Annotated in this window: 124 protein-coding genes, 4 pseudogenes and 2 riboswitches (2 of these 130 running past the window's edge); of the genes and pseudogenes, 107 read left to right on the top strand and 21 right to left on the bottom strand. The window is 39.4% G+C overall.

The window, feature by feature from the left end; genetic code table 11:
- The 3 genes from xylF to NSQ71_RS11935 form a co-directional block, all read left to right on the top strand.
- Positions 1-275, top strand: the end of a protein-coding gene (gene xylF, locus NSQ71_RS11945) for a D-xylose ABC transporter substrate-binding protein (protein WP_339230421.1). 814 nt of this gene lie to the left of the window's left edge; only the last 275 of its 1,089 coding nucleotides appear in the window; its start codon lies beyond the left edge, outside the window; it ends in the stop codon at positions 273-275.
- Between the two features lie 91 nt (positions 276-366).
- Positions 367-1,866, top strand: a complete 1,500-nt coding sequence (locus NSQ71_RS11940; RefSeq protein ID WP_130157813.1) for a xylose ABC transporter ATP-binding protein — start codon at positions 367-369, stop codon at positions 1,864-1,866.
- Entirely contained in the window at positions 1,867-3,048 is a 1,182-nt protein-coding gene (locus tag NSQ71_RS11935) for a sugar ABC transporter permease (protein ID WP_339211924.1), read from the top strand.
- Between the two features lie 307 nt (positions 3,049-3,355).
- Here the strand turns inward: NSQ71_RS11935 and NSQ71_RS18565 are convergent, their stop codons facing one another.
- Entirely contained in the window at positions 3,356-3,475 is a 120-nt protein-coding gene (locus NSQ71_RS18565) for a hypothetical protein (RefSeq protein WP_445684710.1), read from the bottom strand.
- 406 nt (positions 3,476-3,881) lie between these two features.
- Here NSQ71_RS18565 and NSQ71_RS11930 point away from each other — a divergent pair, with 406 nt between their 5' ends.
- On the top strand, positions 3,882-4,154 hold the full coding sequence (locus NSQ71_RS11930; protein WP_094246179.1) for an acylphosphatase: 273 nt from the start codon (positions 3,882-3,884) through the stop codon (positions 4,152-4,154).
- Positions 4,155-4,239: 85 nt separating this feature from the next.
- Here NSQ71_RS11930 and zwf read toward each other — a convergent pair whose 3' ends face one another.
- A complete protein-coding gene (gene zwf, locus NSQ71_RS11925) occupies positions 4,240-5,715 on the bottom strand; it encodes a glucose-6-phosphate dehydrogenase (RefSeq protein ID WP_066247642.1) in 1,476 nt (491 codons plus the stop codon).
- A 177-nt stretch (positions 5,716-5,892) separates the two neighbouring features.
- Here zwf and rnz point away from each other — a divergent pair, with 177 nt between their 5' ends.
- A complete protein-coding gene (rnz, locus tag NSQ71_RS11920; protein WP_094246177.1) occupies positions 5,893-6,822 on the top strand; it encodes a ribonuclease Z in 930 nt (309 codons plus the stop codon).
- Between the two features lie 263 nt (positions 6,823-7,085).
- On the opposite strand, the gene namA is transcribed toward rnz, so the two are convergent.
- Together namA and proC are read right to left on the bottom strand one after the other, a co-directional pair.
- The gene (gene namA / locus NSQ71_RS11915) at positions 7,086-8,111 is read right to left on the bottom strand and encodes an NADPH dehydrogenase NamA (protein WP_130157790.1); all 1,026 of its coding nucleotides are present in this window, start codon (positions 8,109-8,111) and stop codon (positions 7,086-7,088) included.
- A 129-nt stretch (positions 8,112-8,240) separates the two neighbouring features.
- Positions 8,241-9,077, bottom strand: coding sequence for a pyrroline-5-carboxylate reductase (proC, locus tag NSQ71_RS11910; protein ID WP_094246174.1), 837 nt, complete (start codon positions 9,075-9,077; stop codon positions 8,241-8,243).
- 325 nt (positions 9,078-9,402) lie between these two features.
- On the opposite strand from proC, the gene NSQ71_RS11905 reads away from it, so the two are divergent.
- From NSQ71_RS11905 to NSQ71_RS11890, 4 genes are all read left to right on the top strand, one after another.
- Positions 9,403-10,371, top strand: a complete 969-nt coding sequence (locus NSQ71_RS11905; protein WP_340733983.1) for an MBL fold metallo-hydrolase — start codon at positions 9,403-9,405, stop codon at positions 10,369-10,371.
- Positions 10,372-11,166: an SDR family NAD(P)-dependent oxidoreductase gene (locus NSQ71_RS11900; protein WP_063388354.1), complete on the top strand. Its 795-nt coding sequence runs from the start codon at positions 10,372-10,374 to the stop codon at positions 11,164-11,166.
- A 339-nt stretch (positions 11,167-11,505) separates the two neighbouring features.
- On the top strand, positions 11,506-12,762 hold the full coding sequence (locus NSQ71_RS11895; protein ID WP_094246170.1) for a Y-family DNA polymerase: 1,257 nt from the start codon (positions 11,506-11,508) through the stop codon (positions 12,760-12,762).
- Between the two features lie 38 nt (positions 12,763-12,800).
- A complete protein-coding gene (locus NSQ71_RS11890; RefSeq protein ID WP_066247653.1) occupies positions 12,801-13,130 on the top strand; it encodes a YolD-like family protein in 330 nt (109 codons plus the stop codon).
- A gap of 86 nt (positions 13,131-13,216) precedes the next feature.
- On the opposite strand, the gene NSQ71_RS11885 is transcribed toward NSQ71_RS11890, so the two are convergent.
- A complete protein-coding gene (locus tag NSQ71_RS11885; RefSeq protein ID WP_340733982.1) occupies positions 13,217-14,983 on the bottom strand; it encodes an IS1182 family transposase in 1,767 nt (588 codons plus the stop codon).
- Between the two features lie 527 nt (positions 14,984-15,510).
- Between NSQ71_RS11885 and NSQ71_RS11880 the strand changes: the two are divergent.
- Positions 15,511-15,678: pseudogene (locus NSQ71_RS11880) on the top strand (hypothetical protein); the annotation flags it as partial.
- Between the two features lie 145 nt (positions 15,679-15,823).
- Here NSQ71_RS11880 and NSQ71_RS11875 read toward each other — a convergent pair.
- Together NSQ71_RS11875 and NSQ71_RS11870 are read right to left on the bottom strand one after the other, a co-directional pair.
- Positions 15,824-16,195, bottom strand: coding sequence for an iron chaperone (locus NSQ71_RS11875; RefSeq protein ID WP_340733981.1), 372 nt, complete (start codon positions 16,193-16,195; stop codon positions 15,824-15,826).
- A gap of 218 nt (positions 16,196-16,413) precedes the next feature.
- Positions 16,414-17,787, bottom strand: a complete 1,374-nt coding sequence (locus tag NSQ71_RS11870; RefSeq protein ID WP_327803572.1) for an IS1380-like element ISGsp2 family transposase — start codon at positions 17,785-17,787, stop codon at positions 16,414-16,416.
- A gap of 493 nt (positions 17,788-18,280) precedes the next feature.
- Here NSQ71_RS11870 and NSQ71_RS11865 point away from each other — a divergent pair, with 493 nt between their 5' ends.
- The 4 genes from NSQ71_RS11865 to NSQ71_RS11850 all read left to right on the top strand — a co-directional run bounded on the left by NSQ71_RS11865 (position 18,281) and on the right by NSQ71_RS11850 (position 20,095).
- A complete protein-coding gene (locus tag NSQ71_RS11865) occupies positions 18,281-19,063 on the top strand; it encodes a class I SAM-dependent methyltransferase (protein ID WP_340733980.1) in 783 nt (260 codons plus the stop codon).
- A gap of 209 nt (positions 19,064-19,272) precedes the next feature.
- The gene (locus NSQ71_RS11860; protein ID WP_066247658.1) at positions 19,273-19,596 is read left to right on the top strand and encodes an iron-sulfur cluster biosynthesis family protein; all 324 of its coding nucleotides are present in this window, start codon (positions 19,273-19,275) and stop codon (positions 19,594-19,596) included.
- A 10-nt stretch (positions 19,597-19,606) separates the two neighbouring features.
- Positions 19,607-19,849 carry a DUF2552 family protein gene (locus tag NSQ71_RS11855; protein WP_063388346.1) on the top strand — a complete coding sequence of 81 codons (243 nt, stop codon included), beginning with the start codon at positions 19,607-19,609 and terminating at the stop codon, positions 19,847-19,849.
- A 36-nt stretch (positions 19,850-19,885) separates the two neighbouring features.
- Complete coding sequence (locus NSQ71_RS11850; protein WP_130157802.1) at positions 19,886-20,095, top strand: DUF3886 domain-containing protein; 210 nt, start codon at positions 19,886-19,888, stop codon at positions 20,093-20,095.
- A 358-nt stretch (positions 20,096-20,453) separates the two neighbouring features.
- Here NSQ71_RS11850 and cyoE read toward each other — a convergent pair whose 3' ends face one another.
- Positions 20,454-21,371, bottom strand: coding sequence for a heme o synthase (gene cyoE / locus NSQ71_RS11845; RefSeq protein ID WP_340733979.1), 918 nt, complete (start codon positions 21,369-21,371; stop codon positions 20,454-20,456).
- Positions 21,372-21,541: 170 nt separating this feature from the next.
- Between cyoE and NSQ71_RS11840 the strand changes: the two genes are divergently transcribed.
- Complete coding sequence (locus NSQ71_RS11840; RefSeq protein ID WP_340733978.1) at positions 21,542-22,135, top strand: TetR/AcrR family transcriptional regulator; 594 nt, start codon at positions 21,542-21,544, stop codon at positions 22,133-22,135.
- 87 nt (positions 22,136-22,222) lie between these two features.
- On the opposite strand, the gene NSQ71_RS11835 is transcribed toward NSQ71_RS11840, so the two are convergent.
- The 3 genes from NSQ71_RS11835 to mciZ are packed head-to-tail and all read right to left on the bottom strand — an operon-like array spanning position 22,223 to position 23,518.
- Positions 22,223-22,363, bottom strand: coding sequence for a hypothetical protein (locus NSQ71_RS11835; protein ID WP_340733977.1), 141 nt, complete (start codon positions 22,361-22,363; stop codon positions 22,223-22,225).
- Positions 22,364-22,412: 49 nt separating this feature from the next.
- Positions 22,413-23,333, bottom strand: a complete 921-nt coding sequence (locus NSQ71_RS11830; protein WP_094246527.1) for an aldo/keto reductase — start codon at positions 23,331-23,333, stop codon at positions 22,413-22,415.
- Between the two features lie 5 nt (positions 23,334-23,338).
- The gene (gene mciZ, locus NSQ71_RS11825) at positions 23,339-23,518 is read right to left on the bottom strand and encodes a Z-ring formation inhibitor MciZ (protein ID WP_145976098.1); all 180 of its coding nucleotides are present in this window, start codon (positions 23,516-23,518) and stop codon (positions 23,339-23,341) included.
- A 78-nt stretch (positions 23,519-23,596) separates the two neighbouring features.
- On the opposite strand from mciZ, the gene NSQ71_RS11820 reads away from it, so the two are divergent.
- The 18 genes from NSQ71_RS11820 (at position 23,597) to lysA (ending at position 39,406) form a co-directional block, all read left to right on the top strand.
- A complete protein-coding gene (locus tag NSQ71_RS11820) occupies positions 23,597-24,151 on the top strand; it encodes an NUDIX hydrolase (RefSeq protein ID WP_063388341.1) in 555 nt (184 codons plus the stop codon).
- The gene (locus NSQ71_RS11815) at positions 24,148-25,317 is read left to right on the top strand and encodes a TIGR00375 family protein (protein ID WP_066247665.1); all 1,170 of its coding nucleotides are present in this window, start codon (positions 24,148-24,150) and stop codon (positions 25,315-25,317) included. Before NSQ71_RS11820 ends, NSQ71_RS11815 begins: the two co-directional genes overlap by 4 nt.
- 96 nt (positions 25,318-25,413) lie before the next feature.
- Positions 25,414-26,052, top strand: coding sequence for a stage II sporulation protein M (gene spoIIM, locus NSQ71_RS11810; RefSeq protein ID WP_066247667.1), 639 nt, complete (start codon positions 25,414-25,416; stop codon positions 26,050-26,052).
- A gap of 111 nt (positions 26,053-26,163) precedes the next feature.
- Entirely contained in the window at positions 26,164-26,628 is a 465-nt protein-coding gene (gene fur / locus NSQ71_RS11805; protein WP_063388338.1) for a ferric iron uptake transcriptional regulator, read from the top strand.
- A gap of 107 nt (positions 26,629-26,735) precedes the next feature.
- Positions 26,736-26,963, top strand: coding sequence for a YqzK family protein (locus NSQ71_RS11800; RefSeq protein ID WP_063388337.1), 228 nt, complete (start codon positions 26,736-26,738; stop codon positions 26,961-26,963).
- A gap of 6 nt (positions 26,964-26,969) precedes the next feature.
- Positions 26,970-27,863, top strand: a complete 894-nt coding sequence (gene xerD / locus NSQ71_RS11795) for a site-specific tyrosine recombinase XerD (RefSeq protein WP_063388336.1) — start codon at positions 26,970-26,972, stop codon at positions 27,861-27,863.
- Positions 27,864-27,962: 99 nt separating this feature from the next.
- A complete protein-coding gene (gene deoB, locus NSQ71_RS11790; RefSeq protein WP_144598189.1) occupies positions 27,963-29,153 on the top strand; it encodes a phosphopentomutase in 1,191 nt (396 codons plus the stop codon).
- Between the two features lie 3 nt (positions 29,154-29,156).
- The gene (locus tag NSQ71_RS11785) at positions 29,157-29,975 is read left to right on the top strand and encodes a purine-nucleoside phosphorylase (protein WP_094246165.1); all 819 of its coding nucleotides are present in this window, start codon (positions 29,157-29,159) and stop codon (positions 29,973-29,975) included.
- 15 nt (positions 29,976-29,990) lie between these two features.
- Complete coding sequence (locus tag NSQ71_RS11780; protein ID WP_094246164.1) at positions 29,991-31,295, top strand: pyrimidine-nucleoside phosphorylase; 1,305 nt, start codon at positions 29,991-29,993, stop codon at positions 31,293-31,295.
- Between the two features lie 181 nt (positions 31,296-31,476).
- Positions 31,477-32,643, top strand: coding sequence for a D-alanyl-D-alanine carboxypeptidase family protein (locus tag NSQ71_RS11775; protein ID WP_063388332.1), 1,167 nt, complete (start codon positions 31,477-31,479; stop codon positions 32,641-32,643).
- 97 nt (positions 32,644-32,740) lie between these two features.
- Positions 32,741-33,094 (top strand): anti-sigma F factor antagonist, encoded by a 354-nt coding sequence (gene spoIIAA, locus NSQ71_RS11770; RefSeq protein ID WP_063388331.1) that lies wholly within the window; start codon positions 32,741-32,743, stop codon positions 33,092-33,094.
- The gene (gene spoIIAB / locus NSQ71_RS11765; RefSeq protein WP_063388330.1) at positions 33,091-33,531 is read left to right on the top strand and encodes an anti-sigma F factor; all 441 of its coding nucleotides are present in this window, start codon (positions 33,091-33,093) and stop codon (positions 33,529-33,531) included. The genes spoIIAA and spoIIAB overlap by 4 nt, the downstream gene beginning before the upstream one ends.
- Before the next feature lie 12 nt (positions 33,532-33,543).
- A complete protein-coding gene (gene sigF / locus NSQ71_RS11760; RefSeq protein WP_063388329.1) occupies positions 33,544-34,302 on the top strand; it encodes an RNA polymerase sporulation sigma factor SigF in 759 nt (252 codons plus the stop codon).
- A 101-nt stretch (positions 34,303-34,403) separates the two neighbouring features.
- Positions 34,404-35,021, top strand: coding sequence for a stage V sporulation protein AA (locus tag NSQ71_RS11755; RefSeq protein ID WP_063388643.1), 618 nt, complete (start codon positions 34,404-34,406; stop codon positions 35,019-35,021).
- On the top strand, positions 35,011-35,433 hold the full coding sequence (locus NSQ71_RS11750; protein ID WP_063388663.1) for a stage V sporulation protein AB: 423 nt from the start codon (positions 35,011-35,013) through the stop codon (positions 35,431-35,433). The genes NSQ71_RS11755 and NSQ71_RS11750 overlap by 11 nt, the downstream gene beginning before the upstream one ends.
- Positions 35,434-35,470: 37 nt before the next feature.
- A complete protein-coding gene (gene spoVAD, locus NSQ71_RS11745) occupies positions 35,471-36,478 on the top strand; it encodes a stage V sporulation protein AD (protein ID WP_066247704.1) in 1,008 nt (335 codons plus the stop codon).
- 55 nt (positions 36,479-36,533) lie between these two features.
- Positions 36,534-38,009: a spore germination protein gene (locus NSQ71_RS11740; RefSeq protein WP_066247706.1), complete on the top strand. Its 1,476-nt coding sequence runs from the start codon at positions 36,534-36,536 to the stop codon at positions 38,007-38,009.
- Positions 38,010-38,083: 74 nt separating this feature from the next.
- Complete coding sequence (gene lysA, locus NSQ71_RS11735) at positions 38,084-39,406, top strand: diaminopimelate decarboxylase (protein ID WP_066247674.1); 1,323 nt, start codon at positions 38,084-38,086, stop codon at positions 39,404-39,406.
- Between the two features lie 43 nt (positions 39,407-39,449).
- On the opposite strand, the gene NSQ71_RS11730 is transcribed toward lysA, so the two are convergent.
- Positions 39,450-40,316 (bottom strand): DUF1002 domain-containing protein, encoded by an 867-nt coding sequence (locus NSQ71_RS11730; RefSeq protein ID WP_094246160.1) that lies wholly within the window; start codon positions 40,314-40,316, stop codon positions 39,450-39,452.
- Between the two features lie 163 nt (positions 40,317-40,479).
- Here NSQ71_RS11730 and NSQ71_RS11725 point away from each other — a divergent pair, with 163 nt between their 5' ends.
- The 6 genes from NSQ71_RS11725 (at position 40,480) to NSQ71_RS11700 (ending at position 45,541) form a co-directional block, all read left to right on the top strand.
- Positions 40,480-40,917, top strand: coding sequence for a peptidylprolyl isomerase (locus NSQ71_RS11725; RefSeq protein ID WP_063388640.1), 438 nt, complete (start codon positions 40,480-40,482; stop codon positions 40,915-40,917).
- A 392-nt stretch (positions 40,918-41,309) separates the two neighbouring features.
- Positions 41,310-41,461, top strand: a riboswitch (FMN riboswitch).
- A 152-nt stretch (positions 41,462-41,613) separates the two neighbouring features.
- Positions 41,614-42,729 (top strand): bifunctional diaminohydroxyphosphoribosylaminopyrimidine deaminase/5-amino-6-(5-phosphoribosylamino)uracil reductase RibD, encoded by a 1,116-nt coding sequence (gene ribD, locus NSQ71_RS11720; RefSeq protein ID WP_311066292.1) that lies wholly within the window; start codon positions 41,614-41,616, stop codon positions 42,727-42,729.
- Positions 42,702-43,346, top strand: coding sequence for a riboflavin synthase (ribE, locus tag NSQ71_RS11715; RefSeq protein ID WP_063388638.1), 645 nt, complete (start codon positions 42,702-42,704; stop codon positions 43,344-43,346). Before ribD ends, ribE begins: the two co-directional genes overlap by 28 nt.
- A 13-nt stretch (positions 43,347-43,359) precedes the next feature.
- Positions 43,360-44,553: a bifunctional 3,4-dihydroxy-2-butanone-4-phosphate synthase/GTP cyclohydrolase II gene (locus tag NSQ71_RS11710; protein ID WP_063388637.1), complete on the top strand. Its 1,194-nt coding sequence runs from the start codon at positions 43,360-43,362 to the stop codon at positions 44,551-44,553.
- 21 nt (positions 44,554-44,574) lie between these two features.
- The gene (gene ribH / locus NSQ71_RS11705; protein WP_063388660.1) at positions 44,575-45,045 is read left to right on the top strand and encodes a 6,7-dimethyl-8-ribityllumazine synthase; all 471 of its coding nucleotides are present in this window, start codon (positions 44,575-44,577) and stop codon (positions 45,043-45,045) included.
- 127 nt (positions 45,046-45,172) lie between these two features.
- A complete protein-coding gene (locus tag NSQ71_RS11700; protein ID WP_063388636.1) occupies positions 45,173-45,541 on the top strand; it encodes a GNAT family N-acetyltransferase in 369 nt (122 codons plus the stop codon).
- Here the strand turns inward: NSQ71_RS11700 and NSQ71_RS11695 are convergent, their stop codons facing one another.
- Positions 45,542-46,066 carry a DUF309 domain-containing protein gene (locus NSQ71_RS11695; RefSeq protein WP_340733976.1) on the bottom strand — a complete coding sequence of 175 codons (525 nt, stop codon included), beginning with the start codon at positions 46,064-46,066 and terminating at the stop codon, positions 45,542-45,544.
- Positions 46,067-46,250: 184 nt separating this feature from the next.
- On the opposite strand from NSQ71_RS11695, the gene NSQ71_RS11690 reads away from it, so the two are divergent.
- From NSQ71_RS11690 to NSQ71_RS11625, 14 genes are all read left to right on the top strand, one after another.
- Entirely contained in the window at positions 46,251-47,015 is a 765-nt protein-coding gene (locus NSQ71_RS11690; protein ID WP_063388634.1) for a segregation/condensation protein A, read from the top strand.
- Entirely contained in the window at positions 46,996-47,580 is a 585-nt protein-coding gene (gene scpB / locus NSQ71_RS11685) for an SMC-Scp complex subunit ScpB (RefSeq protein WP_063388633.1), read from the top strand. The genes NSQ71_RS11690 and scpB overlap by 20 nt, the downstream gene beginning before the upstream one ends.
- Positions 47,581-47,704: 124 nt before the next feature.
- Positions 47,705-48,835, top strand: coding sequence for a D-alanyl-D-alanine carboxypeptidase family protein (locus tag NSQ71_RS11680; RefSeq protein ID WP_066247679.1), 1,131 nt, complete (start codon positions 47,705-47,707; stop codon positions 48,833-48,835).
- Entirely contained in the window at positions 48,832-49,422 is a 591-nt protein-coding gene (locus NSQ71_RS11675; protein WP_063388631.1) for a nucleoside recognition domain-containing protein, read from the top strand. Before NSQ71_RS11680 ends, NSQ71_RS11675 begins: the two co-directional genes overlap by 4 nt.
- Before the next feature lie 2 nt (positions 49,423-49,424).
- Positions 49,425-49,955, top strand: a complete 531-nt coding sequence (locus NSQ71_RS11670) for a spore maturation protein (protein WP_063388630.1) — start codon at positions 49,425-49,427, stop codon at positions 49,953-49,955.
- A 99-nt stretch (positions 49,956-50,054) separates the two neighbouring features.
- A complete protein-coding gene (locus NSQ71_RS11665) occupies positions 50,055-50,792 on the top strand; it encodes a pseudouridine synthase (RefSeq protein ID WP_063388629.1) in 738 nt (245 codons plus the stop codon).
- 171 nt (positions 50,793-50,963) lie between these two features.
- Positions 50,964-51,485 carry a thiol-disulfide oxidoreductase ResA gene (resA, locus tag NSQ71_RS11660; RefSeq protein WP_063388628.1) on the top strand — a complete coding sequence of 174 codons (522 nt, stop codon included), beginning with the start codon at positions 50,964-50,966 and terminating at the stop codon, positions 51,483-51,485.
- Positions 51,486-51,501: 16 nt separating this feature from the next.
- Entirely contained in the window at positions 51,502-53,133 is a 1,632-nt protein-coding gene (gene resB / locus NSQ71_RS11655; protein WP_130157473.1) for a cytochrome c biogenesis protein ResB, read from the top strand.
- A 24-nt stretch (positions 53,134-53,157) separates the two neighbouring features.
- The gene (ccsB, locus tag NSQ71_RS11650) at positions 53,158-54,333 is read left to right on the top strand and encodes a c-type cytochrome biogenesis protein CcsB (RefSeq protein ID WP_063388626.1); all 1,176 of its coding nucleotides are present in this window, start codon (positions 53,158-53,160) and stop codon (positions 54,331-54,333) included.
- A gap of 91 nt (positions 54,334-54,424) precedes the next feature.
- Positions 54,425-55,147 (top strand): response regulator transcription factor, encoded by a 723-nt coding sequence (locus tag NSQ71_RS11645; RefSeq protein ID WP_066247683.1) that lies wholly within the window; start codon positions 54,425-54,427, stop codon positions 55,145-55,147.
- Entirely contained in the window at positions 55,144-56,910 is a 1,767-nt protein-coding gene (locus NSQ71_RS11640; RefSeq protein WP_340733975.1) for an ATP-binding protein, read from the top strand. Before NSQ71_RS11645 ends, NSQ71_RS11640 begins: the two co-directional genes overlap by 4 nt.
- 50 nt (positions 56,911-56,960) lie before the next feature.
- Positions 56,961-57,545 (top strand): cob(I)yrinic acid a,c-diamide adenosyltransferase, encoded by a 585-nt coding sequence (locus NSQ71_RS11635; RefSeq protein WP_094246153.1) that lies wholly within the window; start codon positions 56,961-56,963, stop codon positions 57,543-57,545.
- 92 nt (positions 57,546-57,637) lie between these two features.
- The gene (sigX, locus tag NSQ71_RS11630; protein ID WP_340733974.1) at positions 57,638-58,228 is read left to right on the top strand and encodes an RNA polymerase sigma factor SigX; all 591 of its coding nucleotides are present in this window, start codon (positions 57,638-57,640) and stop codon (positions 58,226-58,228) included.
- A complete protein-coding gene (locus NSQ71_RS11625; RefSeq protein ID WP_340733973.1) occupies positions 58,203-59,315 on the top strand; it encodes a GerMN domain-containing protein in 1,113 nt (370 codons plus the stop codon). Before sigX ends, NSQ71_RS11625 begins: the two co-directional genes overlap by 26 nt.
- Positions 59,316-59,524: 209 nt before the next feature.
- On the opposite strand, the gene serA is transcribed toward NSQ71_RS11625, so the two are convergent.
- Together serA and NSQ71_RS11615 are read right to left on the bottom strand one after the other, a co-directional pair.
- The gene (gene serA, locus NSQ71_RS11620; RefSeq protein WP_066247685.1) at positions 59,525-61,096 is read right to left on the bottom strand and encodes a phosphoglycerate dehydrogenase; all 1,572 of its coding nucleotides are present in this window, start codon (positions 61,094-61,096) and stop codon (positions 59,525-59,527) included.
- Between the two features lie 170 nt (positions 61,097-61,266).
- Positions 61,267-61,764, bottom strand: a complete 498-nt coding sequence (locus NSQ71_RS11615; protein WP_063388619.1) for an inorganic diphosphatase — start codon at positions 61,762-61,764, stop codon at positions 61,267-61,269.
- A 140-nt stretch (positions 61,765-61,904) separates the two neighbouring features.
- A riboswitch (FMN riboswitch) is annotated at positions 61,905-62,056 on the top strand.
- A 157-nt stretch (positions 62,057-62,213) separates the two neighbouring features.
- On the opposite strand from NSQ71_RS11615, the gene NSQ71_RS11610 reads away from it, so the two are divergent.
- A complete protein-coding gene (locus NSQ71_RS11610; RefSeq protein ID WP_094246150.1) occupies positions 62,214-62,795 on the top strand; it encodes an ECF transporter S component in 582 nt (193 codons plus the stop codon).
- A gap of 134 nt (positions 62,796-62,929) precedes the next feature.
- Here the strand turns inward: NSQ71_RS11610 and NSQ71_RS11605 are convergent, their stop codons facing one another.
- Positions 62,930-63,178, bottom strand: coding sequence for a ferredoxin (locus tag NSQ71_RS11605; RefSeq protein ID WP_063388618.1), 249 nt, complete (start codon positions 63,176-63,178; stop codon positions 62,930-62,932).
- A 274-nt stretch (positions 63,179-63,452) separates the two neighbouring features.
- Between NSQ71_RS11605 and NSQ71_RS11600 the strand changes: the two genes are divergently transcribed.
- The 9 genes from NSQ71_RS11600 (at position 63,453) to NSQ71_RS11560 (ending at position 71,047) form a co-directional block, all read left to right on the top strand.
- Positions 63,453-64,064, top strand: coding sequence for a hypothetical protein (locus NSQ71_RS11600; protein ID WP_340733972.1), 612 nt, complete (start codon positions 63,453-63,455; stop codon positions 64,062-64,064).
- Positions 64,018-64,515 carry a helix-turn-helix domain-containing protein gene (locus NSQ71_RS11595; RefSeq protein WP_340733971.1) on the top strand — a complete coding sequence of 166 codons (498 nt, stop codon included), beginning with the start codon at positions 64,018-64,020 and terminating at the stop codon, positions 64,513-64,515. The genes NSQ71_RS11600 and NSQ71_RS11595 overlap by 47 nt, the downstream gene beginning before the upstream one ends.
- Complete coding sequence (locus tag NSQ71_RS11590; protein WP_340733970.1) at positions 64,512-66,008, top strand: RecQ family ATP-dependent DNA helicase; 1,497 nt, start codon at positions 64,512-64,514, stop codon at positions 66,006-66,008. The genes NSQ71_RS11595 and NSQ71_RS11590 overlap by 4 nt, the downstream gene beginning before the upstream one ends.
- A 4-nt stretch (positions 66,009-66,012) precedes the next feature.
- Positions 66,013-66,636, top strand: a complete 624-nt coding sequence (locus NSQ71_RS11585; protein ID WP_063388615.1) for a CPBP family intramembrane glutamic endopeptidase — start codon at positions 66,013-66,015, stop codon at positions 66,634-66,636.
- Complete coding sequence (locus NSQ71_RS11580; RefSeq protein WP_340733969.1) at positions 66,611-67,261, top strand: LysM peptidoglycan-binding domain-containing protein; 651 nt, start codon at positions 66,611-66,613, stop codon at positions 67,259-67,261. Before NSQ71_RS11585 ends, NSQ71_RS11580 begins: the two co-directional genes overlap by 26 nt.
- 70 nt (positions 67,262-67,331) lie before the next feature.
- On the top strand, positions 67,332-67,784 hold the full coding sequence (locus tag NSQ71_RS11575; protein ID WP_063388613.1) for a DUF2663 family protein: 453 nt from the start codon (positions 67,332-67,334) through the stop codon (positions 67,782-67,784).
- Positions 67,785-67,914: 130 nt separating this feature from the next.
- Positions 67,915-68,496, top strand: coding sequence for a genetic competence negative regulator (locus NSQ71_RS11570; RefSeq protein ID WP_063388612.1), 582 nt, complete (start codon positions 67,915-67,917; stop codon positions 68,494-68,496).
- Positions 68,497-68,731: 235 nt separating this feature from the next.
- On the top strand, positions 68,732-69,988 hold the full coding sequence (locus tag NSQ71_RS11565; protein ID WP_063388611.1) for a Glu/Leu/Phe/Val family dehydrogenase: 1,257 nt from the start codon (positions 68,732-68,734) through the stop codon (positions 69,986-69,988).
- A gap of 90 nt (positions 69,989-70,078) precedes the next feature.
- The gene (locus tag NSQ71_RS11560) at positions 70,079-71,047 is read left to right on the top strand and encodes a YpdA family putative bacillithiol disulfide reductase (RefSeq protein WP_063388610.1); all 969 of its coding nucleotides are present in this window, start codon (positions 70,079-70,081) and stop codon (positions 71,045-71,047) included.
- A gap of 257 nt (positions 71,048-71,304) precedes the next feature.
- Here the strand turns inward: NSQ71_RS11560 and NSQ71_RS11555 are convergent, their stop codons facing one another.
- Positions 71,305-72,273 carry an asparaginase gene (locus tag NSQ71_RS11555; protein ID WP_066251979.1) on the bottom strand — a complete coding sequence of 323 codons (969 nt, stop codon included), beginning with the start codon at positions 72,271-72,273 and terminating at the stop codon, positions 71,305-71,307.
- Positions 72,274-72,496: 223 nt separating this feature from the next.
- Here NSQ71_RS11555 and prsW point away from each other — a divergent pair, with 223 nt between their 5' ends.
- The 17 genes and pseudogenes from prsW to NSQ71_RS11470 all read left to right on the top strand — a co-directional run bounded on the left by prsW (position 72,497) and on the right by NSQ71_RS11470 (position 88,680).
- The gene (gene prsW / locus NSQ71_RS11550; protein ID WP_066251976.1) at positions 72,497-73,168 is read left to right on the top strand and encodes a glutamic-type intramembrane protease PrsW; all 672 of its coding nucleotides are present in this window, start codon (positions 72,497-72,499) and stop codon (positions 73,166-73,168) included.
- A 92-nt stretch (positions 73,169-73,260) separates the two neighbouring features.
- Positions 73,261-74,214, top strand: coding sequence for a spore cortex-lytic enzyme (sleB, locus tag NSQ71_RS11545; protein WP_094246145.1), 954 nt, complete (start codon positions 73,261-73,263; stop codon positions 74,212-74,214).
- A gap of 14 nt (positions 74,215-74,228) precedes the next feature.
- Positions 74,229-75,572, top strand: a complete 1,344-nt coding sequence (gene ypeB, locus NSQ71_RS11540) for a germination protein YpeB (RefSeq protein ID WP_144598200.1) — start codon at positions 74,229-74,231, stop codon at positions 75,570-75,572.
- Between the two features lie 95 nt (positions 75,573-75,667).
- The gene (locus NSQ71_RS11535) at positions 75,668-76,315 is read left to right on the top strand and encodes a flagellar brake protein (protein ID WP_130156168.1); all 648 of its coding nucleotides are present in this window, start codon (positions 75,668-75,670) and stop codon (positions 76,313-76,315) included.
- A 44-nt stretch (positions 76,316-76,359) separates the two neighbouring features.
- Positions 76,360-76,545: a DUF5359 family protein gene (locus NSQ71_RS11530; protein ID WP_232515564.1), complete on the top strand. Its 186-nt coding sequence runs from the start codon at positions 76,360-76,362 to the stop codon at positions 76,543-76,545.
- A gap of 79 nt (positions 76,546-76,624) precedes the next feature.
- A complete protein-coding gene (gene cmk, locus NSQ71_RS11525) occupies positions 76,625-77,296 on the top strand; it encodes a (d)CMP kinase (protein WP_063388604.1) in 672 nt (223 codons plus the stop codon).
- Positions 77,297-77,299: 3 nt separating this feature from the next.
- A complete protein-coding gene (locus NSQ71_RS11520; RefSeq protein ID WP_066251969.1) occupies positions 77,300-77,884 on the top strand; it encodes a lysophospholipid acyltransferase family protein in 585 nt (194 codons plus the stop codon).
- Between the two features lie 150 nt (positions 77,885-78,034).
- Positions 78,035-79,180: a 30S ribosomal protein S1 gene (rpsA, locus tag NSQ71_RS11515; protein ID WP_340733968.1), complete on the top strand. Its 1,146-nt coding sequence runs from the start codon at positions 78,035-78,037 to the stop codon at positions 79,178-79,180.
- Between the two features lie 858 nt (positions 79,181-80,038).
- Positions 80,039-80,635 (top strand): YphA family membrane protein, encoded by a 597-nt coding sequence (locus tag NSQ71_RS11510; RefSeq protein ID WP_063388601.1) that lies wholly within the window; start codon positions 80,039-80,041, stop codon positions 80,633-80,635.
- On the top strand, positions 80,632-81,534 hold the full coding sequence (locus tag NSQ71_RS11505; RefSeq protein ID WP_063388600.1) for a YIEGIA family protein: 903 nt from the start codon (positions 80,632-80,634) through the stop codon (positions 81,532-81,534). The genes NSQ71_RS11510 and NSQ71_RS11505 overlap by 4 nt, the downstream gene beginning before the upstream one ends.
- Positions 81,525-81,713, top strand: coding sequence for a capping complex subunit for YIEGIA (locus NSQ71_RS11500; protein WP_066251964.1), 189 nt, complete (start codon positions 81,525-81,527; stop codon positions 81,711-81,713). Before NSQ71_RS11505 ends, NSQ71_RS11500 begins: the two co-directional genes overlap by 10 nt.
- A 190-nt stretch (positions 81,714-81,903) precedes the next feature.
- On the top strand, positions 81,904-83,214 hold the full coding sequence (der, locus tag NSQ71_RS11495) for a ribosome biogenesis GTPase Der (RefSeq protein ID WP_063388598.1): 1,311 nt from the start codon (positions 81,904-81,906) through the stop codon (positions 83,212-83,214).
- A gap of 19 nt (positions 83,215-83,233) precedes the next feature.
- Positions 83,234-84,277 carry an NAD(P)H-dependent glycerol-3-phosphate dehydrogenase gene (locus tag NSQ71_RS11490; RefSeq protein WP_066251961.1) on the top strand — a complete coding sequence of 348 codons (1,044 nt, stop codon included), beginning with the start codon at positions 83,234-83,236 and terminating at the stop codon, positions 84,275-84,277.
- A 114-nt stretch (positions 84,278-84,391) separates the two neighbouring features.
- The gene (locus NSQ71_RS11485; RefSeq protein WP_063388596.1) at positions 84,392-84,592 is read left to right on the top strand and encodes a DUF2768 domain-containing protein; all 201 of its coding nucleotides are present in this window, start codon (positions 84,392-84,394) and stop codon (positions 84,590-84,592) included.
- Positions 84,593-84,612: 20 nt separating this feature from the next.
- Positions 84,613-85,326: a hypothetical protein gene (locus NSQ71_RS11480; protein WP_082829632.1), complete on the top strand. Its 714-nt coding sequence runs from the start codon at positions 84,613-84,615 to the stop codon at positions 85,324-85,326.
- 170 nt (positions 85,327-85,496) lie between these two features.
- On the top strand, positions 85,497-86,975 hold the full coding sequence (spoIVA, locus tag NSQ71_RS11475) for a stage IV sporulation protein A (protein ID WP_063388595.1): 1,479 nt from the start codon (positions 85,497-85,499) through the stop codon (positions 86,973-86,975).
- Between the two features lie 376 nt (positions 86,976-87,351).
- A pseudogene (locus NSQ71_RS11470) lies at positions 87,352-88,680 on the top strand (arsenic transporter).
- Positions 88,681-88,768: 88 nt separating this feature from the next.
- Here NSQ71_RS11470 and NSQ71_RS11465 read toward each other — a convergent pair.
- From NSQ71_RS11465 to NSQ71_RS11450, 4 genes and pseudogenes are all read right to left on the bottom strand, one after another.
- Positions 88,769-89,432, bottom strand: a pseudogene (locus NSQ71_RS11465) (DUF2642 domain-containing protein).
- Positions 89,433-89,503: 71 nt separating this feature from the next.
- Positions 89,504-90,145, bottom strand: a complete 642-nt coding sequence (locus NSQ71_RS11460; protein ID WP_133309195.1) for a hypothetical protein — start codon at positions 90,143-90,145, stop codon at positions 89,504-89,506.
- Between the two features lie 467 nt (positions 90,146-90,612).
- A pseudogene (locus NSQ71_RS11455) lies at positions 90,613-91,508 on the bottom strand (CotH kinase family protein).
- Positions 91,505-91,690 carry a hypothetical protein gene (locus NSQ71_RS11450; RefSeq protein ID WP_327848142.1) on the bottom strand — a complete coding sequence of 62 codons (186 nt, stop codon included), beginning with the start codon at positions 91,688-91,690 and terminating at the stop codon, positions 91,505-91,507. Before NSQ71_RS11450 ends, NSQ71_RS11455 begins: the two are co-directional and overlap by 4 nt.
- Positions 91,691-91,846: 156 nt before the next feature.
- Between NSQ71_RS11450 and NSQ71_RS11445 the strand changes: the two genes are divergently transcribed.
- The 27 genes from NSQ71_RS11445 to qcrB all read left to right on the top strand — a co-directional run.
- Positions 91,847-92,050 (top strand): hypothetical protein, encoded by a 204-nt coding sequence (locus NSQ71_RS11445; RefSeq protein WP_340733967.1) that lies wholly within the window; start codon positions 91,847-91,849, stop codon positions 92,048-92,050.
- Positions 92,051-92,418: 368 nt separating this feature from the next.
- Complete coding sequence (hbs, locus tag NSQ71_RS11440; RefSeq protein WP_063388591.1) at positions 92,419-92,697, top strand: non-specific DNA-binding protein Hbs; 279 nt, start codon at positions 92,419-92,421, stop codon at positions 92,695-92,697.
- Positions 92,698-92,917: 220 nt separating this feature from the next.
- Complete coding sequence (gene folE / locus NSQ71_RS11435; RefSeq protein WP_063388590.1) at positions 92,918-93,484, top strand: GTP cyclohydrolase I FolE; 567 nt, start codon at positions 92,918-92,920, stop codon at positions 93,482-93,484.
- 17 nt (positions 93,485-93,501) lie between these two features.
- Complete coding sequence (mtrB, locus tag NSQ71_RS11430; protein ID WP_063388589.1) at positions 93,502-93,729, top strand: trp RNA-binding attenuation protein MtrB; 228 nt, start codon at positions 93,502-93,504, stop codon at positions 93,727-93,729.
- A 113-nt stretch (positions 93,730-93,842) separates the two neighbouring features.
- Positions 93,843-94,619, top strand: a complete 777-nt coding sequence (locus NSQ71_RS11425; protein ID WP_158640198.1) for a heptaprenyl diphosphate synthase component 1 — start codon at positions 93,843-93,845, stop codon at positions 94,617-94,619.
- 3 nt (positions 94,620-94,622) lie between these two features.
- A complete protein-coding gene (locus NSQ71_RS11420) occupies positions 94,623-95,348 on the top strand; it encodes a demethylmenaquinone methyltransferase (protein WP_063388587.1) in 726 nt (241 codons plus the stop codon).
- Positions 95,349-96,311 carry a heptaprenyl diphosphate synthase component II gene (gene hepT, locus NSQ71_RS11415; RefSeq protein ID WP_063388586.1) on the top strand — a complete coding sequence of 321 codons (963 nt, stop codon included), beginning with the start codon at positions 95,349-95,351 and terminating at the stop codon, positions 96,309-96,311. It begins immediately after the preceding gene.
- Between the two features lie 84 nt (positions 96,312-96,395).
- The gene (ndk, locus tag NSQ71_RS11410) at positions 96,396-96,842 is read left to right on the top strand and encodes a nucleoside-diphosphate kinase (RefSeq protein WP_063388585.1); all 447 of its coding nucleotides are present in this window, start codon (positions 96,396-96,398) and stop codon (positions 96,840-96,842) included.
- A 68-nt stretch (positions 96,843-96,910) separates the two neighbouring features.
- On the top strand, positions 96,911-97,687 hold the full coding sequence (locus tag NSQ71_RS11405; RefSeq protein WP_063388584.1) for a CheR family methyltransferase: 777 nt from the start codon (positions 96,911-96,913) through the stop codon (positions 97,685-97,687).
- Positions 97,688-97,792: 105 nt separating this feature from the next.
- Positions 97,793-98,965 (top strand): chorismate synthase, encoded by a 1,173-nt coding sequence (gene aroC / locus NSQ71_RS11400; RefSeq protein WP_063388583.1) that lies wholly within the window; start codon positions 97,793-97,795, stop codon positions 98,963-98,965.
- The gene (gene aroB, locus NSQ71_RS11395; RefSeq protein ID WP_063388582.1) at positions 98,965-100,059 is read left to right on the top strand and encodes a 3-dehydroquinate synthase; all 1,095 of its coding nucleotides are present in this window, start codon (positions 98,965-98,967) and stop codon (positions 100,057-100,059) included. The genes aroC and aroB overlap by 1 nt, the downstream gene beginning before the upstream one ends.
- Positions 100,056-100,421, top strand: a complete 366-nt coding sequence (gene aroH / locus NSQ71_RS11390; protein ID WP_063388656.1) for a chorismate mutase — start codon at positions 100,056-100,058, stop codon at positions 100,419-100,421. Before aroB ends, aroH begins: the two co-directional genes overlap by 4 nt.
- Positions 100,422-100,658: 237 nt before the next feature.
- Entirely contained in the window at positions 100,659-102,173 is a 1,515-nt protein-coding gene (gene trpE, locus NSQ71_RS11385; RefSeq protein WP_340733966.1) for an anthranilate synthase component I, read from the top strand.
- Positions 102,170-103,186: an anthranilate phosphoribosyltransferase gene (trpD, locus tag NSQ71_RS11380; RefSeq protein WP_340733965.1), complete on the top strand. Its 1,017-nt coding sequence runs from the start codon at positions 102,170-102,172 to the stop codon at positions 103,184-103,186. The genes trpE and trpD overlap by 4 nt, the downstream gene beginning before the upstream one ends.
- Positions 103,179-103,946: an indole-3-glycerol phosphate synthase TrpC gene (gene trpC, locus NSQ71_RS11375; RefSeq protein ID WP_340733964.1), complete on the top strand. Its 768-nt coding sequence runs from the start codon at positions 103,179-103,181 to the stop codon at positions 103,944-103,946. The genes trpD and trpC overlap by 8 nt, the downstream gene beginning before the upstream one ends.
- A complete protein-coding gene (locus NSQ71_RS11370; protein WP_327856238.1) occupies positions 103,943-104,581 on the top strand; it encodes a phosphoribosylanthranilate isomerase in 639 nt (212 codons plus the stop codon). The genes trpC and NSQ71_RS11370 overlap by 4 nt, the downstream gene beginning before the upstream one ends.
- Positions 104,578-105,777: a tryptophan synthase subunit beta gene (gene trpB / locus NSQ71_RS11365; protein ID WP_094246134.1), complete on the top strand. Its 1,200-nt coding sequence runs from the start codon at positions 104,578-104,580 to the stop codon at positions 105,775-105,777. The genes NSQ71_RS11370 and trpB overlap by 4 nt, the downstream gene beginning before the upstream one ends.
- Entirely contained in the window at positions 105,767-106,561 is a 795-nt protein-coding gene (trpA, locus tag NSQ71_RS11360) for a tryptophan synthase subunit alpha (RefSeq protein ID WP_412674445.1), read from the top strand. The genes trpB and trpA overlap by 11 nt, the downstream gene beginning before the upstream one ends.
- Positions 106,562-106,582: 21 nt before the next feature.
- On the top strand, positions 106,583-107,665 hold the full coding sequence (gene hisC, locus NSQ71_RS11355) for a histidinol-phosphate transaminase (RefSeq protein ID WP_063388576.1): 1,083 nt from the start codon (positions 106,583-106,585) through the stop codon (positions 107,663-107,665).
- Positions 107,666-107,720: 55 nt separating this feature from the next.
- Positions 107,721-108,821: a prephenate dehydrogenase gene (locus NSQ71_RS11350; RefSeq protein ID WP_144598140.1), complete on the top strand. Its 1,101-nt coding sequence runs from the start codon at positions 107,721-107,723 to the stop codon at positions 108,819-108,821.
- Positions 108,822-108,837: 16 nt separating this feature from the next.
- Positions 108,838-110,133, top strand: coding sequence for a 3-phosphoshikimate 1-carboxyvinyltransferase (gene aroA, locus NSQ71_RS11345; RefSeq protein WP_144598141.1), 1,296 nt, complete (start codon positions 108,838-108,840; stop codon positions 110,131-110,133).
- 75 nt (positions 110,134-110,208) lie between these two features.
- Entirely contained in the window at positions 110,209-111,120 is a 912-nt protein-coding gene (locus NSQ71_RS11340; RefSeq protein WP_340733963.1) for a hypothetical protein, read from the top strand.
- 21 nt (positions 111,121-111,141) lie between these two features.
- On the top strand, positions 111,142-112,407 hold the full coding sequence (locus NSQ71_RS11335) for a tetratricopeptide repeat protein (RefSeq protein WP_144598143.1): 1,266 nt from the start codon (positions 111,142-111,144) through the stop codon (positions 112,405-112,407).
- A 72-nt stretch (positions 112,408-112,479) separates the two neighbouring features.
- Complete coding sequence (locus NSQ71_RS11330; protein WP_066251907.1) at positions 112,480-113,022, top strand: ReoY family proteolytic degradation factor; 543 nt, start codon at positions 112,480-112,482, stop codon at positions 113,020-113,022.
- Positions 113,023-113,105: 83 nt separating this feature from the next.
- Positions 113,106-113,549 (top strand): YpiF family protein, encoded by a 444-nt coding sequence (locus NSQ71_RS11325; protein ID WP_066251905.1) that lies wholly within the window; start codon positions 113,106-113,108, stop codon positions 113,547-113,549.
- 140 nt (positions 113,550-113,689) lie between these two features.
- Positions 113,690-114,202 (top strand): QcrA and Rieske domain-containing protein, encoded by a 513-nt coding sequence (locus NSQ71_RS11320; RefSeq protein ID WP_063388569.1) that lies wholly within the window; start codon positions 113,690-113,692, stop codon positions 114,200-114,202.
- Positions 114,203-114,205: 3 nt separating this feature from the next.
- On the top strand, positions 114,206-114,836 hold the 5' portion of the coding sequence (qcrB, locus tag NSQ71_RS11315) for a menaquinol-cytochrome c reductase cytochrome b subunit (protein WP_063388568.1). It continues 44 nt past the right edge of the window; 631 of the gene's 675 nt are visible here — the first part of the coding sequence; its start codon is at positions 114,206-114,208; its stop codon lies beyond the right edge, outside the window.

The following is a 114,836-nucleotide window of genomic DNA, read 5'->3' as shown; positions in this document are numbered from 1 at the left end:
GCATCGTGGAAGGAACGCAAACAATGACGGTTTATAAACCAATTCATGCTATTGCCACGAAAGCGGCTGAAATAGCTGTAGCTGTTGCAAAAGGAGAAAAAATCGAAACAGATCAAAAAATACCGAACGGTAAAATCGATGTTCCATCTATCCTTCTCGATCCTATTGCTGTAACGAAAGAAAATGTTCTAGATACTGTCATTAAAGATGGATTTCACAAATTAGAAGATGTCTATCAAAATGTTCCAAAAGATCAATGGCCAAAACAGAATTAAATGTTATAAAGGCTGACTCTTCCAAAAGAGTCAGACCTTTCTCATTCTATCATGCTGCGAATGGGAGGGAAGATGGTTGTATTCGTTAGAGATGGATCAAATAACAAAAGAGTTTCCCGGAGTGAAAGCATTAGACCGTGTAACATTTAAAGTGAAAAAAGGTGAAATTCATGCGCTCTGTGGTGAAAATGGAGCGGGTAAATCGACGTTAATGAAAGTATTAAGTGGATTATATCCAACTGGAACATATTCAGGAGAGATTCGTATAAACGGAACCCCTGTACATTTCCGCAATATTAAAGATGCAGAAAAGGCAGGGATTGCAATTATTCACCAAGAACTTGCACTCGTTAAAGATTTGACAGTTGGAGAGAACATTTTTCTAGGAGCAGAACCGAAAAAATATGGCGTCATCCAATGGGATCAATTGTTTTATGAGTCATCCGAATGGTTAAATGCAGTAGGTTTAAATGTGGCTCCTCAAACGAAAATCTATTCACTTGGCATCGGGCAGCAACAACTTGTGGAAATTGCCAAAGCTTTGTCTAAAAATACGAAGATATTGATTTTAGATGAACCGACAGCTGCCTTAACAGAGAGTGAAGTCGAAATATTAATGGGAATTTTAGAGGAATTGAGAAAAAAAGGGGTAACATGTATTTACATTTCTCACAAAATGCCTGAAGTTTTTCGTTTAGCTGATTCCATAACCGTCTTACGTGATGGAAAATCCATTGCAACTCTATCCAAAGATGAAACAAGTGAAGATGAAATTATTTCTTTAATGGTCGGCAGAGAATTAACGGAACGATATCCGCAAGCTGAACGAACTCCAAAAGAAACGATTCTTGAAGTGAAAAACTATTCTGTCTGGCATCCAGACATGCCAAAAATGAAGGTAAATGATAATATTTCCTTTTCACTTAGAAAAGGAGAAATCCTTGGAATAGCTGGATTAATGGGGTCTGGTAGATCAGAGCTTGCCACAAGTCTTTTTGGAGCATATGAGGGAAAACGGGAAGGCGAGGTATGGATAGAAGGTAAAAAGGTTCACATTCGCAATGTTCAAGATGCTATTAATGAAGGGATAGCATTAGTGACAGAAGATCGAAAACGCTTTGGTCTTGTTTTAAGTATGGATGTGAAAACAAATACCACTCTTGCCAGTTTGAAAAAAATTAGCAAATGGGGCGTTATGAACCATAATGAAGAAATGAAATCAAGCCAACAGTTTGTCCAGAAGTTAAAAACTAAAACGGCATCTCTCGAAACGAAAGTTGGAGCATTATCGGGAGGGAATCAGCAAAAAGTCGTTATTGCCAAATGGTTGATGTCTAAGCCGAAAATTTTAATTTTAGATGAACCTACACGGGGAATTGATGTAGGGGCAAAATATGAGATTTATCAATTAATGAATCAGCTGGTTAATGAAGGAGTCGCAATCATTATGATCTCATCAGAGCTGCCTGAAATACTTGGTATGAGCGATCGAATTCTGGTCATGAACGAAGGCAGATTTGTGAAAGAACTGACGAAAGAAGAAGCCACACAAGAAAAAATTATGTCAGCAGCAACGGGAGGAGGGAAATAAATGGAATTAAAAGTGACGGCTCAACAAAAGACAAATGTCAAAAAAAAGTCGTTGAAAGATATAATCGGAAAAATTGACGTACGGGCTTACACGATGATTGGTGCCATAGTTGCGATTTGGCTGTTCTTTGGAATTTTGAACGATACATTCTTAACAGCGCGTAACCTTTCAAATTTATTCACTCAAATGTCTGTTACTTCTATTTTAGCGATTGGAATGGTCCTCGTTATTGTTGCCGGACACATTGACTTATCTGTCGGATCCATTGTAGGTCTTACAGGAGGTATTGCTGCCATATTTAGTAACTGGATGGGAATGCCAACGATTGTTGTCATTGTTATCACGTTAGTTGCTGGTGCAATTGTTGGCCTACTTCAGGGTTGGCTAGTTGCCTATCAGGCAATTCCTGCATTTATTGTCACTTTAGGCGGTATGATGGCATTTCGCGGTATCTTAATGGGAATAACGAAATCAACAACCATTCCTATTTTTGATGCGAATTTTATTGCCCTTGGAAGTGCCTATTTTACAAATATGTTTGGGATTGTGTTGGCCATACTAGCAGTAGTCATTTTGGTTATTTTAACAATAAGAAAACGAAAAACTCGCTTAAATTATGGATTTGAAGTAATGCCTCTTTCATTGGAAATCATGAAAATACTTTTTCTTAGCTCACTCATTGTTTTATTCGTCATCACGATGAACAGCTATAAAGGAATTCCGTTTCCCATTATATTTGTTATCGGTTTGGCAGTCATTTTTTCATTTATTGCGAATAACACAACATTTGGCCGTCATATTTATGCAATTGGCGGAAATTCAGAAGCTGCGCGTTTATCAGGAATTAATATTAAAAGTCGCACGATGCTGCTGTTTGTATTTAGCGGATTGTTATCAGCCGTTGCAGCAATTGTGTTAACAGCTCGTCTTTCTTCTGCTACCATTTCGGCTGGTCAGATGTATGAATTAGATGCTATCGCTGCATGTGTCATTGGCGGAACCTCTTTAATGGGCGGATCTGGAACGATTATTGGTGCGATTATAGGGGCCATGGTCATGACATCGCTCGATAATGGAATGTCCCTTATGGGGCTGGACACCTATTGGCAGTACATTGTGAAAGGAAGTATTCTTGTACTAGCAGTCTGGATAGATATTGCAAGCCGTAAAAAAAATAAGTAGTTAAAAATCTGCGACAAAAGGGCTGAACTTTGGATATCATTCATAGTTTCAGCCCTATTTGTATTGGTAAAAATGTACCAGTATGCTGTAAAATTTCCATATAATTATGAAGACTATATCAAACTATGGAAAGCTTGGAATAATCCTCATTTCATTTCCTATTCTTGTGGTCATTTAGGCATCGTATTTCAACGAAGGAAAATCACTAAGGACGGAATGTGATTTATTAAATATAAAATCACATAAATAAAAAAGCCTATAGGTAACTCCAGAAGCAATTAAGAAGTTCGATAACTAAACTTACCTCTTAAATAAGCCTAATTTTTTTTTTTTTTTTTTTTTTTTGCTGCTTTTTTCTTCCATTTTTTAAAATGTTGTTGACATGGTTTTTGACCGTTCGGATGGAAATGAACATTTCATCTGCAATTTCACGTATTATCTATGAACTCTAATATTTTTCATTCGGTTGGCGTTAGTTGTGATTGGATTTTTTCCATCTTATATTGATTTTCTATCTTTTTAACTTGCAAAATTCTTTGGTCAAGTCCAAATTATTGTGTAAATTCCCCCTATGAACTTTACTTTCTATAATTTGGATGGGGATGTTTAATAAGTCGTTTTTCGGCTTATAGACGCTCTTTTAATGTTTTAGAAATGTTGATAGATTGATATTTTTCAATGAGGATTTGACTTTTTAGACAGCCTCTATTGGATATATTTTTTAACTATCACTTTTTTGATTAATTCTTTCACAAACCGTTTCGTTTATATCTAAATTCGGTAAAAAATAAATTAAGATAGAAATGAAGAATATTTATGAAAGGAGTGAAAAAATGAAGCAATACCATATCATTGTTTCAGGACGTGTGCAAGGAGTGGGGTTTCGATATTTTACGCAATCAAAAGCGGTCGAGCACCAAATTTCCGGTTGGGTTCGAAACAAGATGGACGGAACGGTTGAAATCGTTGCAGAAGGAGAGGAGCAAAATTTACAGAACTTTCTTGCCTCTATTCAAAAAGGTAGTCCTTTTTCAAAAGTTGAAAATATACAATTAACGGAACATGATGAAGTGGAAGGCTTTCAAAAGTTTGATATTCGTTATTAATCATTAAAGCATCAATATGATAAAACACCCCTATTTGTACAAGGGGTGTTTTAATAAGGCAACACTTTTAAATTGAAAAATGTCATTAGATCGGCCACCAATGGAAGCCGTCTTTGGCAAGAAGTTCATCCGCTTCTTTAGGACCCATCGAGCCTGCCTCATAGTTAGGGAAGGCTGCTTTTTTACGGGACCATGCATTTGAAATCGGATCAACATATGCCCATGATAAGGCGACTTCATCCCAGTGGGTAAAATTCGTGGCATCGCCTTGCATGCAATCATATAGCAATCTTTCATATGCCTCCGGAGTGTTCATGCCGTCGATGCCGTTATTGTTGTAAGAAAGCTTAATTGGTGTAGCCTCTGAGCTTACTCCCGCTTTTTTGGCATTGAGATGAAGCGTAATCCCTTCATCAGGCTGGATATGGATGACAAGCAAGTTTGGAACGCGGTCGCTTTCCTTTTTAAAGTATAGGTTCATTGGAATATCTTTAAATTCGACAACAATTTTTGTTGATTTTTCTTTCATCCGCTTTCCTGTGCGAATGTAAAAAGGAACGCCTGCCCAACGGTAATTGTCAATCAAAATCTTTCCGGCCACAAACGTTTCTGTATTGGAATCGGGATCTACATTTGCTTCTTCTCGGTAGCCGATAACCTCTTTTCCATTAATTATTCCCTTTGTATATTGGCCTCTTACAAAATAGCTGTCGACTTCATTTTCCTGAATTGGCCGTAAAGCACGAAGCACTTTAATTTTTTCGGAACGAATTTCGTCAGTCGTTAATTTAATTGGCGGTTCCATCGCAAGCAAGGCCACCATCTGCAGCATATGGTTTTGCACCATATCTCTGAGCGCACCGGATGTTTCATAATAGTTGCCCCGGTCTTCCACGCCGAGTGATTCGCTTGAAGTAATTTGAATATTGGAAATAAAACGGTTATTCCATAAATGTTCAAAAAGCGCATTGGCAAATCGAATGACTTCAATATTTTGCACCATTTCTTTTCCTAAATAGTGGTCGATTCGGTAAATTTGCTCTTCATCGAATGCGGCGCGGATTTCATCGTTTAATTTTTGGGCGGAAGCTAGGTCATGGCCGAACGGCTTTTCAATGACAAGTCTTGTCCATCCGTTTGTATCTTTTAAACCGTGCTCTTTTAAATTGTTAGCGATGATTCCGAAAAATTCAGGCGCCATCGCCAAGTAAAAGACTCGGTTCCCTTCCGTTTGATATTTTTCATCCAAGTCGGAAAGTAAGCTTTTTAAGCTGTGATACGAAGACTGGTTCGATACATCAAACGGATGATAATAAAAATGCGAAGTAAAGGATGTTAGATCGCTGTTGACGGAAACTGCATTTTCAACGGAATCTTTAACATTTTCCCTGAACGTTTCGTTCGTCCATGGTCTTCTTGCCACGCCAACGACCGCGAATTCTTCGCTGATCTTACCGCTTTGATATAAACGGTAAATGGATGGGAATAATTTCCGTTTTGCTAAATCTCCTGTTGCTCCGAATATAATGATGATTGCTTTTGGTAACTGGATTGTATTCACTGAACGTACCTCACTTTATCGTTTTGCTATAAATTTTGCTAAAAATATGTACCCGTTCAAATATTTAATTTTAAAGGTAAACGTACTGTAACGCAAATAATATTTGCTGATTTTTCTGCTAAATATTGAATGAATGTATTATAATAACAGATAAAAAGACATTTGGAGGAGCGAACGTTGAATCTTTATTTTTTAGGAACAGGTGCTGGTCTGCCGGCCAAACATCGAAATGTGTCTTCCATTGCGCTTGAATTGCTTGAAGAACGCGGTTCTATTTGGCTGTTTGATTGCGGCGAGGCGACACAGCACCGGATTTTATATACGAACATCAAACCGGCAAAAATTGAAAAAATTTTTATTACGCATTTGCATGGTGATCATATATACGGACTTCCCGGTTTGTTAGGAACAAGATCCTTTCATGGCGCCGAGAGCCCGCTCGTAATTTACGGTCCTCCCGGCATTAAAGAATTTGTGGAACAAACTTTGAAGTTAAGCTTTACTCATCTTAAATATCCGCTTATTACAAAAGAAATATTTGACGATGAAACCGTTTTTGAGGATGATCAATTCATCGTTAAGGTAAAGAAATTGGAGCACGGCATCCCTTCATTCGGTTATCGGATTATAGAGAAGGATCTGCCCGGAACACTTTTAGCGGATCGATTAAAAGAAATTGGAGTAAAACCAGGACCTATATACAAAAAATTAAAAAATGGCGAAACAGTCCAACTTGCTGATGGAAGAGTTTTGAATGGAAAAGATTTTTTAGGTCCTGTCAAAAAAGGACGGATTGTTTCGATTTTGGGTGATACAAGATATTGCAAGCAAAGCGTCGAATTATCAAAGGATGCGGATGTTTTAGTGCATGAGGCGACATTTGCAAAGGATGAAGAGCTTTTGGCCTACAATTATTTTCATTCGACAACAGTTCAAGCAGCGCAAATTGCTTTAGAGGCAAACGCAAAAACGTTATGGCTGACGCATATTAGCTCGCGATATCAAGGCGAAAAGGATTGTCAAATGCTTCTGGCTGAAGCAAGGGCTGTATTTCCTGAAGCAAGCCTTGCCCATGATTTTTTATGTGTCCCAATTCCTAAAAAGTAGAAAATGGTATGGGGATGCCAAAAATGAAACTTTCGCCGCCTTTTTTACATAGAATAAAAGAATCGTCTACAGGTATATTTAGTCCTATAATCGGGCAAAAAAATCGTCGACATGATTCTTGCAGAATCTCTGAACTTTCAAAATTTTTTCGGTTGCGGCAATGAAAGAATTATATGTTGATTCAACACTCACTGTATGCTTTGGAAAATGCAATATGCAAACAAAAGCTGCCTCAAAAGGCTTTTTTGAGACAGCTTCTTCTTTTATACGCGCCATCCGCGTTCATATTGTGTCGGCGATTCAATTTTTGCGTTTAGTTCATTAGCTGCATGGTAAGGCCAATATGGATTTCTCAATAATTCGCGGGCGACAAAAATAAGATCCGCCCGGTTGTTTTTTAAAATCTCTTCCGCCTGCAAAGGTGAAGTAATTAAGCCGACTGCCCCTGTTTTGATGTTTGCTTCCTGTCTGATTTTTTCGCTAAATGGCACTTGGTACCCGGGATAAACATCTATATTTGCCGGGACAAGCCCTCCTGAGCTGACATCAATCAAATCGACACCATCCTCTTTCAGCCATTTAGCAATTTGTACGTAATCATTTATCGTCGATCCGCCTTCAACATAGTCACTGGCGGAAACACGAACAAACAACGGGCCTTCCCACACTTTCCTTACGGCTTGGATAACCTCTTTTAAAAACCGGTAGCGGTTCTCTAAGCTTCCTCCGTACTCATCATTGCGCTTGTTTGATAGCGGAGATAAAAATTCGTTAATGAGATAACCGTGGGCAGCATGGATTTCGATGATATCAAAGCCTGCGTCCTTAGCTCGTTTTGCTCCTAATTGAAATTTTTCAACCGTTTCTTTTATTTGTTCTTTTGTCAGTTCTTTCGGTGTACGGCTGTTTTGATCAAAAGGAATTGAAGATGGGGCGAATATGTCTCCGCTCACATTTGACTTTCTTCCTGCATGAGCAAGCTGGATACCTGTTTTCGCTCCGTATGATTTGATTTGCTGCACAAGTTCAGCCAATTTTATAATATGGTCATCTTCCCATATACCGAGGTCCAATTCAGAAATTCTGCCTTCCGGCGTAACAGCTGTTGCTTCAAGAATGATGAGGCCCACCTGTCCCACCGCTCTTGAAATGTAATGTGTGAAATGAAAATCTTCAAGAAATCCTTTTTTATTTGCGGCTGAGTACATGCACATCGGCGACATGACAATTCGATTTTTCAATGTGACATCTTTAATCGTAAATGGAGAAAATAATAATCGGTCTTTCATCTTTTATTCGCCTCCCTAAATATTTCCTTTGAAATTTTAGCAATTATGATTATTTTTGTCATATGATCTGCTTGGTAAATATAAAAAAGGGGTTCAGTATTGCTCGCTGAACCCGAGTCCGATTTCAAATTATTGTTCGTTCACCAGTTTTTCCTCCAAAGCGCTGTTTAATTCTTTTGACCGTTCGACTGCCCGTTTCACACAGCTTATAATAGCTTCATCTACGTGATGATCGTTTAAGACGCTTAAGCCGGCTTCAGTTGTGCCGCCTGGGCTCATTATTTCTTTTCTTAGAGTAGACGGCTCTTTGTCAGACGTTTTTAACATTAATGCTGCCCCATAAAGTGTTTGAACAATGAGGGAGCGCGCCATGGACTTTTCTAACCCGATTTCTTCTGCTGCTTTTTCCATTGCTTCTACTATGTAATAAATATAGGCTGGTCCGCTTCCTGCCAGTCCTGTGACGGCATCGAGCTTGTCTTCTTCAACAATTTCAACTGTTCCGATCAATTGAAACAGTTCAACAGCTGCTGACAGGTCACCATCCGTTGCATATTGTCCTTGTGCCAAGGCGGTTGCTGATTGTCTGATGGTAGCGGACGTATTCGGCATTGCTCGAATGACGGGAATACGTTTGTTGAATAATGTTTCAATTGCTTTCGTTGAAACGCCTGCGAGCATGGAAATAACAAGATGGTTTTCTGTTGCGTATTCGCGGACTGTTTTTACTGCCTCGTCAACGTCCTTCGGCTTCATCGCGAAAAAAATCGTTTTTGTGTTGTCAAACAAATGCTTTTTATCTTTTGTCATCGTGACGCCGTATGTTTTTTGCAGCTCCTCGAGCCGCTTTTCATTGGAACGGTTTGTCACAACGATCTCTTCTCTCCGGCACTTGTTCCCGTTGATCAATCCGGATATAATAGCTTCCGCCATAGATCCGGCTCCGATAAATCCAAACTTGTACATAAAAAGAGACTCCTTCCTGATTGTTTTATATGTTTCTTTTGAACTTCTTCCCTATAAACTTAGTTTAAAAGAGAAGAGATTCAGTTGGAAAGGTAGCGAGAAAACGTTTTACTATTCATCTGTTAAGCAACAGAAGCGCATGCTTTGGATAGGCTTGTATGATGAAATGTTTCCCTGCCTTAAATTCTAAAAGCGTTGTAGAATTAATTTTTTATCAGTTCCTACGGCTTGTCAAGTATACTTATGAATTATTTGAATAAAATGACAAATTGATTTATCATGTGTAAAATAAGTTATATTAAAAAATTAAAGGCGGTTTGCAAAAATGTTCAGCAAAGATGCAATTTATAAAATAACGATCCCTATACCTTATCCGATTAAAGATGTGAACGTGTATGTTGTAAAAGGGGACGCATTGACATTAGTGGATGCAGGGATGAAAACGGAGGAAGCGTGGAGAGTTTTTGAACATAAGCTGAAGGAAATAGGGCTTGTGCCTGAGGATATTGAGCAAGTCATTCTTACCCACCATCATCCTGACCATATCGGTTTGCTCGATTTTTTTGATGGCGATCTTCGTGTTTTGGGCCATCGTTTGCTTGCTCCTTGGCTTTCTCATGATGTGCGTTTTTTTGATCGGCAAAAGGAATTTTTTTTAGAATTGTTGAAGCAGTTTGCCGTCCCAGAGTCGTTTAAGTCACACTTAGATCATCTTGATCTTTCCTTATATCCACGCAATCATCCGCTGACCTCCTCCATTCAAGAAGGAGATGAAATAGACGGGATGCCTGGGTTTACAGTCATTGAGACTCCTGGACATGCCCAAAGCCATATCGTTTTGTACAATGAGGAAGACTGCCGAATGATCGGCGGCGATCATTTGCTGAAAACCATTTCCTCCAATCCTGTTCTTGAAATGCCGTATGAAGGAAAAGAGCGTCCAAAACCTCAGCTGCAATATAATGAATCTTTGAAAAAGCTTTTGCATATTCCGATTTCTGTTGTCTTTCCGGGTCATAAAGATGAATTTTTCGATCCTCACCTGTTGATTCGGAACCGTTTAGACAAACAGCATGAACGCGCGCTCACCGTATTAAAGCATTTAGAAAAACAGGAAATGACGGTGTTTGCTCTTTGCAAGCTTCTTTTTCCGGCTGCTTATCAACAAGAGCTTTTATTTGCTATATCAGAAACTGTTGCTCAGCTTGATTATTTAGAACAATATGGAAAAATTAACAAAAGAATAGAAAATGGCGTTTTACTTTTTTCCGCGCAACGAAGAGGTGACAAATAAATGAATTCGCGGCTTAAAGATCGATTGGTAGTTATTACGGGGGCATCGAGCGGGATCGGGGAAAAAATCGCAAGGATCGTTGCAGAAAGCGGTGGACATTTAGTTTTGCTGGCTAGGAGGAAGGATCGTCTCAAGAAACTTTCGGATGAGCTTCAAGCCTCTCACTCTATTTCTTGTACATATTACGAACTGGATGTCAGTGACCTTGACGCAGTTTCCGAAGTATTTACGGACATCACAGAGAATTTTGACCGAGTGGATGTTTTAGTCAATAATGCTGGTTTTGGTATTTTTCGAAATGCAGAGGAAGCAACATTCGAAGAGATGCAGCAAATGTTTAAAGTAAATGTGTTCGGATTAATTGCTGCGACAAAGCTGGTTCTTCCGATGATGCTGGCCCAACGGGAAGGGCATATTATTAATGTCGCCTCTCAGGCTGGCAAAATAGCTACTCCGAAATCAAGCATCTATTCTGCTACAAAACATGCTGTTTTAGGCTTTACGAACAGCTTGCGGATGGAAGTGGCGGACCGCGGGATTTTTGTAACATCTGTCAATCCGGGTCCAATTGAAACGGATTTTTTCAATCTTGCCGATACGTCAGGGGATTATGTGAAAAACGTCCAACGCTGGATGCTTAATCCGGAAGCTGTTGCACAAAAAATCGTGAGCGTGATGCTGACAAATAAACGGGAAATTAATATGCCTGTTTGGATGGAGCTTGGCGGGCTTGTTTATCGTCTCATGCCCTCCCTATTTGAAAAAGTTGCCGGAAATTTGTTTCGGCAAAAATGACCGGGAGCATGATGCAGGAAATGAACAGAAAGCTGAAGGCGGACTTTTCGCTAAAATCTCCGCTCTCACTTCTGAAAAGGCGCGTCAAGCGTCTTTTTATTTTGATAAAAAATTCAGCTCTTTCACCGATTTGTCTCCAACTTAAATCTTCTAAAAAACGCGGCTGTATTTTGAATAAGCTTTCCAAGCTTAATATCTGTTTTTCGATGCCGTACTTCGTTGTTATGCTCCTTTTGTACCGCGAAAAATGGCGCAAATTCCCATTGAAACCGAACGTATATTCCCATACAATAAAAATAAAATAAAACCGAACATACATTCTCATGAGGGGATGATGGAATGAATTATGAATCGTTTCCAAACCGGCATATATTATGCATCGATATGAAAAGCTTTTATGCGAGCTGTGCGGCGGTCATACTTGGGCTTGATCCTTTAACAGCCCACATTGCTATCGTTGGGGACAAAGAGCGGACAGGAAGCATTGTATTGGCCGCTTCACCAAAACTGAAGGAAGATTTCGGAATTCAAACCGGATCCCGCTTATTTCAAATTCCAAACGACCCCCGCATCCGCCTCATCACTCCGAAAATGGCGACGTATTTACGGATTTCTGCTGAAATTACTCGGCTGCTGAACCGCTATGTTCCGAAAGAAAACATTCATGTTTACAGCGTAGATGAATGTTTTATTACTGCGGATGGAACAGAAAGACTTTGGGGGGATGCGCATAGTCTGGCCGAAAAAATTGTGGAAGATTTACGAAATGAATTTTCTCTCCCATGCGCGGTTGGGATCGGTCCAAACATATTGATGGCGAAGCTTTGTCTAGATTTGGAGGCGAAAAAGAAAGGTATAGCGGAATGGACGTATGATGATGTCAAAACGAAGCTGTGGAGCATCAAGCCGTTGCGTAAGATGTGGGGGATTGGGACAAGACTTGAAAAAACGTTAAATCGAATGGGAATTTTTACAGTTGGTCAGCTCGCAAATTATCCGTTAGAGCTCCTTGAAAAGAAGTTCGGCGTCATGGGGAATCAGCTTTATTACCACGCATGGGGAATAGATCTTTCCGACATAGGCTCTCCGATTATGCTGGGGCAAATCAGTTTTGGAAAAAATCAAATATTGCTTCGCGACTATCCGGACCCCGAAGAGGTGAAATGCGTCATCTTAGAAATGTGCGAGGAAGTGGCAAAAAGAGCGAGGGAACACCGGATGGCGGGGAGAACAATCAGCCTTGGAATCGGCTACAGCCAAAAGGAAGGCGGAGGAGGATTTTACCGTTCCAAAACGATGGATGTCTCAACAAATATTACGATGGATCTTTATCGAGCCTGCCTTTTGCTGTTTGATCGTTTTTATGAGGGGAAGACAGTCAGAAAAATTTCCATCTCTCTTTCCAACGTGGAAAAAGACAGCGGCATGCAGCTTGATTTGTTTAGGCCGAACCGCATAAAAGAGCATCGTTTAGGATATGTAATGGATGCGATTCGGAACAAGCACGGCTCCAATGCACTGCTGCGCGCTGTTTCGTATACGAAGGCAGGAACGAGTCTTCACCGCAACAAGCTGATCGGCGGGCATTATGCGTAACGAATATGAAGAAAAGAAAGCAAAGGATGGGATAAACAATGATTCAGGATCGTGGAAGCATAAAATGGACAGCTATGATGCTGCCCGAGCATGTGAAATTACTAAGGAAATACAATGAAAGTTTAGATAAAGTCGAAAAACCGGTTTTAGATGAACAAAAATATGAAGAATTTAATGAAGTTATCTGTGAGGCTATGGAAGAGAACATTACTCTACAATTCACCTATTATCAAAAAGGTGAAATAAAGAAGCTTGTCGGCAATATTCATTATATCGATCAGCTAAAAAGAGAATTACGAATTGTTGATTACTTGACTAAAAAACATGTTTTAAAATTAGGAGATATTATTGAAATTGAGCAATACTAAGAAAACAGCATTAGAAATACAAACTTAATAGGGGTAGCGTAAGGTCAGGAAAATGCAGATTTACAACGCTTAGAAAATGACGATAATTAAAAGGGCTTGTCTAAAAAGTCCATAAAAACAGAGCGAATGGAGAAAACAATGAGTTTTTCCATTCGCTCTGTTTCCTTATTTTTGAAATTGGTTTGGGAATTTGCGGCCCATTTCAGTATGTTGTGGGCCATTGCCACAATCCCGAATTCTGTTCGGACTTTATGAAGCCCCCGTAACAGAAATCGAGTGAAACGCAAATTGCCCTTGATGTTACCGAACACACTTTCGACATCCACTTTACGCTTCGCATAAAGAGCTGCCTTTTGTTCGTCACCAAGAGCTGCTTTGGCTTTCGCTTTCATTTCTTCATAAATCGTGTTCCAATATACTCGACGATTTCCTTTGGCTTTCGTACACCCATTCTTCAACGGGCAATCCGTACAATCTTCACACTCGTACACTTTCAAATCTTGTATGTATCCAGATGCATTTTTTCTTTTTTGATAATACTTGAATACGACTTTCCGATTGTTCGGACAGATAAAGCAATCGTCTTCTTCGATGTATTTCCAGTTTTGTACTTTTGATAAATCCTTTTTAAACTTTTTACTTTGTTCCTTCAAATAGGTTTGGTATGGGGCTAATAATTCAAAACGAGGTTCTTTTTCTTCGCCAATCGCATATAAATAGTTTTCTTCACTCGCATATCCTGCATCGGCAATGACATACTTGAGTTTCTTTTCCTTCGGCATCGATTCCAATAACTTTTCCATAAATGGTTGGAAACAGCGAGTATCTCCTGGATTTTGATAAATTTCAAATCCCACGATAAATTGATGTTGTGTGGCGAGTTGAACATTATAACCCGCCTTGAGTTGGCCGTTTTTCATATGGTCCTCTTTCATTCGCATAAAAGTGGCCTCATGGTCGGTTTTCGAGTAGCTATTTCGTTCACCTAGAATCTGTTTTTGTACTTTGTATTTTCGTAATCGTGGAAGATAATCCGTTTGAATCGTTTTCAGTTGTTTGGTGAGTTGGGATTTTTTAGAGCGAAGTTCTTTTTTTCTTTCTTTGTCTTCTTCCTGTTTATAATCTTTTTCCAAAGCTTCTATTCTCTCAGAAAGTTGTGCCGATGATTTTTCTAATTCTTCTTCTAATTGTTCTTCTTTTAATTCCTCCAAGGCGATTTGGTGCGCTTCTTGTAGAAACGATTGAATTTTGGCTCGTAGTTTCTGATCATATTTTTCTACGGATTTTCGCCATACAAACGTATATTTGTTGGCATTCGCTTCTATTTTCGTACCATCCACAAAAATATGGTCGAGGTCGATAAGTCCTTGTTCTACTAGTTGAAGGACAAATTGTTCAAATACAGAATCCATCATGTTTGACATACGAACACTACGAAAATCATTTATTGTGCGATGGTCAGGGGTTTGCAATCCCGCCAACCACATCATCGGAAGATTTTCTTTCACCATTTGCGCTATTTTCCGACTTGAATAAACATTTTGAGTGTACGCATATAAAATCACTTTCAATAACATTTTAGGGTGATAGGGTGCACGACCCCCACCAACATAATGAGTATACAACACTTCATCCGGAATCGATTCCACCATTTCATCCACTAAACGGGCGACATGATTTTCAGGAATATACATTTCGATATCTAAAATGCTCATGACTTGACGATTGCAATAAGGTTGGAAAACTAGTTTTTTGCGTTTCTTATTCTTTTGAACCTCTATTTTTTGAATACCCTCTAGAGTCATTTCTAATTGCGTGTTATAATTTTCTTGAATAGTCATTTGATTATTCATAAGAAATCGTCCTTTCTGTAGAATGTTTTTTGGTCAATTTCATTCTATAAAAAAGGACGATTTTTTTGTACCCTAAAAACAGAAAAAAGGGCTGAGCCCAAGGTCGATTCAATCGACTTTTCGGACAGCCCCTTTTTGTGTGTGCGCCCGGCATGGGTGTAATCTATAGGGTGAAAGTCCCGAGCTGCGAAGGCAGAAGTAGCAGTTAGCTTAACGCAAGGGTGTCCGTGGTGACGCGGAATCTGAAGGAAGCGAGCGGCAAACTTTAAGGTCTCTCGGAACACGAACTTCATATGAGGCTAGGTATCACTGGGTGAGTTTGCACAACAAAACAAAGCCCTTTCTGCCGAAGGTGATACAGAGTAAATGAAGCAGATGGATGGAAGGAAAGATTACACTCTTACCCGGGGAGGTCTGGCTGGCACGCCAAGTAACCTTGGTAACCTATCTATTGATAGATAGCTGAATAGTCAGAAGTCAGCAGAAGTCATAGTACTCTTTCAAGCTCGAGATGGAAGAGGAAGGACTATATGATAGATGCATTAAAAGCTGTGGAAGGATCAGAAATTCGCATCAGCTTTACAGGGGCGATGAGGCCGTTTTTAATTCGTGTTCCCGAAGATGAAACAGTTTTGCAGCTGATTCTTCCTGTCCGAACATATTTCTTAGCTCCTGTAATAATTTACACTTATTAAAAAAGGACGCACCCCAAACTTTTACATTAGCTGTGTCAGGGCGTCCACAACAAGAGTGTTGGGGCATGAAAAAGTGTTTTTGTAGCTATCAACTTCTTAAAGCCTCTCAGAAGCCCTCACAGGCTTTTCTAAGGGCTATCCTATTCTATTTCCGCCAAAAAGTTGAACAGTCTGCTTTATCCTGAATATTAAATTCAATCATTTTCTCAAGCAATTCGTAATTTACCGGCTCATTCCACGGAATTCGAAACAAGCCTTTGGTAGCGCTGTAGCCAGCTTGGGCGATTTCATCGGCAAAATGCATCATTGTCTTTTCTTCGGGTGAAACGCTCAAATGATGCTTAGCTGTGGAAAAGCCGATAATAAATGTGCCGTGATCGGTAAACATTGGCGTATTCCACTTGATTTGCGGTTCTAAATTTGGAAATTTATTAGCAACCCACGCCAAAATTTCCTCTGTTCGGTCGCGGTGGTCGGGGTTATCAATACCTGCTAAATATTTTGCAAAAACTTCCATGTTATTTCCTCCCTGAATCCGTGATGAATTGAAATCGACTTTGATTTTGTTGTAATTTTGATGGATTGATAATCCATAAAACCCTTTTTATGCTTATGACCTATGTCATCTCTATTTCCGAAAATGGAACAAATCTCTTTTTTAGGTATACGAACCAAAAAAATAGACAAAAAAGCACAGGGAGTGACGTTGGACATCAGTGCTCGAACATTCGTTCGTTATCTTGCCTCTCTCCATTTCTGATAGACGTTCAGTAGGGGCTCGCTATAGCCACTCCTTCGCGTCAGTTTCATCCAGATCTGTCGTGATCGACGGACGAGTCGCCCTGCCATCGTGATCACCGTCTGAATAATCGTCTTGATGCGGCGGCGTTTCACTTTGTGGTGCAACGGATGTCTCGGATCGCTTAATAGATCTTGTCCAATCAGACGAAGAAGATTGTAAACGAAGGCTCCCATGACCAACACGAGCGCATTCGTTTTCATCTTCCCAGATGGAAGCCGCTCTAAATCTAAGTCGCTCTTCAGTTCGCTATGAAACTGTTCGCATGTCGCATGGTCATGATACAACGCGAGCACATCGCTCATTCGAACATGCTCGTATCCTTTGAGCCGCACCCAATAGCTTTCCACTTCATAATCAGGAACGAGCATCAGCTGTCCATTGCGTTCCATCGTCCGTTCCGTCACTTGGGTGACTTGAACGTACGTATACGTGTTTCCATCGATCGCTGCCTTCTGTGGAAGGCATAGCTCATAGGTTTGTACTCCTTCGCTTTGTCCATCATCGACACGTTTGCCCTTTTGCGAAGCGATCTGGAACCAAAGCGCTTTCGATTCTCGGCGTAAGTTTCGCTTGATGACAAAGTCCACGTCTTCCTTTAGGCATACGTGCCCATTCGCTTCTGCATCGTTTCCTGCATCCATGCGAACAAGCAGACGAGATGAAGTCAGTTGACGAGCTCGACGGATAGCGGTGACTAAAAACGAGGGCATGTTGTCTTGCACATGTTGTTTCCCTGGACGCAACTCGGCATGAACGAGATACCCTTCCTTCCCTGCATACGCAAACAACGGTGTAAAACCGTCAAATCCTTTATACGTTCGACTGACTCCTTCTTTTTTCGTATCGGAGTTGTCAAATGGGGAACCATCTATATCAAGGGGAAGCCATGTCGTCTTTCCTTTGGTCCAACAAGGGGACAAAGTGGCATGTCGTTGAATCAACAGACGTATGGACTCCTCCCAAAGAATCGTTTCGGTCATCGGAAGACAAGCGAGCTGATCGAGTCGTTGTCGCAAGGTTGGAGAGGAAGGCACGTGCTGAATCCCCATCGATGCCGAAAAGATATCGTCCTGACGATACGCTTCGATATGATCGAAATCCGTTTTTCCTGTGGCAAGCAAGCCAATCATCGAGCGAATGACATCGCTATGGGAAATGTGCACTTCTCGACGAACCGTTGGAAGCCGAAGTGCGTTTACCCGTTTATCCAGTTTCGTTCGATGGAGTAAGTAGCCAACGAGAGCAAGCCCAGCACTTGGGGTAATCGCTTCATCTGTCAATACAAACCGAATCGGGAAATCTTTCATCACATCACCTACTTGATGAAGAATCGTCAACGTCGTTTTCCCTTATCGTATCAACGGTTTGCGACCATTGTAAAGATGTTTTGTCACGGATTCAGGTCCTCCTAAAATAAAAATCGTTCAGAGAAGTTCCTCAAACCCATTCGTCGTTAAAACTCCTCACAGAACCGCTCAGAACACGACACCTATTTCCACTATATATTTTACAACCTGAATAGTCAAAATGGCTTAAAATGCAAATTAGTTTTGAAATTTTCCATCCGAATGTAGAGTTAAAAAAAGGTTCGACCATTTAAAGCAAAACTTGATTATTTATAATAAAGATTGATAAAACCATGATATTGTGAAACAATTTACTTAAACTGAAGGAAAGGATACAGCACCAAATTAAATGAATATTAGTTTAATTTATGCTGTATCTTTTCGCTAGTCAACTACACGAGCCGTAGCAATTCAATGACCGAATTGCTACGGTAATCAGTTTAATGATTTAAGGATGGCTGATAACTTGAAAACAAATGCTAGGTATCAAACTTGGATTCGAATGAATAAACTACTAATTTTTTTGCTTTTTTCACTTTTATTCATTTTGTTGACATTCTTACCTATTAATTTATATCTGCGAGTTTTGTCAGGTATTATAGCGTTACCATTAATTTATATTACATTTATCCTTTCTTATTCTTATTACCAATTCGCAGCATTTGGGGGAAATTATCAGTCAAAAATACATGACTTAATTGTTGCCAAGGTGAATTGGGATGGGCAAGGAAAAATACTGGATATAGGAACAGGCAGCGGTTCACTGATTATTAAACTTGCAAAGGCTTTTCCTGAGTCCCTATTAACTGGAATTGATTATTGGGGCGACGATTGGGAATATTCGAAAGATCAATGCCAACGAAACGCTGAAATTGAAGGGGTTTCTGATCGAATAAATTTTCTGAAAGCAAGTGCCACAAAACTGCCTTTTAAAAATGATGAATTCGATATAATTGTAAGTTGTCTAACATTTCATGAAGTTAAAGATGAAAGAAATAAAACAGAAGTAATGAAAGAGGCATTAAGAGTGTTAAAACCTGGTGGTGGATTTGTCTTTTTAGATTTGTTTATGGATGAAAAAATATTTGGGGATGAAAAAGAGCTCTTAAATTCCTTAAAGAAACATGGTGTATCTGAATTGAAAAACTACAAACTCGCTAAAGTAATGAAACTGCCAAAGCTTTTATTGAACAAAAAAGTATTAGGGAATGCAATGATATTGATTAGAAGAAAATAGACGTGTCATCATTTGCTTGTGAAAATAACACTGATTTCTCACAAATAAAAACAACAGCTTTATTCAACTAACCCGGCTAATAGTTTGTCAATATTTCTCTATAAATGTTTAAAAAACGTTAATCGGTTATGTTCATTCTGCTTCAATAAGCGGAGAGAGCTAAAATATGATAGAATGGAGGCAAAATTAAAAAAGGATGATTTTAGCCTATGAACATTTCGTTTACAAACGCAGCGAAAGCAAAACTTAAAGAGATATTGGAAATGAACGAAAACCGCTATATAAAGCTGAAATATGATACAGATGGCTGCGGCTGTGTCATGAGCGGTGTTACTGTTCTTTGGCTTGTGAAAGATCTTGATGAGGATGATATGAAAATTGATACAAATTTTGTCCCGGTGTACGTGGAGCGATCAAAGCTTGTTTTTTTAGATGATGAATTGCAAATCGATTATCACGGGCAAAAACAAATATTCATGCTCAAAAGTCCAATGCAAATTTACAATCCAAGAATGAGCTGCATTGTGAAATGAGGGAACAAAATTGAAGGAACGTCTAGCTTCTTTAAAGAACATTGCTTTAAATAAAACATGGGTGTCCTTTCTCCATGACAATCATCCGTACACCCTTCTGCATTGGTCTGTAGGAGGAATGGGATATGAAAAAAAGGATGTGTGGCTGATTCAAGATGAAATGACGTTTGAAGCGGAAGAGTTTGCCACGATCGATGAAGCAATTGCATGGATGGAAAAAAACATGCAGAATATTCACGATGTATTAGGATAAAAAAGAGCATGCATTGGTCAAAGGAAGGGAAAAAACATGAAAGATGCATGGAATCTCAAAGATCAGATCGGCGAAGAAAAAGCGAAAAAGCTTATAGATATGAAGAAGCAAATTGAAGAAGAAAAGGAGAAATTAAAAAAACTGGAATTGGAGCGTAAAAGAAAAGAGGAACAAAAGCGGGAAAAACAGAAAAGCTTTGCTGAATTGCTCGCAGAAAGCGACTTGAAATGGGAAGATTTTAAATAAAAAGCTGGAAAGGAGGCTGTCCAAAAAGTCAGGGTTCACTGACTTTTTGGAGCCCCTTCATTTTAGGGACTTATCGGATAGACCATTTTTCCTGTCTTGTTTATATCCTCCAGAAGTCTTATGAAGGACTTTTCTTCATTAGGTTCTTCAAAAGTTGTATGACGGACATTCAGCATATACAATTGCTTCTTGTTGGACTTCATTGCCTCTATGAAGGACATTTACAAATTTTATTCGATTATTTTTGTCCTTCACAGTAGTATTTTTCCCCGATCCTTCATTTTAGGAACTCATCGGACAGCCCCTTAATTCCCAACATTTATTATGCCGCCATGAATTTGTTTAGAAACACTTTCTTTTATAAATGAAAAAGAATTCCCACAAGAGAATAGATAATGACAGTTGAAAATAAGATTGTCATATGAAACAGAGAATAAAGAAACATTGATTTTGCCCATTTCTCTGAATCCATCTTTTTATAGCCGAAAATGCTTAACATAAGCCACAGAACGCTTAAAAGAAGGGCTACTAGCATAAGACCGAGGCTTAAAGGCCCAAAAAGAAAGCTTGCTGCAATTAAAATAATTAAATAAATATTCGTTTGTATATATGCTCTTTTAACACCTTTGACAACTGGGAGCATAGGGACCTTCGCAGCCTTATACTCATCGTGCTTGCGAATAGCTATAGCATAAAAATGAGGCATTTGCCAAATAATTGAAATCACAAACAGACCAAGAATGGCTGGATGTGTCACGTCCGGATGAACAGCAGCCCATCCGATGAGAGGGGGCATTGCTCCAGAAATACTGCCAATTTCCGTATTATAAATTGTTCTTCTCTTGCTCCACATCGTATATGGGACAACATAAAAAAACAAACCTAGAAACCCTAGGAATGCTGCTAGAGGAGTTGTAAATGCAAGAGCTGCAATTCCTAAAATAGACATACAGATTCCAAGCCATAATACTGTTTTAGGCTTTATTGCTCCTGTCACAGTCGGTCTGTTTTTCGTCCTTTCCATGATAGAATCTATATCTCGGTCATATAAGTTGTTAAAAGCTCCAGCTGCGCCCATTACGAAAATCGATCCAATCAAAGCAAATAACATTTCCGGCAATTTCTCAAACAGGCTGATCTGATACGTATACAATGCCAATGTCAATCCAGCCAACATCGGAACGAGATTTGATTGAATAATTCCAATTTTACAAGTTTCAGCCAAAATTTGGGGCAAAGTTGGTTTCTGTGTTGTAAGGCTTTCTTCTTTTCGCATTCTTCCCCTCTTCCTTTTTCACTCATGATCTATAAATCTAGGAGGACATTGTTGATAGTTGCGTCCAGCATAATGAGAAATTATAATTTGTATACTGATTAGAATTTATATACTATTTGGTATGTTAATGCTATATGGTATGATTGTCAAGAGAGAGGGAGGATAGCAAAATGGTCAGACGAAGATTAACCCAAGAGGAGCGAAAAAAAGAAACGCGGCAATTACTTTTAGAGTCAGCTGTTGAAATCTTTGCTCGATTCGGCTTTCACGGCGCTTCTGTTGATAAAATTGCAGAACATGCTGGATTTAGCAAAGGGGCGGTATATGCCCATTTTCGTTCCAAAGAAGAGCTCTTTTTAGCCATTTTGGAGCAACAAATGCAATTGCATGTGGACAACATTCTTCAAGTCATAGACGGACAGCATTCGCTTTCACATTTTATCGAAACGATGGATGAATATTTCCTGTCAGTTAGGCAGAAAAATCGAACGTGGAGCATGCTTAGCATGGAATTTTTTCTTTATGCGATGCGTGAAGAATCGGTACGCCGAAAATGGTCTGACATGATAACGGAAGCGGTACAACAAATTTCCAAGGCGATTGAAAAATTGAAGTCGAAAGAGAATAACGATTCTGCTCTATCTGCGGATGAAATAGCATGGACTATTCTTTCGTTAGAAAACGGTTTAGCGATATTTTATTATATTAGCGAAGACTGTGTTCCCCTTCATTTATATGGAAAAGCACTGCAAAATTTGCTTTGATCCCCTCATTAGAAAATATTCAAGCTTAAACGGATTTCAAAATATATTAGTCCAAAAATTTTTCAAGATAGGAATGGGCGGCGCTGTTCAATGAACCGATACATATAGTTGTAAATCCGGTTTATGTGCTATGAACAATCGTTTAGCCATTGAGATTTGCAACACGAACATGCGAATCCCATCCGTTTCGGCAGGAACATCAACTGGATAGCTAAATTGAATTTTCAACAGTCATGTGAATCCGAAAATAAATAAGCGGGGATCGTCCCCGCCTGTTTTAATCGCGATGGATTGTATAAAGAGACTGTTTTGTTGCGTTTATAAGCGCTTCGTACTCTTCTTCCAGCAGATCTTTTGCTTTCGCTGCTTGGACATTTTCAAGCAGCTGCTCTTGCTTGCTCGCTCCGGCAATGCAGGAGGCTACAACACGCTGATGAAGAACATATTTTACGGCTGTTTCCGTCCGAGTGCGATCCGGGCATGCTGAATCGATGCTGTGCAAAGCTTCTTTTAGTTCATCGAACGTGTAGTCTAAATATCCATTGTTCTTGACGCGCTCAGAGGCTTTTTCAAGCGGGCGCTCTGTCAAGAGGCCTTGAGCCAACGGCCCTCTGGCAATAACAGAAACGTTATGCTCCTGAATCAAAGGAAACCATTCTTCTGGGCGCCGGTCAAGAAGGCTGTATTGCATCATGATTGAAACGATATTGGAGCGTTTCAACCATTCTTTCATAACGTTCGGCCGAATCGAAGAAATGCCGTAGTAGCGGATGACGCCTTCCTGCTTTAACTCTTCGAACGCTTCAATCGTTTCATCGATCGGGTCGTCGATTGTTCCTCCGTGAAGCTGATATAAGTCGATATAATCTGTACCCAGCCGTCTGAGGCTTTCTTTCACTTCTTCCTTTATGTATTTCTTGGATGGATCCCACCACCATCCGTCTTTGCCAACTTCAAACCGATTTCCTACTTTTGTTGCTAAAATGATATCGTTTCGACGCGATTTAAGAGCCCTTCCGACAAATTCTTCATTCAGGCCTTGATCATAAAGATCTGCTGTATCAAAAAAATTAATCCCCAATTCAAGAGCTTGGTCAATCAGCGAACGCGCATGCTTTTCGTCACGGCCAAGCGACATGCATCCAAGACCGATTTCGCTCACATACAGCTCGGATGTTCCTAATCTGCGCTTTTTCAAAAAGATCACCTCTCTTTTTCTCTTCTAATTTGAAAGTAGTATAAACTTTTTGAAAAAGCAAATGTTTCATATTCATGATGAAGCCATTCATAGACTGTTTTATATCGTTTTGCGGCTTCCTTTAAGCTGTAAGCAATTTCCTTCGGCTTTCCGATCATCACGACCCGGTTATAATTCCGATACATGAGCAATCGCTCCGCCTCCTTTTTAATTATGGTAGAATGTATGAAGAATGATTGGATAATAGAACAGGAGTTGAATATATGAACCGTTTAAACGAGGAAACGATTGCGAAGGAAAAAATTTTTTCAGGGAAGATTATTGATGTATATGTGGAAGATGTCCGTCTCCCAAACGGGGAAAATGCGAAACGTGAAGTCGTGAAGCATCCGGGTGCAGTTGCCGTGATCCCTATTACAAATGAAGGGAAAATTGTCATGGTGAGACAATATCGCAAAGCTTTAGAACGTCAGCTTGTGGAAATTCCTGCCGGCAAGCTTGAAAAAGGGGAGTCACCTGAAATCACAGCAAGAAGAGAGTTGGAAGAAGAAACGGGCTATGGATGTGAATCATTAAAACATGTCATTTCGTTTTATACTTCACCGGGCTTTGCTGATGAACTCGTTCATCTTTATTTAGCTGAAGGATTGATAAAGCTGGAAAATAAAGCGAGTTTGGATGAAGACGAGTTTGTCGAGGTGCTGGAAGTAACCCTTGAGGAAGCGAGAAAATTGATAGAAGAAAAAGAAATTTACGATGCAAAAACAGCTTATGCAGTTCAATATTTAACATTAAAACAATTGAGTGAGGAGATATGAACGCTTTTTTCGCAGATTTGCACATTCATATCGGCAGAACAAATACAGGAAAACCGGTAAAGATTACGGGGGCCAAGTCGCTGACGCTTGAAAATATTTTTATTGAAGCAGTTGAGAGCAAAGGTATGGATATAATTGGCATCATTGATTGCCATGTTCCCGAAGTAATCAAGGAAATTGAAGATGGCATCAGAAGAGGAAAGTATGAGGAATTAATGGAAGGGGGAGTCCGCTATCAAAATTCGACACTTATTTTAGGTACGGAGCTTGAAATATTTGATGAACATTGCAATGGGCCGATTCATGTTCTATGCTTTATGCCGACTTTAGAAAAGATGAAGGAATTTTCCCATTGGCTCAGCTCCCATTTAAAAAATATTCATTTAAGCTCTCAACGGGTATATGTTGAAGGGAAAAGACTTCAGCATAAAGTGAAGAGCTTGGGCGGATTGTTCATTCCGGCGCATATTTTTACTCCTTTTAAAAGCTTGTACGGAAAAGGGGTTCAGCGAAGCTTGACAGAAGTTTTTGATCAAACACTCATCGATGCGGTCGAGCTCGGTTTGAGCAGCGATACTAACATGGCAAGCCGTATTCGTGAACTAGCTTCCTATCCATTTTTAACGAACTCAGACGCCCATTCATTGCCAAAAATCGGGCGGGAATATCAGAAGTTGTTGTTAAAAGCGCCGACGTTTCAGGAATTGGTGATGGCGATCAAAAAAGAAAACGACAGAAAAATTGAGGCGAATTACGGATTAAACCCGAAACTTGGAAAGTATTACGAAACGTTTTGTGAAGCGTGCCAAAAAACAGTAGGCTTGACAGATGAGGGATGCTGTCAAATATGCGGAGGAGTAAAAATTACAAAAGGTGTAAAACAGCGGGTTGAAGAACTGGGGGATAAAACAAATCATGTGGAGAAAAGGCCCCCTTATATTCATCAAGTCCCGCTAGCTTTTCTGCCTGGCATTGGCCCTAAAACATTAAAAAAATTAAAGCATTATTTTGGAACGGAAATGAATATTTTACACAAAGTTCCGTACGCCGATCTTGTCGAAGTGGTTCCGGAAAAAATCGCCGCTTCCATCATCTCGGCAAGAGAAGGCACCCTTTATGTGCAATCAGGGGGAGGAGGAAAATACGGAAAAGTGGAAGGTGCGTAAATTTTCGCGCCTTTTCTTTTTTTCTAGTAAAAATACGAATATGTACCATCCGTTCTCTCATACAATCTAGTAAAGAAAGACAGGAGAGGATAGGATATGCAGAATATTCAGCGTTTTTTACTAAAACAATTGAAAGATCAATCAACCGTCTATTTATTTGTGCTTATATTGTTCATAATGGGAGTAATTTTTGGCGCAATCATCGTAAACAGCATGAGCATTACGCAAAAAGAAGATCTGTATTATTATTTAAACCTGTTTTTTGGACAAGTATCGGACGGAAAACTTGCCAGCTCGTTTGAAATGTTCAAGCAAAGTTTTTTCCACAATACAAAATATGTAGGGCTTATGTGGCTTCTAGGCATTTCGATCATTGGTCTGCCGATTATTTTTATCATGTTATTTTTAAAAGGAATGGTCGTTGGATTTACAGTCGGATTTTTAGTAAATCAAATGAAATGGGGCGGATTTTTGCTGTCATTCGTTTCCGTTTTGCCGCAAAATTTGCTGCTGATACCTGTGTTTCTTATTATGAGCGCATCGGCAATTTCTTTTTCCTTCAAGCTCATTAGACAGCTTTTTGTAAAAAAGTTCCACGATCAGCCGTTTCGAATGTTTGCAGGCTATGCAGTCACATTTTCTTGCTTGATCGCCGTTATATTGCTCGCTGCAATGTTAGAAGCATATGTTTCCCCGATCCTGATGAGAGGGACGATTGATTTTATTTATAAATAATAATTATTATTTAATATAAATTTTATTTTTTAATTTAAAATTATTTCAGTTGGACACTTTCTTTTATTTTGTTATAATATATGAGGAATGCGGCGAGGGAGGGAAAGTGTCATGGAAAACCGCATAGAGCGTATAAAAAAGCAGTTGCATTCTTCAAGCTATAAATTAACCCCGCAAAGGGAAGCAACCGTTCGTGTTTTGCTTGAACATGAAGAGGATCATTTAAGTGCCGAAGATGTTTACCTCCTCGTTAAGGAAAAATCGCCTGAGATCGGGCTCGCAACAGTGTACAGAACGCTGGAATTGTTAACTGAGCTGAAAATTGTTGATAAAATAAACTTTGGAGACGGGGTTTCCAGATATGATTTGCGCAGGGAAGGAGCCGCTCATTTTCACCATCATCTCGTATGTATGGAATGCGGTTCCGTTGATGAGATTCAGGAAGATTTATTAGAAGATGTTGAAAAAATTGTCGAACGAGATTGGAAGTTTAAAATTAAAGATCATCGTCTAACTTTTCACGGCATATGCCACCGCTGTCAGGAAAAAGAAAAAGAAGATAACAAGAAAGAATAAAGCCTTTTCCGCGAGGGGAAAGGTTTTTTTATATTATATACGTATAAAGATTGTCCAGACGGTCATATCTTTAAATATAAGAAAATATGGCCTTGTGGAGGACGAACATGGAAAAATGGACGAAAACCGTAAAGAATATGCTTAAAATTTTTATCTTGTTTACAGGATTTACGATTTTGTTCTACTATGCTATTATATGGGTTAACTTGGAATATCAAGATTACCATCGCTATGACGAGCCTGAAGGATCTGCCGTAAAGGTGACAAGCGTTGTGGAAGAACAGAACGATAATTGGCTGAATCGCTTAATATTCTTTTATTTAAACGGGGAGTAGAGAAGATTGAACGATCATATCCAAGATTTTATTCATTATTTGACCGTTGAGAGAGGACTTGCGAACAATACGATCGTTTCATATGAGCGAGACTTGAAATCGTACAAGCAATTTTTGAACGAAAAACTGAATATTCAAGAAGTGCAAAATATTCAACGCTATCATATTTTGCAATATTTGCATTTTTTGAAAGATCAAGGGAAATCCAGCAAGACAATCGCCCGGCATATCGCCTCAATCCGCGCTTTCCATCAATTTTTGTTAAGGGAAAAAGCTGCGGATGAAGACCCGTCCGTCCATATTGAAACACCGCAGATTGAACGGAAGCTTCCGAAAGTGCTGTCTCTTGAGGAAGTGGAGCGGCTTCTTGAAACGCCTGAGCTGACCTCACCGATTGGATATAGAGATAAAGCAATGCTTGAACTTTTATATGCGACAGGTATTCGGGTGAGTGAAATGGTTCATTTGAATCTTTCAGACGTCCATTTGATCATGGGATTTATCCGATGCTACGGTAAAGGGAAAAAAGAACGGCTCGTTCCGATTGGAGAAAAAGCAACAAAAGCGCTGGAGGAATATTTGGAAAAGGGCCGGCCAAAGCTTGTAAGACAGAAGCATAAAACGGATGCCTTATTTTTAAACCATCATGGAAAAAGAATTTCCCGCCAAGGATTTTGGAAAAATTTAAAATCGATTGCGGTTAAAGCAGGAATACAAAAAGAATTGACTCCTCATACATTGCGACATTCCTTTGCCACCCATCTGCTTGAAAACGGCGCTGATCTAAGAGCGGTGCAAGAAATGCTAGGTCATGCTGATATTTCAACCACGCAAATTTATACTCATGTGACAAAAACACGTTTAAAAGATGTATATAAAATGTACCACCCCCGTGCTTAATGCCATCGTCATGCTAAAAATCAAGTTGCTCGTCTGTTTCGGCAAGCATTAGGAAAAAATATAATCATCACCGCTTTCAAATGGCAGGAGGAATTTAACATGCAGCATACATATAAACGCGTCTTTTTAATTGTAATGGATTCAGTTGGAATCGGCGAAGCACCGGATGCAGAGCTTTATAACGACAAAGGTGCTGACACGCTTGGCCATATCGCTGAACATCTCGGCGGTTTGCATTTGCCGAATTTAGCGAAGCTCGGATTGGGGAATATACGTGAAATAAAAGGTGTTCCAAAGACAGACAAGCCGCTCGCCTTCTATACAAAAATGAAAGAAGCTTCAGCAGGAAAAGATACGATGACTGGTCATTGGGAGCTGATGGGGTTAAAAATCGATTCTCCTTTTCAAGTATTTCCAGACGGCTTCCCAGAAGAACTGATAGAGGAGCTTGAAAAAAGAACCGGGCGAAAAGTGCTTGGCAATAAGCCGGCAAGCGGTACGGCAATTATAGAAGAGCTTGGAAAAGAACATATGAAAACAGGAGCCATCATTGTCTATACGTCGGCAGACTCTGTTTTACAGATTGCTGCACATGAAAAAGTCATTCCTCTGAACGAATTATATCAAATTTGTCAAATTGCCCGCGAACTGACTTTGGATGAAAAGTACATGGTTGGGCGCGTTATAGCTCGTCCGTTTGTCGGGGAGCCGGGGAATTTTGAACGGACTGCCAACCGGCATGACTATGCTTTAAAGCCTTTCGGCCGAACAGTTATGAACGAGTTGAAGGACGGAGGATTTGATGTAATTGCCCTTGGGAAAATTTCCGATATTTATGACGGCGAAGGCATTACAGATGCAATCCGGACAAAGTCGAATATGGATGGAATGGACAAATTGATCCAAACATTCGACCGGGATTTTACAGGTCTTTCCTTTTTGAACCTTGTCGATTTTGATGCAAAATTCGGCCATAGAAGAGATCCTGAAGGGTATGGACAAGCGCTTGAGGAATTCGATGCTCGTCTTCCTGAAGTGTTCGAAAAAATGAAGGAAGAAGACCTGCTCATCATCACAGCAGACCATGGAAACGACCCTCTTCACCACGGTACGGATCATACTAGAGAATATGTTCCGCTGTTAGTTTATAATTCAACCTATACAAAAGGAAAAGAACTGCCAATCAGAGAAACATTTGCAGATGTAGGAGCAACCATTGCAGAAAATTTCGGCGTGCAAATGCCAAATTACGGAACAAGCTTTTTAACAGAATTGAAGCAGGGGGATTGATCAATGTCAATTGTGGAAGAAGTTGAAAAGGCTTCTCAATTTTTAAAAGATAAATGCAAACAAACTCCAGAGATCGGTCTCGTTCTAGGATCAGGTTTAGGAGTTCTCGCTGAAGAAGTGGAGGATGCTGTAACCATTCCATACAGCGACATTCCTTATTTTCCGGTTTCCACTGTTGAAGGGCATAAAGGCCAATTCGTAATTGGGGAGCTAAATGGAAAAACAGTAGCGATCATGCAAGGCAGATTCCATTTTTACGAAGGGTATAGTGTAAAGCAAGTGACATTTCCTGTGCGAGTCATGAAGGCGCTGGGTATTCATTCCTTAATTGTGACAAATGCAGCCGGAGGGATCAATCAGTCATATCAACCAGGTGATTTAATGCTGATTACCGATCATATTAACAACATGGGACAAAACCCTTTAATTGGCGAACATAGCCCTGAGCTTGGCGACCGTTTTCCCGATATGTCGGAAGCGTACGATAGCAGACTAATCCAGCTGGCAAAAGAAGCAGCGAAAGAGCTTGGCATCGAAATAAAAGAGGGGGTTTATGTTGCCAATACTGGACCGTCCTATGAAACGCCGGCTGAAATACGGATGTTAAGAGCGATCGGGGGAGACGCAGTTGGCATGTCAACAGTTCCAGAAGTAATTGTGGCGAATCAAGTCAAAATGAAAGTGCTTGGCATTTCATGTATTACGAACATGGCGGCTGGTATTTTAAAACAGCCTTTGACGCATGAAGAAGTCATGAAAACGGCGGAAATGGTTCGGGCTGATTTTATAGCGCTAGTAAAATCCATCGTAGCCAAAATGTAGAAAAAGGTGATTTGCATGCGAATGGTCGATTTAATAGAGAAGAAGCGGGATGGGAAAGCGCTCACAAAAAAAGAAATCCGTTATATCATTGAAGGATATACGGCCGGGGAGATTCCGGACTATCAAATGAGCGCTTTCGCCATGGCCGTTTTTTTTAGAGGGATGACGGAAGAGGAAATGGCGGAGCTCACAATGGCGATGGTTGATTCTGGAGAAAAGATCGATCTTAGTGAAATTAAAGGAATAAAAGTGGATAAGCATTCGACCGGAGGAGTTGGCGATAAAACTACGTTGGTGCTTGCGCCGCTTGTGGCTTCTGCTGGTGTTCCTGTTGCCAAGATGAGCGGAAGAGGTCTTGGCCATACCGGCGGAACGATTGATAAACTAGAATCGATCCCGGGGTTTCATGTTGAAATAGACAATCAACAGTTTGTCCGTTTAGTCAATCAAAATAAAATTGCAGTCGTTGGACAAACGGGGAATTTAACTCCCGCTGATAAAAAACTGTACGCATTAAGAGATGTGACAGCGACGGTTAACAGTATTCCTCTTATTGCCAGCTCCATCATGAGCAAAAAAATCGCTGCCGGAGCGGATGCCATTGTTTTAGATGTTAAAACCGGATCGGGCGCTTTTATGAAAAATATAGAAGAATCAAAAAAACTGGCAAAAGCGATGGTGAAAATAGGGGAAAACGTCGGCAAAAAAACGATTGCCGTGATCTCCGATATGAGTCAGCCGTTAGGGTTTGCCATCGGAAACGCTCTTGAAGTCCAAGAAGCGATTGATACATTAAAAGGTGAAGGTCCTGAAGATTTAACTGAACTATGTTTAACGCTTGGCAGCTATATGGTGTATATGGCGGAAAAAGCAGACAGTTTAGAAAAAGCGCGTAAACTGCTCGAGCAATCCATTGCTTCAGGAAAAGCTTTAGAGACTTTTAAAACATTTGTCTCTGCCCAAGGGGGAGATGCCTCAATTGTGGACGATCCATCAAAATTGCCGCATTCTTCGTATACATTCGAATTAAAGGCGAAAGAAGAAGGCTATGTAAACGAAATTGCAGCTGATGCAGTCGGGACTGCCGCCATGTGGCTTGGTGCCGGAAGAGCGACGAAAGATGCTGCAATTGATTTGGCAGTCGGCCTCATCCTCCATAAAAAAATAGGCGATTACGTAAAAAAGGGAGAAACATTCGTTACAATTTACAGCAATCAACAAGATATTGAAAAGGTGAAACAAACTTTATACTACAGCATTAAAATTTCGAAAAACAAAACAAAAAAGCCTGTCCTTATTTATGAAACAATAACAAATTAGGAAAGAAAAAAAGAATCGGGTAATCCCGATTCTTTTTTTGTATAACTTTTTAATAATTGGAAAAAATGGGTTTTATACAGATAATTTTACCAGTAAAAATTCATTCTCATTTCATTTTTAGAGTCTTTTACATTTCATTAGATTAGATTGCAGTTACATATGAGGAATGGAGGATGTGGAGATGAAACAATTACTACTGTCTGTCATGGCAACATTTGTTCTTTTTTTTGGGGTTTCAACGGCTGCGTGGGCAGAAGAAAAAAATGTCAAACTAGTAGATGGAGTGAAATCGGCTATATTGATTGAGCGGGATACAGGTCAAGTACTATATGAAGAAAATTCAGATACACCGCTGCCGCCCGCCAGTATGACGAAAATCATGACGCTTCTTCTTATTATGGAAGCTCTTGATAAAGGAAAGATTCAAATGGATGAAAAAGTAAGAGCGAGCGAATATGCAGCATCCATGGGGGGATCGCAAATCTTTTTGGAGCCTGGGGAAGAAATGACAGTGGAAGATTTATTAAAAGGAATTGCGATTGCTTCCGGCAATGATGCGTCTGTCGCGATGGCGGAGAGAATTGCAGGATCAGAAGAACAGTTTGTATCCATGATGAATCAAAAAGCGAAAGAGCTCGGACTGAAAAATACGCATTTTAAAAATTCGACCGGATTACCTGCAAAAGGACATTATTCGTCGGCAAAGGACATGGCGGTTATTGCCAAAGAGCTATTAAAATATGAAGAAATTACGAAATTTACGGGAACATATGAGGATTATTTACGAGAAGGAACAGACAAAAAATTTTGGTTGGTCAATACAAATCGGCTTGTGAAATTTTACGACGGAGTTGACGGTGTAAAAACAGGTTATACAAACGAAGCGAAATACTGTTTAACGGCAACAGCCAAAAAAGGGAATATGCGGGTGATTGCTGTTGTATTTGGAGCTAAAACGCCAAAAGATCGAAATGCTCAAATCACGAAGCTGTTAGACTATGCCTTTTCCCAGTATGAAACCCATCCTCTGTTTAAACGAAACGAAGTGGTGACAAAAGCAAAACTGAGCAAAGGAAGCGATAAAGATGTACAGCTGATTACTTCGGAGCCTGTTTCCATTATAACCAAAAAGGGCGAAAGCATTGATGATATTAAACAAGAAATTATGTTTAAAAACCACCTGGTAGCGCCAGTGAAAAAAGGAGATGAGCTTGGAACCCTCGTGCTGAAAAAGAATGGAAAGGTTTTTGCTGAAAGCAAGCTTGTGGCTAAACAAGATGTTCGCGTTGCGAGCTGGTGGAAGCTGTTCAAAAGGGTTCTAGGCGAATGGACGAAGGCCGAAAAATGATATTTTTGGCGAAATTCCACTAGTTTTGTCTTCAGGCAGGAAATATGAAAGGTCAACTCGAAAGATTCAATATCATAGTTGAAGGAGGAATATGATCTTGAGTCTAGCGGTTGACCTTGAAGTAAAAGAAAACGTGTTATTGATACGTCTGTCAGGGGAGCTCGACCACCATACAGCAGAGGAACTTCGGCAAAAAGTCAATGATGCCATCGAAAATAACTCTATTCAACATATTTTATTAAATTTAGAACAATTAACTTTTATGGATAGCTCTGGACTTGGAGTGATTCTCGGGCGTTATAAGCAAATAAAACATCTCGGCGGTGAAATGATTGTTTGCGCCATCTCCCCGAGTGTAAAGCGTCTTTTTGACATGTCAGGTTTATTTAAAATTATTCATCTGGCCGAGACAGAGAAAGCGGCTTTGCAAACGTTGGGGGTGGCGTCATGAAAAACGAAATGAAGCTTCAATTTTCCGCTGTAAGTCAAAATGAATCATTTGCAAGAGTAGCTGTAGCTTCCTTTATCGCACAGCTGGATCCGACGATCGATGAACTAACCGAAATCAAAACAGTAGTTTCCGAAGCTGTGACAAATGCGATCATTCACGGTTATGAAAATAATCCTGACGGTATTGTGTATATTTCCTGCACGCTAGAGGACCATATCGTTCATTTGACGATTCGAGATGAAGGGGTAGGAATTGACAACATTGAAGAAGCTAGACAGCCGCTTTTTACAACAAAGCCTGAGCTGGAGCGTTCAGGAATGGGATTTACCATCATGGAAAATTTTATGGATGAAGTGAAAATAGAATCGGAAAAAAATAAAGGCACAATCATTCGATTAACAAAACATCTTACAAAAAGCAAAGCTTTATGTAATTAAGGAGATTAGCTTATGGATGTGGAGGTCAAGAACGAACATTCGAATGGACAATTGAAGGATCAGGAAGTCAGGGATTTGATTAAAAGAAGCCAGCAAGGCGATCAGGCAGCCCGCGATTTGCTTATCCAAAAAAACATGCGGCTCGTTTGGTCAGTTGTGCAGCGATTTTTAAACCGAGGCTATGAGGCGGATGATCTATTTCAAATCGGCTGCATTGGCTTAGTGAAATCGGTCGATAAGTTTGATTTGTCGTATGATGTTAAATTTTCCACTTATGCTGTTCCGATGATTATAGGAGAAATTCAACGATTCATCCGGGATGACGGAACAGTAAAAGTGAGCCGTTCATTAAAAGAGCTCGGAAATAAAATTAGACGGGCTAGAGAGGAACTGTCCAAAACACTTGGCAAGGTGCCAACAGTAGGGGAGATCGCTGACTACTTAGATATTTCACCTGAAGATATCGTTCTTGCACAAGAAGCTGTACGTGCACCTTCCTCCATCCATGAAACGGTTTATGAAAATGATGGCGATCCGATTACATTGCTGGATCAAATTGCAGATCAAAATGAGCAAAAATGGTTTGATCAAATAGCATTAAAAGATGCTATGAACGATTTAGGCGAGCGGGAGCGGCTGATCGTTTATTTGCGGTATTATAAAGATCAAACACAGTCGGAAGTCGCAAAACGGTTAGGAATCTCACAAGTTCAGGTGTCCAGACTGGAAAAGAAAATATTAAAGCAAATGAAAGACCGAATGAGCGGATAGCTCTTTGGTCTTTTTTTGTGGAAATAAATGGTCTTGATCATTTTGCATGAGGGAGTGGCGAACGTTTCATACTATTAGAAAAAAGTAGGATGTGACAGGGCGTGAATAAAACGGTTTATGTGCGTCTAAAGCATCGTATTCAGGCAAAACCGAACGAAAGGATCACGCTTAACAAAATCGCGAAAATAATTGCAGACGAAGCGTTAATCAGCAAAATGGGGGATCAAATCATTCATCAAATTCAATCAAAAGATAAAACATATGTTGTCATTGATGTCATCAACGTCATAGAAAAAATCCAATCCATTGATCCTTCCCTTGATGTCCAACCTGTTGGGCCGACGCAAACAATTGTTGAAATTCAAAATCATCGAAAAAAATTTGCTCCCGTCCTTTTTTTTCTTGTATGGCTGTTATTATTTGTCGGATCGGCTTTAACGATTATGAACTTTCATGAAGATGTCAGCATGCAGCGGATGCATCGCAATTTGTATCAGTTTTTCACTGGCAATAAGATCGATAAGCCGTTAATTTTGCAAATCCCCTACTCCATCGGTTTGGGGCTGGGAATGGTTCTGTTTTTTAATCACGTTTTTAAAAAGAAATTTAATGAAGAGCCGAGTCCGTTGGAAGTCGAGATTTTTAATTATCAAATGGATCTCGACCAATACATCGCCATAAACGAAAACAAAGAAAGCGTGAAAAATGATGATGATTAAATGGTTCATGCTTTTGTTTACGGGGTTTGCAGGGGGCTTGGCTGTCGGGTGTGGATTTGTTGCGTTTTTATCTGTTCTCGGAATCATTCCAAGACTCATGCAGCTGACGAAGACAATAAAATGGATTCGTTTGTATGAATGGGCTGTTATTCTTGGCGCCGTGTCCGGCGGTTGGTTCAGCCTCTCTCCCGTCTATTTGCATGCTTCGCATTATTGGTTTATCCCGATCGGTCTCCTTTACGGAATATTTGTCGGAATGCTTGCAGCAGCATTAACAGAAGTGCTGAATGTATTTCCGATATTAGCGAAAAGGATCGGCATTGATGACAAAATCGTTATGTTGATGATGGCGATCGTTTTAGGAAAAATTTGCGGCTCTTTGTTTCATTGGCTTTATTTTGCTGGTCTGTAAAGGCAATTTGTCATATGATCGGAGGAAACATAGCATGATGCGGTTAACGGGAAAGCAAACATGGGTGTTTCAGCATAAATTGTTTGTCAATAAAACGGCAACTGTCGTTGGGCCGAAGGAAGCGAAAGGACCGCTTAAGGAAACATTTGATGCTCATTTTGATGATATGTACTGCGGTGCGCCGTCTTGGGAATTGGCCGAGCGGAATTTAATGGAGCAGGCGATCAGCCGCTGTTTAAAAAAAGCTGAATTAAAGGAAGAGGATATTGATTTGTTTTTGGCGGGGGATTTATTGAACCAAAATGCTACATCGAACTATACAGCTAGAATGCTCAATATTCCGCTGTTATGTATGTACGGGGCCTGTTCGACTTCAATGGAAACAGTCGCTACGGCATGCGCGCTGATCGATGGGGGGTTCGCGAACAAAATTATCGCTGCCACAAGCAGCCATTATGGCGCAGCTGAAAAGCAGTTTCGGCATCCAACGAATTTCGGCGGACAAAAACCAGAAACAGCGACGACAACCGTAACAGGGGCAGGTGCTGTATTAATCAGCAAAGACGAAAGTGAGATTGCCATAACGGCTGCAACGATCGGCAAGGTGATCGATGTTGGCAGGAAAAACCCTTATGATATGGGGTCCGCAATGGCGCCGGCAGCTGCAGATACAATTAAGCAGCACTTTCGTGATTTAAATCGGACTCCTTCTGACTACGATTTAATTCTTACCGGCGATCTTTCGGGAGTCGGCAGTCCGAAGCTGAAGGAATTATTGCTTGAGGATGGGTACGACATCCGAGGCAACCATTCAGATTGCGGGCTGTTAATTTTTCATCCAGCACAAAGAGCATTTGCCGGCGGGAGCGGATGTGCTTGTTCAGCAGTTGTAACTTACGGTCACATATTCCAAGAAATGAAAAAAGGAAATTTAAAACGAGTATTGATGGTGGCAACCGGGGCTCTGTTAAGTAAAACGATGATCAAGCTGAACGAATCGATCCCGGCCATAGCTCACGGAGTAGTTTTTGAAAGACAGAGATAGAAAGGCGGGAAAAGGTGAGCTGAACATGAATGATGAAGAGAAAGGATTCGATAGCATGACGAAATTAACCGATCAAGAAAAAAGTCAAATCTCTCCCAAGCTGCAAGATACCGAAAAATTTTTTCGAGATCATATTGGCTTAGGAACAAGCTTTGATTTAGGCGTGCGCAAATTTACGCTTCTCGGAAAACAAGTGCATTTATATTATGTGACAGGACTTTGCGATTCACTTTATGTCATCGAACTGATCAAGGAGCTTTTGAAAATCAATGATCATGAAACGGAAGCCAATCGTTTAAAGGAAATTGTCAAAAACCGTCTCGTTCATCAGCAAGTAACATTGGTTCAAACGCTTGATGAAGCAGTCGATCAAGTGTTGTCAGGCTTAGTCGTTTTTTTTGTCGAAGACAGCGATTTTGCTTTTGTTGTCGATGTCCGCAACTATCCTGGAAGACAGCCGGAAGAGCCGGATACGGAAAAAGTGATCCGCGGCGCACGTGACGGTTTTGTGGAAAATATCGTTGTCAACACGGGACTGATTCGGAGAAGAATAAGGGACGAACGTCTGAGATATGAAATCATGAAAATCGGCGAGCGATCAAAAACCGACATTGCGATCGCGTATTTGGAAGATGTGGCGGATCCAGGATTAATTGAAGTGATCAAAAAGGAGTTAAAAACGATAAAGATTGACGGGCTTCCAATGGCAGATAAAACAATTGAAGAATTTTTAGTAAAGCAAGGCTTTAATCCGTTTCCGCTTGTCCGCTATACGGAAAGAGCGGATGTCGCTGCAGTTCATTTGCTGGAAGGACATGTCATTATTCTTGTTGACACGTCCCCGAGTGTCATTATTACGCCAACTACTTTTTTTCACCATGTTCAGCACGCCGAAGAATACCGTCAGGCGCCAGCGGCCGGAACGTTTGTCAGATGGGTGCGCTTTTTTGGCATGCTAGCTTCTATTTATTTGCTTCCTCTTTGGATGCTGTATGTAGTGCAGCCGTCTTTACTGCCGGAGGCTATATCTTACATTGGACCAAACAAAGAAAAAAATATTCCGATTGTTGTTCAAATTTTTCTTGCTGACATAGGGATTGAGCTTTTAAGAATGGCAGCCATTCATACACCGACAGCTCTTTCAGTGGCGATGGGTTTAATTGCAGCAGTTCTCATAGGACAAATTGCCATCGATGTCGGTTTGTTTTCGCCGGAAGTTATTTTGTACGTTTCCATTGCGGCGGTCGGTACTTTTGCAACCCCGAGCTATGAATTGAGCGTAGCCAATAAAATCGTTCGTTTTGTATTGCTGCTATTAGTAGTGATCTTTAAAGTGCCCGGATTAGTGATCGGCTGCACACTGTTCATCCTTTTCCTTGCCAGCATTCGATCGTTAAATACGCCTTATTTATGGCCGTTTATCCCTTTTAATCCTCAAGCCTTTTGGCAGATCATCGTCAGGTCGTCGGTGCCTCATATAAAAGTAAGGCCAAGCATTGTTCATCCGCAGAACGTAAAAAAGCAGCCTTAAAAAAATTTGAAAGAGAAAATGTTTTATGGTAATGTATTTTTAACTTTTACGTTCACGAAAGCGGGGGCTAGTCTTTGTATTTACAGGGAACAAGTAAAATCAACCAGTTAGGGCATTTAGAAATCGGCGGTGTCGATACAGTTGAACTTGCCAAACAGTATGGGACACCGTTATATGTATACGATGTCGCACTCATTCGCGAACGAGCCCGTTCTTTTAAAAATACATTTGAATCATTAGGAGTTCCATATCAAGTTGCTTATGCAAGCAAAGCCTTTTCTTCCATTGCAATGGTGCAGCTTGCAAATGAGGAAGGGCTTTCTCTTGATGTCGTTTCAGGCGGTGAACTGTATACGGCATTAAAAGCAGGATTTCCTCCGGAAAAAATTCATTTTCATGGAAACAATAAAAGCATCGACGAGCTTGCAATGGCTCTGGAGGCAAATATCGGTTGCATTGTGATTGATAATTTTTATGAAATTGATGTTTTATCTTCTCTTTGCCAGCAAATGAATAAAAAAGTTGCGGTGTTGCTTCGCGTTACACCAGGCGTCGAGGCACATACACATGATTACATTACAACCGGGCAGGAAGATTCGAAATTTGGATTCGACCTTCATAATGGTCAAATCGAAAAAGCGATTGAGCTTGTAAAAAATCAATCGCATTTACAGCTATTAGGAATCCATTGCCATATCGGTTCGCAAATTTTTGGCACTGAAGGATTTGTTTTAGCAGCAGGAAAGATTTTTGGGAAAATTTCTATTTGGAAAGAGAAGTTTCAGTTTGTTCCGAAAGTTGTAAACTTAGGGGGAGGATTCGGAATTCGATATACGAAAGAGGATGATCCTCTGCCAATGAATGTATATGTTGAAAAAATGGTGGAAGTTGTGAAAGGACACTCTGAGAAGCTTCAAATTCCTCTCCCTGAAATATGGATTGAGCCAGGACGCTCTCTCGTCGGGGATGCAGGAACAACCTTGTACTCGATAGGATCTCAAAAGGTCGTCCCTAACATACGCAAATATGTTGCGGTGGACGGAGGCATGAGCGACAACATCCGGCCTGCTTTGTACCAGGCAAAATACGAGGGGGCTCTTGCCAACCGGATGAATGACGAATGTTCTGAGACTGTATCGATTGCAGGAAAATGCTGCGAAAGCGGGGACATGCTCATTTGGGATTTATCCCTTCCTACCGTAAAAGCAGGCGATATATTAGCTGTTTTTTGCACGGGAGCTTACGGATATTCTATGGCAAATAATTATAACCGGATCGCTCGGCCTGCTGTTGTATTTGTTGAAAACGGCGAAGCGAGACTTGTCGTCAAAAGGGAAACATACGAGGATTTAGTCAGTCTCGATTTGCCTTTAAAAGCGGAAGTCGGTCAACCGTAAACGAAAAGCGGCGTCTCAACATTAGTTGAAGACGCCTTTTTCATTATTGGAAAAACGATGCGATGGCATCAATGATCGAAGAAAAGAATTCTTTCAATTTTTGCAAAAAGCTTTGTCCTTCTTCGGATTCGAGAAATTTAGAAATTTTGTCTTTTGCTTTGTCAAGCTGGTTTCCGACTTCATCCCAATTGATATTGACGTTAATCATATTGTTAAATAAGAGGATTAAATTGTTTATATCATCTTCGGAAAGATTTATTTGCAAATCTTTTGCTGCTTGTTCAATCATTTCTCTTAACTCTTGGTCATTTTTCGGAACGCCGTTTTCGGACATCTGTTCTTTTACTTTTGCAATTAATGCCGAAGCATTTTCGTCACCAATCTTATCTCCAAGCTTTGCTGTTTCCACCAGCTCTTGGTTGGCGACCTGTTTCACGTCTTCAGGGATCGCTTTATCAGTCGAAACTTCATAAGCTTTTATCAACCCTGTTAAAGCGGCTGTTCCGGAAACTTCAAAAGGCGCGGTGACATAAACATTTGCATCTTTGACACCAGCTGTCATGAGCGCATTTAAGTACATTTCATCCGTGACCCAGTTTATGTTGTTTGTTTGGACTTCTAAACCAGATCCCTTTTTCTCAATTTGTATTTTGGAAGAAGAAATCGCTTTTGAACCGATTTGCGCTTTCGGAATATAATCCCCTAAATATTTGTGCTCCTCTTCGTTTGTCACGGTGACCGTTTGCACGTTATCTGGTACGTCCATTTCCTTTAAGAGATCCTGCTTTTGCTGCTCCGTTAAATCGCTGCCTAACGTGACAATAACATCTCCAACAACAGAATCAGCAAAACTAGTAGTTGGTGTTGCCAATCCAATAGCAAGTAATATGGATAAAACGATTTTTTTCATCACTTAACCTCCTAAGCGAACATGACTTCGAATATATGATATAGAGTGCAAAAACTTTCATCCATTTAAGACGTATATATATACTAAAACGTTTCATCTGTATTTTATGTTTTACTCTATGATAAAATAAAGAGAAAATTTTTTCATGAAAGGGAGCTGTTTTATGAGCAAAAAAGGCTACATTTTAATGGAAAACGGAGAAAAAATTGAATTTGAGCTTTTTCCGAATGAAGCTCCAAATACAGTGAAGAACTTTGAAAAACTTGCGAATTCAGGCTTTTATGACGGTTTGACTTTTCATCGCGTTATTCCAGGGTTTGTAAGCCAAGGCGGATGTCCGAATGGCAACGGCACTGGTAATGCAGGATATACGATCAAATGCGAAACAGATGGCAATCCGCATAAACATGTAACCGGCGCCATTTCTATGGCTCACGCAGGCAGGGATACAGGCTCTTGTCAATTTTTTATCGTTCATGAACCTCAGCCTCACTTGGATGGAGTTCATACTGTTTTTGGCCAAGTAACTTCAGGCATGGAAACTGTGTTGAGCATGAAAAACGGAGATGTAATGAAAAAAGTAGAAGTGTATGAAAATTAAATTCCTCTTTCAAATAGAAAGGGATGTACAAAATGAGAATGAAAAACTGGATATTATTTATTGTTCTTGTTGTATTGAGCATTATTTGGGGACTCGTCTATTGGATGTTCATTGCTGACTAGCTGAATACCGCTCAGCTTTAGTTGATAATATAATTCTTGTAGATGCGGTCAAGTGTAGGAGAGAACTAATCGATAAAAAGGCACTTTTTCATATTGGTCAAAGATTGCTTTCTTGACAGAAGACCGTTTGAAGGGAGATAATAGTAAAATAATTGGCTGTTTTCTTCAGCTTTGTTTCTTTTTCAAAAACTCGCGAATGCTTCAAAATGGAAGGTGGGAAGCAAGAGGAAGCAGCCGTTTTTCCCATTGAAAATAACATAAAATGAATGATGCATCCTTCGGGGCAGGGTGAAATTCCCGACCGGCGGTGATAAAAGCTTTTAAGCTTTTTTAGCCCGTGACCCGCATTGGCGGAACGCCTTTGCGGTGGATCTGGTGAAAATCCAGAGCCGACAGTATAGTCTGGATGGGAGAAGGATCACTTTTGAAGGTGAGGAGTATAAACTGTTCAAAAAGAACAGATTTTATACTCTTATTTGAGTATACCTTCTTTTCGTTAAAGTGATCATCAAGCCCTGGGGGAACAAACCCGGGGCTTTTGTTTTGAAATCAACAAAAGGGAGGTGTGTCCTTTATGAATGACGAAAAATGGATGGAATTTGCCTTTCAGCTAGCGAAACAAGCAATCGGCCAAACGAGCCCTAACCCGTTGGTGGGAGCGGTCGTTGTGAAGGATGGGGAACTGATCGGGTTTGGAGCGCATTTAAAGGCTGGGGAACCCCATGCGGAAGTTCATGCTTTAAATATGGCTGGGGAAAAGGCAAAAGGTGCAACGCTGTACGTCACGCTTGAACCTTGCAGCCATTTTGGCAAAACTCCTCCCTGCTCTGAGCTTATTATCAAAAGAGGGATTAAACGGGTCGTTGTAGCTGCTTTGGATCCGAATCCTCTCGTAAGTGGACGCGGTGTGAAAGCTTTGCAAGATGCTGGAATCGATGTGGAAGCCGGGATATTGCAAAAAAATGGACATGAACTTAACAAAGTTTTCTTTCATTACATTCAAACAAACACTCCGTTTGTCACATTAAAATATGCCGCAACATTCGATGGGAAAATTGCTACAAAAACAGGTGACAGCAAGTGGATTACCGGAGAGGAAGCAAGACAGGATGTGCACCGTTACAGAGAAATACACGACGGCATTTTAGTGGGTGTTAATACAATTATAAAAGACAATCCAAGTCTGACTTGTCGGCTGCCGGATCGCAAACGAACACCGATACGGATTATTTTAGATACCCATCTGCGAATTCCGCTGGATGCCAATGTGATAACTGACAAGGAAGCAGAAACTTGGGTCATTTGCCAAGATGGGGATCTCAATAAAAAAGCGGAACTGAAAAAATTAGGAATAGAAGTGTTGACTTTACATGATCAATGGAATATCCCAAATATTTTAAAAATATTAGGCGAGCGAGGCATCACCTCCCTGTTCGTTGAAGGAGGAGCAAGAGTCCATGCTTCATTTTTAAAAGCGGAAGCGGTGAATGAATTAATCGTGTATTTTGCACCCAAAATATTGGGGGACCCTGAAGGAATATCAGCCGTCATGGGCGATGAAGCATTAAAGATGAGCATGGCACATTCATTTGAAATTCAGTCCGTTACGAAAATAGGAGAAGATGTGAAAATTGTCTCCGTTCCGAAAAGAGGTGGACAAGATTGTTTACTGGAATCATTGAAGAAATAGGGGAAATCAAATCAGTAAAAGGAACGAATCAAGCAGTAATTTTAGAAATTTATGCAAAAAACATTTTGCAAGATGTAAAAATAGGCGACAGCATTGCCGTCAACGGAGTCTGTTTAACGGTCACCGACTTTGAATCGAATTATTTTTCTGTGGATGTCATGCCTGAGACGATGGCGGCAACGACATTAGGTACATTAAAAACCGGATCAAAGGTGAATTTGGAAAGGGCAATGGCTGTTGGCGACCGATTTGGCGGCCACATCGTTTCAGGACATGTTGATGGCGTTGGCACGATCGTCAAAAAAGAAAGAAAGGAAAATGCTGTTTATTATCAAATTAAAGCTCCTAAAGATTTGCTTTATTACATGATATTAAAAGGTTCAGTTGCAGTTGACGGAACGAGTTTAACCATTTTTGGTTTAACAGAACAAACCTTTACGATTTCGATTATTCCTCACACATATTCAGAAACAATTATTGGGGAAAAGGAGATTGGCGATAAGGTCAATATTGAATGTGATTTGATCGGGAAATATTTAGAAAAGTTTGTCCGCAAAGAGGCACCAACCGGAATTACCGTTGATTTTTTGCAAAAGCACGGTTTTTACAGTGAATAGAGGTGATAGAATAATGTTTCATTCCATTGAGGATGCCATCGCAGATTTAAAACAGGGGAAAGTGATCATTGTCGTGGATGATGAGAATCGGGAAAACGAAGGAGATTTTGTCGGTCTAGCTGAGTTTTCCACCCCTGAAATGATCAATTTTATGATTTCGAAAGGAAAAGGTCTCGTCTGTGTGCCGATCACGGAATCGTTAGCGCACCGTTTGCAGCTTCACCCTATGGTAGCGGAAAATACAGATTTGCACCAAACCGCGTTTACTGTCAGCATCGATCATCAAACAACAACGACGGGAATCAGCGCATATGAGCGAGCTAAAACGATTCAGTCGCTCATTCAGCCGGATGCAAGGGCGGAGGATTTTAAAAGACCCGGACATGTTTTCCCGTTGATTGCAAAGAACGAAGGAGTATTAAAAAGAGCCGGCCACACGGAAGCAGCCGTTGATTTGGCAAAGCTGGCAGGATGCTTTCCAGCTGGCGTCATTTGCGAAATTATTAATGAAGACGGAACAATGGCTCGGGTTCCTCAATTAAAAGAAATAGCGGAACAATACAATTTAAAAATGATCACGATTCAAGATTTAATTCAATACCGCAGAAAACGGGAGGAATTAATCAAAAAAGAAGTGGAAATCGAGCTTCCGACAGGTTTTGGCCGTTTTAAAGCCATCGGTTATACCAGCTTGTATGATGGAAAAGAGCATATTGCGCTGGTGAAGGGTGAAATTAAGCCGGAGCATCCCGTTTTAGTTAGAATCCATTCAGAATGCCTGACAGGAGACGTCTTTCATTCTCACAGATGCGACTGCGGCCCGCAGCTTCATTCTGCATTGAGTGAAATTGAAAAAGAAGGAAGCGGAATTTTGCTCTATTTGCGCCAAGAAGGCAGGGGGATCGGGCTAATAAATAAATTGAAAGCATATAAGCTTCAAGAAAAAGGTTATGATACGGTCGAAGCAAATGAGGAACTCGGCTTTCAGCCGGATCAAAGAGAATATGCTGTTGCAGCACAGATGCTGAAGGATATTGGAGCCAAGTCTATTCGTTTAATGACAAACAATCCGAGAAAAATGAAAGAAATGCAAGAATACGGACTTGAAATATTGGAGCGGGTTCCAATTGAAATACCGGCAAACAAGGATAATGAAAAATATTTGAAAACAAAAAAATCGAAACTAGGACATCTACTTCATATTTAGCGGGAGGTTATACTAATGAGCATAAACAAAATTGAAGGACATTTAGTCGGAAAAGATTTGAAAATCGGAATTGTCGTATCAAGATTTAATGAATTTATTACAAGCAAGCTGTTAAGCGGAGCAATCGATGCTCTCATCCGCCACGGCGTTTCGGAAAGCGACATTGATGTTGCATGGGTTCCGGGGGCTTTTGAAATCCCGCTTGTATCCAAAAAACTGGCTGAGTCCAAAAAATACGATGCGGTCATTGCCTTAGGAACAGTTATCCGTGGATCTACTACGCATTACGATTACGTATGCAATGAAGCGGCAAAAGGGATTGCGAACGCTTCTCTGCAAACAGGAGTGCCGGTAATATTTGGCGTCGTCACGACGGAAAATATCGAGCAAGCGATTGAACGAGCAGGAACGAAAGCGGGCAATAAAGGCTGGGACGCAGCACTATCGGCAATTGAAATGGCAAATTTAATCAAATCCCTCGCCCAACTTTAAAGAAAACAGTTTAAAATTCATAAGAAAATGTATATAATGTTAAGAGCAATATGATAAATGGGATTCAACACCAGTTGCCCATAAAATCTTTCTTGAAAGAATGTTATATATTAACGAGGGATCCAGCATGTTAGTTCGATATAAGAAAGCTTTTGAAAAAATTGCGATGGGGCTTCTTTCCTTTATGCCGAGTGAAAAGGATTTAAAGCAGCTTCAGCAAACGATGAAAACGTATGAAAATGACGAAAATTGGCAGCTTTTCTTATGGAAGGAAGAAGATGTTATCGGAGTGATCGGCGTTGAATTGAAAGATAAAGGAATAGTGGAAATTCAGCATATTTGCGTAAACCCGTCCCATCGTCATGAAGGAATCGGTAAAAAAATGATCAATGCCGTAAAAGAGCTATATAAAGATAAACATGTTATTCCTAGCGAACAAATTCAATCCTTTTTTGAAAAATGCGACCATGAACAATTGGAAAAAGAAGAGAGCTGATCACTCTCTTCTTTTTCTTTTTTTATGCCAATTTTTCAATCTCTCCTCAATGATGTCCGTTCGATCCCTTGTTTTATGTTTATGTATTAAAAAAACGTTTGAAATATCGCTAGGCTTGCCGAACGTTTTTCCTCGTTCCTTTGCCGTTGTTAAGCAAATTTCGTAAAGGTTTTGATCAAAAATCGGCAGCTGAATGCTTTTATATGGTTCTCTTTTTTGAATTCGACCAAAAGTGTTTTGTAAAATATGTAAGAGCTGTTCATCATCCAAACCGAGTTTGTTAAGAGACGCCGTTTCATTTTTTAAAATGCGAATAGCATTTTTCATCATCCGCTCAGCACCATTGAAATTTTTTCTCCTGTAATGATAAAAGCTAACGGCAATTTGTATGAGCCCGACCCAGATTTGTTTTCTCTCTTCTTTAGGATCTTTTTTCCACAATTCTTCTAAAATTTCATGACATTCAAAATAATCCCGGTCACAATGAAAATGATATAAAAACTCAATATATTCAGGTGGGTACATATTGAGAAAACTCCTTTTTTCTACTATATATGTTATAGTTTATGAAAATGGCTGCAAAAAAGAAAGTATTCATGCCTGATTTAAAAATAAACAAAAATGAGCTTTGTTGAAAAAGAGTATTGGATGTATTTTTCTATTGGTCTATACTAAAAATTAGCCATTTATCGAGGGTGATGATCAGGTAATGTATCTAGTAAAGTTAGAAGCTTTTGAAGGTCCGTTAGATTTGCTTTTGCATTTAATTCATCGTTTAGAAATTGATATATATGATATCCCTGTCAGCGAAATAACAGAACAGTATATGGAATATATTCACACGATGCAGGAGCTTGAGCTGGATGTTGCCAGTGAATATTTAGTGATGGCAGCCACATTATTGTCGATTAAAAGCAAAATGCTCCTTCCAAGACAGGAGGAAGAGTGGTCAGACGAGGAAATCATCGAAGAAGAGCAGTCCGATCCGAGAGATGAGCTTGTTACCCGTTTAATTGAATACAAGAAATATAAAGAAGCGGCAGTAAAGCTGAAAGAACTGGAAAGTGAACGGGCGCTTGTCTATACGAAGCCTCCAAGCGACTTGAGCGAATATTTGGAGGAAAAAGAGCCGATTTTGCAAAAAGGAAACGTAACGGTTTATGATATGATCGCTGCCTTTCAAAAAATGCTAAAACGAAAAAAAATTGAAAAGCCAATCGAACGAACCGTAGCAAAAGAAGAAATCCCGATCGAAAAACGAATGAAGGAAATGATCATGGAGCTGAAGGCATCGAAAAAGAAAAAGGAGTTTCACGATTTCTTTCCAGCTGACAGGAAGGATTATATGGTCGTGACTTTTTTAGCTTTGCTTCAGCTGATGAAAAATGAATACGTTCATGTAGAACAAGAACATAATTTTTCAGAAATTTATATTTACGGGAGTGAAAAGCTGCATGAGTTTAGGGATTATTGAATGGAAATCCATTTTGGAAGGGCTCTTATTTGCGGCTGGAGACGAAGGCCTTTCCATCAAGCAATTAACTTCCGTTCTTGAAATTGACGAAGCAACGGTTTTAAGCATTATTGAAGATTTAAAAGAGGAATACCAAAAAAAAGAACGGGGGATCGACCTTGTAGAAGTAGCAGGGGTTTACCAGCTCACAACCAAAAAGGAGCATGCACCATATTTAAAGCGGCTGATGGAAACTCCTATGAACCAATCACTCTCTCAGGCTGCGCTTGAAACATTGGCCATTATCGCTTATAAACAGCCGATTACCCGGATTGAAATAGAAGAAATTAGAGGGGTAAAGTCAGAAAGGCCGATCCGGACCCTTTTAGCGAAAGGGCTTATTCAAGAAGTCGGCAGAGAAGAGGGAGTGGGAAGAGCTATTTTATACGGAACGACAAAAGAGTTTCTTGAATATTTCGGATTAAAAACGATCGAAGAATTGCCTTCATTGACAGAGATCGAGAATGAAGAGCATTTTATTCAAGAAGAGGCAGATTTATTCTTTGAAAAATTAAATAACTTGTAAGTCGTCTCAGGCGGCAGTCTGAGACTTATTTTTATTTCACATTCTTTCAAATTCCGTTCATACGGTTGTCTTCTTTGCATAAACTTGTACAAAACGAATCGAATAAAGGGACGTGAAAGCATTAATGAACAAATGGACATCACGTATTAATGTATTCATTCTTTTTATATTGATAGGCCATTTTTTTATCCCGACAGCTCATGCAACTCATACGATTGAAGTTAGTGCAGAAAGCGCCATATTAATGGATCAGGAGAGCGGCCGGATCCTTTTTGAAAAAAACCCACATAAAAAAATGCGCATTGCAAGCATTACGAAAATCATGACGGCGATTTTAGCAATTGAATCAGGAAAAATGGATCAAAATGTGACTGTCAGTGACCGCGCTGTCCGAACTGAAGGGTCTTCCATATATCTTAAGCAAAAGCAAAAGGTGAAGCTGGAAGATTTGGTTTATGGTCTTATGCTAAGGTCCGGAAATGACGCTGCGGTGGCGATTGCTGAATTTGTCGGAGGCAGTTTAGATGGTTTCGTATTTATGATGAACGAAAAGGCGAAGGAAATCGGCATGACAAATACTGAATTTGCCAACCCGCACGGTTTGGATGATCACGAAAACCACTATTCTACCGCATATGATATGGCTCTTTTAACGAAATACGCCATGGAGAATGAAACGTTCCGCAAAATATTTGGAACAAAAGTTTATAAAAAAGACGGATTTCAGTGGAAAAATAAAAACAAACTTTTAAATTTATATGAATATTGTACAGGCGGTAAAACCGGGTACACAAAGAGGGCAAATAGAACATTAGTCTCCACTGCGGAAAAAGATGATTTACATTTAATTGCTGTTACGCTAAATGCTCCCGATGATTGGAACGACCATATGTCCATGTTTAACAGCGCGTTCAGCGAATATGATCAAGTGACGATCAAAAAAGAAGGATACCTTGCCATTGACAACAAGTTTTACAAAGACCGCATCTTCATTAATCGCGACATTGTTTATCCGCTGATGGAGGAAGAAAAAAACAAAATAAACATCCGTTTATTCCTAGCAAAACCGAAGGCTTCGTGGAAGAACCATCCTGAAAAGGTTCCAGAAAAAGTAGGAACATTGAGAGTGTTGCTCGATGGCGAAACGATTGAAGAAGTGCCGATCTATTTTGAAAACGGTGATGTAGAGCCTCCGCATGGCTGGTTTGGAAAGATGATCGATCTATTTTTTGATATGCTGGGTGTTTCCGCATGATTCATATTATTTGGGTTGCCTTAACTTTGATCGGCGTCGTATTTGCAATGTTCAACGGAACAATGGAGGAAGTGAATAAAGCCGTCTTTTCAGGTGCAAAAGAGGGTGTCACCATTGCCTTTGGCTTCATCAGCGTGCTTGTATTTTGGTTAGGCTTAATGAATATTGCTGAGAAAAGCGGTCTGTTAGAAAAGCTAGGGAATCTGTTCAAACCGCTGATGAGGAGAATTTTTCCTGATGTTCCCCCTGAGCATCCTGCGATGGGCTACATGCTGTCAAACTTGCTCGCCAATATGTTTGGGCTAGGAAACGCAGCTACACCGTTGGGAATTAAGGCGATGGAGCAGTTGAAAAAATTAAACAAAAATAAAGACCAGGCGTCCAGAAGCATGATCACCTTTCTAGCATTAAATACAACTGGATTGACTCTTGTTCCAACAACTGTAATTTCTATACGAATGACATACGGTTCGCATAATCCGACTGATATTGTCGTGCCAACGCTTCTGTCGACTTTCTTTGCTACCATAGCCGCTATTATGATTGACCGCTATTTTTACTATTTACGAAAAAGAAAAGGAGAATAACGATGGTATTCATTAGTGCTGTTTCGATATGGCTGATCCCATTGATCATCGGTTTTATTTTGTTGTACGGGACTTTTAAACGCATTCCAACTTATGAAGCGTTTGTTGAAGGTGGAAAAGAAGGAATCGAAATTTCTTTTTCCATTATTCCGTATCTTGTCGGCATGCTCGTGGCAGTGTCTGTTTTTCGCGCTTCAGGGGCTCTCGATTTTTTTATGGACCTGTTAAAACCGATGTTTCAAGCTATCCACGTCCCGGCGGAAATTGTTCCGCTGGCGTTAATTCGGCCCATCTCTGGAACAGCTTCGTTAGGAATTATGAGCGATTTAATTTCAATGCATGGAGCGGATTCGTTGATCGGCCGACTGGCAGCCACCATGCAAGGGAGCACAGACACGACTTTGTATATCATTACAGTATATTTCGGTGCTGTTGGGATCAAGCGAATGGGCGATGCGATAAAGGTTGGGCTGCTGGCGGATTTTGCAGCCATCCTTTCTTCCATAATAATTGTTACGCTCCTTTTCGGTTAAGCTTTAATGAGCTTAGCTTTTTTATTTGCAAAAAAATAAATGCGTTCATCTTGTGTAACCAGACCGAAAGAAGGTAATATTTTTAGAGAGGTGAGATCAATGGAACGTTTGCAAAAGGTGATAGCGCGTTCGGGAATTGCTTCAAGAAGAAAAGCGGAGCAATTAATTTTGGACGGAAAAGTTACTGTAAATGGACAAGTTGTAACAGAGCTCGGAACAAAAGTATCTGACGAGGACAAGGTGGAGGTAAACGGGATTCCGGTAGAAAGGGAAGAACCGATTTATATTTTGTTTTATAAGCCTAGGGGAGTTATTTCGAGCGTGAAAGATGAAAAAGGGAGAAAAGTCGTCACCGATTACTTTCGAGATTTTGAGCAGCGCATCTTTCCGGTCGGCAGACTTGATTATGATACTTCAGGCCTTCTAATCCTGACAAACGATGGCGATTTTGCTAATTTGTTAATGCATCCACGATATGAAATTGATAAAGTGTATGTAGCGAAAGTTAAAGGAATTCCAGAAAGGAAAGAATTAAAACAACTGGAGCAAGGGATCATGCTGGAAGATGGAATGACAAAACCAGCAAAAGTCAAAATGCTTTCTTTAGATAAAAGAAAAAAAACGTGTATAATCGAAATTACCATTCATGAAGGAAGAAACCGGCAAATTAGAAGAATGTTTGATAAAATCGGCTATCCTGTGCTGAAGCTGAAAAGAGAACGGTACGCATTTTTAGATTTAAAAGGGCTCAATCCGGGTGCGTTCCGCGAAATTACTCCCCACGAGGTGAAGAGATTGCGGGCGCTGGCCCAGCACGGCAAGCATGCGAGAGTTTAGCCTAAAATCGGTTAAGCTTTCGCATTTATACCGAAAAAACGTTGCAAACAATGTACTGCTTTAGGGGCTTACACGTTTTTATGTCACATAAACGTCAAAATTATTTTTCTGAATGAACGGAAATTCAATGATATAATAACAAGCGAATGAAAAACAAAGGGAGTACACACGATGAAAAAAAGGCGACTCATTACTCGCTCGATTATTCTTGTTATTTTATTAGGTGCTCTTGGATATACACTCTATTCAAATTTTTTTATGAGCAAAGAAAAAGTGAAAGTCGGATCAGCTGCGCCTGATTTTGTTCTTACTGATTTAGAAGGAAAAAAGCATCAATTTTCCGATTATAGAGGAAAAGGTGTATTTCTCAATTTCTGGGGAACGTGGTGCAAACCTTGTGAACGTGAAATGCCTTACATTGAAAGACAATATCAGCACTATAAAAATTTAGGCGTGGAAGTTTTAGCTGTCAACGTTGGCGAATCAAAATTAGTAGTGGAAAAATTTGCGGAAAAATACGGACTCAATTTCCCGATTGTCATTGACAAAAATCAGCAGGTGCTTCATGCATATGATGTAGATCCGCTGCCTACTACGTTTCTCATCGATAAGAACGGGAAGGTTGTCAAAATCATTACTGCACCAATGACGGAACGGGAAGTTCGAGATTACATGGAAATGATAAAACCATAGTTAGGGAGTTTTCAACATGAATCATGTGAAATGTGAATGCGGTCATGTAAATCCGTTCGGTACTGTGCTGTGTGAAAATTGCGGACGGGCCTTGGCAGCAGAGGGCGAAGGCAATTCGGAAAAACTTCATGATATGCGTTATGACGGAAGCGCCAGACGTTCTCAAACATATAATAAAACGATCGTCGATAAAGTATGGAATTTTTTCTCTTCTGTTAAAGTTGGAGTCTGGCTGATTGTGATAACGCTGATCGCATCAGCAATCGGAACGATTTTTCCGCAAGAATTGTACATACCTTCCAACGTAACGCCAGAGCAATTTTATAAAGATGAATATGGAATTTTAGGCCAGCTTTATTATCAATTAGGCTTCCACCGCCTATACGGTTCTTGGTGGTATATGACCTTGATCGCATCGATTGGAATATCGCTTGTGATTTGCTCGCTTGACCGGGTTATTCCACTTTATCGTGCCTTGAAAAATCAAGGTGTGTCTCGGCACGAGTCTTTTTTGAAAAGACAGCGCCTTTTTAGCGAATCATATGTGGACAATATTGAAAAAAATGTAGAACAAGTTAAAAAAAATTTAACAGCGCGCCGTTATCGCATTCGAGAAGAAAATGGAAACATTTTGGCAGAGAAAAATCGATTTTCCAGATGGGGTCCGTATGTCAATCATATCGGATTGATTATTTTTTTAATTGGAGCCATGCTCCGCTTTTTCCCGGGGATGTATGTGGATGAGGTTCTCTGGTTAAGAGAAGGGGAAACGAAAGAAATACCCGGGACAAATGGCGAGTATTATTTGAAACATCATCAATTCATTTTGGAAACTTATCAAAAGGAAAAAGAAAAAGATGTGTTTCAGGAAGCGATTGACCGTGTCGGCGATGGAAGCGTAGCTAAAAACTTCCAATCAAATGTGACGCTTTATAAAAAGCAGGGAGACAGCCTGCCGGGTGAAGAACCAAAATTAAAAGAGGTAAAAGACTTCAGCATTCGCGTCAACGAACCGTTGAAATTTGATTCTTATGCTGTCTATCAAGTGAATTACAAGCTGAATGAATTAAATAAAATGACGTTTGATCTTATCGATAAAAAATCGGGGAAAAGCTTCGGGAAAGTTGTCATTGACCTCTTAAATCCAGAAAAGAAATATGATTTAGGAAACGGCTATGCTGTTGAAATTGCCAGCTATCTTCCAGATTTTTATTTTGATGACGAAGGCAATCCAGCCACGCGGTCGAGAGTGCCAAACAACCCGGCATTTGTTTTTAAAATGATTGCACCTGACAGACCGAAGGGAGAAACGAGTTTCGTTGCCATCCAGCAAACGATTGAACCTAACGAGAATAACAAATACAAAATGAAATTTTCAGGAATTGAAACGAAAAACTTAACGGGTCTAGTTGTAAGAAAAGATTTAACTTTATGGGTGCTCGGTGTCGGCGGAGCCATTTTTATGATAGGCTTAATTCAAGGATTGTACTGGCAGCATCGCCGCATATGGCTGAAAGCGGATAACGACAAAATCATGCTGGCGGGGCATACAAACAAAAACTGGTTTGGATTAAAAAATGAATTGGACATCATTTTGCGCGATACTGAAATTCAAAAGCCTGTTGACCAAAAACAATTAAAAGAATAGAACCTCATGAAGGAGGGGAAGTTTGTGGCTGAACTTAGCAGCACTTTATTATACATTGCGTTTATTTTGTATTTAATAGGAACATTCTTTTTTGGCGGTTCTATCCGTGACAAAAGAGGAAAGGATGAAAAACCGAATAGATGGGCGCGATTAGGCATTGCGGCGGCGATCCTCGGTTTTTTGTCTCAACTGGGATACTTCGTTACGAGATGGATCGCTGCTGGACATGCCCCGGTTTCGAACTTATTTGAATTCACGACATTCTTTGGTATGATGCTAGTAGGAGCATTTATCATTATTTATTTTATTTATAAGCTGTCTGCACTTGGCTTATTTACATTGCCAGTTGCACTTTTATTGATTGCATATGCCAGCATGTTTCCGACAGAAATCAGCCCTTTAATACCAGCTCTTCAAAGCGATTGGCTGAAAATCCATGTAACAACAGCTGCTGCCGGACAAGCTATTTTGGCGATCAGCTTTGTAGCCGGAGTCCTGTATTTAACAAAGGTTGTGGACCAATCAAAAGCAACAAAAAAGACGTTTTGGCTTGAATTTGTCATGTTTGTATTAGTCACAACACTAGCATTTGTCATTGTCACAACCGTGTTCCGAGCAATGGATTATGAATCAGTGTTTAAATGGATCGATAAAAATGGACAAGAGGCGGAAATGGAATTTCATTTGCCTGCTCTCGTTGCGCCGCACGAAGGAGAATTGTTGACAAAAGATCGGCTTGCAGGCTTTGTGGAATTGCCGGCGATTTTATCGGCCAGAAAGGTGAACACTGTTTTATGGTCCACATTTGTAGGACTGATTTTATACGGAGTGATCCGCCTAATATTGAGAAAGCGTATTTCTGCAGCGTTGCAGCCTTTAGTGAAAAATTTAAATTTGGATGTGGTGGATGAAATTGGCTACCGTTCAGTAGCGATTGGATTCCCAGTATTTACACTAGGTGCTTTAATATTTGCCATGATTTGGGCGCAGATCGCTTGGACCCGATTTTGGGGCTGGGATCCGAAAGAGGTTTGGGCATTGATCACTTGGCTGTTTTACGCGGCATATCTTCACTTACGGCTTTCGAGAGGATGGCATGGAGAAAAATCAGCATGGCTTGCGGTTATCGGATTTGCGATCATCATGTTTAATTTAATTTTTGTAAACCTTGTGATAGCTGGTTTACATTCATATGCATAAACGGATTGGCTGACTCATGATACATGCTGGAATTTGGATCATTATCATTTGAGTCAGCTCTTTTTTAACCTGATCAAGGGAGGAATAAAATATGTCAGAGAACCAGGATGTAACGATTTTAGTGGTAGATGATGAAGAAAGAATTCGCAGGCTTTTGAAAATGTACTTAGAAAGGGAAAATTATCAAATAGATGAGGCGGAAAATGGTGATGAAGCGCTTGAAAAGGCTCTTTGTGCCGATTATGATTTGATTATTCTGGATATTATGATGCCCGGAATTGACGGAATCGAAGTGTGCAAGCAGCTGAGAGAAAAGAAAGCCACTCCTGTCATTATGCTGACAGCAAAAGGAGAGGAGGTAAACCGTGTTCAAGGGTTTGAGGTCGGTGCGGACGATTATATTGTAAAACCGTTCAGCCCGAGAGAGGTTGTTTTGCGTGTGAAAGCGATTTTAAGAAGGGCGTCACAAACAAGCTATTTAAAAACCGATTCATCGGCGAAAAATGTGATCGTTTTCCCGCACTTAACAATCGATCATGATGCTCATCGCGTGACGGCCGACGGCAAGGAAGTCAACTTAACCCCGAAAGAGTACGAGCTGCTTTATTTTTTGGCAAAAACTCCTGATAAAGTATACGACCGGGAAAAGCTGCTGAAGGAAGTATGGCATTACGAATTTTTTGGAGATTTACGAACAGTTGACACTCATGTGAAAAGACTTAGGGAAAAATTAAACAAAGTTTCGCCTGAAGCCGCCAAAATGATCGTGACTGTTTGGGGTGTCGGCTATAAATTCGAGGTCGTTGAAGAATGAAATTTTGGAGAAGCGTTGTTGGCAAGCTTTGGATGACCATTTTATTTCTTGTGATAGTGGTTCTGTCGATTTTAACCATTTTGCTGCTCGAGTTTATGGAAAATTATCATATAAAAGATGCCGAGCAAAAATTGACCCAGCTTGCCAATAAAGCAGCCATTATTATGGAAAATCATCAAAATACACCATTAGCCGGCTCCATCGCAACTGAACTTTCTGATAAACTAACAAGTGTGTATATCGTTGATGGTGGAAAAACATATTGGCAAAAGCAAAATGACGGGGCGGGTGTCGCTCAATATTCATTAAATGAAATCATCAGTGAGAAAGAACTGTCAAAAGTATTGGAAGATCAAGAAAAAATCAGCCTTGTAAAAAGCTTTCCGCAAACGAATGATCACAATAAATTCAACAATGAAATGATGATCGTCGGAGTGCCTTATCAATCTGGAGCGATATTTGTCGTACAATCTTTGTCTGCCATTAATGAAACAACAAAACAAACAACTAAATATATTTTTATGGCAGCATTTATAGCTATTATATTAACTACCGTTTTTGCCTTTTTTTTATCAACCCGCATTACCTATCCGCTCCGAAAAATGAGAGAAGTCGCAATTGAAGTGGCGAATGGAAAATTTGATACGAAAGTTCCGAAGCTGACAAGCGATGAAATTGGTGAATTAGCTGTTGCCTTTAACCAAATGGGCCGGCAGGTGAAATTCCATATTAACGCTTTGCGGCAAGAAAAAGAACAGCTTTCAAACATTTTAAGCAGCATGGCCGACGGTGTCATTACGTTAAATATCGATGGAACGATTTTAGTCACAAATCCTCCTGCTGAACGTTTTTTGCAGGCATGGTATTATGAAAACGGAATGGATCCGAAAAAGGAACATGAGCTTCCGCCGGCTATTGAAGAGCTATTTAAACGAGTGACGACGACTCACCGCGAGCAGGTTACAGAGATTACTTTGCAAGGCAGAACATGGGGAGTGATCATGAGCTCTCTTTATAATCAAAATCATGTTCGAGGAGCGGTCGTTGTTTTGCGCGATATAACGGAGGAAAGACGTCTCGACAAATTAAGAATTGATTTTATTGCCAATGTGTCCCACGAGCTGCGGACGCCTATTGCCATGCTGCAAGGATACAGCGAAGCTCTTCGCGATGACATTGCAGGAAGCGAAAAGGAGCGGAAGGAGATTGTTCAGGTAATTTATGACGAATCATTGCGAATGGGCCGATTGGTGAATGATTTATTGGATTTGGCCAGAATGGAGGCAGGACATATTTCCTTAAATATACAAGATGTCAAATTGAAGCCTTTTATTGAAAAAATTATTCGCAAATTTCAAGGCATTGCAAAAGAAAAACAGATTCACCTCGAATATTTGCTGAATGTTCAAACGGATTCCTTTTCGTTTGATCCGGACCGCATTGAGCAAGTACTGACCAATTTAATTGACAATGCCATCCGCCATACGAGTGCACAAGGATTTGTAAAAGTAATTATTTCAGAAAGCAATGGTTTAAAAATAGATGTTCAGGACTCAGGAAGCGGAATCAGCGAAGAAGATCTGCCGTTTGTGTTTGAACGCTTTTATAAAGCTGACAAAGCGAGAACGCGCGGAAGAGCAGGTACGGGTCTGGGGCTTGCCATTGCGAAAAATATTGTTGATGCCCATAAAGGGGTAATACAAGTTCACAGCAAATTAAATGTTGGAACGACATTTACCGTACTATTGCCGCAAACATCGTAAAAATTTGCCGATCTTTATTGTTTCACACGTAACAGAAGGGAGGTTTGGCAATGAATTTATATACGCGTACAGGGGATCAAGGACAGACGAACGTTATTGGTGCGCGCGTCGATAAAGATGATCCAAGGGTGGAAGCTTACGGAACGATTGATGAATTGAACGCTTACATAGGCTATGCAAGGACGTTTTTAACAGATAAAGCGTTTCAAGATATTTACGAAGAGCTTGAAAAAATTCAGCATCATTTGTTTGATTGCGGATCTGACATAGCGGTTGTGTACGAAAAGCAAAAACATCCGTTTAAAACGACGGAGGATATGATCCGTTTTTTAGAGGAACGAATCGATCATTATGTGGAAGAAGCTCCTGCATTAGAAAAATTTATTTTGCCCGGAGGAACGGAGGCGGCCAGCGTTTTACATATTGCGAGAACAGTTGCCAGAAGAGCAGAGCGTTTAATCGTTTCTTTAATGAAAGAGGTTAAAATTCATCATCCGGTCCTCATTTACATGAACCGTCTGTCTGATTATTTATTTGCTGCTGCTCGGGTTGTAAATTACCGCCTAAACGTGAAGGATGTCGAATACGAACGAAGCGGGAAGGTGTTCCGGACAAATAATAGCAAAAAAAATTGACACCGAGGGTCTCTTTTATAAGACCCTTTCTTTTTTGTTTGTAACATGTCATGCGTCTCTTTCGACAAATATTTTAAACGGAGGGTATGTGCATGGATGAATCGTTTCAAAGATTATACGAAAAGTATCATCAAGATATTTTTCAGTTTTTATATTATTTGGTGAAGGATCGGGAACAAGCGGAAGATTTGGTGCATGAAGTGTATATAAAAGTTTTAAAATCATACTCGAGCTTTGAAGGACGAAGCAGTGAAAAAACATGGTTATTTTCCATTGCTCGGCATGTAGCGATTGATTTTTTTCGAAAGCAAAAAACTCTCCGTCAGCGAATAATGGAAAAATTTGATTTAGATCAAGCACAAATTGCGGATCAAGAGCCCCTCCCGGAAGAAATAGCTTTACAACGAGAAGAAATACAGATGCTATACCAAGCAATGAATGACTGTAATGTGAATCAAAGAACCGTTTTAATTTTACGGTTTATAAAAGAATTATCTGTTGCAGAAACAGCCGAGGTGTTGGGGTGGACGGAAAGCAAAGTAAAAACAACCCAGCATCGGGCTTTAAAAGTGTTAAAAAATTATATAGATAAAGCTATGAAAGAACAAGGTGTCACGAAAGATCAGGGAGCTATGACAGAACAGGAGGTAGTTTCAAGTGAAAAACTCTCGGTGGAGCGATGAACAAATCAAAAAATGGATAAGCGAGTTTCCAAAAGTAGAAGATTCCCGCAGTTCATTCGAGATTTGGAACAATATTACCGAGAAAAAAAGAAAAAGAACAATATTGAAATTCATTGTTCCATCAGCTTCGATTGTTGCTTTGACAGCAGCCGTCACTTTTGTAGTTTTTCCGCTAAGCAACAGCAAAAATGAACAAACCCAATATTCATACAACAAAAAGGCCGAAAACGCAGGAAACAGTCATTTAACCGAAAGTCAAACGATGGAGGCTTCGCCGAAGTATCGTTCCATAGTTCCAAATTCTTCAACTGAACAAATTATCACAGTAGGGCTTTTAGATGAAAGCAAACAGCATGTCGTTCCTCTAAGCTTTAAAGGAAATCAATTCGAGCCTGCCGTCAAGCAAATAAATGACGTCTTAAACAAGATCGATGTGAAACGTTTCAATCTTTCAGCTTTTGCCTTTCAAGATGCAGACATTTATGAAAGCAAAAGCCGAAGTGACGAGGTGATCATAAATTTTGAAAAATTGAATATAAAAGACCGTTTCCATAATGAACAAAATTTTAAAGAAGTATTAAAAGAAACATTTCGGTGGCAAAATTATAAAAAGGTGCGCTTATTTACAAATGAAAAGCAGCATGTTCCTTCTGAGCGTTTTGTTTCCGAATTTCAAATAAAGAAGCTGCTGAAAAAAGCCTATTTCTTGTTTTTTCCTAAAAATAGCAGCAATCCTTTGCTCGTTCCATCAAAAAATGAATATGAAACAATTGAAGAGGCAATGAATGCCATGCAAAAAAGGAAGGAAGACGGTCTTGAACCTTCCATTAATAATTCCGTTAAAATTAAGCAATTGAAAAAGGATGATGAGCTGCTTACGGTCACTTTTGAAAATGCTTCAAAAATGAAAAATACAGAGCATACTGAAGTTATGCTGGAAGCGATTTTAATGACAGCGAAAGAATTCGGCTTTAAGAAAGTGAAGTTCGAAGGCTTTGATGCGAAAAAAATCGGAAATATTGATATTTCAAAACCGGTGGAAGTGCCTTTTTCGCCTAATTTTATTGACCTGAAAGTTGATGCATAGCAAAAGGAACGGAAATAGGTCTAAACATAAAGACACCATCATAAATATTGAGAATGTATGAAAGGAGGAAAGGAGGATGAACGGATGCTGGATTTAATGCGGAGGCTGGGTATTGCCCTAATTATGGGGCTTTTCATCGGTCTTTTGTTTTTGGGAGGATTAAAAACAGAGGAGCCAGGAGAGATAAGCCCTCCCAGCACCTTTAAATATTATAAATGAATAGTTTTGGCAGAAACGATGTCATCGAACTGGACTAACGCTTCAATAAGCTGATCATCAATCAGTTTATCACAAGTTAAAACCATGATTGCTTCGCCGCCGATGTTTTTACGTCCAACCTGCATTGTTGCGATGTTTACGCCATGGTCGCCCAGTACTTTTCCGACGCGTCCAATAACACCTGGTTTATCGATGTGTTCTACATATAATACTTCCCCTGCCGGGTAAAAATCGATATCGAAACCGTTTAAATCAACAATTCGTTCACCGTAGTTTGGAATATACGTTGCTTTTACGGAAAAAGTCCGATGATCTCCATCTACTTGAACAGCGATGCAATTTGCATATCCAGAACCGTTTGAAGCAATTTTTTCGCTGAAGCTGATGCCGCGTTCTTTGGCGATGAGGCCAGCATTCACTTCGTTAACAGTTGAATCAACCCGTTCTCCTAAAAATCCAGCAAGAAATGCTTTCGTAATAAAAGATGTTTCGAGTTCAGCAACCGTTCCTTCGTAAACGATTCCGATATGTTGAACAGGTTCTTTCATGTATTGAGAAGCAAGCTGACCCAATTTTTTGGCCAATTTATAAAACGGCTGTATTTTGTCAAATATATCTTTTGTTAATGTTGGTAGATTAATAGAATTTGTAACAGGTTTTCCATTTAAAAATTTTAATACTTCTTCAGCAACTTGAGAGGCAACGTTTAATTGGGCCTCTTTCGTTGATGCTCCAAGATGCGGTGTAGCAATGACCTGTTCAAAATCAAGCAGCTTCCGATTTACTGGAGGCTCGACTTCAAATACATCAAGTGCAACGCCTTTCACATGTCCAATTTCTAAATAATGAATTAATGCTTCTTCATCGATGATGCCGCCCCGGGCGCAGTTTAATAAATAAACTCCTTTTTTCGTTTTTCCGATATTTTCTTTTCCTAATAAACCTCTTGTTTCTTTTGTCAATGGTGTATGAACAGTAATGATATCAGCTTGCGCTAAAACTTCATCGAGCTTGCAGCTGTTTACTCCCAATTTTTGCGCCCGGTCTTTTGTTAAAAATGGATCAAACACTAATACGTTCATTCCAAAAGCTTTTGCTCTTTTGGCAATTTCGCTGCCGATTCGTCCTAAACCGATGATTCCTAAGCTTTTGCCGTATAGCTCAGTACCGAGAAAGGCGGAGCGGTTCCATTCACCTGATTTAACGGAAACATTTGCTTGTGGAATATGACGAACAAGCGATGCCATCATGGCAAATGTATGCTCGGCAGTTGAAATCGTATTTCCGTCAGGTGCATTAATTACGACAACTCCGTATTTTGTCGCTGCTTCAACATCGATATTATCGACTCCGACGCCTGCTCTTGCAACAATTTTTAAATTTGTCATTTTTTGAAGCAGTTCTTCTGTTACTTTCGTTGCACTGCGGACGAGCAGAGCATCATATTTTTCCAGGTCGTCAACTTCACTTACTTTTTTCTGAACGACATTGATGTTTTCATCGTTCAATAATGGTGCTAATCCATCGCTTGATATTGAGTCAGAAACAAGAACATGAAACATTTTCTAAGATCCCCCTAGTGAACGAATTAAAAATGAAAACAAAATTTCTGATTATTTTATCTTAACTGATCTATGTTGTCAAGGTTCAAAACTTTACAGTTTGAAAACGTTTACTGTGTGTAAAAAGGGAAAAAGAGAGTTGCTTCTGAAGAAACAGCTCTCTTTTTTGTTTAATTGTTAGATTCATTGTATCGTGCGATACATTCGTCAATTAGTTTTGCCGCTGCTTCAGGTCCTTCCCAGCTGCCGATCTCTGTTCGTTTTCCTTCCAAATCTTTGTAACGTTCAAAGAAATGGGCAATTTCTTTTAATTTGTGCTCCGGCAGATCTTCAATCGATTGAACATGATCAAAACGAGGATCATCTACAGGAACGCCGATTAATTTTGCATCTTCTTCACCGCTGTCGATCATGTTTAAATAGCCAATGACACGCGATTCTATGACGCATCCAGGGAAAGTCGGATTGGTGACGATTACGAGAATGTCAAGAGGATCGCCGTCAAGTGCTAAAGTATTTTCTAAATAACCGTACTCTGCAGGGTAAAACATAGGCGAATAAAGAACCCGGTCTAGTTTAAAAACGCCTTTTTCCTTGTCATATTCATATTTGTTTTGGCTTCCTGTCGGAATTTCAATAAAAGCTTCGACAACTTTATTGTTTGCCATCGACAAAATCCTCCTTTATTATGTATGCCTTTTTATTATAGAGGATGTAAAAAATATTGGCAATTGTAGAAAAAAGACAATGAAATAAAATAAGTTTCTTTTTTTTTCGTTATTGTATATAATGAAGATAAAAAATATGGATTCATCTTCGGGGCAGGGTGAAATTCCCGACCGGCGGTGATAAAAGCTTTTAAGCTTTTTTAGCCCGTGACCCGTAAAGGTGTTTTTCCTTTACGGTGGATCTGGTGAGAATCCAGAGCCGACAGTATAGTCTGGATGGGAGAAGATGAGGGTTCAGGCGTTTCAAAAAATATGATCATTGAAACGTTTATTTTAACCTGCTTACAATTCTCCCTCTGCGTCAATGTAGAGGGTTTTTTTATTGAAGCAGGAGATGGACCCTTCCTTCTTTTCAAGATGGATCACAGAAAGAAAAGGAGAGAAGGACTGTGTTAAAAACAAAGGCATTTAAACTTGTTTTTGTAGGAATGTTAAGCGGGATTTCCTACTTGCTTATGGCTCTTAACTTTCCGCTTCCGGGACTTCCGGCATTTTTAAAAATTGATTTCAGCGAAATTCCTGCTATGCTGGCGACGATTTTATTAGGGCCGATTGCAGGATTGGCTGTAGAAGCGATTAAAAATACGCTTCATTACATCATTCAAGGAAGCGCGACAGGAGTTCCGATTGATCAGTTGGCAAATTTCTTGGCCGGATTGTTTTTCCTTTTGCCGTTTGCATTCGTGTTTCAAAAAATTCGTTCGATGAAAGGGGTTCTTTTCGGTTTAGCTGCCGGGACCATTTCGATGTCAGTAGCCATGAGCTTATTGAACTATTATTTCATTTTGCCGGCATATACACTGTTTTTAAATATGCCGCAAATGTCGATTGCAGAAGTGAAGCAAGTCATTATTGCCGGGATTTTGCCTTTTAACCTCATTAAAGGAACAATTATTGCCATTGTCTTTTTAATGATTTACGGCAGAATAAAAGAATGGCTTCAACATAAATTTAACGTGCAAAATGCATAATTTATATGCAAAAAAGCGGAGACCAGCCGCTATGATGTTTTCGCATCATAACGGTGCTCCGAATTATGATACACAAAACCCCCACAGAAATTCGTTTTTCCGTGGGGGTTGTTCTTTTAAAGCTGATGAAACAGCTATTCAAATTTTAAAGGATCGCCGTCAAAGGGTTCATCAGCAATTTTAATGGAATCTGTTGGGCAACCTTCAAAAGCATCCATTAAATCATCTTCTAAAACTTCTGGAACTTCAACCGTCCCTTGGTTATCATCTAGAATAACGTATGCGATTCCTTCGTCATCATAATCATAAATATCTGGCGCTGCTGCCCCACATGCACCGCATGCAATGCATGTTTCTTTGTCAACGATTGTATATTTTGGCATTGTCTAACCTCCTGTATAAATGAAATGAGTAGAAGTCATAAAAGAGAAAGAAACATTTATCTTCCACTTCAGAATGTTTTATATAATAATCAGAATACCACATAATTATTGTAAGATGGAATATTAAACATTTCAATAAAAAAAGATGAAATGTCATAGTATTTCGATAAACTTACTTAAATCAAATCATTCATTATATATTTTTCGACAATTATTGGATAAATTTTGATAAAATAAGGATTGAACAGAAGGTTTCAATTTTTAAGGTGATCAAATGCCTCTCTCTTATTTGGAAGGAATCATCCTTTATTGTTTTCAACAGCTCAAATGCGAGCGATCGAAAGCAGCTGTTTTTCATTTATTAAAAGGAAAAAAATCTTCTCAAACAATTCAAGATAGCATTATTTTTCATTTATCGAACTTATTTGGCATTTGCCGTGAGCTCGAGCTTGAAGAATATAATCACTTGTTAAACAGATTGGTTCAGCTGTCATATGTCAAACAAGTAAAAGGCGAGTTTTATATGGTCACAATGAACGGCGAACGGGTGCTGCAAGAATTTTTGTCAGAAAAACCGTTTCCTGATAAGCTGGATGGGGCCACCTACAATGATATAGGGAAAATTTTTTGGCAGCGTTTATCTTTATTTGTTCAAACGGTTTCCCATCTAGTTTATAACCATTCGAAATTTTTACCTATAACAAATAATGGTCAGCTGTTGCATTTTGTCAAAACATACATATTGCAGATGAAAGAGACAAAGAAAAATATCGGAAATCGAACGTTTTTGGAAATGAACCGTTTGCTTGAATGTTTAGATGAAAAGGGAGCTATCTTAGTTGTCAATCGTTTGTCCGGCTTTAAAAAAAAATGGAATCACCTTTGAACAGCTTGCAGCAGCTGCGAATGAAGATCCTTTTTATTTGAAGCTTATGTTTCAAGCTGCCGTCATTCAAATGGTGAACGAATTGCAAAAACGTTCTGATCAATATCCGATATTATTCGGTCTTTTAAGAGATTTGATAAAAAAACACCCGCTAACCGCATCGGCGGAAAAAACGTACCGCTTGTTGGCGGAGGGGTTGGGCATTGATGAAATTGCAGCAGTCCGAAAGCTTAAAAGAAATACGATTGAGGACCATATTGTTGAGATTGCTTTAAACATGCACGATTTTGCCTTCGAACCTTATGTAAGCAAAGAAGATGTGGTCAAAATCGGGCAAGCGATTGAAAAGCTGCAAACGAACAAGCTGAAAACAGTTAAAGAATATCTTCAAGATCAATACAGCTATTTTCAAATTCGGCTGGCAATGGCTGCAATAAGGAGATGGCAATGACGAAAGATCTTTTTACTTTGCTGAAGGAAAAATTCGGTTATTCAAGCTTTAAAACAGGCCAAAAGGAAATAATTGAAGATGTTATTAACGGACATGACGTAGTTGCCATGCTGCCGACAGGCGGTGGAAAATCATTGTGCTATCAGCTTTCTGGCTATTGTTTACAAGGTGCTGTATTAATAGTGTCCCCGCTATTGTCGCTCATGCAAGACCAGGAACAGCAGATGAAAATGTTTGGAGAAAAAAGAGTCATTGCATTAAACAGCTTTTTAACCCGATATGAAAAAGAAAAAGCTTTCCGGCAATTGCACCGTTACAAATTTATATTTTTATCGCCTGAAATGTTTAAATCAAAAAGGCTATTGGATGCATTGGCGCAAATCCAAATATCTTTATTTGTCGTCGATGAAGCGCATTGCATTTCACAGTGGGGACATGATTTTCGGCCTGACTATTTAAAGCTCGGAAAGGTAAGGGAGATGATCGGTTCTCCCCCTTGTTTGGCGATGACCGCCACAGCCACTAAAGAAGTGCTGAACGATATCGCGAAATGCTTGCATTTAACCGATGCAACATTTCATATTCATTCTATTGACAGGCAAAACGTTGCCATTAATGTTGAAGCCGTAAGCAGCCAAGAGGAAAAATTGGAGCGATTAGCCGAATGGCTGAAAATGTTAGAAGGGCCCGGTATCATTTATTGCTCCACAAGAAAGTGGGCGGAAGAGCTTGCCAGATGGATTGAACAAAAGGGAATGACAAATGCGGCTTATTATCATGGCGGAATGGAATATGAAGATAGAATGTTGATTCAACAGCAATTTTTAAATGACGAACTTTCGGTTATAACGGCGACAAATGCTTTTGGAATGGGAATAAACAAAAAAGACGTTCGATTTGTCATCCATTTCCATTATCCTGCTGACATGGAATCATACGTACAAGAAATAGGCCGGGCAGGAAGAGATGGAAACCAAAGCATTGCAATTGCACTTGTAGCAAAGGGTGACGAGGAGTTTCCCCGGTCGATAATACGTTCTGAATTTCCTGAAAAAAAAGAGATTGAGTTGATTGTAAAAACGATTCGGTTAAAGGGAAGCTTTGATTTAACAGAAGAAGAGTGGAGCAGCTTCGGCTTGTCTGATGTACAGAGGAGATTTTTACAATATAATTTCCAAATGTTGGATGAAAACATGTATCATTGGACGACTGATCAGATCGTAAATTATGTATGGAGCAAGATTGAAGATCGAATGAAAATGAAATTTAAAAAATTAGCCGACATGGAAGCATTTTTACGAGCAAAAGCATGCAGGCGGAACATGATTTTAAGCTATTTTCAGGAAAAACCTTCAACAAAGGTTTCGATTTGCTGCGACAATTGCGGAATAAACGATCGTTTTTTTATCCGAAAAAAAATTCATTCATCCCAGCCAATGATAAAGTGGGATTGGAAGCAAGAATTAAAAAGGCTGTTTCGTCAAAGTGGGTGAAGGCGTGATTAAAAGACAAGAAGAATTGATAAAGAACATGACCGATCGAGAGCTTTTATTTCATCTCATGGTCACTCAGTCGCTATTTCTTCTTATATCGATTATTTTAGGGTTCATTTTTTTTGACCGTGCGGAGGATTTTTTTCAATTATGGGAATTGAGTTGGGAAACGATAGCTGTTGGCTTGCTTGCAACAGTTATCGTTCTGCTCATTGATTTGGTAATTATGAAATGGGCGCCAAAAAGCTGGTACGATGATGGAGGAATCAATGAAAAACTGTTTCAAAACAGAAGCTTGCCGGAAATTTTTTGGATGACCCTTATCGTTGCTTTTGCGGAAGAAATATTGTTTCGCGGGGTTCTGCAAACCCATTTTGGACTGTTTATCGCCAGTTTGATCTTTGCCTTCATGCATTTTCGTTATCTTTCAAAATGGCTGTTATTTGCAACGGTTTTGTTCGTCAGTTTTTTTCTCGGAGTGATATTTGAACTGACTGAGAATATTTTAACAACAATTTTCGCTCATTTTCTTATCGACTTTGTATCGGCAGTGCAAATTCGCTTTCAATATTTGAAAAATAGTAAAGGCGATGGGAGGGACGATGAAGAAGATGACAAGTCCGTATGAACATGACCAAGCTGAGCGTTTAAGGGAAAAAATGATTGATGAAATAAAAGAGAGAACGGGGACATATCCGTCTCGGAGTGAAGTGCATAAAAAAATGCGGAAGAAAAAAAAGAAAATGAACTATCCGCTTTTGCGTATTCTCGTCTTTCTTTTTATATTAGTGCCAGTCGTTGTTTTATTTTTAACTTCTTATTTGGAACGAAATCAATCAAACCGCAGCGGGGAAAATCTTTCAGATTTTGACTCTGTAATTATTAAAAATAATAGCGGGAAGTCTGTTCAAGAAGAGAGAGTGGAAGAAAATAATTCCTCTAACTCAGACAAAGAAGAAGGAAATCAGAATGAACAGGAAGCTTCTCCAACGACTGAAGAACAATCCTCTTCCAACAGCACAAGAGACGAAACCCGAAAAGAAATTTCTGGAAATGAAAGCGATGGAAACATGGAAGAGAACAGACGCATCATTACTCATGTTGTCCAGCCGAACGAAACGCTGTATAAAATCTCAATGAAGTATTATAAAAGCCGAAATGGCGAAGAGCTTATTCGAGAATGGAATCATCTTCAAGATTCCAACATTTATGTCGGACAAGTTTTAAAAATCCCTTTAGATAATCCCCAATAACTAAAAATTTTTCATATTTGAAAAAGATCATGCATAACTTGTACAAAAAACTTTGGGGGATTTTAAACGAATGGAAAGGCAAATTAAAGATCTGCCCTATACAGATCAACCTACCAAGCATATGCTGCAAGGGCTCATTGAGCGTAAAAGAGAATTCGAAACATATAAACAGAAATGTTTGGTTTGGCAAATAATTACATTTGTGGAAGTGATTATTTTTATAGTGTTTATTTATTTCAACGTATATCAACGATTGGAAACAGATCTTTTGTTTGTTTTATTCTATTTTTTTCAATCATCACACTTATTCGCCGTTTTGCTGATTGCATTCAGCTATTCAACAGCCGTTTATTTTAAAAAGAAAGAAGAAAAAGCGGAAAAAGAATATCATGAGCTTAGATGGGAAATTATTGATAAAAGCACTGATTTTTGGAAAAGCGAAGAAGAGTGGATGAATCGCGACAAGGTTTTTTCTGTTATGAAAAAAGAATTCGATATTAATCTCTATTATAAAACGAAATAAAAATGTGATTTGTGAGTAAAAATGCTTGTCTTCACCCCCTCGTAATTGTAAACTGTTTACTAACTAAAGAACCATCTTTTAGAATCAACATACAATATCGTATGATGTATTGACGGCAGGAGGGAAGAAGATGCGGCTCGAGCGTCTTAATCATAATAAAATTAAAATTTTCCTGACTCTAGATGATTTGTCGGATCGCGGCTTAACAAAAGAAGATCTATGGAACAACTCTTTAAAAGTTCATCAGCTTTTCCGGGAAATGATCAATGAGGCAAGTGAAGAACTCGATTTTCATGCAAACGGTTCGATTGCGGTCGAGGTTTATTCACTAAAAGCACAGGGAATGGTGATCATTGTTTCCAAAAATAATGATGAAGAACTTGAAGATGAATTTTTAGATGATTATATTGAAATGCAAGTAAAAGTGGATGAACATCAAGATATATTGTATGAGTTTTTGAATTTCGAAGATGTCCTCGATCTTGCAAAAGTTCTTCAACGTTTCGAAATAACAGAAGGCGCGCTATATTCATATCAGGGACGATACTACCTGCTGTTTGATGACATCTCTAAGATTGAAACGGAGCATCTTGTTGCAATTTTAGCGGAATATGGAACGCCGACACATATGACAACTCATAGACTGCATGAATATGGAAAATTATTGATAAAGGATCACGCTGTTCGTCTTTTGAATGACTATTTTTCCTGAGGCTGACAAAACATCGCCTTTCAGCGATGTTTTATCAGCTTTTTTTGCGTAGATTTAGTATTTTATTTGATAAAAAACAAGCGGTTTGCCGCTTTCTTTTTTTAACAAGAAATTCAGTATCCCTTTATTTTCTATGAATTAATGATTGAATTAATTTATAGAAGGTGTATACTAAGTCATGAAAGGTGGACTTTTCCTTTTCATTATTAAAGAACATATAGGAGGTTTACTTATTATGGTAGCCGAAGGCAATGACAAGCATGATGTGCTAAAAGCTACGCAAAAGGTAATACATAAAGCGTTAGGAAAACTAGGTTATCCAGAAGAGGTGTATGAATTATTAAAAGAGCCGATTCGCATGCTGACAGTGAAAATACCTGTTCGCATGGATGACGGTTCTGTTAAAATATTTACTGGCTACCGGGCGCAGCATAATGATTCTGTAGGACCTACAAAAGGAGGCGTTCGCTTCCATCCAAATGTAACTGAAAACGAGGTAAAAGCGCTTTCAATTTGGATGAGTCTAAAATGCGGAATTATTGATTTGCCTTACGGTGGTGGAAAAGGTGGAATTGTTTGTGATCCAAGAGATATGTCGTTCAGGGAATTAGAAAGATTAAGCAGAGGATACGTTCGGGCAATTAGTCAAATTGTGGGCCCTACAAAAGATATACCTGCACCTGATGTATTTACGAACTCGCAAATCATGGCTTGGATGATGGATGAATACAGCCGGATTGATGAATTTAATTCGCCAGGATTTATTACCGGCAAGCCTCTCGTTCTCGGCGGTTCACATGGCCGTGAATCGGCAACGGCAAAAGGCGTGACCATTTGCATTCGCGAAGCAGCGAAGAAGCGTGGAATTTCTTTACAAGGGGCTAGGGTCGTTGTCCAAGGATTTGGAAATGCAGGCGGTTATTTAGCAAAATTTATGCATGATGCCGGAGCAAAAGTTGTAGGTATTTCCGATGCATACGGCGGTCTGTACGATCCAGACGGACTAGACATCGATTATTTATTAGACCGGCGCGACAGCTTCGGAACTGTTACGAAATTGTTTAATGATACGATCACTAATAAAGAATTGTTAGAACTTGATTGCGAAATTTTAGTTCCTGCGGCGATTGAAAACCAAATTACAGAAGAAAATGCCCATAATATTCGGGCTCAAATTGTCGTAGAAGCAGCCAACGGTCCGACAACTGTTGAAGCCACTCAAATCTTAACGGACCGGGGAATTTTACTCGTGCCTGACGTATTGGCAAGCGCGGGAGGAGTAACGGTTTCTTATTTCGAATGGGTTCAAAATAATCAGGGCTACTATTGGTCTGAAGAAGAAGTGGAAGAAAAATTGGAAAAAATGATGGTGAAAGCATTTAACACTGTATATGAAACGGCGCAAAACAGAAGAGTAGATATGCGGCTTGCTGCATATATGGTAGGCGTAAGAAAAATGGCAGAAGCATGCAGATATCGCGGATGGGTATAATATTTGCATCGTTTTGCAGTTTCCCCTATGATAATGTAGGGGAAATTTTTCTTTTGTCACCAGCCGCTTAATGCTATAGGAGTGATCATGATGCAAGAAGAAAAAGTGATCATTGTCGGCGGAGGTCCATGTGGACTATCGGCTGCGATCGAATTGAAGGAAAAAGGAATAAATCCTTTAGTTTTTGAAAAAGGAAATATTGTTGATTCCATTTATCGCTTTCCAACACATCAAACCTTTTTCAGCACAGCAGACAGGCTTGAAATTGGCGGAGTCCCATTTATCACAGAAAACCGAAAGCCTGTCCGCAATCAAGCGCTTGCTTACTACCGGGAAGTTGTGAAGCGAAAAAATTTGCGCATTCATACATATGAAAAAGTAGAGAAGGTAGAAAAGCAGCAGGACGGAACGTTCATGGTAACGACGGAAAAAGGAAAATATCGTGCGTCATTTGTTGTGATTGCTACAGGTTATTATGATAATCCAAATTACATGAATGTTCCAGGCGAAAATCTGCCCCACGTTTTCCATTATTTTAAAGAAGCTCATCCATATTTTGATAAAGATGTCGTTGTGATCGGCGGGAAAAACTCAAGTGTTGATGCCGCGCTTGAGCTTTATAAAGCCGGGGCTAGAGTAACTGTATTGTACCGAGGAAGCGGGTATTCTTCAAGCATTAAGCCTTGGATATTGCCGGAATTTGATTCTCTTATCAAAAAAGGCTATATAAAAATGGAATTTCGGGCAGATGTAAAAGAAATTAAAAATGACTCTATTAGTTATATTGTGAACGGAACAGAAGAAAAAACTATTCCTTGTGATTTTGTCTTTGCCATGACTGGCTACCATCCAGATCATAACTTTTTAAAAAAAATGGGTGTACTTATTGATGAGCAGACAGGCAGACCTTACTACAATCCCGATACAATGGAAACGAATGTAAACGGGATTTTTATAGCCGGTGTCATCGCAGCTGGAAATGATGCGAATGAGATTTTTATCGAAAACGGCAGATTTCACGGGGAATTGATCGCAGAAGAAATTATCAAAAGAGTATAAAAAATAGGGGATGTCCCGAAAATAATCAAGTAGAGAAAAACAATCCGTTTTTCTCTACTTGATTTTGTTGCTTTCATAAGTTGTGGGGCCGTCCAGAAATCAAATCGCCATTGAAAACAAAAAATTATAAACACCGATATATCAACGTTTCTAACACATTAATGGGGCCGTCAATAAGCCGTAAAACGGCTTATTAGACACCCCCTTTACTTGTAACATTTTTTAGTAAAATTTGTGTTGATCATCACAACAGCTTATTATTTCGAAAACATTTCTTCTATTTCAGTTAAATCGCTCGTTTTTTCTAAAGCCACTAAAAGCTTTATTCTAGCTTTTTGCCCGTTTAATCCGTTCGAAAATATAACGCCAAGCTGTTTTAAATGTTTTCCTCCGCCCTGATAATCATAGACATCCTGCACAATGCCGTTAAAACATCGTGAGACAATGACGATCGGCACTTTCTTCTCAATAAGCCGTTTCATGCCGGGGACTAAAGCCGGCGGCAAATTTCCTTGCCCTAAAGCTTCAATGACGATTCCATCCGGATTCAGTCCTTCAACTGCTTCCATTATTTTTTCATCCATGCCTGCATACGCCTTTAAAAGGAGCACATGTTTAGTGATTTTCGTTATACTATATGTTTCTTTTCTTAACGGATAGTGATGAAATGCCAGAATTTTTTTGTTCACAATACCGATCGGTCCGTATTGCGGACTTTGGAATGTAGCGATATTGCTTGTATGCGTTTTTGTGACGTTTTTTGCTGTATGAATCTCGTCATTCATGACAACTAACACACCAAGGTTTTTCGCTTCGTCGGAAGCAGCAACTTTTATGGACATCAATAAATTATATAATCCGTCTGATCCGAGTTCATTATTTGACCTCATCGCACCTGTTACAACAACCGGGATGGGAAGGTCAAGAGTCAAATCTAAAAAATAAGCTGTTTCTTCTAAAGTATCCGTTCCATGAGTGACGACGACACCGTCGATGCTTCCATTTTTGGCATGATGTTCGATTTCTTTTTTAATTTCCAGCATTTCCTTAGGAGTTATATGCGGGGAAGGCAAGTTAAAAAGCTCTTTTACGATTGTTTGTACATTGTTTACATTCAATGAAAAATTTGTTAGAGGATTGGACCCTTCTGGTCTCACTGCACCGCTTTGCTCATCTTCCAGCATTGAAATTGTACCGCCTGTATGTAAAATCAATACTTTCTTCATCTTTTTATCCCTTTCATTAAAGTTTCATTTTTTCATGCTTATTTTTGATTTTCATTTTGTCATATACATGTTACCATTTTATCAAAAGGATGTTTTTAACAACTTACTGCTGCTCTACATGAATCATCATTTCTCATTCTTTTATTTTGTTTTATTTTAAAAGGAACATTCTAATAAATCTATACATAAATAAGGAGATACTAGAAGAAAAGAGGCTGTCATTATGATTGCGATTATTACAGCAGGCATTGCACCAGGGCTGGCAATACTTTCATATTTTTATTTGAAGGATCAATATGAAATGGAACCCCTTTACATGGTTGTTCGGACGTTTATTTTCGGTGCGCTGCTTGTTTTTCCAATTATGTTTATTGAATACGTTCTGGAAACAGAAAATGTATTTCCCTCTTCTTTTTTACAAGCTTTCTTTGCTTCGAGTTTATTGGAAGAGTTTTTTAAATGGTTTATTTTTTATTTTACAATTTACTCCCATTTTCATTTTGATGAACATTACGATGGAATCGTTTATGGTGTGTCGATCTCTCTCGGCTTTGCGACATTGGAAAATATTTTATATTTAATTGCGAACGGTGTGGAGTTTGCATTCGGGCGCGCAATTTTTCCAGTCCCAAGCCATGCATTGTTCGGTGTCATCATGGGGTATTATTTAGGAAAAAGCAAATTTTCGAATGATAGGCTTAAAAAAAGATGGCTCTTTTATTCTCTAGTTATTCCGTTTCTTTTGCACGGAACGTACAATTATATCTTGCTTTCCAATGAAGACTGGAAGTTTTGGGTCACTCCGTTTATGGTGTTTTTATGGTGGTTTGGGCTTCATAAAGCAAAAAAAGCGCGCATGGTATACAAGCAAAATATCGAAACAATATCAGGATAAAAAAATTTTTGAACCGGCATGAGCCGGTTTTTTTGTTGTATAAAATGACATCTACTACAGAAAATACATGTAACGATATAAAGTGAGGAGGCATGATGATGGGAAAAAACATGAAATATCTGCTCGCAAACGCTTTTGTTTTAATCGTTTTTCTTATTCTTTCTAACAATCAGCTGCATGTTCATGCTTTTAGCGAACAAGTGATTCAGAGAGGTGCGACAGGTGATGATGTCATTGAACTGCAGGCAAGACTTCAATATAACGGATATTATCATGGGAAAATTGATGGGGTATATGGATGGAATACTTATTGGGCAGTTAGAAAATTTCAAAATAATTTCGGACTTAAAGAAGTAGATGGTTTAGTTGGTCCTGAAACAAAACAAAAGCTTATCAATACGACAAAATATTATAAATCTTTTGTCCACGAACAAATTCGAAAAGGCAGAGACTTTACCCATTATGGCGGAGTGCCGCTAAAAATCCAAACAGCGCCTTCTGAGGAGCTGCGCGCAAAATGGCGGAAGCAAACCGAAAAAAATCTCGCAAAAAATGTACCGCCAAAAAAACAACAAGCTGGTCAGGCTGGACAAGGGCAAAAGCAGGCTGCTCCTAAACAGCAAGCAGCCCAAAATAAACAACAAACAGGGAAATCGGTACAGCCGATGGCGGTGAATATGCCTGGAGGCTTTTCACAAAATGACTTAAATCTTTTAGCCAATGCCGTTTACGGAGAAGCCCGCGGCGAGCCTTATATTGGTCAAGTAGCAATTGCGGCAGTAATTTTAAACCGACTGAACAGCCCGACATTTCCAAATACGGTTGCTGGTGTTATTTTTGAACCGGGTGCTTTTACAGCTGTCAGCGATGGACAAATATATTTGACACCAAATGAAACAGCGAGAAAAGCGGTGATGGACGCCATTAACGGGTGGGATCCGACAGAAGAAGCTCTCTATTATTTCAATCCTGATACAGCAACAAGCCCATGGATATGGACGCGGCCGCAAATCAAGAAAATCGGAAAACACATATTCTGTGAATAGTGAGGTGATTCAGTATGCTTCGAGGATTATTAATCGGGCTGCTTACAGTGGCCTTAATCGGAACAGGCTACTGGGGATATAAAGAGCATCAGGAAAAAAACGCCGTATTAATTCATGCAGAAAACAATTACCAGCGGGCTTTTCACGATCTAACCTATCAAGTGGATCTGCTTCATGACAAAATTGGCGAGACACTCGCCATGAATTCAAGAAAATCATTGTCACCGGCGCTGGCGGAAGTTTGGAGAATTACATCGGAAGCGCACAATGATGTCGGCCAGCTTCCGTTAACTCTTTTACCTTTCAATAAAACAGAGGAATTTTTGTCAAATATTGGTAAATTTAGTTATCAAACAGCAGTGAGAGATTTAAACAAAGATCCGTTAACGGATCAAGAATATGAAACGTTAAAAAAATTGTATAAAAATGCAAAAGACATACAAGACGAATTGAGAAACGTCCAGCATTTAATCTTAAAAAACAATCTGCGCTGGATGGATGTTGAACTCGCACTAGCATCAGGGCAAAAACAAATGGACAATACGATCATTGATGGATTTAAAACGGTAGAAAAAAATGTTGAAGGCTATTCCGAAACTAATTTCGGTCCAACGGCAACAGCGCTGCAAAAGCCTAAAAAAGGATTTGAACAATTAACTGGAAAGGAAATATCAGAGCAAGAAGCAAAACAAATCGCAAAACGATTTGCCCCTAAAAATGTAGAACGAGTAGATGTAACAACAAATGGTAAAGGATCAAACATTCAGTTTTACAGCATTACTATGCATGATAAAGGAAATAAACATGATGTTTATATGGATATCACGAAAAAAGGCGGTCATTTAATTTATTTATTGCACAACAGAGATATTAAACAACAAAAAATCAGCTTAAATGAAGCATCCAACCGAGCAACGGAATTTTTGAAAAAGCTAAAATTTAAGGATTTAGAGCTTTATGAGAGTGCACAATATGACAACATTGGTGTTTTCACATTTGTTTCTAATTACAAAGGTGTACGTCTATATCCTGATGCAGTTCGTTTAAAGGTAGCGTTGGACAACGGAGAAATTATAGGTTATTCTGGACGTGATTATTTAGCAGCGCACAAAAAAAGAAATTTGCCGAAACCGGCTATTACAAAAGAAGAAGCGAAAAAATCAGTCCATTCTAACGTTGAAATTCAGGAGGATCGATTAGCTGTTGTGACAAATGATGCCGGCGAAGAAGTGCTGTGCTATGAATTTTTAGGAACGATTGACCAAGACACGTACCGCATTTTCATCAACGCAATGGACGGAACGGAAGAAAAAGTGGAAAAATTGCAAAGTGCTGAACCGTTATTCAGAGAAATTTAATCACAAAAAGGGGAGTCGATTTTTAGGCTTTCCCTTTTTTTCATTTCATGCTTTAATAAATGTAGAGCGCTTATTACATTGAAAGAGTGGTAACGTTGATAAAAATTGGTACGATGATCACATTGGAACTTTCTGGCCAAGATCAAATACTAAAATGCAAACTTGTGGACCAAGAAGAAAACATTCTTTATATTGATTTTCCTATAAATAGCAAGACAGGAAAAACTGTTTTCTTACCAGACGGCACCGAGCTCGTTGCAACATTTGTGAACAGCGAAAAAAAACCGTATAAATTTCGTACTAAAGTTCTTGGCAAGAAAAAAGATAACCTCCCGATGATCATGCTTCAGGCACCTGAGTATATGGAGGAGATCCAAAGGCGGCAATTTGTCAGAATCGAGACAGCCGTTGATGTAGCCATACACGCCATTAATCAGGAATTCGCCCCATTTACAACAGTTACAAACGACATAAGTGCTGGCGGCATTTCAATCATTATTCCAAACGGTGTGGACGTACCGCTAAATGAAAATATACATATTTATATGGTGCTCACGTTTATGGACGGAACGATTGAATATTATAAGGTAACAGGGAAGGCGCTCAGAGTTGTGGAAGCGGAACATCATAAGCTCGCTTCCATAGCATTTATCAATATTGATGAAAAGACACAGCAAAAATTGATTCGCTTTTGCTTTGAACAGCAGCTGCAAATGAAAAAGAAAGGAATTTTGAATGAATAATACCGGCAAGGCTGTCCATACTATTTATAAAAAATGGCAAAAGGATGTTTTTTGTGAAGCGCTTTGAACAAATATTGATCAAATTGATCATTATACAATTCATTATGTTAATTGCCGCTCAGCTTTTTTTGCGCCATTCTGAATTGAAGCCATATTTATCAAAAGCCGTGCAATATGAAGGTGTTGGAAACATGTCCATCTCCGAATGGGTGGAAACTATCAGCCGCTAAAAGAGCAGGAAACCCCTGCTTTTCTTTCTGTATTCCAAAAAAATAGATACATATTTTTTGAAACTAGCTAGGAGGTATTATGAGTAAAAAAATTTCCATTGCAATCGACGGTCCGGCAGCTGCCGGGAAAAGCACAGTTGCCAAAAAAATCGCAAAAGATTTAGGCTATACATACATTGATACGGGTGCGATGTACAGAGCTCTCACTTTGAAAGCTTTACAGAATGGCATTTCTTTGGAGGATGAAAAAGCGCTCACCAAGCTTTTGAATGAAATGACGATTGAACTGAAGCCGGTAAATGAAGGTCAGCAAGTGCTAGTAAACGGTGAAGACGTAACGGCGATTATCCGTTCCAATGAAGTAACAAAGCATGTTTCCACTGTTTCCAAACATCCTAATGTGCGGGAGGAAATGGTGAAAAGGCAAAAACAGCTTGCAGGAAACGGCGGCGTTGTCATGGATGGCAGGGATATCGGCACTCATGTGCTGCCGAATGCGGAGTTGAAAATATTTTTAAAGGCTTCTGTAGAGGAAAGAGCAAAAAGAAGGTATGAGGAGAATTTAAGAAAAGGTTTTACATCCGATTTAACACAATTAAAGAAAGAAATTGAAGAAAGAGATAAGCTTGATTCCACGAGGGCAACTGCCCCATTAAAAAAAGCGCCGGATGCCGTCGAAATCGATACAACTTCATTGACGATTGAAGAGGTGGCGGAATTAATTAAAGAATTGGTAAAAGAAAGGCTGTAAGAAATGGGTAAATTTTATCAATTTGCAAAGGCAATTGTTTACTGCTTTATTAAACCGCTCTTTCGGGTCGAAGTGATCGGAAAGGAACATTTTCCAATGGATGGTGCCGTGCTGCTTTGTTCCAATCATATTAATAATTTGGACCCTCCGACGATTGGTATCGTTTCACCAAGACAGCTCCGTTTTATGGCTAAAGAGGAGCTGTTTAAAATTCCGGTTTTCAGCCTGATCGTCCGGGCATTGGGGGCGTTTCCGGTCAAAAGGGGCTTTTCCGATCGAGAGGCGTTAAGAACAGGCTTGAAAATATTAAAAGAAAGAGAAGTTTTAGCCATTTTTCCGGAAGGAACGAGAAGCAAAACAGGTGAACTCGGAAAAGGTTTAGCTGGTGCAGGTTTTTTTGCCTTAAGATCAGATTGTGTCGTCTTGCCATGCGCCGTCGTCAGTTCTTACAAACCGTTTCGGAAAACGAAAGTCATTTTCGGCCCAGCCATTGATTTTACATCTTATCGAAACAAAAAAATTTCAGCTGAAGAAGCGACCGATAAAATCATGACAGAAATTAGAAATTTGCTCGAAAAATATAGGTAATCAATGGATTTAACTTGACAAACGGAATTTTTTGTTAGAACTTATAGAAAAGAGGTATTTTTCATTCTATTTAGAGTAGCTTGTGACATACTAAATAGAATGGTACATATTTTGTTGAGTTGCTATGGCTTGACCAAGGAGGTAAATGGTATGGTAGAGGACATCAATCAAGGTGAAGTTTTTGTGCCTGAAGTGGGAGACGTTGTAGAGGGAATTGTAACAAAAGTGGAAGATAAGCAGGTGATTGTTGATATTAAAAATTGCAAACAAATGGGCATCATTCCGATTAGTGAACTGTCTAGTTTGCATATTGAAAAAGCTTCAGATGTTGTAGAGGAAAATGACAAGCTTGAACTAGCGGTCATTAAAGTTGAGGAAGAAGCAGTCATTTTATCGAAAAGCAAAGTGGCTGCGGATAAAGCTTGGGTGGAATTAGAGAGAAAATTTGAAAATAAAGAAGTATTTGAGGCAGAAGTGAAGGATGTCGTAAAAGGCGGTTTAGTGGTAGACCTGGGCGTCCGCGGATTTATTCCTGCTTCATTGGTTGAACCTCACTATGTTGAGGATTTTTCAGATTATAAAGGAAAAACATTGACATTGATGGTTGTGGAGCTAAACCGTGAAAAAAATCGAGTGATTTTGTCTCATCGTGCTGTAGTGGAAAAGGAGCAGGAAGAGAAAAAACAGCAAGTGCTTCAGTCGATTCAGCCTGGTGATGTATTGGAAGGAACAGTCCAACGTTTAGCCGATTTCGGAGCCTTTGTTGACATCGGCGGGATTGACGGTCTTGTACATATTTCTCAGATCTCTCATGCTCATGTAGATAAACCGTCAGATGTGCTTCAAGAAGGCGAAAAGGTAAAAGTGAAAGTTTTGTCTGTCGATCGGGATAATGGACGGGTTTCACTATCGATTAAAGAAACATTGCCTGGTCCATGGGAAAACATTTCTGAAAAAATCAAATCCGGTGATGTTGTCGAAGGAACTGTACAACGCCTCGTCTCATTCGGAGCTTTTGTTGAAGTTTTACCTGGAGTAGAAGGTCTTGTCCATATATCGCAAATTTCTAAAAAACATATAGGCACTCCTCAAGAAGTATTAGAAGAAGGACAAAAGGTAAAAGTAAAAGTGCTTGATGTAAACGAAGAAGAGAAACGGATTTCCTTAAGCATAAAGGAATTGGAAGAGGATGGGACCGGTAGTGAAGAAGATTTTCGCAAATATCGTCCGAAAGAGGAATCGACAGGATTTCAACTAAGCGAAATGATCGGAGAGCAATTAAATAAATTAAAATAAAGACAAAGGCGATCATCACGAGCTGCCCCTTGTCAAGGTGACAGCGGAATAAAAAATGTTCTAAGCGGCTTTATCTCTATATTCCATAGGGCTGAGGCCGTTTAGTCGTTTTATGAGGGTAATTTGTATCGATTGCCAATCCTCAAACGAAATCTACGTTTCGCATTTGAGCGTTCTCCATAAAGACTCCATAAGCACCGCCCAGCATATAACGAGCTGTTTTATCATCTTCTCCACTGCTGTTCTTTTCATAAATCCTTGAGAATGATACGATGCATCCTCGCTGTAATAAGCTGTTATTGTTCGAAGCCTCGCCTAGTATATAGCTTCCATATCACTTCAATAAGCTGTATTTTGAGTTCTGCAGTATCGGTTCGATTTTTGCTAAGCTGCTCTATATCGTGATTATATGTGCGAACAAAATTCTTCGCTGCTTTTAATAAGCAAGCGATACGTCCGTTTTGCGTTCGTATCTCCATTAAAAATCAAAACTTGTGCAATTCCCATTTTGATAAACAAGTGATACATCCAGCCTGTATTCATTAGCCCACAATTTTTTTGCAGAAAAACTCCCTCCTAAAAAAACAAATAATGATTTAGAAGCCTTTTTTTATGAAAAGAAATTATACGGACATTCTGCCATTAAACAGATCGGCTTATGAGTTCTAAAAAAATAGCGAAAATTCATTTCTTGACGGGCAGTGAAATGTTTACATTTTCCTCTCACAGCAATCCATCAGCAATCAATTCTCCCACAGCCCTTTAACTGCTTTTTATACGCTTTTAGCTTTGGTTTCAAAATTTGTACGGTTAGCATCCATAAATTTTTCACATAATGGAAATAGTAGGAGGTTGGAGATGGAAGGAATATATTATTATTGGTTCATGTGGATGATTTGGGTAATTGTAACATTTTGGCTTCCAAAAACGGATGCTCGTTTTTGGCTCTCCTTTTTTATATTGTTAAATATTTTAGGAAGTGCAACGTTTATACACTTTACACAAATACATGTTGGTTTTTCGTATATCTTATTTGCTTTGCTTAGTTTTTTCATCTTGTATAGAACTAAGCGTTTATTTTATTCATTATTTTCCGTTTTGATCATTACGGTTGCCTATGCAGGAGTCAAGCTGTTTTATTTATTTGATCCTGTCTGGTTTTTACTTGACGTTCAGATGTATTTATCTATATTAGGAGTCATTTTATCCAATATGCTGAGCAAAGATTTTTTTGAAGGAATGGCATTTTTTATATTGGGGTCTTGTTACGGAGAAGCTCTTTTTTCGTCTGCAGTTTATTCTTATTATCGGCCGATTGTAATAGGCGACTTTCCTTTTCTTGATATGCTGTCAATCGGAATCTTTTCATTGCTCATATGGGCGTCATTCAAAACATTCGCTGCTTCTTTAGAACATATATTCAAAAAACATGCAAGGGAGAGGCAAGGGTCATGAATGAATACACGCTTCCTATTTTTTATGGTGTCTTCGTAGGTGTGTTAGCCCGTCTTTTTATGCTAAAAACCGATTATCGCCAATATCCAACATATTTGCACGGAAAAATTATTCATATCGCACTTGGATTTATAGCGGCGGGACTCGGCACGATTGCTGTTCCGGCCATAATGGAAAAGGAGTTTACTGCCATTACTTTTTTAACGTTGGCTGCATCGCAGTTTCGCGAAGTCCGCAACATGGAAAGAAATACACTGTCAGAGCTCGATCAATATGAGCTTGTTCCTCGGGGAAGTACATATATTGAAGGAATTGCAATCGCCTTTGAAAGCAGAAATTATTTAGTGATTTTCACATCTTTATTTGTTACGCTTGCTTATTTAATCTTTGGCTTTTGGATGGCTCTTGTGATGACGGTCGTTTGCTTTATCATTTCTAAAGTGTTAATGTCTGGAGGCACATTGAAAGATATTGTTGACATTCAATATGTAAAGCCGCATTTTGACGGTGCAGGCTTGTATGTCGATGACATTTATATTATGAATATCGGCATCCCGGAAAAACGTGAACTAGTTTTAAAATATGGCATGGGGTTTATTTTGACACCAAAATCATTTGATGCGAGAACAACGATTGCCAACATCGGACAACGTCAGGCGATTCTCCATGATGTCTCAACTGCGCTGGGCGTAAACCGCGATGCGGGTGAACCATCTTTAGTCCCATTGGCAAAACGAGATCTTGAGGATGGAAGAGTCGGCGTGTTTGTGCTTCCTCAAAAACATGATTTGGATATCGCCATTCGAGTGATCAGCAACGTGCCAACGCTTGAAAATGCCATTCGCATGCCGACGGAGTCGAAGGCAAATAGGAAAGGTGAGAAAAAACGATGGTTTTAGAGAAAGCGGTTTTAGCGGTCGTTACGACAAATGAGAAAAAAATAAAAGGCGGTGCACCTGTTTTTATTTGTGATAACCAAAAAGAAATGGATTCGATTGCAAAAAATTTAGAAGCGATTCTAGATGGAATTGCTCATGCCATAAGCGAGGAAATATATATCATTGTGAAACATTTTTAAGGCAGTTGTTCAATTTCATAAACTGCTATATAATAGGGTAGTTGGAAAAAAGCTTGGTAAAAAACTTCCGGGGCATGCCGAAAAAGGAGTTAGGCGAAAACATGCTGCGATTTCTTGAAGGCGTAGCCCCTTTAACATTATACATAGTGAAAAAATGCGATGAGTTTTAAATTAGGAAGGAAGTTTTAGTATGCCGAAACCTGTTGTGGCTATTGTCGGTCGACCAAATGTCGGCAAATCGACGATTTTTAATCGAATTGTCGGTGAACGTATTTCAATTGTAGAAGATATACCTGGTGTTACCCGTGACCGTATTTATGCACCTTGTGAATGGCTGAATTTCCAATTTAACTTGATCGATACAGGTGGAATTGAAATTGGGGATGAACCGTTTCTAGCACAAATTCGTCATCAGGCGGAAATTGCGATTGAAGAAGCAGATGTAATTATTTTCATTACAAACGGTCGAGAAGGCGTAACTCCCGCTGATGAAGAAGTTGCAAAAATATTGTACCGCTCAAACAAACCCGTTGTCCTTGCCGTTAATAAAATGGACAACCCGGATATGAGGGAAAATATATATGAATTTTATTCTCTTGGCTTTGGAGAACCGTACCCGATATCAGGAGCGCATGGGCTCGGACTGGGAGATCTTTTGGATGCAGTATGCAAACATTTTCCAAAACCCCAATCAGAAAATGATGATGAAGGCATCATTAAATTTTCTTTGATTGGCCGACCAAATGTCGGCAAATCTTCCTTAGTAAATGCTATTTTAGGAGAAGAAAGAGTGATCGTCAGCGAAATTGCTGGAACAACACGAGACGCCATTGACACTAAGTTTACGTATAACAAGCAGGAGTTTGTCATCATTGATACAGCTGGCATGAGAAAAAAAGGAAAAATTTATGAGACAACAGAAAAATACAGTGTTTTGCGGGCGCTTAAAGCGATTGAACGCTCTGACGTAGTGTTAGTTGTTTTAAATGCAGAGGAAGGAATTATTGAACAAGACAAGCGAATTGCTGGCTACGCCCATGAAGCCGGGAAAGCCGTTGTCATTGTAGTAAACAAATGGGATGCAGTGGAAAAAGATGAAAGAACGATGAGAGAGTTTGAAAAAGATATTCGCGATCAATTTTTATTTTTAGACTATGCGCCAATCGTCTTTTTGTCCGCAAAAACGAAGAAGAGATTGCACACATTAATGCCTCAAATTATTCTTGCCAGCGAGAATCATGCGATGCGTGTCCAAACAAACGTATTGAATGATGTGATCATGGATGCCGTTGCTATGAATCCGACTCCAACGGACCACGGTACGAGATTAAAAATCTATTATGCAACACAAGTTTCTGTTAAACCGCCTACATTTGTCATATTTGTAAATGATCCGGAGCTTCTTCATTTTTCATATGAACGTTTTTTGGAAAATCGTATTCGCGATGCATTCGGGTTTGAAGGAACCCCTATTAAAATCATTGCGAGAAAAAGAAGATAAATAAAAGGAAGTGAGTAATTTGGCGAAGGTGGCAATATTGGGAGCTGGAAGCTGGGGAACAGCGCTTGCAATTGTTCTTTGCGACAATGGTCATGAAGTGCATCTTTGGGGACATCGGAAAGAACATATAGAAGCGATCAATCGTACAAAAAAAAATGAGAAATATTTGCCAAATGTCCCATTGCCGGACAATTTAACCGGATTTTATTTCTTAAAGGATGCGGTTGAAAATGTGGAAACGATTGTCTTGGCAGTCCCGACAAAAGCGATAAGAGAAGTGCTGAGTCAATTAAGAGAAGCCATTGATCGGCCGGTTTTAATTGTCCATGTTTCAAAAGGGATTGAGCCGGGTTCATTAAAAAGAATTTCCGAAATTATTGAAGAAGAAATGCCTCCTCACCTTTTGAAGGACGTAGTTGTATTATCAGGTCCAAGCCATGCGGAAGAAGTGTCTTTGAGACAGCCGACAACAGTGACTTCTGCGAGCAAAAATATTCAAGCAGCAAAATTTGTTCAAGATTTATTTATTAACCGTTATTTTCGTGTGTATACGAATCCGGATATAATCGGGGTTGAAATTGGAGGAGCGCTGAAAAACATTATTGCTTTAGCTGCCGGAATCAGCGACGGCCTTGGATACGGGGACAATGCGAAGGCTGCTTTAATAACTAGAGGATTGGCGGAAATTTCAAGATTAGGCTGTAAAATGGGTGCCAATCCATTAACATTTTCTGGTCTTGCCGGAATCGGCGACTTAATTGTCACTTGCACAAGTGTGCATTCCCGCAATTGGCGTGCCGGCCATTTGCTAGGAAAGGGCAAAAAACTAGATGAAGTTTTAGAAAGCATGGGAATGGTTGTCGAAGGAGTAAGAACAACAAAAGCAGCTAAACAGCTTTCTGAAAAATATTCAGTAAAAATGCCGATTACCAATGTCCTTTATGAAGTGCTGTTTCACGAAAAAGATCCGAAAGAAGCAGTCGAAGAGCTTATGGCGAGAGTTAAAACGCATGAAATGGAAGATCTTGTGAACATATTAGAAAATCGAAATGAAGAACTGTAGCACATTTCCCAGCTGCTTCAGTTTTTTTTTGAATTCGATTCTTATATGGAAAACAATTGCGTGAAAAAGAGCATATGTTAAAATGATTGGTAGGAATAGAAGGAGTGGATCACAATGTCAGAAGGTCTAATGAAAATGTGGATTGCCCTCACAGCGATGGCCTTTATGTTTATCGCGGTCTTTTCCATATACTTGAGCCGTTTTAAACTAAAAGGATTTTTGAAATCTATCACAGCAGTGATTGCTTATTTTTTTATGATTTTAGCAGGAATTATCATTTTTTTCGTAGTCTTTTCCGGACCGACAAGCGAGTAGGCAAAGTGAGGAAGACGAGGATGAACAAGAAAAGCATAATGAAATCTTTCATCTCTATCATGTTTGTTTTGCTTTTATCTGGATGTTTATACCCAGAAGAACGATTACATAAAAATGAAATACCTTATGAAGCGCAAATACAATCCGTGCAAAAAGCAGTAGAACAATATAAAGCTGATACGGAAGGGCTTTTGCCGATTAAAACGAGAGACAAATCAACGCCTATTTATGAAAAATACCCTATTGATTTCAATCTGTTGATTCCTGAATATTTGCCTGAGCCCCCTGGCACCGCGTTTGAAAATGGAGGCATTTACTTATATGTTTTAGTCGATGTGGAAAAAAATCCAACCGTAAAGCTGATCGATTTACGAATAGCAGAGGCGATCCGTGAACTAAAGATGAGGATCAATGCTCATGAATATCCTCCTTATGAAAAGCAAATAGCGAAAAATGTATTTACACTGAACTATAAAAAGCTAGGATTAAAAGAGCCTCCTCATGTGAAGAGTCCGTACTCAGGGGAAAATCTTCCGCTTGTGATCGACAACAATCGAGAAGTTTACGTTGATTACAGCTTAGATTTATACCGTGCCATTAAGGAATCAAAAAGATCATTCAAAGAGGGGGAAGATATCCGTCATTTGCTAGTAGAAAACTCCCCGTTCGTCCCTGCATTTTCCCTTCCATATACTGTGAATGAAAAAAATGAACCGGTATTTTTAATAAAATAAGTCATGAACCTTTTTCTTAAGAATACAATTTAAGAGAAAGGTTCTTTTCTTTTTGGAAGAAATTCTTTTTTTACAGTCATAACTAGATAGGACAACATCATAAATATGTAATGACTAAAGAATTGTAAATGTATGGATGTTATAAGACTTGAAAGTCGGGAGGGAATCACTTGGAAAAGGTAGATATTTTCAAAGACATTGCAGAGCGAACTGGCGGCGATATTTATCTAGGGGTCGTTGGTGCAGTTAGAACCGGTAAATCAACATTCATAAAAAAGTTTATGGAATTAGTTGTTCTTCCCAATATTGAAAATGAAGCGGATAAAGCACGTGCTCAAGATGAGCTCCCTCAGAGCGCAGCAGGCAAAACCATTATGACAACGGAGCCAAAGTTTGTCCCGAATCAAGCGGTCACCGTCCATGTTGATGAAGGCCTTGATGTCAATATAAGATTAGTAGATTGCGTAGGATATACAGTGCCTGGTGCAAAGGGATACGAAGATGAAAATGGGCCGAGAATGATCAACACTCCATGGTATGAGGAGCCGATCCCGTTTCATGAAGCAGCGGAAATTGGCACCCGCAAGGTTATTCAAGACCACTCAACAATCGGTGTAGTCGTCACAACAGACGGTTCAATCGGCGAAATTCCTAGAAAAGATTACGTAGAAGCGGAAGAACGAGTAATTGAAGAGTTAAAAGAAGTCGGAAAACCATTTATTATGATTATTAATTCTGTGCATCCTCATCATCCGGATACGGAGGCTTTAAGAAAAGAATTAAATGAAAAATATGATATTCCAGTTCTTGCTATGAGCGTGGAAAGCATGAGGGAAATTGATGTAACGAATGTATTGAGAGAAGCGCTTTTCGAATTTCCAGTCTTGGAAGTCAATGTGAATTTGCCCAGCTGGGTGATGGTGCTGAGAGAAGATCATTGGCTTCGCACGAGCTATCAAGAAACGGTGAAAGAAACAGTAAAAGATATCAAACGTCTGCGTGATGTCAATCAAGTTGTCCAGCAGTTCAGTGAGTATGATTTTATTGAGCGGGCTGGACTAGCTGGTATTCAAATGGGCCAAGGGATTGCGGAGATCGATTTGTTTGCGCCGGATGAGCTGTACGATCAAATTTTAAAAGAAGTTGTCGGTGTTGAAATACGCGGGAAGGATCATCTGCTTGAGCTCATGCAAAATTTTGCACACGCTAAGGCGGAATACGATCAAGTAGCCGATGCTTTAAAAATGGTAAAACAGACAGGTTACGGCATAGCAGCACCGGCTTTATCAGATATGAGTCTGGATGAACCGGAAATTATCCGCCAAGGATCGAGATTCGGCGTCCGGCTCAAAGCAGTCGCACCTTCCATTCATATGATTAAAGTAGATGTTGAATCTGAATTTGCGCCGATCATTGGCACAGAAAAACAAAGTGAAGAGCTTGTGCGTTATTTAATGCAAGATTTTGAAGAAAATCCTTTGTCCATATGGAATTCCGATATATTCGGAAGAAGCTTAAGCTCGATCGTCAGAGAAGGAATACAAGCAAAATTGTCGTTGATGCCTGAAAATGCCCGCTACAAATTAAAAGAAACATTGGAAAGAATCATCAACGAGGGGTCAGGCGGGCTCATAGCAATCATATTATAAAAGATCAAAAGGTCAAAAACAACGGTTTTTTGGCCGTTGTTTTTTTCACAAGGGGCAAACGAGTGAGCCCTGTTTTTTTTTTTTTTGACAAGAAGTTCTGCCCTGCGTTTTCCGGCCTTTGAAAAGACACATCATTTTTTTTAAAAGGTTAAACAACTTAGCGAAAAAACCGACAAGTGAATCGATTTCCGAGATAATAGTAGATAGTTTTTTGCGGATTTAATAGAAAATGGGTTGTTGATAGATGGCAGAGATATTGTTAGACACATATTTATATAGTACAGGTGATAAGGAGTGATAGAAACCATGGTGGATATTTAAAAAGAACCTGACGGTAAGGAAGAAGGGAAATAGTTTGCTAGTTGACCGCGATTTAGTGATTTTATTCGTGTTTTTCATAACGATGATCTTGATTTTTTGGCGCCCCCGCGGAGTAAATGAAGCATTTCCAGCAACAATTGGGGCACTTATCATATTATTCGTTGGGGGAATCAGCTTTCAAGAATTGTCGGAAATTGCTTTAAATGTAACAGAAGCTTCTGTTACGATTATCGCAACGATTGTTATGGCAATCGTTCTGGAAAGCTTTCGTTTTTTCGAATGGTGTGCTCATCAGTTGGCATTTAAAGCTAACGGATCTGGAATCCGATTGTTTTGATATACGAATCTTCTCTGTTTTTTCATGACTGTCATATTTAATAATGACGGAAGCATTTTAATTACGACTCCTATTTTACTGCTACTTCTTCATCACCTTCGTTTAAAACATCACGAAAAAATTCCGTACCTTCTAAGTGGAGCGCTGGTTGCCACCGCTTCAAGCGCGCCAATTGGTGTCAGCAACATTGTAAATCTGATCGCATTAAAGATTGTAGGAATGGATTTATACATGCATACGGCAATGATTTTCGCACCTACTGTGACCGGGTTGTTGCTAATGGTCAGTTTGCTCTTTTTCGTTTTTTATAAAGACATTCCAAAAAGGGTGATAAACGTGCCAAAAGATGAGAACTTTTTCATCCAATCGCATCATCCTTTGAAGCCTAAATTGTTGCCAAAAGTTTTTAAAGAGAAGACAAGTATGATGATGAAAATGTTGATGTTTGTGATCGTTGTTCGAATCAGTCTGTTTGTCGCTTCACTTTTCGAAATCTCGATAGGGCTTGTGGCTCTGTTTGGTTCAATCGTTTTATTAACGGTGCGATGGTATAAGCTTCGTGTAAGTCCAATCGATGTTTTAATGAAAGCACCATGGTCAGTATTTCTGTTTGCTTTTTCCATGTACATCATCGTTTATGGCTTGAAAAATATCGGATTAGTTACTTTTTTCCTTCAGCTGTTAAAGCCGTTGATGACAGATGTAGCAAGCGGAATTTTTTGGATGGGCGGACTGATCACTGTTTTATCCAATATCTTTAATAATCACCCGGCATTAATGATCGGTTCAATGGTGCTTACAAATTTCGGATTGGACGAAATCACGTTAAAAACAGCTTATTTAGCAAGCATCATCGGCAGTGATATCGGTTCATTGCTGCTTCCGATCGGTACGTTAGCGACGCTCTTATGGATGCACATTTTAAAAGAGAACGGAATGAAAATCGGCTGGGGAAAATATGTGAAAGTAACATTTGTTGTCATTCCGCCAACATTAATATTTACGATGTTCTGTTTATACTATTGGATCAAGCTTTTGTTTGTATAATGTTAAAAAATGGGGTGTGATTCACCCCATTTTTTTCATAAATTGAAGCAACGGTTTAGGTGAAACGTATTTAAGAAGGCGGAAGCGTTTACGGAACGTGCACTGTTTTTATATGGGAAATTTTTAAAAACACCGTGTGGCTTTCAGCTGTTACCAATTCGACGAAGTTTTGCTGAACAGACTTTATCACTCCGATTTTTCCTTGTTTTTCCCCAAGATCAAATACAACTAATTTGTTGATGAATTTTTTTAATTGTTCCTCAAAGGTGCGGTTAACGGTGATCATGGCGGGCACCACTGGCAATTCATGTTCGTTTAACGAGTATGGCGTTGTTGTGTTTTGATATGGAATGAGCCATTTTAAATGCTGAAAAGACACTAAAACATATTTAAACACAGGGGAATAAAAAACAAAGTAGTCAGTTAAGACAGATGTAATATAACCGTGTAAAGCTTTATTTCCAGTTACATATATTTCAACAAACATTCCTTTAGCATTGATTAATATTTTTCGGTAGGAAATGGAATCTTCCTCAATAAACATTGGTTTAATCGTTTTGTGATCGTATTTAATCGGATTTTCGTCATCATATTTTTCCAAACTGTGTAAATGTAGAAGAGGAATATATATATTTATAACCATTATAAAGCACGATCACATCTAATCCTTCGTCAACTAAAATTCCGATAATTTCGTTTTTGCCGCTTATTTCTGCTTTTACTTGTTCGTCAATAAGTTCAGAAAATCTCAAAACTTCAATGCCTCCTTTCTTTGAAACACTGAAACAAAAACAGAGGGGGAATTTGATGGCGGAGACGCTAGCTAACCTTTCCAACGATAGTGGACAGTTTTGACTACTTTTTCAGGATGCGGCATTGATTGCAACTGTATCTCTGCTCTTTCTATATAGGCATTCGAAGCTCTTCTTCTATCATCTGGCATTGACCGTTTAGTCCTTCTATCAAGATCATCGGTTCTAACATGACGTTCTGAGTGTGAGTAAGTGTTTTTATGCTCAATCTCGTACGTGCTTTGTCCGCTTTTAGAATCTTTTTCCGTTGAAGTTCTTTTATCACGATCGGATCGATCTTTTTTTTCAGTTTGTTTGTTCTCATTTTTTTTCTGATCACGGGAACCTTCAAAAATGCTTCGAACGTGGAACGGCTGAATTCGAATGACTTCTTCTTTGTTAATTAAAATGAATGTCCCATTTCCGCTGTATGACAGAACACCTTCGAGCGCTTCCGGTCCTCCCAAATTAATGGAAACCCATTTATGAATAAAATAATTGAGTATTTCATCAAATGTTTTTACTTTCAAATAGCGGACGGTTTCCTTTTCTTCAGCGTTTTTGCTTTTGTTTAATGAGAAGCTTTTAATATGCTCCAAATTGAGATAGATCACCTGATCATCTTTGTAGAGAACAGCATAATGATTTGTTACATCTAATAACTTCCCGCTCATTGCTTCAGGGCCGCCTTGGTTAATTTGAAGGTATTCGTACTGAAATAATTTCATTAGGTGGCGGAAGCTGTCGCTTTTCGAAGCGTTTTGTCCAACATCTTCCAGTCGTAAAGGTTTGAAATTTGTCTTAGAATTTTCTGTAATGCTTTTAATGTGTTTCAATTGGTAGTAAACAACATTGTTTGATTCGAATAAATAGAGGGCCAAATAATCAGTTTTTACATCAAGCAAGCAAACCGCTTTTGCTTTCAGGACCGCCTCTATTCACCTTAATCATTTTTCCAACAAGCGACTTTACATATTGATAAAATTTTTCTCCAGCTGCAGTCATTTTCTTTAACCTCCCTTGGCATTCAACCATACAGGTCAATCATAATGTATTTATACGTTCAAAATGGGAGAAAGCAACAGAACATTTACCCAATTCATGAAAAATAAGCGATCGCCTATTTGCGTCGTTCAACTTGCTAAAACATTAAATGTGAAGCGATAAATTGATTTCTTTTCGAGATAAAATCGAGAATTTGTGAAGGCTGTTGATTAAATTCGTCAAGGGTATATTGGAAATAAGGATCTTTGCTAATAAACTTTTTCACTTGTTCATAATAACCGTATACAGCATCTATCAAATTTTTTACCGTAAATTGATGTTGTATAGTGTCATATAAAAGTTGTTGGTAAAGTTTTTTATACTTTTGGGCGTCTAGCAGCCTTGCCGTTAAAGTGTTAAATCCTTCTACCCGAACATAGTCATGTCGAATTTTTTCTCCGTTGACATCAATTCCCCATGTCGCATCGTAATCCCAGGGAATAATATGAAAACGGCTTGTTTCTCCATGTAAGTAAAGTGCGTAATTGTGAACAAAACCATCGTAATTTTGTGTGCAAATAACACCTGTCAGCCATTTTAATATTGCTCCACGTCTAAATATTGTTCAATTTCTTCAGAAAATTGGGACGAATTGCTTGTATTAACAAAATAAATAAATTGTTCGAACTTACTAAAATCGTCATTTTCCCCGTATTTTAGCTCATATCCTTGTGATAAGCTTTTTTTTACCTTTTGGTCTAAATCGCTGTATAACGAAAAATTAGCATCACCATCTATTGCATAAAAAATTGGGCCTTTAGGCAGTTTTCTTTTTGCTAAAAAATCTTCATTGACGGATTCAAGGCGTAAATAAATGCCTTGATGGATTCTATTGATCGATAAAAGGGTGAATTTTGTTTCGGGGACGTATACTCCTATACGGTCGAAAAAATAATAAGAAAGCTTATTGCGAATCAGTGAAGGATCAAAATATTCCGCATTTAAATGAAATTCCTTTTCGTTATTGTATTGTGAAGGACGGTAATATTTTATAAAAAAAGATTTTTTTTCGCTTTTCTAGTATGAGAGCCACGATACATTATATCCGCATCGATCTTCTTCTTCCCTAAATAAACCATGCCGGGAACTCCGTCTTCATCCCATTTATTTTTTTGTAAAAAAAGCAAATCTTTCGGATGAATGTATAAGGAAATTTTCTCCAAGTCTTTTTCCATTTGATCCCTCTTTTTACTGTTTTTCATTTAAATAGTATGAATGTGGATAAAACATGCCACTGTTGGTAAACGCACATTTTTTTTACGATTTAAAAGTCCAAACGAATTAATGTAAAGACACAGATGCTATACAAAATAAAAGGGGAGGGCAGAATAGTGATTTCCGAAAAAGTGATGAAAGAAGCATTTCATAGCGGGGGAGAAAAAGTGTTGAAACATTTTTATTTCCAAGAACCTGAAGGAAGAAGAAGATCGGATAAAACAAGCGGCAGCCGGAGAAGAAGCCACGACAGCAAGCATAAAAAACAAGCGGCAGCAGGGATTTTAAACATACGGAAAGAAAAAAATTCGGCGCTTTGAAAACGGAAATATGTGGGAGCTGCGTTTTTAAATGATGGAAGGGTTGACTGCTCATGCAGTCTCCATCTATTGTTTTGGCGAACTTTTTGCCAAATCGATTGAAAAATGACTGAAATTAATAGAATTGTGCTTGATTCTGCCATTATTGTTATGATAATCTTTTTACAGAAATTCTTCTCTCATAAGGATGAATCATCCTTTGCAACCAATTTGAAAATGAAAAACTGTTGAAATGAAATATTGTTTCATTTATGATAAGCTAGTCACCAACTTCTTGTTGTTGCATGTATAGAATTCTTAAAAGCTGTGAAGAAATGTATAATAGCTGGATTTTCATGAAACTTTTTTGGGAGGAGGTGAAACATTAAATGAACAAAACAGAATTAATCAACGCTGTAGCAGAAGCTAGCGAATTATCCAAAAAGGATGCAACGAAAGCTGTAGATGCTGTTTTCGATACAATTTTAGAATCTTTGAAAAAAGGTGACAAAGTTCAACTCATCGGTTTTGGAAACTTTGAAGTGCGTGAGCGTTCAGCGCGCAAAGGTCGCAATCCTCAAACTGGTGAAGAAATTGAAATTCCGGCAAGCAAAGTGCCTGCGTTTAAACCAGGCAAAGCTCTTAAAGATGCAGTTGCTGGCAAGTAATGAAATGAACGCACACAATTAAGAAATGAGTAGCGACTACATATGCTCGCTGCATTTCTTCACAGAATAAGCCCCTTTTTGGGGCTTTTCCTATTTAGGCGAGATTGTTCAGAAAAGTTTTCTGTTCTATTTGTGGGAAAGGAAGGAAGCTTCATTTTGCTTTTTTTTCATTAATTGTGCTAGAATCGGTATGAATGAATGACAATAGGAGGAGCCGAGTATGCCAAAAATTAATAAAGAGCAAATAGAACAGGCAGTACGTTTAATTATAGAAGCTATAGGGGAGGATCCTAATAGGGAAGGATTGGCTGATACACCTAAGCGGGTTGCCAATATGTATGAGGAAATTTTTTCAGGTATAGATCAGGATCCTAAAGAATATTTTCAAACCGTATTTGAAGAGGATCATGAAGAGCTTGTTTTAGTAAAGGATATTCAATTTTTTTCAATGTGCGAACACCATCTAGTTCCTTTTTTCGGTAAAGTACATATTGCATACATACCAAAAGGCGGCAAAGTGACTGGACTAAGCAAACTAGCCCGCGCTGTTGAAGCGGTTGTAAAAAAACCACAGCTGCAAGAACGGATTACGTCAACGATTGCCGACAGCATAGTCGAATCATTGGATCCTCACGGTGTGATGGTTGTTGTTGAAGCGGAGCATATGTGCATGACAATGCGCGGAGTGAAAAAGCCTGGATCAATCACTGTAACGTCAGCAGTCAGAGGATGTTTTTTGAATGATGCTGCGGCAAGAAGCGAAGTGTTGTCATTAATAAAAAAATAAACGGTAGGTGTTGATAGATGAATCCGAATCAAAATGATTATGTGGTTATTAAAGCAATTGAAGATGGCGTCAATGTGATTGGTTTGACAAGAGGTTCCGATACTAGGTTCCACCATTCCGAAAAGCTTGATAAAGGAGAAGTAATGATTGCTCAATTTACGGAACACACTTCTGCCATTAAAATTCGCGGCAAGGCGCTTATTCAAACAAGCTATGGAGAGATTGAGAGCGGCGAGAGAAAATAAGCAGGATTTCTGCTTTTACTTTTTCGACAAAGCCTAATGAAAAAATGTGGTTATGATATAATAAAGTTTGTAAATGTTAGTATAGAGATATATGGGGGACAAGGGTGATAATGATGGAAATCTATCAAAAGCTGGAGCAAATAAAACGTTCGCTAGACCAATATTTTTCACATCCTGTGCTTAAACAATATATTCAAAAGCCTGTAATTGATGAAGACAAGCTGCTATTGTTTTACGCGCTTTTTGAAGAAGCGGAAATAGCAGATGAAAAGAAGGAAAAATATGTTGTGACCGCCATGCTTGTTCAATCAGCCCTTGATACCCATGATTTAGTAACGACAACGGAATGTGAAAATAAGAAGCTTTTTGTTGAAAGACAATTAAATGTCATTGCAGGTGATTATTTCAGCGGTCTATATTATTTTATTCTTTCTGAAATTCAAGACTTGAAAATGGTTCGTGCGCTTGCAACCGCGATTAAAGAAATTAATGAGCATAAAATTCGTCTTTACGACCGAAGCTGCCAGTCGATTGAAGCAATAGTCGAAAGCATCGTCATTGTGGAAACCGCGTTATTTCAACGGATCGGAGAGCATTTTCAAATTGAGACGTGGCCGGAAATTTCCAAAACATATTTAACATATAAACGTTTATGTGAAGAAAAACATAAATACGATAAAAATAGCCAGTCCGTTTTAACACAATTTCAAAAGAAATCTAAAAGCCCGATTGATTTAGTTGGAACTTTCATAGAATGCTGCAATCATTATTTCTGGGAAATTAATAAACTGTTGGAAAAAAGTCTGAAATATTCGCCTGCCGTAAAACAATTTATTATGAACCGAATTCATGTATTACGGTTTTCGCATATGATAGTGGAGGAAGGTTAAAAAATGCAGCAATCGAAAGAAGAACGTGTGCACCGCGTATTTGAAAAAATTTATAAAAATTATGACCGGATGAATTCTGTGATCAGCTTTAATCGTCATATTGCATGGCGAAAAGAAACGATGCGGAGAATGAATGTGAAAAAAGGTTCCTACGCACTCGATGTTTGCTGCGGAACGGGGGACTGGACGCTTGCGCTCGGGGAAGCAGTCGGGCAAAACGGAAAGGTCATAGGACTTGATTTTAGCCAAAATATGTTAAGCATCGGTGAGGAAAAGGCAAAGGAAAGACAATTTTCCAATATTTCATTTATTCACGGCAATGCGATGGATTTGCCGTTTCCTGAAAACGAGTTTGATTATGTGACCATCGGGTTTGGCCTCAGAAATGTTCCTGATTATATGCAGGTTCTATCGGAAATGTACCGCGTATTGAAACCCGGAGGAATGGTAGTTTGTTTGGAGACATCACAGCCGACCTTGATTGGCTTCAAACAGCTTTACTATTTTTATTTTCGCTTTATCATGCCTTTATTCGGCAAGATATTTGCTAAAAGCTATGAAGAATATTCTTGGCTGCAGGAGTCCGCGCGTCAATTTCCTGGCATGAAAGAGCTGAAAAAAATGTTCGAGCAAACTGGTTTTATAAATGTAGAAGTGAAGCCATTTACAGGCGGTGTTGCAGCAATGCACTTAGGTTATAAACCGAAATTGGAAACAAAGGTGAAATAAATGAAGTTAAAATCATTCTATTCCTTTTTAACAAAAGACCTTGAAGTGATTGAAAATGAATTGCTGTCTTCCGTACAAACAAAAGATCCGTTAATACGTGAAGCCGGGATTCATCTTCTTCAAGCAGGGGGAAAACGGATTCGCCCTGTTTTTGTATTGTTGTCAGGAATGTTCGGAGATTATAACATTGACCGTATGAAACCGGTTGCCGTCGCTTTAGAGCTGATTCACAGCGCCTCATTGGTACACGATGACGTCATTGACAATGCTGAGCTGCGAAGAGGAAAACCAACAGTTAATGCAAAATGGGACAATCGCATTGCCATGTATGTTGGAGATTACTTATTCGCACGGGCTCTTGAAATCATAACAGAGCTGGACGAGCCGCTTATTCACCGAGTTCTTTCGAAAGCTCTTGTTGAACTCTGTTTAGGAGAAATCGAACAAATCAACGATAAATACAATTTTGATCAGTCTTATCGGACGTATGTCAAACGAATTAAAAGAAAAACAGCTTTATTAATTGCTGTCAGCTGCCAATTGGGCGCTCTTGCCTCCGGCGCTCCAGAATCCGTTTGTAAAAAGCTGTATTTGTACGGTTATTATGTTGGAATTTCGTATCAAATTATTGACGATCTTTTAGATTTTACCTCTACGGAAGAAGAGCTTGGAAAACCAGTTGGGAGCGATTTACTTCAAGGAAACATTACCCTTCCTGTTTTGTTTGCCATGCAAAATGAAGAATTAAGAAAAAAAATTGTCAAAATCAATAATCAAACAACTGCTGAAGAAATCAAGCCGATTATTTATGAAATTAAAAAATCAAGAGCAATCGAACAGTCGATGAATATTAGTGACCGCTATTTGCAGAAGAGCTTTCATCAATTGGAAGGCCTCAAGCACGGGAAAGCGCGAACTTCGCTATACAATATTGCCAAATATATTGGAAAAAGGAAATTTTAGTTTGCGTAACCGCTTTAATAATGATACTATTTTCTTGTGGATTTTGTACTTATACATAAAGAAATTTTCGAGGTGGATGTGTTGATGGAAAAGACGTTTTTAATGGTAAAGCCTGATGGTGTACAACGGCAGCTGATTGGACAAATCGTTTCAAGATTTGAGCAAAAAGGGCTGAAGCTTATCGGTGCAAAATTAATGAAAATCTCTGAAGAATTGGCCCAGCAGCATTATGGAGAACATAAAGAAAAGCCTTTTTTCAATGAACTCGTTCAATTCATCACTTCAGGACCGGTTTTTGCAATGGTTTGGGAAGGCGAAAATGCAATCGAAATTGCCCGTCAAATGATGGGAAAAACCAATCCAAAGGATGCCCTTTCTGGAACAATTCGCGGCGATTTTGGTTTAACAGTAGGGAAGAATGTAATTCACGGTTCTGATTCACCTGAAAGCGCTGAGCGGGAAATTCAATTGTTTTTTAAAGCTGAAGAGCTTGTAGAATATGACCGTGAAATTGATGCATGGATCTATTAACATCTGACCCTAATCAAACAATGGTTTGATTAGGGTTTTCTACATTACATTCGGGGGAAGATCGGAAAGTGACAGATAAGGACTATGTTGCATTTATCGAAAAGATAAAAAGAAAAAGTGGGATTGACCTGTCGTTATATAAAGAGACTCAAATGAAAAGAAGATTAAAATCATTGTATGAAAAAAAAGGCTTTCAATCCTTTCACGAGTTTTTTTTAGCGATGGAAAAGGATAAATGTTTATACAATCTGTTTTTAGATCGGATGACTATTAATGTTTCTGAATTTTTTCGCAACTATCAGCGTTGGAACATCCTTGAAAAAAAATTGCTTCCGCGTTTGCTGAATGGTAAAAAACATATAAAGGTTTGGAGCGCTGCCTGCTCAACGGGAGAAGAACCTTACACAATTGCAATGATTTTAGCACAAAATTCGCTATTGAAAGACTCATATATATTAGCCACAGATATAGATGAACAAGCGATTAAAACAGCACAAATTGGAATTTATCCGGAAAGATCGCTAAAAGAAGTACCTCTTGAATATAAAACTAATTATTTTCAGCAAGAAGGCTCTTTCTATCATGTAAAAGAAGACATTAAACGCTCGGTTACTTTTAGAAAGCATAATTTGCTGTCAGACCGCTTTGAAACAGATTTTGATTTGATCGTATGCCGAAACGTCCTCATTTATTTTACTGAGTCTGCGAAAAAAGAGCTTTATGAAAAATTCAGCAACTCGCTTAGACGAAACGGGATTTTATTTGTTGGCAGCACAGAGCAAATTTTCACTCCGGAAAAATATGGATTAAAAACGATCGAAACGTTTTTTTATACACGATTGTAGCAATAGCAAAGATCTTTCTATTCAAACAAAAAATCTTATGGTATAGTTACGTAAAAGCATAAAAGCGTAAAAGCGTTAAAGTGTTATGGGAAGGAGTTTGCTAGTATGAGATATTTGACAGCAGGGGAATCTCACGGCCCGCAATTAACGACGATTATAGAAGGAGTTCCGGCAGGACTTCCTCTAACGAAAGAAGACATCAATATTGAGCTTGCAAGAAGACAGAAAGGCTATGGCCGCGGTCGAAGAATGCAAATCGAAAAAGACCAGGTGCAAATACTAGGCGGAGTGCGCCATGGCGAAACGCTAGGATCACCAATAGCGCTAGTTGTAGAAAATAAAGACTTTGCCCATTGGACGAAAATTATGGGGGCAGAGCCGATTTCCGAATCGGAGAAAGCGGAAATGAAACGAAAAATTACGAGACCTCGCCCAGGCCATGCCGATTTAGTCGGGGCGATCAAATACGGACATCGTGATATGCGCAACGTGCTTGAACGCTCTTCTGCCCGGGAAACAACTGTCAGGGTGGCAGCAGGAGCTGTTGCGAAGAAAATTTTGTCTGAACTCGGCATTCAAGTGGCAGGACATGTCATTGAAATTGGCGGTGTCCGTGCGCAAAAATTGGACTATTCGACGCTTGCTGAGTTGAAGGAAAAGACAGAGAACTCACCTGTGCGTTGTTTAGATGAAAATGCGGCTCAGCAAATGATGAAGGCGATCGACGAAGCAAAAGAAAAGGGTGATTCCATCGGCGGCATCGTTGAGGTGATTGTTGAAGGAATGCCGCCTGGTGTCGGCAGCTATGTTCATTGGGACAAAAAGCTGGATGCCAAAATAGCGCAAGCGATCGTAAGCATCAACGCGTTTAAAGGGGTTGAATTCGGCTTGGGATTTGAAGCGGGACGGAGTTTTGGCAGCGAAGTTCATGATGAAATCCTTTGGAGCGAAGAGAAAGGATACTATCGCAAAACAAACAATCTGGGAGGCTTTGAGGGCGGCATGACGACCGGCATGCCCATCGTCGTCAGAGGAGTCATGAAGCCAATTCCAACACTGTACAAGCCTTTGCAAAGCGTTGACATTGATACGAAAGAGCCTTTTTTGGCGAGCATTGAACGATCGGACAGCTGCGCAGTCCCGGCTGCAAGTGTTGTGGCGGAGGCAGTTGTTGCATGGGAAGTAGCCAAAGCGATCGTTGAACAGTTTGGTCTTGATCGCATTGACCTTATTCGGGAAAATATCGAACGTATGAAACAATATGCGAGGGAATTTTAATGGAACAGATGATGATTCAAACGAAAAGTCGCCCGTATCCAGTTTTTTTAGGAGACGGAATTATCGATAATGTCGGAGAATGGCTTCTGTCTGTTTGCAATAATCCTTCGAAAATTTTGATCATTACTGATCAAACAGTCAAGGATCTGTATGGCGGAAAATTAGAGTCGGTATTAAAAGCATTTGATTTGGACGTATTGACATGTGTTGTTCCGAGCGGCGAACAGTCTAAATCATTTGAAACGTACTATAAATGCTTGACCTTTGCTTTAGAAAACAATCTGGACAGAGAATCCGTGATCATTGCTTTTGGCGGCGGTGTAGTGGGTGATTTAGCAGGCTTTGTAGCTGCAACATTTATGAGAGGAATTCCGTTCATTCAAGTGCCGACGACCCTTTTGGCTCATGACAGTGCTGTCGGGGGAAAGGTGGCCATTAACCATCCGCTCGGAAAAAATATGATCGGGGCTTTTCATCAGCCTCATGCCATTATTTATGATACACAGTTTTTAAAAACACTGCCTCTTCTAGAAATCCGCTCAGGATTTGCGGAAGTGGTGAAGCACGGCTTCATCAATGATCGTTCATTTGTTGAAAATTTAATGAAAACGATCCATTCGTTGAATCATGTAACAAGCGAACAACTGCAATGGTTTATACGAAAGGGAATTGAAGTGAAAGCAGAAATTGTCGCTGAAGATGAAAGAGAAACGGGAAAAAGGGCGTTTTTAAACTTCGGTCATACTCTCGGCCATGCGCTCGAAGCGGAGTTAGGTTACGGGAAGATTTCCCACGGAGATGCCGTTGCATGCGGCATGCTGTTTGCTCTATGGCTGAGTGAAAAGATATTCCGCAAAGATTTTCAATATAAATCGATCAAAAATTGGTTTAACGAAATCGGCTTTCCCGTCAAAATCGATGAAACCATTCAAACCGAATCGCTTCTCGAACGAATGAAAAAAGACAAAAAAACGGTACATAGCCAGATTCGTTTTGTACTTCTCGAGGATATCGGCAATCCGGTACTTAAGACGTTTGACACGCATACATTATATTCATTTCTTAATGAGTGGAGAACGGAGGGATGCGTTTGATAAGAGGTGTTAGAGGGGCCATCACCGTTTCGGAAAATAATGAAGAACAGATTGTTGAAAGCACGGAGAGGCTCTTAAGGGAGATGATTCGATTAAACAACATTGCCCCTGAACAAGTAGCTTCCGTGTTTATTTCGGCGACAAATGATTTAAATGCCTGCTTCCCTGCAAAAGCATTAAGAAATATTGAAGGCTGGAAATATGTTCCTGTGACATGCATGCAGGAAATAGCCGTTGAAGGCGCCCTTGAGAAATGCGTAAGGGTGATGATGCATATTAATACAGAAGCCGCCCAAAACGATATTTGCCATGTTTATTTAGAGAAGGCAAAAATTTTACGACCGGATCTTGTTGACAAATAATGCTGTATCCGATAATATGGCGAATAAGAAAGTTTTTATATGACCTGAAATGAGCTGAGTTTAGTTAAGGGTAGTTGAGAATGAGTCGAGGAAGTAATAGATGAGTGGTTTAGGAAGATAGATTGATCGACTGCCCAAAAACGTAATGTTTTTGGGCATTTTTATTATCAATTTCATCCCTCAAAAACGATCCTCTATGACTCATTCTCCAAATACTTTGGAGGAGTGAGTACTTCAATGGCAACAACCTTTCAAGATTTTTTGCAGGATTGCCGCAAATATAAGACGGTTCCCATTATCGAGCAATATCATGTCGATATGCTGACACCTATCCAAATATTTCAAACGCTGCAAACCGATGCTTGTTATATTTTAGAAAGCAATGACAGCGAGTCGAACTGGTCCAACTTCTCGTTTATCGGTCTTGAGCCGATGTATTTTATCAAGGAAGAAAATGGAACGTTCCAGCTGCAAAATCGAAAACAGATGGTCATGGACAAAGATGTTTCGTTATCAGCATTGTTTCATAGAATGACGGTAAGCTTCAATGTAAAAAAAGTGGCGATCGATGTGCCGTTTTCAGGCGGAGCTGTCGGAAAAATCGATTATGATGCGGTCAGCCTATTTGAAAAGATTCCAGCTCATCGTCATGCTGACAGAACCCATTCTGTATGTGAACTGGTCATTTGCCAAACGGTCATTGCATATAGCCACAAGGAAAAACTGCTGACATTTATTCATTATAGAGAGCTAGAAGGAAACGAAAGCGAGCAAGAGCTGAAGCAAATATTTGAGGCGGGAAAGGAACGCATTTTTCAATATCGCAATGAATTAAAAAACGTCAAGCCGGAAGGAAATATTTTCATCCCGTCAAACAAAGAACCGGTTTCTTTCGCCGGATTTGAATCGAATTATACAAAAGAACAATTTTTGCATCATGTTGAAAAAATGAAGGAATATATTCGTTCTGGCGATATATTTCAAGGAGTTCTTTCGCAGCGCTTTGAAAAACAAGTATCGGTAACCGGTCTGCAATTATATCGAATTTTAAGAATTATCAATCCTTCCCCTTATTTATTTTATATAAAACTATCAAACCAAGAGCTTATCGGCAGTTCACCGGAAAGATTGATTCATGTTCGCGACGATTATGTTGAAATTCATCCTATTGCCGGCACGAGAAAGCGGGGCAAAACAAAGGAAGAAGATAGAAGACTCGTTCGCCAATTGCTGCAGGATGAAAAAGAACTAGCGGAGCATTATATGCTTGTTGATTTAGCAAGAAATGATATCGGCCGAGTTGCTGAATACGGGACGGTCAAAACACCTGTACTTCTGGATGCAGCTTATTTTTCACATGTTATCCATCTCATTTCAAAAGTGAGAGGAAAATTGAGAAAAAGCATTCATCCGATTGATGCGTTAATTTCGGCTTTTCCTGCCGGAACCGTTTCAGGAGCCCCAAAAATACGCGCGATGGAAATTATTCATGAGCTGGAGCCGACTGCCAGGGGGAGCTATGCGGGGGCTGTTGCATACATCAGCTTCGATGGAAGCATTGATTCATGCATCACAATTCGGACAATCACGCTGAGCAATCAGAAGGCATATGTCCAGGCGGGGGCTGGGATCGTTGCCGATTCTGTTCCTTTAAAAGAATGGGAAGAAACAAGAAACAAAGCGAGTGCGCTCATTCAAACGATCGAATTAGCAGAACAATTGTTTTTAGAAAAAGGGAGGAAGAGGGCATGAAGCATATATTGGAGAAGTGCATTAATGGTGAGACTCTTTCAGCATCTGAAGCAGAAGATATTATGAAAAAAATCATGGAAGGAAAGGTTCCGGACAGTCAAATTGCCAGTCTCATCACTATTTTACGATTTCGCGGCGAAACGGTCGAAGAGATGACGGGATTTGTGAAAGCGATGAAGGAAAATATGACTCAGCTTGAAGGATTTGAAAATGCAGTTGATACTTGCGGAACGGGCGGAGACGGAGCATCAACATTTAACATTTCAACCGCATCTGCCATTGTAGCTTCATCGTTGGGAGTGAAAGTCGCAAAACACGGAAACCGCGCTGTTTCTTCAAGAAGCGGCAGCGCTGATGTGCTCGAATGTTTAAACATCCCAATCCAAACAACGCCTGAAGAAGCAAGAAGAAGCTTGGAAGAAACGAATATGAGCTTCTTGTTTGCTCCTCTCTATCATTCATCGATGAAGCATGTTGCCAAAGCAAGAAAAGAAGTGGGATTCCGAACGATTTTTAATTTGCTCGGGCCGCTGGCTAATCCGGCCAATACAAAACGACAAGTGCTTGGCGTTTCATCATTGGAGCATGCGGAGAAAATGGCTGAAACATTAAAACATTTCCGTTCAGAGCATGTGCTGTTAGTATCAGGAAGGGACGGATTAGATGAAATTTCGATCAGTGATGAAACGGATGTCGTAGAACTAAAAGATGGGAACATAACAAAATATACGATTTCTCCGGAGCAATTTGGAATGAATCGAGGGAAGCTTGAAGAAATACAAGTCTCAGATGCTAAAGAAAGTGCTGGAATGATAGAGGAAGTACTGAAAAATAAAGGAAATGAAAGCGTGAAGAACATTGTAGCATTAAATTCGGCTGCAGCTCTTTACGTAGCAGGAAAAGCAAAAAACATTTCGGAAGGGGTACAGATGGCTTTAACAGCCATAAAAGACGGGACCGCCTATCAGCAATTAAAGAGATTGGCCATCCGAAAGGAAGAGAGCTATGCTTGATACGATCATAAGAGTTAAAGAACAAGAAGTGAAAGAGCTTGATTTGACGCAATTAGACCAAAAAACATTCGAAAAAAGATCATTTTTCGCTGCTCTTCAAAACCCGAACCGTTTTCTTGGGCTCATTGCGGAAGTGAAGAAGGCATCGCCATCCAAAGGTGTCATTCGTGAAGATTTCGATCCTGTCGATATTGCAAAAAAATATGAGAGAGGGAAGGCAGACTGCTTATCTGTTTTAACCGATCAAAAGTTTTTTCAAGGATCAACCGCATTTTTGTCTGAAATTAAAGAAAAGGTGAAACTTCCTGTTTTGCGCAAAGATTTTATTATCGATAAAAAGCAAGTGTATGAATCGAAATGGATCGGAGCGGATGCCATTTTGTTAATCGGGGAGGCTCTTCCGCCAAAAAAATTAAAGGAGCTTTGGGATGAAGCGGTCAGCTTAGAGCTGGATGTGCTGGTGGAGGTCCATTCTGTCGAGACTCTTGAAAGAATACTAGATATATTTGTGCCGAATATACTGGGGGTGAACAACAGGGATTTAACAACCTTTCATACGGATATTCATCATCTGGAAACGATTCAAAAATATGTGCCGAAAGATATTTTATTGATCAGTGAAAGCGGCATAAGCACGATGGCAGATTTGCAAACGGTGTATGAATATGGAGCAAAAGGCGTGCTTGTCGGGGAGTCGCTCATGCGGAAAAAAGACCCGGAACAAGGAATTTATGAGCTGTTTAAGGAGAGTGTAAAGTGAGACTCGTCAAAATTTGCGGCAACCGCACATTTGAAGATACAGCCGTTTCCATCAATCAAGGAGCCGATTATATCGGCTTTATCTTTTCCTCTGAAAGCAGACGGCAGGTGAAGGCAAATGATGTCGGCAGGTGGATGGAAGCTTTTCAAAAAGAAATGCGTCCAAAACTAGTAGGCGTATTTGTTCATCCGACGATTCAATTTTTAGAGGATGTGCTAGCAGCGGTCGAATTAGACTGCATACAGCTGCATGGCGATGAAGATGAAGAATTTGTAAAACAGGTAAAGGAAAAGTTCGGTCTTTCTGTTTGGAAAGCTCTTCCTCATCATGAACATGTGATAGAGGAAATGGAAAAATTTTCACATTGGGTGGATGGATATGTGATTGACAGCCGTGTGAAAGGAATGTGGGGCGGAACAGGCGTTGCTTTTGACTGGTCAAATGTGTCTGATTATACAATATGGGCGAAAAATAACCGGAAGCTTTGTTTTATTGCGGGCGGCATTACACCTGAAAACATAACAGAGCTGCTTGAAAAAGGCGCTGAAAACATTGATGTTGCAAGCGGTGTTGAAACAAATGAAAAAAAAGATGTCGAAAAAATAGCAAAATTAATAGAGAAGGTGAAAGGCTGATGAAATATCCTGATGAATATGGCAGATTTGGAGAATTTGGAGGAAAATATGTACCAGAAACGTTAATGAAGCCGTTGTATGAATTAGAAGAAGCATTAAAGGATGCATTAAGTGATTCTTCTTTTCAACAGCAATATCATCAAATGCTGCAAAAATATTCCGGCAGACCGACCGCTTTAACATTTGCAGACCAATTAACAAAACATGTCGGGGGAGCAAACATTTTTTTAAAACGGGAGGATCTCAACCATACTGGTGCCCATAAGATCAATAATGCCATTGGTCAAGCGCTTCTTTCGAAAAGAATGGGAAAAAAGAAGCTTATTGCTGAAACAGGTGCCGGACAGCACGGTGTGGCATCAGCAACTGTCGCTGCGAAATTTGGCATGGACTGCAAAGTATTTATGGGAGAAGAAGACATCGATAGACAGCGCCTCAACGTTTTTCGGATGCAGCTGCTAGGTGCTGAAGTAGTGCCTGTTACAAGCGGAAATAAAACATTAAAAGACGCTGTGAATGAGGCGATCCGATATTGGGTTCAGCATTGTGAAGACCATTTTTATTTAATGGGCTCAGCTGTCGGTCCGCATCCATATCCGATGATGGTAAGAGAATTCCAGCGGATCATTGGAGATGAAGCGAAAGAGCAGTTTTTCAACGAGTTTGGCAAACTGCCGGATGTTGTCATAGCTTGTGTGGGCGGAGGAAGCAATGCGATCGGGATGTTTACACCGTTTTTAGAAGAAGATGTAAAGCTTATTGGAGTGGAAGCAGGAGGAAAAGGAGTGGAAACGGGTGAACATGCGGCAACAATTACAAAGGGGACGAAAGGCGTTATTCACGGTTCGATGACGTACTTATTGCAAAATCAATACGGTGAAATTATTGAGCCTTATTCGATTTCTGCCGGCCTCGATTATCCGGGTGTCGGTCCGGAGCATGCTTATTTAGCAAAAATAGGGCGTGTCGTTTATGAATCTGTGACAGATGAAGAGGCGATTCTAGCACTCGAAACATTGGCGAAAACAGAAGGAATATTAGCCGCAATTGAATCTGCTCATGCCGTTGCAAAAGGAATTGAAGTAGCAAAAACTTTATCAAATGAACAGTCAATTTTAATTTGTTTGTCCGGACGGGGCGATAAAGATGTTCACACTTTGATGAAAACGAAAGGGGGAGTTGAAAATGGTTTCTAACAAAAGCATGTTTCAACAGTTTGACAAGCTTTTTATTCCTTTTATTACAGCTGGAGATCCGAATGAAGAGTTGACCATTGATCTCGCCCTTACTTTAGAAAAATGCGGGGCGTCAGCCATTGAGCTTGGCGTTCCCTATTCGGACCCGCTTGCTGACGGCCCCGTTATTCAACAGGCATCCATCCGGGCAAGAAGAAATGGAATGAATATTGAAAAGGCGATGGAATTAGCATATAAAATGAAAGAAAGAGGTTTAAAAATTCCGATCATTCTCTTTACTTATTTCAATCCTGTGCTACAATTAGGAGAAAAATACTTTTTTACTTTAATGGAGAAAAATCGATTAGAAGGACTTCTCATTCCTGATCTCCCGTTCGAAGAAAGCGGATGGATGCGAAAAAAATGTGACGAGCATGGGATTTATTTTATCTCTATGGTTGCTCCTACTTCCTACAATCGAATAAAAAAAATTGCTGAAAACGCCGCAGGATTTTTATATTGTGTTTCATCTCTCGGGGTGACTGGTGAACGCCAATCATTTGATGAGCGCGTTTCTGATTTTATCTCTCATGTAAAGAAGTATGCGGAAGTTCCGGTGGCTGTCGGGTTTGGCATTTCGTCGAATGAGCATGTAAAAAAATTTTTCAAAATAAGTGACGGCGTCGTTGTGGGCAGTGCGATTGTTAAACAAATTGAAAAGCTTATTCCGCTTCTCACAAATGCGAATACAAAACAGAGCGGGTTACAGGAATTTGAAAGGTTTATTCACGGTTTGCTCCATTAGGGGATGAAAGAGGTGTTAAGGTTGGAGGTAAAAGAACAGTTAAAGTCGCTGAAACCATACGAACCTGGAAAACCAATTGAACAAGTAAAAGAACAGTTTGGTCTAACAAAGGTGATCAAGCTTGCATCAAACGAAAACCCGTACGGTTGTTCTGATAAAGTGAAACAAGCGATACAAGAAGAGCTTGAATCTCTTGCGATCTATCCTGACGGCTATAGTGCAGAGCTGCGAAAACAGGTGGCAAAGCATGTAGGCGTAAAAGAAAATCAGCTCATTTTCGGAAACGGATCAGATAATATTATACAAATTCTGTCACGTTCACTTTTGAGCGAAGGCTTCAATACCGTAATGGCGTCACCGTCATTTTCCCAATACCGGCATAATGCGGTGATCGAAAATGCCGAAATTCGCGAAATTGAACTTGTAGATGGGCGGCACAATTTGGATAAAATGGCAGACTCTATTGATTCCAAAACAAAAATTGTATGGTTATGCAATCCGAATAACCCTACAGGAGTTTACATAAGTGAAGAAGAGCTTATTAATTTTTTAAACAAAGTGCCGAAGGATGTCCTTGTCGTATCTGATGAAGCGTATTACGAATATGTGACGGCGGAAGATTATCCGAATTCAGTCGCCTTATTGGATCAATTTCCAAATCTATTAATTTTACGGACGTTCTCAAAAGCATACGGCCTAGCTGCACTCCGAGTAGGATATGGAATTGGAAATGAAGAACTCATCCGCTTAATTGAGCCGGCAAGGGAACCTTTTAATACAAATCGTCTTGGACAAAAGGCTGCTATTGCAGCGCTAAACGATCAAACTTTTATCGAAACCTGCAAAAAATTGAACCGGGAAGGGCTCAAACAATACTATGATTTTTGTGAACAATTTGGTCTTGAGTACTTCCCTTCGCAAACGAACTTTATTTTAATAGATTTTCAAAGGGATGCGGATGAGCTTTTTCAAAAGCTGCTTGAAAAAGGATTCATCGTCCGTTCAGGAAAAGCTCTCGGATTTCCGACATCGCTGAGAATTACTGTCGGAACAGAAGAGGAAAATGAAGCACTGATTCAAACTTTAAGGGAACTACTTTCCTAAAAGAGGTGAACGCTCACCTCTTTTTTTACCAAAAAGCAGAAACAGGTGGTTTTTTGTGGAAAAAGTTTTTATCATTGGTCTTGGTTTAATCGGCGGATCGATTTCACGTGCAATTAAGAAAGAGCATCCATCGGTTCAATTGGTCGGATATGATATAAATAACGATCAAGTGCAAATGGCAAAAAAATTGGGAATCATTGATCAATCAGCAGAATCTATTAAGGAAGGCGCTGAATCAGCGGACGTTATTATTATTTCAACTCCCGTTGAACAAACATTGAACGTTTTAACGTTTTTGGGAGAACTAAGCTTGAAAGAAGGAGTCATTATCACAGATGTCGGCAGCACAAAGAAAAAAATTGTCGATCATGCGAGCGTTTCTTTGCCGAAAACAGTAACATTTATTGGCGGTCACCCAATGGCGGGCTCACATAAATCAGGCGTTGCGGCAGCGAAAACTCATCTATTTGAAAATGCGTTTTATATTTTAACGCCTGGCAGCAACGAACGTCCGGAAAAAATAGAACAATTAAAAAAGCTTTTAAAGGGAACAAAAGCGCAATTTATTGTCATGACACCTGAAGAACATGATTCCATTACCGGGGTCATTAGCCATTTTCCGCATTTAATCGCGGCAAGCCTCGTCCATCAGGCAGAAAAGAAAGAAGAAATGTTTCCAATTATTAAGCGGCTTGCGGCCGGAGGATTTCGCGACATTACCCGAATTGCGTCAAGCAACCCGGTTATGTGGCGCGATATTATTGTTCACAACCATGATGTATTAATCGAGTTATTTGATGAATGGATTCAAGAAATGAAGCAAATTAAACAATTCATTGAGAAGCTCGATAAAGAACAGCTTTATACATATTTTGAAAAAGCGAAGACATATCGAGACGGATTGCCTGAAAGGGAAAAAGGAGCCATTCCGTCCTTTTATGACCTTTATGTCGATGTTCCGGATTATCCGGGTGTTATTTCTGAAATTACCGGTTATTTAGCAAAAGAGGAAATTAGCATAACAAATATTCGAATTTTAGAAACGCGTGAAGAAATTTTTGGTGTTTTGCGCATCAGCTTTCAGTCGGATGAAGACCGGATGAAGGCGAAACAATGCATTGATCGCTACACGAATTATGAAACATATATACTGTAGTTGGGGTGATACAGATATGAATCAAGGGCTTGTTTTGACAAAAAAACATTCGCTGAATGGAACTATTGAAGTTCCCGGCGATAAATCGATCTCCCATAGGGCGGTTATGTTTGGGGCAATTGCGGAAGGAAAAACAACTATTCAAAACTTTTTAACTGGAGAGGATTGCTTAAGCACCATTTCATGCTTTAAAGAGATGGGGGTGTCGATCAAACAGGAAGGAACGAATGTAACAATTGAAGGGAAAGGATTTTCCGGACTGAAAGAACCTGTTAACATTTTAAATGTTGGGAACTCAGGCACCACGACAAGATTAATGCTGGGCATTTTAGCGGGACGTCCTTTTCATGCATGCATTATTGGGGATGAGTCAATTGCGAAAAGACCGATGGATCGTGTAACAGCTCCTTTAAGACAAATGGGAGCTCATATTGATGGACGGAATAACGGATCTTTTACCCCGCTGTCTTTGCGCGGCGGGAATTTAAAAAGCATTTATTACAAATCCCCAGTAGCGAGTGCTCAAGTGAAGTCATCGATTTTGCTTGCAGGTCTTCAAGCAGATGGAACCACAACAGTTGAGGAGCCGTATCAATCAAGAGATCATACGGAACGTCTTTTGTCAGCCTTTGGCGTCCATGTGAAAAAACAAAATTTGACCGTTTCGGTAGAGGGAGGACAAACATTAAAAGGCGCCAATATTTATGTGCCTGGTGACATTTCTTCCGCTGCTTTTTTCCTTGTTGCGGGAGCCATTGTTCCGGACAGTTCAATCAAGCTGAAAAATGTCGGCATTAACCCAACAAGAACAGGGATTTTAGATGTTTTAGAAAATATGGGTGCAGAGATCGAGATTATACCTACATTAGATTCTGCCGAACCGATGGCTGATATATCGATCAGGACATCTGAGTTAAAAGGAACCGAAATTTCAGGAGAGCTGATTCCGAGACTGATTGATGAAATTCCGATCATTGCCCTTCTTGCGACACAGGCTGAAGGAACGACAGTTATTAAAGACGCCGAAGAATTAAAGGTAAAAGAAACAAATAGAATTGATACAGTTGTCGGCGAGCTGAAAAAGCTTGGAGCGGATATTGAAGCTACAAACGATGGAATGATCATTCGCGGAAAAACAAAGCTGAAAGGAGGAACGAATGTTTCCAGCCATGGAGATCACCGCATCGGCATGATGCTCGCGATTGCCAGCACTATTTGTGAAGAACCTGTGGAATTAATGCAGCACGAGGCAGTCAGTGTATCCTATCCTGCTTTTTTTGACCATTTGAATTTGCTTTCCAAAACCATCTGAGTTTGTCAGATGGTTTTTGTCATATTTTTATCAACCTTTTCATAGCTTGTCTAAAAAAGCTATTGAGGTGGGAAAATGGCATATATTATTGATCAAATTCGTTTAATGGAAGACAATCAAATTGTGACGCGCTCAATACTCGTTGACGGAAATCAGTTTCGTTTTAAAGAAAAGCAATTAGATCAGTTTCGATTTATGAAAATGGACGGATCGCCCTATTTCATGACACCTGGCTTTGTCATGCTTGACCAAAACATTCAGCATTTAGAACAAAGCCATTCGTTCAAATTATATGTGAAAAATTTGATCCAAAAAGGCTGCACCTTTTTAATAGCTGCTGTTGATTTGCCGTTTGAAAGACAATGGGATGAAAAGAAAAAACATATTCGCAAAGTGATGATGAATTCGCCGATCGATTATGCGATCGCTGCAAAAATCCCAATCGACCGGCTGACTCCTTCAATCATCAGAATGCTAAAAAGAGAAAAAATTACTGTGATTATCGTGGAAATTAAACAGATTGCTGAGCTTGATGATGTTCCATGGGAATGGATTCGTGAGACTTTATTTCCAAAGCAAACTCCAATTTTTCCCCATTTTTCTTCAGAAGATCAATCCATCTTCCATCAGTTGAAAAGCAAATGGCAGCAAATTGTAAAAAAATATAAATTGCCATCATTGGAAGAATGTCCTGAAAACGGTGTCCCACTTACGAAAGAAGCATTAATGAAAATCGGTCTTTATCCGATTCGCGGCGAAATTTTAAGCGGAAGCAATGTTGATTATAATTTATTTCGGATGATCGATTTAGTTGAAGAAAATAATTATCTAGATTATTATAATCATAACCCAGAAGTGATCGTTCACAACGGAAGCGTTTTGAAAGCAGGAGAACAAATATTTTATAAACCAGGGTTCGGAAAAGAAGTGCAGCTGAATGCACCAGGACGCTTCAATATTTATTCGCAGCCAATAAACAAGTACTGAATTTAGAAGGGGAGTTTTAGGTTGAATAAAAAAATGAGCGAAGCCGTTCAATTAGTTGAAAGCGGCCAAGTGGAAAAAGGATTGAAAAAACTTTCATCCATTGAAAAAGAGTTAAATGATGAAGAAAAGTTTGAGCTTGCGGAAAAATATTTTCAATGGGGCAGGACAGATGAAGCGTTAAAAATAGCTGAGGAGCTGTCGCAGCTATACCCTGATGAATCTGCTATCACTCTTTTTTTGGCGGAAATATACATTGAGCTTGACGATGAAGAAAAAGCGATTGATCTGCTGAATGAAATTGATCAAGAAGATGAATCATATCCGCAAGCCCTTCTTCTTATGGCTGATTTGTATCAATTGCAAGGCTTATATGAAGTCAGTGAACAAAAGTTGAAGGAAGCCAAGAGAAGATTGCCTGAAGAGAAAGTAATTGATTTCGCATTAGCCGAGCATTATTTTCATCTCGGAAAATATCGTCAAGCAATCGACTTTTATAGAGTAGTCCTAGAGGAATTTGAAAATATAATGAATGTAAATATTCATAAACGAATAGGCGAGTCTTTATCTGCTTGCGGTGATTTTGAAGAAGCCCTTGCTTATTTTGAGAAAGCGGTGGAAGAAGAGGATTTGGACACATATTTCGCTTATGGGATGACAGCTTTAAATGCAGGCCAGACAAAAACAGCGATTGCACAATTTGAACGAATAAAGGAATTGGACCCTACCTACCACTCACTATATTTATATTTGGCCAAAAGCTATGAACAGGAAGGGATGGTGGAAAAAAGTTTTCAAATTGTTCAAGAAGGTTTGCAGGAGGATCCATTTAATAAAGAGCTTTATTTATTCGGCGGGAAAATTGCCTTAAAGCTCAAAGATGTAGACAATGCAGTAAAATTGTTAAAAAAAGCGCTGGAGCTTGATCCGGGTTATATAGAAGCAATCATAACACTTTCAGGAGTGTTGTTAAACCAAGGCAAATATATGGAAACGATCGAGATGTTGACGGAAATCGTAGAAAGACATGAAGAATATGATCCTCATTTTGACTTCAATTTAGCGATCGCTTATCATCGCACCGAACAGTACGAAAAGGCATTAAAGCATTATGAAAGTGCATATAATAATTTTAAAACAGACCCGGAATTTTTGGAGAATTACGCTTATTTTCTGCTTGAAGAAGGGGAGCGGGCAAAGGCTAGGAAGCTTTTTGAAAAAGCGCTGGAGCTTGATCCAGGCAACATTGAATATGAAAATATGCTGCTCGAATTGGAGGACAATTTTTAGGCGGAATTGGAAGGAATTCAACGCAACTATGTTGAATTTTTGAATTAGATGGAAAGCAGAGGAGGGTTAAAGATGAAAGCCCCTGTTTCTGTTAACGAGAAGAAAGAATTTATTCGCTGGTTTTTAAATCATTATCAGTTGAAAAGACGGGAATGCGTATGGATATTAAATTATTTAATGAGCCATGATTCATTAATGGAAAACGTCCACTTTGTAGAGCATGCCAAATTTTGTCCGAGGGGAATGGTCATGTCCACCCACTGTGTGGATGATGTTCCGTTTAGATTTTATAAAGAAAATGTGATGACAACAGATGCAGAAAAGTCTTTTCACGATATTCGCTTGAATAAAGATGAAGACTTGTATATCCAGTTAAACTTTCGCGCTCAATACCGTTCCCCGGAATATGCTGCCGTTTTAGTTGAAAATCCATATTTGCCTAAAGATATGCAAAGAAATGAGAAAGACCGGCTGCTTGCGGAAAAAATTTTGGAGGAGTCAATTAAAAAATTTCAAAAAGAAAAACTCCTCCGCTTAATTGATGAAGCGTTGGATGCTCACGATGAAGAGGCGTTTCGAAAGCTTGTAAAACAATTGAACAATTTAGGATGTTAGGCAATGTGTACAGCATTGCTTTTTTATTTTGCTTATCAGTTTTATAATGAGTAAGGAAAAATAAAAAATAGGGGCTGAAATCAGTGAAATGGCAAATGGTTGATATCGATTCTTTTCTTCAATCAAGGGAGTACGTTGATACTGCAGTTGTTCCTCTCCTATCGGTATCTTTTGATGAGGAACTGAAAAGAAGTGCGTCAAAAGCAGATTTTATTACAATTGTTTCACAGGAGCTTGAACGGCAGTTAAAGGGGCGGATCATGCTGTTACCTCCGTTTGTTTCTTTAAAAAATGACGACATTGATTTGGATAAACTGTTAAAAAAGTGGAAAGATACGATTAAACAGCATTTTCAGCATGTCATTTTTTTAACATGTGAAGAAAGATGGCGCAAAGAAGGTGATGAATTTATATGGATTCCGTCAATCCCAATAGAACATATGGATCAGGATGTAAAGCGAAAGGTTGTTCAGGACCAAATCGAACAAATTATGAACATTTTATTACAATATTGGAATCGAACCTAAAAACCCTTTCAATCCCTTGTTTCTAACGATATGATTATATTGACCTTCTACAAAGATTGATATATCATGAGTATGTCCTAGTTTTATATGTTTCTGTATATGTCCATTATGGACTAGCTTGAGATAGAGGGGGGAAAAAGATGAGCGAGAATAAACACCGTGTTTCAAGACGTCAATTTTTAAACTATACGCTAACGGGTGTAGGCGGCTTTATGGCTGCGGGCATGCTCATGCCGATGGTTCGTTTCGCTGTAGATCCTGTATTGCAGCCGAAAGCAGCTGGAGAATTTGTTAATACAAATGTAAAGGAATCAGACATTAAAGAGGAACCGACACGCGTTGACTTTACCATTAAACAGAAGGACGCGTGGCATGAAGCTGAAGAGCCAAAATCCGCGTGGGTTTATAAAAATGAAAAAGGAGAAATTGTTGCACTTTCTCCAATCTGTAAACACCTTGGCTGCACAGTAAACTGGAACGGGGATAAATCAAACCCTAACATGTTCTTCTGTCCTTGCCACGGAGGATTGTATGAGAAAAACGGCGACAATGTCCCTGGAACACCGCCTTCTGCTCCGCTGGATGAATATGAGTACAAAATTCAAGATGGATTTTTATATTTAGGAAAAGCTAAACCAAGAGGGGGGGCGTAATAAGTGCTCAACAAATTGTATGATTGGGTTGATGAACGGTTAGATATCACCCCTTTATGGCGCGATATCGCAGACCATGAAGTTCCCGAACATGTTAACCCAGCCCATCACTTCTCAGCATTTGTATACTGCTTTGGGGGTTTGACGTTTTTTGTTACAGTGATTCAAGTGCTGTCTGGCATGTTTTTAACGATGTATTACGTGCCGGATATTAAAAATGCATGGGAGTCTGTCTATTATTTGCAAAATGAAGTGGCGTTCGGACAAATTGTTCGCGGTATGCACCATTGGGGAGCAAGCTTAGTCATCGTCATGATGTTTTTACATACTTTACGTGTATTTTTCCAAGGAGCATACAAAAAGCCACGCGAGCTTAACTGGATTGTCGGTGTACTCATTTTCTTCGTTATGCTAGGTTTAGGTTTGACAGGTTATTTATTGCCTTGGGACATGAAAGCGTTATTTGCGACAAAAGTTACCTTGCAGATTGCTGAATCGACACCGCTTATTGGTGAGTACGTCAAAATTTTGCTTGCAGGGCATTCCGAAATTGTCGGTGCGCAAACATTGACTCGCTTCTTTGCGATTCATGTATTTTTCTTGCCTGCTGCATTATTCGGATTAATGGCAGCGC

Origin of the sequence: Aeribacillus sp. FSL M8-0235 (assembly GCF_038000355.1) — a bacterium.
Lineage (GTDB): Bacteria > Bacillota > Bacilli > Bacillales > Aeribacillaceae > Aeribacillus > Aeribacillus composti.
Note: the sequence above shows the minus strand (reverse complement) of the source record. Positions and strands in the feature narration are given on the sequence as shown.

What these genes read in the sequence shown, in the direction of transcription:
- NSQ71_RS11940 (WP_130157813.1), top strand. Translation starts at nt 367, where the DNA reads ATGGATCAAATAACAAAAGAGTTTCCCGGAGTGAAAGCATTAGACCGT.
- NSQ71_RS11935 (WP_339211924.1), top strand. Translation starts at nt 1,867, where the DNA reads ATGGAATTAAAAGTGACGGCTCAACAAAAGACAAATGTCAAAAAAAAG.
- NSQ71_RS11930 (WP_094246179.1), top strand. Translation starts at nt 3,882, where the DNA reads ATGAAGCAATACCATATCATTGTTTCAGGACGTGTGCAAGGAGTGGGG.
- namA (WP_130157790.1), bottom strand. Translation starts at nt 8,111, where the DNA reads ATGAAAGACCGATTATTATTTTCTCCATTTACGATTAAAGATGTCACA.
- proC (WP_094246174.1), bottom strand. Translation starts at nt 9,077, where the DNA reads ATGTACAAGTTTGGATTTATCGGAGCCGGATCTATGGCGGAAGCTATT.
- NSQ71_RS11905 (WP_340733983.1), top strand. Translation starts at nt 9,403, where the DNA reads ATGTTCAGCAAAGATGCAATTTATAAAATAACGATCCCTATACCTTAT.
- NSQ71_RS11900 (WP_063388354.1), top strand. Translation starts at nt 10,372, where the DNA reads ATGAATTCGCGGCTTAAAGATCGATTGGTAGTTATTACGGGGGCATCG.
- NSQ71_RS11895 (WP_094246170.1), top strand. Translation starts at nt 11,506, where the DNA reads ATGAATTATGAATCGTTTCCAAACCGGCATATATTATGCATCGATATG.
- NSQ71_RS11890 (WP_066247653.1), top strand. Translation starts at nt 12,801, where the DNA reads ATGATTCAGGATCGTGGAAGCATAAAATGGACAGCTATGATGCTGCCC.
- NSQ71_RS11885 (WP_340733982.1), bottom strand. Translation starts at nt 14,983, where the DNA reads ATGAATAATCAAATGACTATTCAAGAAAATTATAACACGCAATTAGAA.
- NSQ71_RS11875 (WP_340733981.1), bottom strand. Translation starts at nt 16,195, where the DNA reads ATGGAAGTTTTTGCAAAATATTTAGCAGGTATTGATAACCCCGACCAC.
- NSQ71_RS11870 (WP_327803572.1), bottom strand. Translation starts at nt 17,787, where the DNA reads ATGAAAGATTTCCCGATTCGGTTTGTATTGACAGATGAAGCGATTACC.
- NSQ71_RS11865 (WP_340733980.1), top strand. Translation starts at nt 18,281, where the DNA reads ATGGCTGATAACTTGAAAACAAATGCTAGGTATCAAACTTGGATTCGA.
- NSQ71_RS11860 (WP_066247658.1), top strand. Translation starts at nt 19,273, where the DNA reads ATGAACATTTCGTTTACAAACGCAGCGAAAGCAAAACTTAAAGAGATA.
- NSQ71_RS11850 (WP_130157802.1), top strand. Translation starts at nt 19,886, where the DNA reads ATGAAAGATGCATGGAATCTCAAAGATCAGATCGGCGAAGAAAAAGCG.
- cyoE (WP_340733979.1), bottom strand. Translation starts at nt 21,371, where the DNA reads ATGCGAAAAGAAGAAAGCCTTACAACACAGAAACCAACTTTGCCCCAA.
- NSQ71_RS11840 (WP_340733978.1), top strand. Translation starts at nt 21,542, where the DNA reads ATGGTCAGACGAAGATTAACCCAAGAGGAGCGAAAAAAAGAAACGCGG.
- mciZ (WP_145976098.1), bottom strand. Translation starts at nt 23,518, where the DNA reads ATGTATCGGAATTATAACCGGGTCGTGATGATCGGAAAGCCGAAGGAA.
- NSQ71_RS11820 (WP_063388341.1), top strand. Translation starts at nt 23,597, where the DNA reads ATGAACCGTTTAAACGAGGAAACGATTGCGAAGGAAAAAATTTTTTCA.
- NSQ71_RS11815 (WP_066247665.1), top strand. Translation starts at nt 24,148, where the DNA reads ATGAACGCTTTTTTCGCAGATTTGCACATTCATATCGGCAGAACAAAT.
- spoIIM (WP_066247667.1), top strand. Translation starts at nt 25,414, where the DNA reads ATGCAGAATATTCAGCGTTTTTTACTAAAACAATTGAAAGATCAATCA.
- fur (WP_063388338.1), top strand. Translation starts at nt 26,164, where the DNA reads ATGGAAAACCGCATAGAGCGTATAAAAAAGCAGTTGCATTCTTCAAGC.
- NSQ71_RS11800 (WP_063388337.1), top strand. Translation starts at nt 26,736, where the DNA reads ATGGAAAAATGGACGAAAACCGTAAAGAATATGCTTAAAATTTTTATC.
- deoB (WP_144598189.1), top strand. Translation starts at nt 27,963, where the DNA reads ATGCAGCATACATATAAACGCGTCTTTTTAATTGTAATGGATTCAGTT.
- NSQ71_RS11785 (WP_094246165.1), top strand. Translation starts at nt 29,157, where the DNA reads ATGTCAATTGTGGAAGAAGTTGAAAAGGCTTCTCAATTTTTAAAAGAT.
- NSQ71_RS11780 (WP_094246164.1), top strand. Translation starts at nt 29,991, where the DNA reads ATGCGAATGGTCGATTTAATAGAGAAGAAGCGGGATGGGAAAGCGCTC.
- NSQ71_RS11775 (WP_063388332.1), top strand. Translation starts at nt 31,477, where the DNA reads ATGAAACAATTACTACTGTCTGTCATGGCAACATTTGTTCTTTTTTTT.
- spoIIAB (WP_063388330.1), top strand. Translation starts at nt 33,091, where the DNA reads ATGAAAAACGAAATGAAGCTTCAATTTTCCGCTGTAAGTCAAAATGAA.
- sigF (WP_063388329.1), top strand. Translation starts at nt 33,544, where the DNA reads ATGGATGTGGAGGTCAAGAACGAACATTCGAATGGACAATTGAAGGAT.
- NSQ71_RS11750 (WP_063388663.1), top strand. Translation starts at nt 35,011, where the DNA reads ATGATGATTAAATGGTTCATGCTTTTGTTTACGGGGTTTGCAGGGGGC.
- spoVAD (WP_066247704.1), top strand. Translation starts at nt 35,471, where the DNA reads ATGCGGTTAACGGGAAAGCAAACATGGGTGTTTCAGCATAAATTGTTT.
- NSQ71_RS11740 (WP_066247706.1), top strand. Translation starts at nt 36,534, where the DNA reads ATGACGAAATTAACCGATCAAGAAAAAAGTCAAATCTCTCCCAAGCTG.
- NSQ71_RS11730 (WP_094246160.1), bottom strand. Translation starts at nt 40,316, where the DNA reads ATGAAAAAAATCGTTTTATCCATATTACTTGCTATTGGATTGGCAACA.
- NSQ71_RS11725 (WP_063388640.1), top strand. Translation starts at nt 40,480, where the DNA reads ATGAGCAAAAAAGGCTACATTTTAATGGAAAACGGAGAAAAAATTGAA.
- ribD (WP_311066292.1), top strand. Translation starts at nt 41,614, where the DNA reads ATGAATGACGAAAAATGGATGGAATTTGCCTTTCAGCTAGCGAAACAA.
- NSQ71_RS11710 (WP_063388637.1), top strand. Translation starts at nt 43,360, where the DNA reads ATGTTTCATTCCATTGAGGATGCCATCGCAGATTTAAAACAGGGGAAA.
- NSQ71_RS11700 (WP_063388636.1), top strand. Translation starts at nt 45,173, where the DNA reads ATGTTAGTTCGATATAAGAAAGCTTTTGAAAAAATTGCGATGGGGCTT.
- NSQ71_RS11695 (WP_340733976.1), bottom strand. Translation starts at nt 46,066, where the DNA reads ATGTACCCACCTGAATATATTGAGTTTTTATATCATTTTCATTGTGAC.
- NSQ71_RS11690 (WP_063388634.1), top strand. Translation starts at nt 46,251, where the DNA reads ATGTATCTAGTAAAGTTAGAAGCTTTTGAAGGTCCGTTAGATTTGCTT.
- scpB (WP_063388633.1), top strand. Translation starts at nt 46,996, where the DNA reads ATGAGTTTAGGGATTATTGAATGGAAATCCATTTTGGAAGGGCTCTTA.
- NSQ71_RS11680 (WP_066247679.1), top strand. Translation starts at nt 47,705, where the DNA reads ATGAACAAATGGACATCACGTATTAATGTATTCATTCTTTTTATATTG.
- NSQ71_RS11675 (WP_063388631.1), top strand. Translation starts at nt 48,832, where the DNA reads ATGATTCATATTATTTGGGTTGCCTTAACTTTGATCGGCGTCGTATTT.
- NSQ71_RS11670 (WP_063388630.1), top strand. Translation starts at nt 49,425, where the DNA reads ATGGTATTCATTAGTGCTGTTTCGATATGGCTGATCCCATTGATCATC.
- NSQ71_RS11665 (WP_063388629.1), top strand. Translation starts at nt 50,055, where the DNA reads ATGGAACGTTTGCAAAAGGTGATAGCGCGTTCGGGAATTGCTTCAAGA.
- resA (WP_063388628.1), top strand. Translation starts at nt 50,964, where the DNA reads ATGAAAAAAAGGCGACTCATTACTCGCTCGATTATTCTTGTTATTTTA.
- resB (WP_130157473.1), top strand. Translation starts at nt 51,502, where the DNA reads ATGAATCATGTGAAATGTGAATGCGGTCATGTAAATCCGTTCGGTACT.
- NSQ71_RS11645 (WP_066247683.1), top strand. Translation starts at nt 54,425, where the DNA reads ATGTCAGAGAACCAGGATGTAACGATTTTAGTGGTAGATGATGAAGAA.
- NSQ71_RS11640 (WP_340733975.1), top strand. Translation starts at nt 55,144, where the DNA reads ATGAAATTTTGGAGAAGCGTTGTTGGCAAGCTTTGGATGACCATTTTA.
- NSQ71_RS11635 (WP_094246153.1), top strand. Translation starts at nt 56,961, where the DNA reads ATGAATTTATATACGCGTACAGGGGATCAAGGACAGACGAACGTTATT.
- sigX (WP_340733974.1), top strand. Translation starts at nt 57,638, where the DNA reads ATGGATGAATCGTTTCAAAGATTATACGAAAAGTATCATCAAGATATT.
- serA (WP_066247685.1), bottom strand. Translation starts at nt 61,096, where the DNA reads ATGTTTCATGTTCTTGTTTCTGACTCAATATCAAGCGATGGATTAGCA.
- NSQ71_RS11615 (WP_063388619.1), bottom strand. Translation starts at nt 61,764, where the DNA reads ATGGCAAACAATAAAGTTGTCGAAGCTTTTATTGAAATTCCGACAGGA.
- NSQ71_RS11605 (WP_063388618.1), bottom strand. Translation starts at nt 63,178, where the DNA reads ATGCCAAAATATACAATCGTTGACAAAGAAACATGCATTGCATGCGGT.
- NSQ71_RS11600 (WP_340733972.1), top strand. Translation starts at nt 63,453, where the DNA reads ATGCCTCTCTCTTATTTGGAAGGAATCATCCTTTATTGTTTTCAACAG.
- NSQ71_RS11590 (WP_340733970.1), top strand. Translation starts at nt 64,512, where the DNA reads ATGACGAAAGATCTTTTTACTTTGCTGAAGGAAAAATTCGGTTATTCA.
- NSQ71_RS11580 (WP_340733969.1), top strand. Translation starts at nt 66,611, where the DNA reads ATGAAGAAGATGACAAGTCCGTATGAACATGACCAAGCTGAGCGTTTA.
- NSQ71_RS11575 (WP_063388613.1), top strand. Translation starts at nt 67,332, where the DNA reads ATGGAAAGGCAAATTAAAGATCTGCCCTATACAGATCAACCTACCAAG.
- NSQ71_RS11570 (WP_063388612.1), top strand. Translation starts at nt 67,915, where the DNA reads ATGCGGCTCGAGCGTCTTAATCATAATAAAATTAAAATTTTCCTGACT.
- NSQ71_RS11565 (WP_063388611.1), top strand. Translation starts at nt 68,732, where the DNA reads ATGGTAGCCGAAGGCAATGACAAGCATGATGTGCTAAAAGCTACGCAA.
- NSQ71_RS11560 (WP_063388610.1), top strand. Translation starts at nt 70,079, where the DNA reads ATGCAAGAAGAAAAAGTGATCATTGTCGGCGGAGGTCCATGTGGACTA.
- NSQ71_RS11555 (WP_066251979.1), bottom strand. Translation starts at nt 72,273, where the DNA reads ATGAAGAAAGTATTGATTTTACATACAGGCGGTACAATTTCAATGCTG.
- prsW (WP_066251976.1), top strand. Translation starts at nt 72,497, where the DNA reads ATGATTGCGATTATTACAGCAGGCATTGCACCAGGGCTGGCAATACTT.
- sleB (WP_094246145.1), top strand. Translation starts at nt 73,261, where the DNA reads ATGATGATGGGAAAAAACATGAAATATCTGCTCGCAAACGCTTTTGTT.
- ypeB (WP_144598200.1), top strand. Translation starts at nt 74,229, where the DNA reads ATGCTTCGAGGATTATTAATCGGGCTGCTTACAGTGGCCTTAATCGGA.
- NSQ71_RS11530 (WP_232515564.1), top strand. Translation starts at nt 76,360, where the DNA reads ATGTTTTTTGTGAAGCGCTTTGAACAAATATTGATCAAATTGATCATT.
- cmk (WP_063388604.1), top strand. Translation starts at nt 76,625, where the DNA reads ATGAGTAAAAAAATTTCCATTGCAATCGACGGTCCGGCAGCTGCCGGG.
- NSQ71_RS11520 (WP_066251969.1), top strand. Translation starts at nt 77,300, where the DNA reads ATGGGTAAATTTTATCAATTTGCAAAGGCAATTGTTTACTGCTTTATT.
- rpsA (WP_340733968.1), top strand. Translation starts at nt 78,035, where the DNA reads ATGGTAGAGGACATCAATCAAGGTGAAGTTTTTGTGCCTGAAGTGGGA.
- NSQ71_RS11510 (WP_063388601.1), top strand. Translation starts at nt 80,039, where the DNA reads ATGGAAGGAATATATTATTATTGGTTCATGTGGATGATTTGGGTAATT.
- NSQ71_RS11505 (WP_063388600.1), top strand. Translation starts at nt 80,632, where the DNA reads ATGAATGAATACACGCTTCCTATTTTTTATGGTGTCTTCGTAGGTGTG.
- NSQ71_RS11500 (WP_066251964.1), top strand. Translation starts at nt 81,525, where the DNA reads ATGGTTTTAGAGAAAGCGGTTTTAGCGGTCGTTACGACAAATGAGAAA.
- der (WP_063388598.1), top strand. Translation starts at nt 81,904, where the DNA reads ATGCCGAAACCTGTTGTGGCTATTGTCGGTCGACCAAATGTCGGCAAA.
- NSQ71_RS11485 (WP_063388596.1), top strand. Translation starts at nt 84,392, where the DNA reads ATGTCAGAAGGTCTAATGAAAATGTGGATTGCCCTCACAGCGATGGCC.
- NSQ71_RS11480 (WP_082829632.1), top strand. Translation starts at nt 84,613, where the DNA reads ATGAACAAGAAAAGCATAATGAAATCTTTCATCTCTATCATGTTTGTT.
- NSQ71_RS11460 (WP_133309195.1), bottom strand. Translation starts at nt 90,145, where the DNA reads ATGAGCGGGAAGTTATTAGATGTAACAAATCATTATGCTGTTCTCTAC.
- NSQ71_RS11450 (WP_327848142.1), bottom strand. Translation starts at nt 91,690, where the DNA reads ATGGAAAAAGACTTGGAGAAAATTTCCTTATACATTCATCCGAAAGAT.
- hbs (WP_063388591.1), top strand. Translation starts at nt 92,419, where the DNA reads ATGAACAAAACAGAATTAATCAACGCTGTAGCAGAAGCTAGCGAATTA.
- folE (WP_063388590.1), top strand. Translation starts at nt 92,918, where the DNA reads ATGCCAAAAATTAATAAAGAGCAAATAGAACAGGCAGTACGTTTAATT.
- mtrB (WP_063388589.1), top strand. Translation starts at nt 93,502, where the DNA reads ATGAATCCGAATCAAAATGATTATGTGGTTATTAAAGCAATTGAAGAT.
- NSQ71_RS11425 (WP_158640198.1), top strand. Translation starts at nt 93,843, where the DNA reads ATGGAAATCTATCAAAAGCTGGAGCAAATAAAACGTTCGCTAGACCAA.
- NSQ71_RS11420 (WP_063388587.1), top strand. Translation starts at nt 94,623, where the DNA reads ATGCAGCAATCGAAAGAAGAACGTGTGCACCGCGTATTTGAAAAAATT.
- hepT (WP_063388586.1), top strand. Translation starts at nt 95,349, where the DNA reads ATGAAGTTAAAATCATTCTATTCCTTTTTAACAAAAGACCTTGAAGTG.
- ndk (WP_063388585.1), top strand. Translation starts at nt 96,396, where the DNA reads ATGGAAAAGACGTTTTTAATGGTAAAGCCTGATGGTGTACAACGGCAG.
- aroC (WP_063388583.1), top strand. Translation starts at nt 97,793, where the DNA reads ATGAGATATTTGACAGCAGGGGAATCTCACGGCCCGCAATTAACGACG.
- aroB (WP_063388582.1), top strand. Translation starts at nt 98,965, where the DNA reads ATGGAACAGATGATGATTCAAACGAAAAGTCGCCCGTATCCAGTTTTT.
- trpE (WP_340733966.1), top strand. Translation starts at nt 100,659, where the DNA reads ATGGCAACAACCTTTCAAGATTTTTTGCAGGATTGCCGCAAATATAAG.
- trpD (WP_340733965.1), top strand. Translation starts at nt 102,170, where the DNA reads ATGAAGCATATATTGGAGAAGTGCATTAATGGTGAGACTCTTTCAGCA.
- trpC (WP_340733964.1), top strand. Translation starts at nt 103,179, where the DNA reads ATGCTTGATACGATCATAAGAGTTAAAGAACAAGAAGTGAAAGAGCTT.
- trpA (WP_412674445.1), top strand. Translation starts at nt 105,767, where the DNA reads ATGGTTTCTAACAAAAGCATGTTTCAACAGTTTGACAAGCTTTTTATT.
- aroA (WP_144598141.1), top strand. Translation starts at nt 108,838, where the DNA reads ATGAATCAAGGGCTTGTTTTGACAAAAAAACATTCGCTGAATGGAACT.
- NSQ71_RS11340 (WP_340733963.1), top strand. Translation starts at nt 110,209, where the DNA reads ATGGCATATATTATTGATCAAATTCGTTTAATGGAAGACAATCAAATT.
- NSQ71_RS11330 (WP_066251907.1), top strand. Translation starts at nt 112,480, where the DNA reads ATGAAAGCCCCTGTTTCTGTTAACGAGAAGAAAGAATTTATTCGCTGG.
- NSQ71_RS11320 (WP_063388569.1), top strand. Translation starts at nt 113,690, where the DNA reads ATGAGCGAGAATAAACACCGTGTTTCAAGACGTCAATTTTTAAACTAT.